Annotated in this window: 93 protein-coding genes and 2 tRNA genes (2 of these 95 only partly in view); 36 read left to right on the top strand and 59 right to left on the bottom strand. The window is 73.0% G+C overall.

From position 1 onward, the window contains the following. On the bottom strand, positions 1-976 hold the 5' portion of the coding sequence (locus MRBLMI1_RS11900; RefSeq protein ID WP_367733074.1) for a cation:dicarboxylate symporter family transporter. Its footprint begins 470 nt before the window's first position; only the first 976 of its 1,446 coding nucleotides appear in the window; the start codon lies at positions 974-976; its stop codon lies beyond the left edge, outside the window. A 137-nt stretch (positions 977-1,113) separates the two neighbouring features. On the opposite strand from MRBLMI1_RS11900, the gene MRBLMI1_RS11895 reads away from it, so the two are divergent. Continuing rightward, complete coding sequence (locus MRBLMI1_RS11895; RefSeq protein ID WP_367733072.1) at positions 1,114-2,733, top strand: sensor histidine kinase; 1,620 nt, start codon at positions 1,114-1,116, stop codon at positions 2,731-2,733. After that, complete coding sequence (locus MRBLMI1_RS11890; RefSeq protein WP_367733070.1) at positions 2,730-3,407, top strand: response regulator; 678 nt, start codon at positions 2,730-2,732, stop codon at positions 3,405-3,407. The genes MRBLMI1_RS11895 and MRBLMI1_RS11890 overlap by 4 nt, the downstream gene beginning before the upstream one ends. 191 nt (positions 3,408-3,598) lie before the next feature. On the opposite strand, the gene ald is transcribed toward MRBLMI1_RS11890, so the two are convergent. Beyond that, positions 3,599-4,684 (bottom strand): alanine dehydrogenase, encoded by a 1,086-nt coding sequence (gene ald / locus MRBLMI1_RS11885; protein ID WP_367733686.1) that lies wholly within the window; start codon positions 4,682-4,684, stop codon positions 3,599-3,601. Between the two features lie 152 nt (positions 4,685-4,836). Between ald and MRBLMI1_RS11880 the strand changes: the two genes are divergently transcribed. Further along, positions 4,837-5,310, top strand: a complete 474-nt coding sequence (locus MRBLMI1_RS11880) for an Lrp/AsnC family transcriptional regulator (RefSeq protein WP_367733068.1) — start codon at positions 4,837-4,839, stop codon at positions 5,308-5,310. 11 nt (positions 5,311-5,321) lie between these two features. Here the strand turns inward: MRBLMI1_RS11880 and mmuM are convergent, their stop codons facing one another. The 3 genes from mmuM to MRBLMI1_RS11865 all read right to left on the bottom strand — a co-directional run bounded on the left by mmuM (position 5,322) and on the right by MRBLMI1_RS11865 (position 7,978). Beyond that, on the bottom strand, positions 5,322-6,185 hold the full coding sequence (mmuM, locus tag MRBLMI1_RS11875; RefSeq protein ID WP_367733066.1) for a homocysteine S-methyltransferase: 864 nt from the start codon (positions 6,183-6,185) through the stop codon (positions 5,322-5,324). Further along, positions 6,182-6,688: a MarR family winged helix-turn-helix transcriptional regulator gene (locus tag MRBLMI1_RS11870; RefSeq protein WP_367733064.1), complete on the bottom strand. Its 507-nt coding sequence runs from the start codon at positions 6,686-6,688 to the stop codon at positions 6,182-6,184. Before MRBLMI1_RS11870 ends, mmuM begins: the two co-directional genes overlap by 4 nt. A gap of 291 nt (positions 6,689-6,979) precedes the next feature. After that, positions 6,980-7,978 (bottom strand): LacI family DNA-binding transcriptional regulator, encoded by a 999-nt coding sequence (locus MRBLMI1_RS11865; protein WP_367733062.1) that lies wholly within the window; start codon positions 7,976-7,978, stop codon positions 6,980-6,982. Positions 7,979-8,156: 178 nt separating this feature from the next. Here MRBLMI1_RS11865 and MRBLMI1_RS11860 point away from each other — a divergent pair, with 178 nt between their 5' ends. The 6 genes from MRBLMI1_RS11860 to MRBLMI1_RS11835 all read left to right on the top strand — a co-directional run bounded on the left by MRBLMI1_RS11860 (position 8,157) and on the right by MRBLMI1_RS11835 (position 19,619). Then, positions 8,157-9,437, top strand: coding sequence for an extracellular solute-binding protein (locus MRBLMI1_RS11860; protein WP_367733060.1), 1,281 nt, complete (start codon positions 8,157-8,159; stop codon positions 9,435-9,437). An 11-nt stretch (positions 9,438-9,448) separates the two neighbouring features. Beyond that, entirely contained in the window at positions 9,449-10,468 is a 1,020-nt protein-coding gene (locus tag MRBLMI1_RS11855; protein WP_367733058.1) for a carbohydrate ABC transporter permease, read from the top strand. Then, positions 10,465-11,349, top strand: coding sequence for a carbohydrate ABC transporter permease (locus tag MRBLMI1_RS11850; protein WP_367733056.1), 885 nt, complete (start codon positions 10,465-10,467; stop codon positions 11,347-11,349). The genes MRBLMI1_RS11855 and MRBLMI1_RS11850 overlap by 4 nt, the downstream gene beginning before the upstream one ends. A gap of 6 nt (positions 11,350-11,355) precedes the next feature. Beyond that, complete coding sequence (locus MRBLMI1_RS11845; RefSeq protein ID WP_367733054.1) at positions 11,356-13,677, top strand: glycoside hydrolase family 3 N-terminal domain-containing protein; 2,322 nt, start codon at positions 11,356-11,358, stop codon at positions 13,675-13,677. Positions 13,678-14,321: 644 nt separating this feature from the next. Further along, complete coding sequence (locus MRBLMI1_RS11840; protein WP_367733052.1) at positions 14,322-15,857, top strand: deoxyguanosinetriphosphate triphosphohydrolase family protein; 1,536 nt, start codon at positions 14,322-14,324, stop codon at positions 15,855-15,857. Positions 15,858-16,733: 876 nt separating this feature from the next. Next, the gene (locus tag MRBLMI1_RS11835) at positions 16,734-19,619 is read left to right on the top strand and encodes an immunoglobulin-like domain-containing protein (protein ID WP_367733050.1); all 2,886 of its coding nucleotides are present in this window, start codon (positions 16,734-16,736) and stop codon (positions 19,617-19,619) included. 317 nt (positions 19,620-19,936) lie between these two features. Here the strand turns inward: MRBLMI1_RS11835 and araA are convergent, their stop codons facing one another. The 11 genes from araA to MRBLMI1_RS11780 form a co-directional block, all read right to left on the bottom strand. Next, complete coding sequence (araA, locus tag MRBLMI1_RS11830) at positions 19,937-21,448, bottom strand: L-arabinose isomerase (protein WP_367733048.1); 1,512 nt, start codon at positions 21,446-21,448, stop codon at positions 19,937-19,939. A gap of 42 nt (positions 21,449-21,490) precedes the next feature. Beyond that, positions 21,491-23,098 carry a xylulokinase gene (locus MRBLMI1_RS11825; RefSeq protein WP_367733046.1) on the bottom strand — a complete coding sequence of 536 codons (1,608 nt, stop codon included), beginning with the start codon at positions 23,096-23,098 and terminating at the stop codon, positions 21,491-21,493. Next, entirely contained in the window at positions 23,095-23,856 is a 762-nt protein-coding gene (locus MRBLMI1_RS11820; RefSeq protein WP_367733040.1) for an L-ribulose-5-phosphate 4-epimerase, read from the bottom strand. Before MRBLMI1_RS11820 ends, MRBLMI1_RS11825 begins: the two co-directional genes overlap by 4 nt. After that, entirely contained in the window at positions 23,853-24,905 is a 1,053-nt protein-coding gene (locus MRBLMI1_RS11815) for an ABC transporter permease (RefSeq protein ID WP_367733039.1), read from the bottom strand. The genes MRBLMI1_RS11820 and MRBLMI1_RS11815 overlap by 4 nt, the downstream gene beginning before the upstream one ends. Continuing rightward, the gene (locus MRBLMI1_RS11810; protein WP_367733036.1) at positions 24,902-25,939 is read right to left on the bottom strand and encodes an ABC transporter permease; all 1,038 of its coding nucleotides are present in this window, start codon (positions 25,937-25,939) and stop codon (positions 24,902-24,904) included. The genes MRBLMI1_RS11815 and MRBLMI1_RS11810 overlap by 4 nt, the downstream gene beginning before the upstream one ends. Continuing rightward, positions 25,939-27,510, bottom strand: a complete 1,572-nt coding sequence (locus tag MRBLMI1_RS11805; protein WP_367733033.1) for a sugar ABC transporter ATP-binding protein — start codon at positions 27,508-27,510, stop codon at positions 25,939-25,941. The genes MRBLMI1_RS11810 and MRBLMI1_RS11805 overlap by 1 nt, the downstream gene beginning before the upstream one ends. A 110-nt stretch (positions 27,511-27,620) precedes the next feature. Further along, on the bottom strand, positions 27,621-28,625 hold the full coding sequence (locus MRBLMI1_RS11800; RefSeq protein WP_367733031.1) for a substrate-binding domain-containing protein: 1,005 nt from the start codon (positions 28,623-28,625) through the stop codon (positions 27,621-27,623). A gap of 203 nt (positions 28,626-28,828) precedes the next feature. After that, positions 28,829-29,851 carry a LacI family DNA-binding transcriptional regulator gene (locus MRBLMI1_RS11795; protein WP_367733029.1) on the bottom strand — a complete coding sequence of 341 codons (1,023 nt, stop codon included), beginning with the start codon at positions 29,849-29,851 and terminating at the stop codon, positions 28,829-28,831. Positions 29,852-30,114: 263 nt separating this feature from the next. Beyond that, a complete protein-coding gene (locus MRBLMI1_RS11790) occupies positions 30,115-30,438 on the bottom strand; it encodes a hypothetical protein (RefSeq protein WP_367733027.1) in 324 nt (107 codons plus the stop codon). Continuing rightward, entirely contained in the window at positions 30,438-31,580 is a 1,143-nt protein-coding gene (locus MRBLMI1_RS11785) for a WxL protein peptidoglycan domain-containing protein (protein WP_367733025.1), read from the bottom strand. Before MRBLMI1_RS11785 ends, MRBLMI1_RS11790 begins: the two co-directional genes overlap by 1 nt. Before the next feature lie 126 nt (positions 31,581-31,706). Then, positions 31,707-32,366 carry a hypothetical protein gene (locus tag MRBLMI1_RS11780; protein WP_367733023.1) on the bottom strand — a complete coding sequence of 220 codons (660 nt, stop codon included), beginning with the start codon at positions 32,364-32,366 and terminating at the stop codon, positions 31,707-31,709. A 423-nt stretch (positions 32,367-32,789) separates the two neighbouring features. Between MRBLMI1_RS11780 and MRBLMI1_RS11775 the strand changes: the two genes are divergently transcribed. Next, complete coding sequence (locus tag MRBLMI1_RS11775; protein WP_367733021.1) at positions 32,790-33,578, top strand: hypothetical protein; 789 nt, start codon at positions 32,790-32,792, stop codon at positions 33,576-33,578. Positions 33,579-33,594: 16 nt separating this feature from the next. Here the strand turns inward: MRBLMI1_RS11775 and MRBLMI1_RS11770 are convergent, their stop codons facing one another. The 4 genes from MRBLMI1_RS11770 to MRBLMI1_RS11755 form a co-directional block, all read right to left on the bottom strand. Then, positions 33,595-33,744, bottom strand: a complete 150-nt coding sequence (locus MRBLMI1_RS11770; protein WP_367733019.1) for a hypothetical protein — start codon at positions 33,742-33,744, stop codon at positions 33,595-33,597. Positions 33,745-33,800: 56 nt separating this feature from the next. Then, positions 33,801-35,192, bottom strand: coding sequence for a xylulokinase (xylB, locus tag MRBLMI1_RS11765; RefSeq protein ID WP_367733017.1), 1,392 nt, complete (start codon positions 35,190-35,192; stop codon positions 33,801-33,803). A 118-nt stretch (positions 35,193-35,310) separates the two neighbouring features. Then, positions 35,311-36,498, bottom strand: coding sequence for a xylose isomerase (gene xylA / locus MRBLMI1_RS11760; RefSeq protein WP_367733015.1), 1,188 nt, complete (start codon positions 36,496-36,498; stop codon positions 35,311-35,313). Between the two features lie 196 nt (positions 36,499-36,694). Then, positions 36,695-37,180 (bottom strand): glutathione peroxidase, encoded by a 486-nt coding sequence (locus MRBLMI1_RS11755; RefSeq protein ID WP_367733013.1) that lies wholly within the window; start codon positions 37,178-37,180, stop codon positions 36,695-36,697. Between the two features lie 85 nt (positions 37,181-37,265). Here MRBLMI1_RS11755 and MRBLMI1_RS11750 point away from each other — a divergent pair, with 85 nt between their 5' ends. Next, entirely contained in the window at positions 37,266-38,426 is a 1,161-nt protein-coding gene (locus MRBLMI1_RS11750) for an ROK family transcriptional regulator (RefSeq protein WP_367733011.1), read from the top strand. A 510-nt stretch (positions 38,427-38,936) separates the two neighbouring features. Beyond that, on the top strand, positions 38,937-40,184 hold the full coding sequence (locus MRBLMI1_RS11745; RefSeq protein ID WP_367733009.1) for a D-arabinono-1,4-lactone oxidase: 1,248 nt from the start codon (positions 38,937-38,939) through the stop codon (positions 40,182-40,184). A gap of 39 nt (positions 40,185-40,223) precedes the next feature. Here the strand turns inward: MRBLMI1_RS11745 and MRBLMI1_RS11740 are convergent, their stop codons facing one another. Continuing rightward, positions 40,224-41,882, bottom strand: coding sequence for an alpha-amylase family protein (locus tag MRBLMI1_RS11740; protein ID WP_367733007.1), 1,659 nt, complete (start codon positions 41,880-41,882; stop codon positions 40,224-40,226). Positions 41,883-42,157: 275 nt separating this feature from the next. Between MRBLMI1_RS11740 and MRBLMI1_RS11735 the strand changes: the two genes are divergently transcribed. From MRBLMI1_RS11735 to MRBLMI1_RS11720, 4 genes are all read left to right on the top strand, one after another. Further along, positions 42,158-43,060, top strand: coding sequence for an SDR family oxidoreductase (locus MRBLMI1_RS11735; RefSeq protein WP_367733004.1), 903 nt, complete (start codon positions 42,158-42,160; stop codon positions 43,058-43,060). Between the two features lie 522 nt (positions 43,061-43,582). Then, on the top strand, positions 43,583-44,998 hold the full coding sequence (locus MRBLMI1_RS11730) for an alpha/beta fold hydrolase (RefSeq protein ID WP_367733002.1): 1,416 nt from the start codon (positions 43,583-43,585) through the stop codon (positions 44,996-44,998). Further along, complete coding sequence (locus MRBLMI1_RS11725) at positions 44,995-46,542, top strand: GMC family oxidoreductase (RefSeq protein WP_367733000.1); 1,548 nt, start codon at positions 44,995-44,997, stop codon at positions 46,540-46,542. The genes MRBLMI1_RS11730 and MRBLMI1_RS11725 overlap by 4 nt, the downstream gene beginning before the upstream one ends. A 110-nt stretch (positions 46,543-46,652) precedes the next feature. Next, on the top strand, positions 46,653-46,997 hold the full coding sequence (locus tag MRBLMI1_RS11720; protein WP_367732998.1) for a LysR family transcriptional regulator: 345 nt from the start codon (positions 46,653-46,655) through the stop codon (positions 46,995-46,997). Positions 46,998-47,073: 76 nt separating this feature from the next. Here the strand turns inward: MRBLMI1_RS11720 and MRBLMI1_RS11715 are convergent, their stop codons facing one another. From MRBLMI1_RS11715 to MRBLMI1_RS11700, 4 genes are all read right to left on the bottom strand, one after another. Further along, on the bottom strand, positions 47,074-48,714 hold the full coding sequence (locus MRBLMI1_RS11715; RefSeq protein ID WP_367732996.1) for an ABC-F family ATP-binding cassette domain-containing protein: 1,641 nt from the start codon (positions 48,712-48,714) through the stop codon (positions 47,074-47,076). Positions 48,715-48,878: 164 nt separating this feature from the next. After that, on the bottom strand, positions 48,879-50,240 hold the full coding sequence (locus MRBLMI1_RS11710) for a glycosyltransferase (RefSeq protein WP_367732993.1): 1,362 nt from the start codon (positions 50,238-50,240) through the stop codon (positions 48,879-48,881). After that, complete coding sequence (locus tag MRBLMI1_RS11705) at positions 50,237-51,250, bottom strand: glycosyltransferase (protein WP_367732990.1); 1,014 nt, start codon at positions 51,248-51,250, stop codon at positions 50,237-50,239. Before MRBLMI1_RS11705 ends, MRBLMI1_RS11710 begins: the two co-directional genes overlap by 4 nt. Next, positions 51,247-52,311, bottom strand: coding sequence for a WcbI family polysaccharide biosynthesis putative acetyltransferase (locus MRBLMI1_RS11700; protein WP_367732988.1), 1,065 nt, complete (start codon positions 52,309-52,311; stop codon positions 51,247-51,249). Before MRBLMI1_RS11700 ends, MRBLMI1_RS11705 begins: the two co-directional genes overlap by 4 nt. A 56-nt stretch (positions 52,312-52,367) precedes the next feature. On the opposite strand from MRBLMI1_RS11700, the gene MRBLMI1_RS11695 reads away from it, so the two are divergent. From MRBLMI1_RS11695 to MRBLMI1_RS11660, 8 genes are all read left to right on the top strand, one after another. Next, positions 52,368-53,387: a glycosyltransferase gene (locus MRBLMI1_RS11695; protein WP_367732986.1), complete on the top strand. Its 1,020-nt coding sequence runs from the start codon at positions 52,368-52,370 to the stop codon at positions 53,385-53,387. Continuing rightward, positions 53,384-54,523 carry a glycosyltransferase gene (locus MRBLMI1_RS11690; protein WP_367732980.1) on the top strand — a complete coding sequence of 380 codons (1,140 nt, stop codon included), beginning with the start codon at positions 53,384-53,386 and terminating at the stop codon, positions 54,521-54,523. The genes MRBLMI1_RS11695 and MRBLMI1_RS11690 overlap by 4 nt, the downstream gene beginning before the upstream one ends. Next, on the top strand, positions 54,520-55,524 hold the full coding sequence (locus MRBLMI1_RS11685) for a glycosyltransferase (RefSeq protein ID WP_367732978.1): 1,005 nt from the start codon (positions 54,520-54,522) through the stop codon (positions 55,522-55,524). The genes MRBLMI1_RS11690 and MRBLMI1_RS11685 overlap by 4 nt, the downstream gene beginning before the upstream one ends. Beyond that, entirely contained in the window at positions 55,521-56,351 is an 831-nt protein-coding gene (locus MRBLMI1_RS11680) for a glycosyltransferase family 2 protein (RefSeq protein WP_367732976.1), read from the top strand. Before MRBLMI1_RS11685 ends, MRBLMI1_RS11680 begins: the two co-directional genes overlap by 4 nt. A 295-nt stretch (positions 56,352-56,646) precedes the next feature. Beyond that, positions 56,647-57,948 (top strand): alpha-amylase family glycosyl hydrolase, encoded by a 1,302-nt coding sequence (locus tag MRBLMI1_RS11675; protein WP_367732972.1) that lies wholly within the window; start codon positions 56,647-56,649, stop codon positions 57,946-57,948. Positions 57,949-58,272: 324 nt separating this feature from the next. Next, the gene (locus tag MRBLMI1_RS11670; protein ID WP_367732970.1) at positions 58,273-59,304 is read left to right on the top strand and encodes a permease; all 1,032 of its coding nucleotides are present in this window, start codon (positions 58,273-58,275) and stop codon (positions 59,302-59,304) included. Beyond that, a complete protein-coding gene (locus MRBLMI1_RS11665) occupies positions 59,297-60,115 on the top strand; it encodes a TIGR03943 family putative permease subunit (protein ID WP_367732967.1) in 819 nt (272 codons plus the stop codon). The genes MRBLMI1_RS11670 and MRBLMI1_RS11665 overlap by 8 nt, the downstream gene beginning before the upstream one ends. Then, entirely contained in the window at positions 60,096-61,463 is a 1,368-nt protein-coding gene (locus tag MRBLMI1_RS11660) for a hypothetical protein (protein ID WP_367732965.1), read from the top strand. The genes MRBLMI1_RS11665 and MRBLMI1_RS11660 overlap by 20 nt, the downstream gene beginning before the upstream one ends. 279 nt (positions 61,464-61,742) lie before the next feature. On the opposite strand, the gene MRBLMI1_RS11655 is transcribed toward MRBLMI1_RS11660, so the two are convergent. From MRBLMI1_RS11655 to MRBLMI1_RS11645, 3 genes are all read right to left on the bottom strand, one after another. Continuing rightward, positions 61,743-65,882, bottom strand: a complete 4,140-nt coding sequence (locus tag MRBLMI1_RS11655; protein ID WP_367732963.1) for a beta-L-arabinofuranosidase domain-containing protein — start codon at positions 65,880-65,882, stop codon at positions 61,743-61,745. A 304-nt stretch (positions 65,883-66,186) separates the two neighbouring features. Further along, positions 66,187-66,834: a response regulator gene (locus MRBLMI1_RS11650; protein ID WP_367732961.1), complete on the bottom strand. Its 648-nt coding sequence runs from the start codon at positions 66,832-66,834 to the stop codon at positions 66,187-66,189. Next, on the bottom strand, positions 66,831-68,438 hold the full coding sequence (locus tag MRBLMI1_RS11645; protein ID WP_367733685.1) for a sensor histidine kinase: 1,608 nt from the start codon (positions 68,436-68,438) through the stop codon (positions 66,831-66,833). The genes MRBLMI1_RS11650 and MRBLMI1_RS11645 overlap by 4 nt, the downstream gene beginning before the upstream one ends. Before the next feature lie 198 nt (positions 68,439-68,636). Here MRBLMI1_RS11645 and MRBLMI1_RS11640 point away from each other — a divergent pair, with 198 nt between their 5' ends. Next, on the top strand, positions 68,637-70,163 hold the full coding sequence (locus tag MRBLMI1_RS11640; RefSeq protein ID WP_367732959.1) for a CitMHS family transporter: 1,527 nt from the start codon (positions 68,637-68,639) through the stop codon (positions 70,161-70,163). Positions 70,164-70,387: 224 nt separating this feature from the next. Next, a complete protein-coding gene (locus tag MRBLMI1_RS11635) occupies positions 70,388-70,948 on the top strand; it encodes a flavin reductase family protein (protein WP_367732957.1) in 561 nt (186 codons plus the stop codon). Here the strand turns inward: MRBLMI1_RS11635 and MRBLMI1_RS11630 are convergent. The 12 genes from MRBLMI1_RS11630 to MRBLMI1_RS11575 all read right to left on the bottom strand — a co-directional run bounded on the left by MRBLMI1_RS11630 (position 70,923) and on the right by MRBLMI1_RS11575 (position 85,572). Beyond that, positions 70,923-71,759 carry a hypothetical protein gene (locus tag MRBLMI1_RS11630; protein ID WP_367732955.1) on the bottom strand — a complete coding sequence of 279 codons (837 nt, stop codon included), beginning with the start codon at positions 71,757-71,759 and terminating at the stop codon, positions 70,923-70,925. The genes MRBLMI1_RS11635 and MRBLMI1_RS11630 overlap by 26 nt on opposite strands. Next, positions 71,756-72,985, bottom strand: coding sequence for a CaiB/BaiF CoA transferase family protein (locus MRBLMI1_RS11625; protein ID WP_367732953.1), 1,230 nt, complete (start codon positions 72,983-72,985; stop codon positions 71,756-71,758). The genes MRBLMI1_RS11630 and MRBLMI1_RS11625 overlap by 4 nt, the downstream gene beginning before the upstream one ends. Beyond that, complete coding sequence (locus MRBLMI1_RS11620; protein ID WP_367732951.1) at positions 72,982-74,238, bottom strand: hydroxymethylglutaryl-CoA lyase; 1,257 nt, start codon at positions 74,236-74,238, stop codon at positions 72,982-72,984. Before MRBLMI1_RS11620 ends, MRBLMI1_RS11625 begins: the two co-directional genes overlap by 4 nt. Next, entirely contained in the window at positions 74,235-75,515 is a 1,281-nt protein-coding gene (locus tag MRBLMI1_RS11615; protein WP_367732949.1) for a hydroxymethylglutaryl-CoA reductase, degradative, read from the bottom strand. Before MRBLMI1_RS11615 ends, MRBLMI1_RS11620 begins: the two co-directional genes overlap by 4 nt. Before the next feature lie 118 nt (positions 75,516-75,633). Beyond that, entirely contained in the window at positions 75,634-77,526 is a 1,893-nt protein-coding gene (locus tag MRBLMI1_RS11610) for a helix-turn-helix domain-containing protein (RefSeq protein ID WP_367732947.1), read from the bottom strand. Positions 77,527-77,632: 106 nt separating this feature from the next. Then, positions 77,633-78,403, bottom strand: a complete 771-nt coding sequence (locus tag MRBLMI1_RS11605; RefSeq protein ID WP_367732945.1) for an ABC transporter ATP-binding protein — start codon at positions 78,401-78,403, stop codon at positions 77,633-77,635. Beyond that, positions 78,400-80,163: a dipeptide/oligopeptide/nickel ABC transporter permease/ATP-binding protein gene (locus MRBLMI1_RS11600; protein WP_367732943.1), complete on the bottom strand. Its 1,764-nt coding sequence runs from the start codon at positions 80,161-80,163 to the stop codon at positions 78,400-78,402. Before MRBLMI1_RS11600 ends, MRBLMI1_RS11605 begins: the two co-directional genes overlap by 4 nt. Positions 80,164-80,166: 3 nt before the next feature. Beyond that, complete coding sequence (locus MRBLMI1_RS11595; RefSeq protein WP_367733684.1) at positions 80,167-80,508, bottom strand: ABC transporter permease subunit; 342 nt, start codon at positions 80,506-80,508, stop codon at positions 80,167-80,169. Then, on the bottom strand, positions 80,478-81,209 hold the full coding sequence (locus MRBLMI1_RS11590) for an ABC transporter permease (protein ID WP_367732941.1): 732 nt from the start codon (positions 81,207-81,209) through the stop codon (positions 80,478-80,480). The genes MRBLMI1_RS11595 and MRBLMI1_RS11590 overlap by 31 nt, the downstream gene beginning before the upstream one ends. A gap of 1 nt (position 81,210) precedes the next feature. After that, positions 81,211-82,800, bottom strand: a complete 1,590-nt coding sequence (locus tag MRBLMI1_RS11585) for an ABC transporter substrate-binding protein (protein WP_367732939.1) — start codon at positions 82,798-82,800, stop codon at positions 81,211-81,213. Positions 82,801-82,882: 82 nt separating this feature from the next. Further along, positions 82,883-84,463, bottom strand: coding sequence for a hydantoinase/oxoprolinase N-terminal domain-containing protein (locus MRBLMI1_RS11580; protein WP_367732937.1), 1,581 nt, complete (start codon positions 84,461-84,463; stop codon positions 82,883-82,885). After that, a complete protein-coding gene (locus MRBLMI1_RS11575) occupies positions 84,460-85,572 on the bottom strand; it encodes a DUF917 domain-containing protein (protein WP_367732935.1) in 1,113 nt (370 codons plus the stop codon). Before MRBLMI1_RS11575 ends, MRBLMI1_RS11580 begins: the two co-directional genes overlap by 4 nt. A 73-nt stretch (positions 85,573-85,645) precedes the next feature. Between MRBLMI1_RS11575 and MRBLMI1_RS11570 the strand changes: the two genes are divergently transcribed. From MRBLMI1_RS11570 to MRBLMI1_RS11560, 3 genes are all read left to right on the top strand, one after another. After that, a complete protein-coding gene (locus MRBLMI1_RS11570) occupies positions 85,646-87,130 on the top strand; it encodes a PucR family transcriptional regulator (protein WP_367732933.1) in 1,485 nt (494 codons plus the stop codon). A gap of 131 nt (positions 87,131-87,261) precedes the next feature. Then, positions 87,262-87,888 carry an MSMEG_1061 family FMN-dependent PPOX-type flavoprotein gene (locus MRBLMI1_RS11565; protein ID WP_367732930.1) on the top strand — a complete coding sequence of 209 codons (627 nt, stop codon included), beginning with the start codon at positions 87,262-87,264 and terminating at the stop codon, positions 87,886-87,888. Then, the gene (locus tag MRBLMI1_RS11560; protein ID WP_367732927.1) at positions 87,889-88,836 is read left to right on the top strand and encodes a PDR/VanB family oxidoreductase; all 948 of its coding nucleotides are present in this window, start codon (positions 87,889-87,891) and stop codon (positions 88,834-88,836) included. It begins immediately after the preceding gene. A gap of 97 nt (positions 88,837-88,933) precedes the next feature. On the opposite strand, the gene MRBLMI1_RS11555 is transcribed toward MRBLMI1_RS11560, so the two are convergent. Genes MRBLMI1_RS11555 through solA form a run of 4 tightly spaced genes read right to left on the bottom strand, consistent with a single transcriptional unit; the run spans position 88,934 to position 93,312 of the window. Then, entirely contained in the window at positions 88,934-90,400 is a 1,467-nt protein-coding gene (locus MRBLMI1_RS11555) for an amidohydrolase (RefSeq protein WP_367732925.1), read from the bottom strand. Continuing rightward, positions 90,397-91,425 carry an ornithine cyclodeaminase gene (locus tag MRBLMI1_RS11550; protein ID WP_367732923.1) on the bottom strand — a complete coding sequence of 343 codons (1,029 nt, stop codon included), beginning with the start codon at positions 91,423-91,425 and terminating at the stop codon, positions 90,397-90,399. Before MRBLMI1_RS11550 ends, MRBLMI1_RS11555 begins: the two co-directional genes overlap by 4 nt. Next, entirely contained in the window at positions 91,422-92,126 is a 705-nt protein-coding gene (locus MRBLMI1_RS11545; protein ID WP_367732921.1) for an FMN-binding negative transcriptional regulator, read from the bottom strand. Before MRBLMI1_RS11545 ends, MRBLMI1_RS11550 begins: the two co-directional genes overlap by 4 nt. A 52-nt stretch (positions 92,127-92,178) precedes the next feature. Further along, positions 92,179-93,312: an N-methyl-L-tryptophan oxidase gene (gene solA, locus MRBLMI1_RS11540; RefSeq protein ID WP_367732919.1), complete on the bottom strand. Its 1,134-nt coding sequence runs from the start codon at positions 93,310-93,312 to the stop codon at positions 92,179-92,181. Positions 93,313-93,443: 131 nt separating this feature from the next. Between solA and MRBLMI1_RS11535 the strand changes: the two genes are divergently transcribed. Together MRBLMI1_RS11535 and MRBLMI1_RS11530 are read left to right on the top strand one after the other, a co-directional pair. Next, positions 93,444-94,943: a helix-turn-helix domain-containing protein gene (locus tag MRBLMI1_RS11535; RefSeq protein ID WP_367732917.1), complete on the top strand. Its 1,500-nt coding sequence runs from the start codon at positions 93,444-93,446 to the stop codon at positions 94,941-94,943. 65 nt (positions 94,944-95,008) lie between these two features. Then, positions 95,009-95,860, top strand: a complete 852-nt coding sequence (locus MRBLMI1_RS11530; RefSeq protein WP_367732915.1) for an alpha/beta fold hydrolase — start codon at positions 95,009-95,011, stop codon at positions 95,858-95,860. A 90-nt stretch (positions 95,861-95,950) separates the two neighbouring features. On the opposite strand, the gene MRBLMI1_RS11525 is transcribed toward MRBLMI1_RS11530, so the two are convergent. The 9 genes from MRBLMI1_RS11525 to MRBLMI1_RS11485 all read right to left on the bottom strand — a co-directional run bounded on the left by MRBLMI1_RS11525 (position 95,951) and on the right by MRBLMI1_RS11485 (position 104,266). Then, positions 95,951-96,841: a DUF808 domain-containing protein gene (locus MRBLMI1_RS11525; RefSeq protein WP_367732913.1), complete on the bottom strand. Its 891-nt coding sequence runs from the start codon at positions 96,839-96,841 to the stop codon at positions 95,951-95,953. A 134-nt stretch (positions 96,842-96,975) separates the two neighbouring features. Further along, a complete protein-coding gene (locus MRBLMI1_RS11520; RefSeq protein ID WP_367732911.1) occupies positions 96,976-98,205 on the bottom strand; it encodes an ATP-binding protein in 1,230 nt (409 codons plus the stop codon). Between the two features lie 96 nt (positions 98,206-98,301). Next, on the bottom strand, positions 98,302-99,459 hold the full coding sequence (locus MRBLMI1_RS11515; RefSeq protein ID WP_367732909.1) for a glutathione-independent formaldehyde dehydrogenase: 1,158 nt from the start codon (positions 99,457-99,459) through the stop codon (positions 98,302-98,304). 88 nt (positions 99,460-99,547) lie between these two features. Then, positions 99,548-100,717: a zinc-dependent alcohol dehydrogenase gene (locus MRBLMI1_RS11510; RefSeq protein WP_367732907.1), complete on the bottom strand. Its 1,170-nt coding sequence runs from the start codon at positions 100,715-100,717 to the stop codon at positions 99,548-99,550. After that, positions 100,714-101,178, bottom strand: coding sequence for a hypothetical protein (locus MRBLMI1_RS11505; RefSeq protein WP_367732905.1), 465 nt, complete (start codon positions 101,176-101,178; stop codon positions 100,714-100,716). Before MRBLMI1_RS11505 ends, MRBLMI1_RS11510 begins: the two co-directional genes overlap by 4 nt. 183 nt (positions 101,179-101,361) lie before the next feature. Continuing rightward, positions 101,362-101,453 (bottom strand) — tRNA-Ser (locus MRBLMI1_RS11500). Positions 101,454-101,543: 90 nt separating this feature from the next. After that, positions 101,544-102,839: an LCP family protein gene (locus MRBLMI1_RS11495; protein WP_367732903.1), complete on the bottom strand. Its 1,296-nt coding sequence runs from the start codon at positions 102,837-102,839 to the stop codon at positions 101,544-101,546. A gap of 318 nt (positions 102,840-103,157) precedes the next feature. Then, on the bottom strand, positions 103,158-103,916 hold the full coding sequence (locus tag MRBLMI1_RS11490; protein WP_367732901.1) for a hypothetical protein: 759 nt from the start codon (positions 103,914-103,916) through the stop codon (positions 103,158-103,160). Between the two features lie 265 nt (positions 103,917-104,181). Further along, positions 104,182-104,266, bottom strand: a tRNA-Ser gene (locus MRBLMI1_RS11485). Positions 104,267-104,336: 70 nt separating this feature from the next. Between MRBLMI1_RS11485 and MRBLMI1_RS11480 the strand changes: the two genes are divergently transcribed. Then, positions 104,337-105,599: a DUF2254 domain-containing protein gene (locus tag MRBLMI1_RS11480; protein WP_367732897.1), complete on the top strand. Its 1,263-nt coding sequence runs from the start codon at positions 104,337-104,339 to the stop codon at positions 105,597-105,599. 146 nt (positions 105,600-105,745) lie between these two features. On the opposite strand, the gene MRBLMI1_RS11475 is transcribed toward MRBLMI1_RS11480, so the two are convergent. Next, positions 105,746-106,642 carry an HAD family hydrolase gene (locus MRBLMI1_RS11475; protein ID WP_367732895.1) on the bottom strand — a complete coding sequence of 299 codons (897 nt, stop codon included), beginning with the start codon at positions 106,640-106,642 and terminating at the stop codon, positions 105,746-105,748. Further along, complete coding sequence (gene serS / locus MRBLMI1_RS11470; RefSeq protein ID WP_367732893.1) at positions 106,639-107,904, bottom strand: serine--tRNA ligase; 1,266 nt, start codon at positions 107,902-107,904, stop codon at positions 106,639-106,641. Before serS ends, MRBLMI1_RS11475 begins: the two co-directional genes overlap by 4 nt. Before the next feature lie 153 nt (positions 107,905-108,057). Here serS and MRBLMI1_RS11465 point away from each other — a divergent pair, with 153 nt between their 5' ends. From MRBLMI1_RS11465 to MRBLMI1_RS11455, 3 genes are all read left to right on the top strand, one after another. Next, entirely contained in the window at positions 108,058-109,353 is a 1,296-nt protein-coding gene (locus tag MRBLMI1_RS11465) for a diacylglycerol kinase family protein (protein WP_367732890.1), read from the top strand. Between the two features lie 177 nt (positions 109,354-109,530). Then, entirely contained in the window at positions 109,531-110,901 is a 1,371-nt protein-coding gene (locus tag MRBLMI1_RS11460; RefSeq protein WP_367732887.1) for a cryptochrome/photolyase family protein, read from the top strand. Between the two features lie 39 nt (positions 110,902-110,940). Beyond that, the gene (locus tag MRBLMI1_RS11455; RefSeq protein ID WP_367732884.1) at positions 110,941-111,732 is read left to right on the top strand and encodes a nucleotidyltransferase domain-containing protein; all 792 of its coding nucleotides are present in this window, start codon (positions 110,941-110,943) and stop codon (positions 111,730-111,732) included. 61 nt (positions 111,733-111,793) lie between these two features. Here the strand turns inward: MRBLMI1_RS11455 and MRBLMI1_RS11450 are convergent, their stop codons facing one another. Both MRBLMI1_RS11450 and MRBLMI1_RS11445 read right to left on the bottom strand, forming a co-directional pair. After that, the gene (locus tag MRBLMI1_RS11450; protein ID WP_367732881.1) at positions 111,794-112,222 is read right to left on the bottom strand and encodes an Asp23/Gls24 family envelope stress response protein; all 429 of its coding nucleotides are present in this window, start codon (positions 112,220-112,222) and stop codon (positions 111,794-111,796) included. A gap of 120 nt (positions 112,223-112,342) precedes the next feature. After that, positions 112,343-112,618, bottom strand: coding sequence for a hypothetical protein (locus tag MRBLMI1_RS11445; RefSeq protein ID WP_367732878.1), 276 nt, complete (start codon positions 112,616-112,618; stop codon positions 112,343-112,345). A 94-nt stretch (positions 112,619-112,712) separates the two neighbouring features. Between MRBLMI1_RS11445 and MRBLMI1_RS11440 the strand changes: the two genes are divergently transcribed. Beyond that, positions 112,713-113,771 (top strand): LLM class flavin-dependent oxidoreductase, encoded by a 1,059-nt coding sequence (locus MRBLMI1_RS11440; RefSeq protein ID WP_367732875.1) that lies wholly within the window; start codon positions 112,713-112,715, stop codon positions 113,769-113,771. 64 nt (positions 113,772-113,835) lie between these two features. Here the strand turns inward: MRBLMI1_RS11440 and pheA are convergent, their stop codons facing one another. Both pheA and MRBLMI1_RS11430 read right to left on the bottom strand, forming a co-directional pair. Continuing rightward, entirely contained in the window at positions 113,836-114,798 is a 963-nt protein-coding gene (pheA, locus tag MRBLMI1_RS11435; protein ID WP_367732870.1) for a prephenate dehydratase, read from the bottom strand. A gap of 218 nt (positions 114,799-115,016) precedes the next feature. Beyond that, on the bottom strand, positions 115,017-115,343 hold the final stretch of the coding sequence (locus MRBLMI1_RS11430) for an immunoglobulin-like domain-containing protein (protein WP_367732867.1). It continues 2,658 nt past the right edge of the window; the window shows 327 of its 2,985 coding nt (coding positions 2,659-2,985); its start codon lies beyond the right edge, outside the window — the gene reads right to left on this strand; it ends in the stop codon at positions 115,017-115,019.

Here is a 115,343-nt window from a genome sequence, read left to right as displayed (position 1 = left end):
CGGTGGCGATGAAGAGGGAGGCCATCGTGAGGTAGATCGCGGTGCCGTCGAGGTTGAAGGAGTAGCCGGTCGGGACGGTGATGCCGACGACGGGCTTCGAGACGCCAAGGTGCTCCATCTTCGCGATCAGGCGGGGCAGCGCGGCCTCGGACGACGAGGTGCCGACGATGAGGAGGTACTCGCGGCCGAGGTACTTCATGAGGGTGAAGATGTTGACGCGCGTCACGGCGAACAGCAGCACGCCCAGCACCACGGCGATGAAGAGGAAGCACGTGATGTAGAACGCGCCCATCAGGATGCCGAGGCTGATGACGGCCTGGAAGCCGGTCTTGCCGACGACGGCGGCGATGGCGCCGAACGCACCGATCGGCGCGAGCCACAGGATCATGCCGAGGATGCGGAAGACCAGCACCTGGAAGTTGCGGATGCCCTCGACCATGCGCGCACCGCGCTCGCCCATACGCTGCAGCGCGAAGCCGACGAGCAGGGCGATGAACAGCACCTGGAGGATGCTGCCGCCGGTGAAGGCGGAGAAGAACGTGGTGGGGATGATGCCGAGGATGAAGTCCTGGGTGGTGGTCGGCTCGGCGGGCGCCTCGTAGGTGGCCCCCGCGATGTTCAGGCCCTCACCCGGGTGGATGATGTTGCCGACGACGAGGCCGATGATCAGGGCGAACGACGACATGACGAGGAAGTACGCCATCGCCAGGCCGCCGATCTTGCCGACCGTGGATGCCTTGGCGATCGAGCCGATGCCGACGACGATCGTGCAGAAGATGACCGGGGCGATCATCATCTTGATGAGGTTGACGAAGCCCTTGCCGATCGGCTCGAGGGCGGTGGCGAAGGCCGGGGCCACGAGGCCGACGACGATGCCGGCGACGACGGCCACGATGACCAGGATGTAGAGCCAGTGATTGCGGTCGATCTTCTTGCGGGGCCGACCGTCGCGAGTGGTGCGGAGTGAGAGAGCCATCAGCGCCTTTCCCCTCTTCCTAACGTCTTCGTTGAGTCCGGCGGGGCCGCCGGGCGATGTGACGACTGTGGCCGAGGGCGAGCCCCCCGGCGATTTGTGGTCGTATTGTTCACGGCAGGCGCAGAGAGGCGGGTGACGTGCGACTGAGTGTGGGTGGGCGACTGGCTCTGGTGTCGCTGGGCGTCGTCGTGCTGGTCGCCGGCGTGCTCGCGGCGCTCCTGTCGCTGCAGCTGAGCGACTCCGGTCAGCGCCAGGCCGAGACCGTGACCCGGTCCGTCGCCGAGACCCTCGCGCACGAGCCCGACGTGGCCCTGCTCGTCGAGGCGGGCGACTCCGACGCCCTGCAGCCGATGGTCGAGTACATCCTCGCCGACGCGGGGCTGTCGTTCGTGACGATCATGACGCCCGACGGCATCCGGCTCACCCACCGCAACCGCTCCGAGATCGGCGAGCAGTACCTCGGCTCCCGGGAGGAGGCGCTGGCGGGCGAGACGTTCACCGAGACCTATCGCGGCACGCTCGGCCTCTCCGTCCGCACGATCGCGCCGATCCGCGCCGACGGGGTCGAGGACGGGCCCATCGTCGGACTGGTGTCGGTGGGCGTGACCCTGGGCGCCGTGCAGCAGGACCTCGCCGCCCGGGTGCCGCTCATCGTCGCGGCATCCACCGCCATCGTCGGGTTCGGGGTGCTGGGCGCCGTCTATGTCCGTCGGAGCGCCCGCCGGGTGACCGGGTCGTACACGCCCGCCGAGCTGGCGCGGCTCGTGCAGAGCTACGAGACGGTGCTGCACTCGCTGCGCGAAGGGCTCGTCGTGACCGACGGGGCGGGGCGCATCGTGCTCTACAACGACGAGGCGGCCGACCTGCTCGGCCTGCCCCCCGCGACCGCCGGGCAGGTGCCGCTGGACCCGTCGGAGGTGGGGATGGACGCCTCGCTCGCCGAGGCCATCTCGGCGGGACGCCGCATGGTCGAGGAGACCGTCGTCAACGGGGACCGGGTCCTGCTGGTGAACCAGGAGGAGGCCCGGGACCTGGAGGGACGCCGCGCGCCCCAGCGCGGACACGTGATGACGCTGCGCGACCGGTCCGAGCTGCAGGCCCTCCTCGGCGAGCTGGAGGGGGTCCGCACGCTCAGCGAGACGCTCCGCTCCCAGACCCACGAGCACGGCAACCGCCTGCACGCCATCTGGGCGCTCATCGAGCTCGGACGCCTCGACGACGCGCGGCGTCTCATCGAGGCGTCCACCGGCGAGCGCCAGGGCCTCGCCGACCGGCTCGTGTCCGACGACGAGGACGCGGTGGTCGTCGCTCTGCTGCTCGGCAAGCTCGACGAGGCCGCCGAGCGCGGCGTGCGGCTCGACCTCGACGTCGCCGAGCCGACCCCCGCGCTGCCCCTCGCGGCGGCGGAAGCGGTGACGGTCGTCGGCAACCTCGTGGACAACGCCCTCGACGCCGCAGCGGCCGGGCCGACCCCCCGGTGGGTGCGAGTGGCGCTCCGCGCCGGCGGCGGCGACGTGGCGCTCGAGGTGAGCGACAGCGGCGGCGGCTTCGACCCGTCCCTGGAGGACCCGTTCGCGTTCGGCGCGTCGACCAAGGCCGGGCACACCCCCGGGGGTCGCGGGGTGGGCCTCGCCCTCGTCCGCGACATCGTCACCGCGCACGGCGGGACGCTGCGCATCGACGCCGACCCCACGACGGTGCGGGTGTTCCTGCCGGAGGTGGCCGCCGTCGCCGCCGGCGAGGAGGTGCGGCCGTGATCCGCGTGCTCGTCGTCGACGACGACGCCCTCGCCCTCGAGCTGCACACCGCGTACGTCGGTCGGGTGCCCGGGTTCGAGGTCGTCGGCCAGGCGTCGGGTGCCCGGGCGGCGCTGACCGCCATCGCCGACCCCGAGCGGGCGATCGACCTCGTCCTGCTCGACATGACGATGCCCGACGGGGCCGGGCTCGACGTCGCGCGCCGTGCGCGGGCGATGGGTGCCGGGGCGGACATCATCGCCGTCACCGCAGTGCGCGACGCCGCGACCGTCCGTGCCGCCGTCTCGACCGGGGTCGTGCACTACCTCATCAAGCCGTTCACGTTCACCGCGTTCCGCGAGAAGCTCGAGGCCTACCGCACCTACGTCGACGGCCTGCATCGCGCGCAGGGCGACGCGACGCAGTCCGAGGTCGACGCCCTCTTCGGCTCGCTGCGGACGGTGGCCCCCGCGCTGCCCAAGGGACTGAGCGACGAGACGCTGCAGGCGGTCGCCGAGCGGGTCCGGACCGCGGCCGGGGCGGTGTCGTCGACCGAGGTCGGGGAGACGCAGGGCATGTCCCGCGTCACCGCCCGCCGGTACCTCGAGCACCTCGCCGACGTGGGCCGCGTGCGCCGGGAGCCCCGCTACGGCGGTCCCGGGCGCCCCGAGATCACCTACGCCTGGGTGCGCTGAGCCCCGCCGCTCGTGGGGCTCTCCCCCCTGCCGGGCTCTGTCCCCTGCCGGACTCCCCCCCTGCCGGGCTCTCCCACGTGCCGTGACGTGGCGCAGATGCACGCCCCCAGGGCCCCACGGCGTACATCTGCGACCAGTCAGCGCCCGAGGGGTCTCGCGGAGGAGAGGGGGCGCGGCATCCCGAGCCTGCCTCAGAGGCCGAAGGCCGCCCGCACGCCCTCGTTGACGACGACGCCCGCACGGACGTTGAGCCCCTTGGCGAGGGCGGGATCGACGGATGCCGCGCCCTCCCAGCCGGCGTCCGCGATGCGCGCGATGTAGGGCAGGGTCGCGTTGGACAGCGCCCGGGTCGAGGTGTGCGGAACGGCACCCGGCATGTTCGCCACGCAGTAGTACAGCGCGTCGTGGACGCGGAAGGTCGGCGCGTCATGGGTGGTGGGGCGCGAGTGCTCGAAGCAGCCGCCCTGGTCGATGGCGATGTCGACGAGGACCGAGCCGGGGCGCATCGCCGCGACCATCTCGCCGGTGACGAGCTTCGGGGCGGCCGCGCCCGGGATGAGGACCGAGCCGATGACGAGGTCGGCGTCGGCGACCTGCTCGGCGATCTCGAGGCGGGTCGACGCGCGGGTCTCGATCGCGCCGCCGAAACGCTCCTCGAGCTGCCGGAGCTTGGGCAGCGAGATGTCCACCACGGTCACGCGGGCACCGAGGCCGAGGGCGTTCGCCGCGGCGTGCTCGCCCGCGACACCGCCGCCGATGACGACGACCTTCGCCTTGGGCGTCCCCGGCACGCCGCCGGGGAGCAGACCGCGCCCGCCCGACGCGCGCAGCAGGTGGTGCGCGCCCTCGACGATCGAGAGGCGTCCGGCGACCTCGCTCATGGGCGCGAGCAGCGGCAGCGCGCGGTCGGGGGTCTGCACGGTCTCGTAGGCGACGGCGGTGGTGCCGGCGGCCATGAGGGCGTCGGTGAGCGGGCGGTCCGCGGCCAGGTGCAGGTAGGTGAAGAGGGTGAGGTCGTCGCGGAGGTGACCGTACTCGGCCTCGATGGGCTCCTTGACCTTCACGAGCAGCTCGGCGCGCGCCCAGGTCTCGTCGGCGGTCGCCACGATCTCCGCGCCGGCCGCACGGTACTGCGCGTCGGCGAAGCCGCTGCCCTCGCCGGCGCCCGCCTGCACGAGCACCTCGTGGCCGCGGGCGACGAGCGCGTCGACTCCGGCGGGCGTCATCGCGACGCGGTTCTCGTTGTTCTTGATCTCTGCGGGGACGGAGATGCGCATCATTCCTCCTGCGTGGGCGGCGTTGCCGGAAGAATCGCAGAAAGGAGTGTTTCCTCGGCGTTACACCGAAGATCCTTCGACAGGATGCCGCCCGCCAGGCGTATCGTCGGATCCCAACACCTTTCGCGCTCGCTCCGACCGAAGGATCTGCGATGGCCGACGACGACCTGCATCCGCACGACGAGCGGATCATCGCGATGCTCTCCGCCGACGCCCGGATGACGAACGCCGCTCTGGCCGAGGCCCTCGGCGTGGCCCCGTCGACCGCGCACGCGCGGGTGCGTTCGCTGGTCGAGCGCGGGCTCATCACCGGCTTCCACGCCGCCGTGGACCAGAGCCGGCTCGGGCGCGGACTGCAGGCCATCGTCGGCGTCACCCTGCGGCCCGGACAGCGCCAGGAGAGCATCCGCGCCTTCGCGCACGAGATCCGCCGGCATCCCGACGTCATCCAGCTGTTCTTCCTCGGCGGCGCCGACGACTTCCTCGTGCACATCGCCGTCGACGACTCCTCCGCGGTGCGCCGGTTCGTCGTCGACCACCTCTCGGCGCGGCACAGCGTCGCCTCCACGCGGACGAGCATCATCTTCGAGTACCACCGCAACGCGCTCGCAGCCGATTTCGACTGAGCACGCGCCGGTCAGGCGCGGACGGCCGCGGCGAGCGCCGCGATGTCCGCCGGGGTCGTCCGGCAGCAGCCGCCGACCAGGCGCGCGCCGGCGCCCACCCACTCCGCCGCCGTCGCCGCGACGGCCCCGCCGTCTCCGTGCCAGGAGCGGGTGGCGGCATCCCATCGCTCCCCGCTGTTCGGGTAGGCGACGAGCGGGATGCCGCCCGGTGCGGCACGCAGGGCGGGGGCGACGCTCGCGGGGGCGCAGCAGTTGACCCCGACCGCCACGACGCCGTCTCCCGACGCCGCGGTGCGGAGGGCCGCCCCCAGCGCACCCGGGGCGCCGAAGCCGGTGCTGTCGGCCGACAGGCTGAGGAAGGACGGCACGCCGAGCCCGTCCAGCTCCGCGACCACCGCTTCGACCTCGAGCGGCGAGGGCAGGGTCTCGATCGCGAGGACGTCGGCCCCGGCGTCGGCCAGGACGTGCAGGCGGCGACGGTGGCGACGGCGGAGCTCGTCGACGTCGAGCCCGTAGTCCCCCGTGTACTCGCTGCCGTCCGCGCGGAGGGCGCCGAGGGGACCGACCGATGCCGCGACCCACGGCGTTCCGGCCTCGCGCGCGAGGGTCACCGACCGGACGAGGAGCTGCTCGACGGCGGCATCCGGGATCGCCCCGTCGAAGCCGAGCTGGTAGGAGGACGTGATGGCCACATCGGCACCCGCGTCGACGAAGGCCGCGTGGGCGGAGCGGATCTCGTCGGGGTCGTCGCGCAGGACGCGTGCGGACCACAGCGACGAGGACACGTCGTTGCCGCGCGCGGCGAGCAGCGTGCCGAGTCCCCCGTCGAGGACGACGGGGCGCACGGCTAGGGCGCGGGAGAGGTCGCCGCTCATACCTCGTGCGTCTCGCCGGCGGCGAGGACGCGAAGGGTGCGGGCCAGGAGCGCCTGGTCGGCGCGGCTGATGTCGCGCAGGGCGTCGGCCTCGAGCCGGACGAGCTCGGTCATGGCCGCGTCGACCCGCTCGATGCCCTCGGGGGTGATCGCGACGAGGATGGCGCGGCCGTCCGACGGGTTGGGGCGGCGGTGGACGAGCCCGCGGTCCGCGAGCTTGTCGAGGCGGTTCGTCATGGCTGCGCTGCCGATCATCGTCGCCGCGATGAGGCGGGTGGCGCTGAGCTCCGTCCCGGAGCGGCGCAGGGCGGCGAGGACGTCGAACTCCCATACGGCGATGTCGGCGGCGGCGAAGGCCTTCGCGCGGAGCTTCGCCAGGTGCCACGACGCGCGCCGCAGGCGGGACATCACGTCGAGCGGGGTGAGGTCGACATCGGGCAGCAGCTGCGACCACGCGTCGATGAGGAGATCGACCTCGTCGTCCTTCCCACTGGTACTCGGCATGGCATCGACGCTACCGGAGCCGCCGGGGGTCGAGGACCACGCGGGGCCGTGGTGGCGCCGGTGTGGGGCGGCGCTGACTTGGCGCAGATGCACCCCGCGGGGCCTCCCTCGCGTGCGTTTGCGCCAAGTCAGCGCCGGGGGGCGCAGGGGCGGGGGGAGGCAGGAGCGGGGCGGGGGTGGGGCCGTGAGTTGGCGCAGATGTACGCGGCGGGGCCTCCCGCGCGTACATACGCGCCAAGTCAGCGCCGGTGGGAGGGGGGGAGGCAGGAGGGGGGGGAGGCAGGGGCGGAGTCAGCGCGCGGGCGGCGGCGCAGTCGTGCCGCGCGCGACGAGCCGGGTGGGCAGCTGGATGTGCGTCTCGTCCAGCTCCTCCCCCGCCAGCAGCGCCAGCACCATCCGGACGGCCTCGCCGCCCAGCCGCTGCATGGGCTGCCGCACGGTCGTCAGCCCGGGCTGGGCGCGCGCGGCCTCGGGGACGTCGTCGAAGCCGACGACCGACAAGTCCTCGGGCACGCGCAGCCCGCGTTCGGCGGCGACCTGCACGATGCTGAGGGCCGACAGATCGTTCGCCGCGAACACCGCGGTGGGCGGGTCGGCGAGCGAGAGCATCGCGTGCGCGGCCTCGCGGGCGACGTCCTTCTCGTAGCGGCCGACTCCCACGAGCGCGGGGTCGAAGGGGATGCCGGCGGCGGCGAGCGCCTCCCGGTACCCGGACGCGCGGGCGACGGCTGAGCGCAGGTCGGGGCGGCCCGCGATGAACCCGATGCGGCGATGGCCGAGCTGCGCGAGGTAGTGCACCGCCTGCTGCGCGCCGGTGAAGCTGTCGGACTCCACGGTGGGCACGTCGCCGCGGCCGGTGTGCGGGTCGATCGCGACGATGGGCACCTCCCCGGCGATGTTGACCACCGTCGGGGTGACGATGATCGCCGCGTCGATGAGCGTCCCGCTCAAGCGGCTGAGCGAGCGCCGCTCCCACCCCTCGCCCTGGCGGCGGGACGCGGTGTAGGCGAGCAGGTCGTACCCGGTGTCCGACAGCGCCGCGCCGACCCCCTTGAGGATCTCCGCCGAGAACGGCTCGATGTCGGCGACGAGCACGCCCACTACGCCGGTGCGGCGCGAGCGCATGCTGCTCGCGACGAGGCTGGACTCGTACCCGAGCTCGCGGACGACGTCCAATACCCGTCCCACGGTCTCGGGCGACACCCCGTAGCGCCCGTTGACGGCTTTGGACACCGTGGCCACCGAGACACCGGCAGCCGCGGCGACGTCGTGGATGGTGGCTCGCCTCATGGCATCCGACCCTAGCGTGGAAATCATTTTCGAAAACGTTTGACGACCCACCCGCGCCGGGTCACACTGCTCAGACCCGGACCACAGCAGAGCCGGGTCAGTGAACGGACGGCAGAGCAGCCGACACCACCGGAGCGTCCCTCGCGGACGCACCTCGACGAAGAGAGACGGGAATCACATGAACACCAGGAAGACCCTCGCCGGCGCGGCCCTCGCGGCCGTCGGCGTGCTGGCCCTCGGCGGATGCGCCGGCACGGGCGGCGACAGCGGCGACGGCTCGACGCTGACCCTGTGGCACAACTCCACGACCGGCGACGGCAAGAAGTACTGGGAGGACACCGCGGCGGCGTTCGAGGCCGCGAACCCCGGTGTGACGATCGAGATCCAGGCGATCCAGAACGAGGAGATGGACGGCAAGCTGCAGACCGCGCTCAACTCCGGCGACGCCCCCGACATCTTCATGGCCCGCGGCGGCGGCAAGCTCGCCGACATCGTCGAGGCGGGACAGGCCATGGACCTGACCGACAAGATCTCCGACGAGGCGTCCTCCGCCCTCGGCAGCTCGCTCGGCGCGTTCGAGGTCGACGGCAAGAACTACGGGATGCCGGTGGCCGTGCTCCCCTCGGGCATCTTCTACTCGCAGGACCTCCTCACCGCCGCCGGCGTGACCGCCCCTCCCACGAGCATCGAGGAGCTGGAGGCCGCCGACGAGCAGCTGCGTGCCAGCGGCGTCGCCCCGATCGCCGTCGGCGCGAAGGACGCGTGGCCCGCCGCGCACTGGTACTACAACTTCGCGCTCCGCGCCTGCTCGCAGGACGTGCTCGACGCGGCGGCGGAAAGCCGCAGCTTCGACGACGAGTGCTGGCTGGAGGCGGGCGAGAACCTGCAGTCCTTCCTCGAGACGCAGCCGTTCAACGAGGGCTTCCTCACCACGGCCGCGCAGCAGGGCGCCGGATCCTCCGCCGGCCTGCTGGCGAACAAGCAGGCCGCGATGGAACTCATGGGCGCCTGGAACCCCGGCGTGATCGCGTCGCTGACGCCCGACGAGCAGCCCCTCCCCGACCTCGGCTGGTTCCCCTTCCCCGAGGTGGACGGCGGCGACGGCGAGCCCGGCGCGATCATGGGCGGCGTCGACGGCTACTCCTGCTGGGTCAATGCCCCCGAGGCCTGCCCCGACTTCCTGAACTTCCTCGTCGAGCAGGAGAACCAGGAGCGGTACGCCGACGCGTTCCAGACGCTGCCCGCCTCCAGCGAGGCGACCGGCGCGGTCACCACCCCCGCGCTGCAGTCCGTGCTCGAGGCCTACACCGACGCCCCCTACGTCGTCGTCTGGCTCGACACCCTCTACGGCCAGAACGTCGGCAACGCGCTGAACGTCGCCGTGGTCGACATGTTCGCCGGCAAGAGCGGTCCCCAGGACATCGTCGACGCCGTCAACGCGGCCGCCGCGCGCTCCTGAGGAGAACGACCATGACCAGCGTGCGCCCACCGCTCGCCCCCGCCCCGGACGCCGCCGGTCGCCGCCCGGCCGAGGAGGGTGCCGCCCGCACCCCCTCGGCCGGGCGCCCGCCCGTGCGTCATCGACGCGAGAACTGGCGGATCCGCGGCGAGCTCGCGATCCTGCTCGGCCCCGCGCTGGTGGTGTTCGTCTCGTTCGTCATCCTGCCGGTCGCCCTCGCCGCCTACTACGGCTTCTACAGCTGGTCGGGCTTCGGCACCCCCGTCGACTTCGTCGGCATCCGCAACTACGTCACGATCCTCACGGACCCGGCCTTCCACGAGGCGCTCGGCCACAACGGCTTCATCGTCGTCGGCTCTCTCGTCCTGCAGGGTCCCCTCGCGCTCGGTCTCGCGCTGCTGCTGAACCGCAAGATGCGGGCGCAGTCGCTCATCCGCGTGCTGATCTTCGTGCCCTACGTCATCTCCGAGGTCGTCGTCGGCCTCGGCTGGGGACTGATGCTGCAGTCGGGCGGGGCGCTGAACGGCGCCCTCGAGAACATCGGCCTCGGCTCCCTCCGGGCCGACTGGATCTCCGACCCGGCCCTGGCCATCTGGACCCTGCTCATCATCATCACCTGGAAGTACATCGGCTTCGCCGTGATCCTCTTCCTCGCGGGCCTGCAGGGCATCCCGGAGGAGCTGCCGGAGGCCGCCGCCATCGACGGGGCGTCCTACTGGCAGATCCAGCGGCACATCGTGCTCCCGCTGATGGGACCGACGATCCGCATCTGGGCCTTCCTCTCCATCATCGGATCGCTGCAGCTGTTCGACCTCGTCTGGATCATCTGGGGCCAGTACGTCGCGTCGACCGCGGGCACCTCGACGATGGCCACCTACATGGTCGCCAACGGCCGCAACGCCGGCAGCTTCGGCTACGGCAGCGCCGTGGCGGTCGTCATGTTCCTCATCTCGCTCGCCGTCGCCCTCGTCTACCAGCGCTTCGTCCTGCGCCGCGACACGGCCGGCGCCCTCACGGGAGGCACCAAGTGACCGCCACCGCCACCCTCGTCGCCCCCAAGGCGCCCCGGTCCGTCCGGCGCGCCCCGGCCGGCCGCCGCCGCTCCACCTCCGTCGTCGTGGGCTTCGTCGCCCTGGTGCTGATCGGGCTGATGCTCGCCCCCGTGGCGTTCATCATCCTCGGCGGGTTCCGGTCGAACGCCGAGATCACCGTCGACCCGGCCGGATTCCCGACCCGGTGGAACTGGGAGAACTACGTCGACGTCCTCGCCAGCAGCGCGTTCTGGGGCCAGGTCGCCAACTCCACCATCGCGGCCGTCGCCACGACCGTGTTCGTCGTCGCCCTCGGCCTGATGGCCGCCTACGCCCTCGCCCGCTACCGCTTCCGCGGGCGGGGCGCCGTGTACGCGCTGTTCACCGCGGGGCTGATGTTCCCGATGACCGTGGCCATCACGCCGCTCTACATCCTCGTGCGCAACCTGGGACTGACGAACTCCCTCGTCGGCGTCATCGTGCCGCAGATCGCCTTCGCCCTGCCCATCACGGTGATCATCCTGTCGCCGTTCCTCGCCGCGATCCCGAAGGAGCTGCAGGAGGCCGCGTCCATCGACGGGCTCGGCCGACTGGGCTTCTTCTGGCGCATGGTGCTGCCGCTGGCCGTCCCGGCGATCGTGACCGTCGGCATCCTCGCCTTCGTCAACAGCTGGAACTCGTACATGCTCCCGCTGTTCATCCTCAACAACGAGGCCGCGTACACCCTGCCGCTCGGCACGCAGGCGTTCGCCTCGCAGTACTCCGTCGACACCGCACGCGTGCTCGCGTTCACCTCGCTGTCGATGATCCCCGCTCTGGTGTTCTTCAGCCTGTTCGAGCGTCGGATCGTCGGCGGTCTCACCGGCGCCGTGAAGGGCTGACCCGCCATGACCATCCACACCACCGACGTCGGCGCTGCCCTCGGCCCGGGGACCTCCGACCGCGTGCGAGCGCTCCTCGCCGACATGACCCTCGACGAGAAGCTCGCGCAGCTCGTCGGCTACTGGGTCGATCAGGGCGACGAGGTCGTCGCGCCGCTGGCCGGCGAGAAGGTCACCACCACGGCCTACGCGGACGCGACCGTGCACGGGCTGGGCCACCTCACCCGCGTCTACGGCACCCGCCCCGTCGACCCGGTCGAGCGCGCCGCGTGGCTGTGGGGCGAGCAGCGGCGGCTCGTCACCGAGACGCGCCTGGGCATCCCCGCGCTCGTCCATGAGGAGTGCCTCACCGGCTTCGCCGCGTGGCAGGCCGCCACCTTCCCCACCCCGCTCGCCTGGGGCGCGTCGTTCGACCCGGATGCCGTCGAGCTCATGGCATCCACGATCGGGCGCTCCATGCGCGAGCTCGGGGTCCATCAGGGCCTCGCGCCCGTGCTCGACGTGATCCGCGACCCCCGCTGGGGACGCGTCGACGAGTGCATCGCCGAGGACCCGTACGTCGTCGGCACGATCGGCACGGCCTACGTCCGCGGACTGCAGGCGGCCGGCGTGCACGCCACCCTCAAGCACTTCGTGGGCTACTCGGCCTCGCGCGCCGGGCGCAACCACGCCCCGGTCAGCGCCGGACCGCGCGAGCTGCAGGACGTGTTCCTGCCGCCGTTCGAGATGGCCGTCCGCGACGGCGGCGTCCGCAGCGTCATGAACTCGTACACCGAGATCGACGGCGTCCCCGTCGCCTCGTCCGGGGACCTCCTCACCGACCTGCTCCGGCGCCGCTGGGGATTCGACGGGACCGTCGTGTCCGACTACTACGCGGTCGAGTTCCTGCGCTCCATGCACGGCGTCGCCGGCTCGCTCGGCGAGGCCGCGCAGCTCGCCCTCGAGGCCGGCATCGACGTCGAGCTCCCCGGCGCGGACGCCTACCCGCACCTCGTCGAGCGGGTGGCATCCGGCGCCCTCCCGGAGGCCGTCGTCGACCGGGCCGTCGCCCGCGTGCTGGCCGAGAAGGAGGACCTGGGACTCCTGGATGCCGCCTTCGACGACGCCCCGACCACCGTCGACCTCGACGACCCCGAGCACCGGGCCCTCGCGCGGCGGATCGCGGAGGAGTCCGTCGTCCTGCTCCGCAACGACGGCGACCTGCTCCCCCTCGCCCCGTCGACGCGGATCGCCGTCATCGGCCCGAACGCCGACAGCGCCGAGGCGCTGATGGGCTGCTACTCCTTCGCGAACCACGTGCTCGCGCACCACCCCGGCACCCCGCTCGGCTTCGACATCCCGACGGTGCGGGCGGCGCTGTCCGCCCGCTTCGCGGACACCGCGTTCGCGGAGGGATGCGGAGTGGAGGGGACGGATGCCACGGGCATCGACGCCGCGGCATCCCTCGCCCGTGACGCCGACGTCGCGATCGTCGTCGTCGGCGACCGGGCCGGCCTCTTCGGCCGCGGCACCGTCGGCGAGGGGAACGACGCCGACTCGCTCGAGCTGCCCGGCGTGCAGCGGCAGCTCGTCGAGGCCGTCGTCGCCACCGGCACCCCGGTGGTGCTCGTGCTGCTGACCGGACGCCCGTACGCGCTCGGCTGGGCGCTCGACGGCGCGGAGGGTCCCGCCGCGGTGCTGCAGGCGTTCTTCCCCGGCGAGGAGGGCGGGCCGGCTCTCGCCGCCCTCGTGACCGGGGATGCCACCCCCTCCGGGCGTCTGCCCGTCTCGCTGCCGCGCGCGGCCGGGGCTCAGCCGTACTCGTACCTCCACCCGATCCTCGGCGGACCGTCCGGCGTGACGAGCACCGACCCGACGCCGGTGCGGCCGTTCGGGTTCGGCCTGTCGTACACGACGTTCGCGCGCGCGGGCTTGGCGGTCGACGGGGTTCCCGCCGGGACGGACGCCGAGGTGCGGGCGGGCGACGCGTTCGCCGTGTCCGCCCGGGTGACCAACACGGGTGCCGTGCGCGGCGCGGACGTCGTGCAGGTGTACGCGCACCGCCCGGTCGCGAGCGTCACCCGGCCCGTCGTGCAACTGCTGGCCTACGCCCGCGTCGAGCTCGACCCGGGTGAGAGCGCGGAGGTGCGGTTCACCGTGCCCGCGTCGCGCCTGGCCTACAGCGACCGTTCGCTCCGCCGGGTCGTGGAGCCCGGCGAGGTGGAGGTGCGCGTCGGCGCGTCGTGCGCCGACGTCGATGCCGCCGCGACGCTGCGCATCACCGGCCCGACGTACGAGCTGACCGCCGACGATGCGCGCGTCGTCGACGTGGAGGTGCGGCGGGGCTGAGGCGGCGGCCCGGGCCTCGGTCCGGGCCTCGCCGGGGTGGGCCCCGCCGGTCCGGGCCTCGTCGAACTCCGGAATTCTGCCGGGGCGGGGTGCTCCGGTCCGGGCCTCGCCGGGGCGGGGTGCTCCGGTCCGGGCCTCGCCGAACTCCGGAGTTCTGCCGGGGCGGCGTGCCTCGGTCCGGGCCTCGCCGGGGCGGGCCGCCGGTCCGGGCCTCGCCGAACTCCGGAGTTCTGCCGGGCCCGGTGTGGCGGGCTCCGGAAGAACAGCGGCGACGCCTGCCACGGCAGCCCTTCTGGTCGCGGTGAGCGCGGGTTCTCCGGAGTTCGGCCCGCCGTGACCCCGTGGCCCCCTCCCCCGGGCCTTACCCCGCAAATCTCAGGAGTTCGGCGAGGGCGCCTGCGGGCTGCGGCCCCAGCCGCCGGGGCCGGACGTCGCAGATCTCAGGAGTTCGGCGAGGGCGCCTGCGGGCTGCAGCCCCGGCCGCCGACGCCGGACGTCGCAGATCTCAGGAGTTCGGCGCGCGGGCCCACGGCCGCCGGCGACTGCGCGCGGCGTCCCGCGGAGACGCGCCCCGGCACGGAGCACCGGCCGGAACCCGCGGGCGGGTTAGCGTGGTCCGACACCACCGCCGCGAGAGGACCGGGATGACCCTGCACCACGAGACATCGCCCTCGACGGAGCCGCGGGAGGGCGGCATCCCGGATCCCGCCGCCGCCCGCGTCTACGAGGATCGCGACGACGTCCCGGGAGACCCGTGGTCGATCGATCTGGAGCGCATCCAGTTCTCTCCCTACTTCTCGCGGCTGTCGGCCGTGACGCAGGTGGTGTCGCCGTCCATCTCGGGCGCGCCCGTGCACAACCGCCTCACGCACACCCTCAAGGTCAGCGCGATCGCCCGCGTCGTGGCCCTGCAGCTGAACACGCGGGCACGCGACGCGGGCGCGGCGGACGTCTGCAACGCCACCGTGGTCGAAGCGGCGGCCTACGCCCACGACCTCGGTCACCCGCCGTTCGGCCATCTGGGCGAGATGACGCTGAACCGTCTCGCCCGCACCGAGCTGGGCCTCGCGGACGGCTTCGAGGGCAACGCGCAGACCTACCGCATCCTCACCGCCCTCGACGTCATCGAGACCGCGCCCCGCGGGCTGAACCTCACCGCGGCCGTGCGGGCGGCGTCGGCGAAGTACCCCTGGGCACCGTCGGCGTCGGCGAGCGAGATCGAGCGGAACGGGCCACCCCGTGGCATCCGTCGTGAGCCCGACGGCGCCTACCGGGTGCACAAGTACTCCGCCTACGACCTCGACCTCGAGGACCTCGACGCCGCCCGGGGAGGAGTGGATGCCGAGCCCCTGCGCCAGAGCATCGAGGGCGCCGTGATGGACCTGGCCGACGACATCGCGTACTCGGTGCACGACGTCGACGACTTCTATCGGGCCGGCATCCTAGATCACGCCCCCATCGCGGCGGAGTTCCGCGGGTGGCTCGACGACGTGCTCGAGTGGCGGGAGCGCGACGACGCCGAGGTGCGCGCCGAGCTCGCGCCGGGCGCCGGATTGGAGCGCCTCCGCCGCAAGATGCGCCGCGACGACCCGTGGATCGCCGACGACGAGGCCTTCCTCGCCGCGGTGAGCGACGTGGATGCCGAGATGGTGACCGACCTGCTCGCCCGGCCGTTCGACGGCTCGCTCACCGCCGAGCGCCGGCTCGCCGCCTTCACCGACCGGTGGATCCGCCGCTTCCAGGAGTCCGCACGGCTGCGGCCGGTCGACACCCCGCGGGCGGGTCCGGTCGTGCTGTCGCCGTGGGCGTGGCATCACGTCGAGGTCCTGAAGTTCGTCCACAAGCGGTTCGTGCTCAGCCGTCCCGACCTCGCCGTCCAGCAGCGCGGGATGAGCCGGATCCTCGCGCGGTCGGTGCGCGCGCTCGGCGAGTGGCTCGACGACGACCTCGACCGCGCCCGCACCCCGCGGCGCCTGCGGGAGCTCATCGCGCTCGCCCGCGAGCAGTACGCCACGCTGCCGGCCGAGCGGCGCCCCACCGACGGGGAGGCCGACGCGCTCGCCCGGTCGCGCGGGATCGTCGACTACGTCGCGTCGCTGACCGACGCGCAGGCGTTCGCGCTGTCCGAGGCGATCTCGGGCCGCGCGGACCGGCTGTGGGCGCTGGGGCAGCGGCTGTAGGGGGCGTGGGCGCGCGGGGTGGTCCGGCGTTCGCGTCGCCGCGTCGACGTGAGTGGCCCCGGGGCCACACAGCGCGCCCCGGGGCCACGCACGGTCGACGGCTCAACGCCGCGGGCCGGGTCCCGTGCGTCGCCGTTCGCGTCGCCGCTTCGACGTGAGTGGCCCCGGGGCCACACAGCGCGCCCCGGGGCCACGCACGGTCGACCGCTCGACGCCGCGGGCCGGGCCGCGTGCGTCGCCGGGGTGCGTCGCCGTTCGCGTCGCCGCGTCGATGCCGCCCCGAACGCGGTTCGCGTCGCCGCTTCGACGTGAGTGGCCCCGGGGCCAGACAGCGAGCCCCGGGGCCACGCACGGTCGACGGCTCGACGTCGCGGGCCGGGCCGCGTGCGTCGCCGTGCGCGTCGTCGCGTCGACGCCGCCCCAAACGCGGGCTCGGGGCGCGAGTGGGGCGCGTCATGTGCAGCGGGGCGAGCATCGACCGCCCCGGTGCACGGCGAGCGCCCCGATCCCGGCGCCCCGCAGCCGGTGCACGGCGAGCGCCCCGATCCCGGCGCCCCGCAGCCGGTGCACGGCCGCCGCCCCGTGCCCCGCGACACCCCGCGGAGGCCCGCGCAGCGCGCTGCGTTTTCCGTCCGGACCAGGTCCGCTCGTCCTTGACACGTCCCTCGCGCGCGCCCTACCGTGAAGTCACCGGTTGTTCCCGGTAACAACACAGCCCCTCGACCGCAGCCGCGGTCACCGAAGACCGCGATGACGCGTGTTCTCCGGCGCTCGAGACGTCGCCGTCCGGGCGCGAAGATGCCGCATCGCGTCGACCGAGAGCAAGGACGCCCGCCAATGCGCACGCGCACACGTTCACCCCTGTGGAGAAGAGGTGTGGCCGCTGCGGCCGCGCTGACGCTCACGATGACCGGCCTGGGAGCGGCGACCACCGCCGCACAGGCCGCGACCGGCCCGCAGCCGCTCCTCCACTACTCCTTCGACGCCATCGCCGGCGCCACGGTCTCCGACGTCAGCGGCAACGGCTACAACGCCACCCTCCGGCAGAACGGCGGCTCCGTCACCGGCGGCAGCCTGTCGCTCCCGGGCGGCGCGGCGAACACCGCGGCCTACCTCGACATCCCCACTGCGGGCCTCGTCGGCAAGAAGGACCTCACCATCTCGACGTGGCTGTCCCCCCGTTCGGGCAACGGCAACGTCGCCGCGGCCTTCATCGGTGCACCCGTGGCATCCGGCGCCTCCTTCTCGTCCGGCTACTGGCTGCTCAACCCCGCCAACCCCAGCGGCTACGTCAAGTCCGTCGTCACGAACAGCGTCAACGCGGGTGCCCCGTGGGGCACCGAGGTCGGCCCGGGCGCGACGAACACCGCCACCGCCGGCGCCCGCACCCCCGCCGGCCTGAGCCTCTACACGACCGTCATCAGCGGCACCACCGGCCAGCTGAGCGTCTACATCAACGGCACGCGCATCGCGCAGAACGCCATCAGCCGCGACGTCGCCTCCTTCGGTCAGAGCCTGGTCTCGTACCTCGGACGCTCCACCTACAACGACCCCGGCTGGAACGGCCTCGTCGACGACTTCGCCATCTATTCGTCGGCCCTCACCGAGAGCGACGTGAAGGCCCTCTACAACGCCCAGGCGCTCGACCGCGCCGTGGCCGGCGTGACCGTCCCGACGAACGCGACGGCGAACTTCACCGTCCCGACGACCAGCGCCGGGGCCACCGTCTCGTGGGCGTCCGACAACGCGGCGATCTCCGTCGACGGCAGCACCGCCACCGTGACCCGCCCGGCCGCCGGCGCGGGCGACGCCTCGGTCACTCTGACGGCGACGTTCACCGTCGGCTCCGACACCCGCACCCAGACCTACCGCGTGACGGTGCCGCAGCAGCTCACCGACGCCGAGAAGGTGTCGCGCGACCTCGCTGCGCTGTCCATCCGCAACCTCGACAACATCCGCGGCAACTTCTCGGTGTCCACCGCGGGCGCGCAGGGTTCCACGATCACCTGGGCGGTCACCGCCGGATCGGCCAATGCCGCGCTGCGCGACGGCGTTCGCGCGGACTCGCGCACCGTCGAGGTCAAGCGTCCGGCCGCGGGCTCCCCCGCCGCCGAGGTGCAGCTGACCGCCACCGCCGTCAGCGGCGGCGCGACCTCGAGCCGCACGTTCGCCGCACGCATCCAGCCGATGCCCGGCGCGTCGGACGAGACGGAGGCGTACTTCTGGACGTTCTTCACCGGCGAGGGTCAGGGCGCCGAGCGCGTCAGCATCGCGGCATCCAAGGGCAACGACGCGCTCACGTGGAACACCCTCAACCAGGGCCAGCCGATCTTCACCTCGACCGTCGGCACGCAGGGTCTGCGCGACCCGTTCATCATCCGCGCCCCGCACGGCGACAAGTTCTACATGATCGCCACCGACCTCAAGGTCGACGGTCTGGCGGGCGGCTTCACCACCGCGCAGATCTCCGGCTCGACGTACATCGAGGTGTGGGAGTCGGACGACCTGGTGACCTGGTCCGAGCAGCGGCACGTCAAGGTGTCCTCGGACTTCGCGGGCAACACCTGGGCGCCCGAGGCGTACTGGGACGAGGAGCTCGACACCTTCGTCGTGTTCTGGGCGTCCAACCTGTACCCGACCACGAACGTGGCCGACCGGACCGGCGTCACCTACAACCGCATGATGTACGCCACGACCGACGACTTCGTGACCTTCTCGGACGCGAAGATCTGGAGCGACGTGCGCCGTGGCAACGGTCTGGGCCTCATCGACTCGACCGTGGCGAAGAAGGACGGCGTCTACCACCGCTTCACCAAGGACGAGGCGAGCATGACGATCCGCCACGAGAAGTCCACGGACCTCACCGCCACCATCACCGGCACCCTCCCCGGCACCACCGGCGCCGCGGACCAGTGGACCCTCGTCGAGGAGCGCGTCGCCAGCGGCCTGCCCAACGGCGAGCCCGGCGGCACGTACTCCAGCGGTGAGGGCGCGAACATCTTCGCGGCCAACGAGGGCGACGTGAACAACCTCGACTGGTTCCTCTTCATCGACCAGCCGAACTACCACGGCGGCCCGAACCACTACGTCCCGTTCGGCACGAACGACCTCGACCGGGCCGGCACGTGGCAGGCGCTCGGCGGCAAGCTCCGTCAGGGCCTGCCGCAGAACGCCGACGGCGGCAAGCCCCGTCACGGCACGGTCATCCCGGTAACCCGCGCCGAGTACCAGAAGGTGCTCGAGGCCTACGCGCCGAACATCGCGGTGAAGACCGTGGATGCCATCGACGTGACCACCGACGCCGGCACCGCCCCGGTGCTCCCCCAGGCTCGCCTGACCAAGGCCGACGGCTCGGTGCAGACCGTCGACGTGGCGTGGGAGGCCGTGGATGCCGCGAAGTACTCCACCGCGGGGACGTTCACGGTCGCCGGTGTCGCGCAGGACGACTCGCGGATGCCGGTGGAGGCCACCGTCACCGTCCGTCCCGTCGTCAAGGTGCAGCTCTCGGCCGAGGCGCGCTGCGTCGCCGGCAAGGCGCAGCTGGTGCTCCGGGCCGTCAACGGCGGCGACACCGCGGCATCCCTGACGCTCTCGAGCGCCTACGGCTCGAAGTCGGTCACCGTCGCCGCCGGAGCGACCACCTCGGCCACTTTCACCACGCGCGCCGCCACGGTGCCCGCGGGTGAGGCCAAGGCCGCCGTCACGCAGGGCTCGGCGACTGCGACGGTCACCGCCGCCTACGCCGCCCGCACCTGCGGCTGATCCCGCACCCGCTGCCGTGAGGCGGCGCGAGAGGCCCCGGTGGTCCGCCACCGGGGCCTCTTCGCGCGTTCGCACACGCACCCGGGTGGCCCCGGGGCGCCGCAGAGGACCCCGGGGCCACCCCGATGCACCGCACCCCGGCACAGCACCACCGGCACAGCACCCGGGCACAGCACCACGGGCACGGCACCCCCGGCACAGCACCACCGGCGCTCCCCGGCTGCGGCGCAGGAACGATGAGGCACGCCCCGCCGGAGGCAGCAGAACGCCCTCCCCGCGCCGGTGACGGGCGGGGAGGGCGTTCGGGATGCCGTGGGTTACAGGCCCTGGGCGAGGCGGTAGTACGCCTGGTTCCAGCGCAGCTCGCTCTGGAAGCCGCGGACCGTGGTGTCCTCGTCGATGACGACGAGCTCGGTCTTGGCGATCTCGGCGAAGTCGCGGAACACCTCGATGCCCACGGCCGTCGTCATGACGGTGTGGTGGGCGGCACCGGCGGCGAGCCAGCATCCGGCCGAGGTGGCGAAGTCCGGCGCGGGCTTCCACACCGCGCGGCCCACGGGCAGCTTCGGCAGGTCGGGGGCGTCGACGTTCTCGACGACGTTGGCGACGAGGCGGAAGCGGTCGCGCATGTCGCTCATCGCCACGACGAGCGCGGGGCCCGCGTCGGCGGTGAAGACCAGGCGCACGGGGTCGTCCTTGCCGCCGATGCCGAGCTCGTGGATCTCCAGGCGCGGCTTCTTCGAGGTGAGCGACGGGGACACCTCGAGCATGTGGGCGCCGAGGATGCGCTCCTGTCCGGGGACGAGGTCGTAGGTGTAGTCCTCCATCAGGGACGCGCCGCCGGGCAGGCCCGAGCCCATGACGTTCGCCACGCGCACGAGGATCGCGGTCTTCCAGTCGCCCTCGGCGCCGAAGCCGTATCCCTCGGCCATCAGGCGCTGCACCGCGAGACCGGGCAGCTGCTTCAGCGCGCCGAGGTCCTCGAACGACGTGGTGAAGGCGCCGAAGCCGCCCTCCTCGAGGAAGGACCGGAGGCCCAGCTCGATGGCCGCACCGTCGCGCAGCGACTGGTGGCGTGCGCCGCCGGGCAGCAGCTCGTCCACGACGTCGTAGCTGTCGACGTACTCCTGCACGAGCGCGTCGACATCGGCATCCGACGCCTTCTCGACGGCCTCGACGAGCTCGTTGACGCCCCACGTGTTGACCTGCACGCCGAAGCGGAGCTCGGCCTCGGTCTTGTCGCCCTCGGTGACGGCGACGAAGCGCATGTTGTCGCCGAATCGGGCGAGCTTGAGGGTGCGGGCGGCGGTCCAGCCGGCGGCGGCGCGCTCCCAGTCCTCGATCTGCTGACGCACGGCGGGGTTCGACACGTGGCCGACGACGGTCTTCCGCGCCACGCCGAGGCGCGTCTGGATGTACCCGAACTCGCGGTCGCCGTGGGCGGCCTGGTTCAGGTTCATGAAGTCGAAGTCGATGTCGTTCCAGGGCAGTTCGACATTGGCCTGCGTGTGCAGGTGCAGCAGCGGCTTCTGCAGGGCGTCGAGACCGGAGATCCACATCTTCGCGGGGCTGAAGGTGTGCATCCAGGCGATCACGCCGATGACGTCGTCACGGCCGTTGATCTCGAGAGCCATGCGGCGGATGCTGTCGGAGTCCTTCAGCACGGGCTTCCAGACGACCTTCACGGGCAGGCCGTTCAGGCCGTCCACGACGGCCTGCGACTGCTCGGCGACCTGCTTCAGCGTCTCCTCGCCGTAGAGGTTCTGGCTGCCGGTGACGAACCAGACCTCGTAGGCGTCGAGCGACGTGGACAGGGGGGTGCGGGTCATGCGGGTCTTCCTTTTGGGTGTGGGCGAGGCGGCGGGCCCGGGTCAGGGCGTCGCCGAGATGGCGGCGTGCTCGATGGCGAGCCCGGCGCGGTATCGGGTGAGGTAGGCGGCGAAACCGGGGACGTCCTCGGGGTCGGGATCGATCGAGTCGAACTCCGTCTGCGCGAAGACGCGGTCGGTGAGGAAGCGGTCGATCGGCCCCCCGGCCGGGTCCGCGGCGAACGCTGCGAGCACGGCGATCCCCCACGCGCCGCCCTCGGAGGCCGTGGCGGCGACGGCGACGGGGGCGTCCAGCGCCCCGGCGAGGAAGCGCTGAGCGACGCCCGCGGTGCGGAACACGCCGCCGTGGGCGTACATGCGGTCCAGCTCGACGCCCTCCTCGGCGAGCACGCGCATGCCGAGCGCGAGCGTGCCGAAGACGCCGTACAGCTGCGCGCGCATGAAGTTCGCCAGCGTGAGGCGGCTGTCGGGGGTCCGGACGACGAGCGGCCGCCCCTCGGAGAGGCCCGCGATGGGCTCGCCCGCCAGGTGGTTGTAGGCCAGCAGTCCGCCCGCGTCGGGGGAACCGTCCAGCGACTCCACGAACAGCGCCTCGAACACCTCGTCCGGGTGCAGCGTCCCCCCTGCGATGGCGGCGAACCGCTCGAACAGGCCCACCCACGCGGCGAGCTCGCTCGCGCCGTTGTTGCAGTGCACCATGGCGACGAGGTCGCCGGCGGGGGTGGTCACGAGGTCGAGCTCCTCGTGCGCACGGCGGAGCGGCCCCTCGAGCACGACCATCGCGAAGATGCTCGTGCCGGCGCTGACGTTGCCGGTGCGCGGGGCGACGGAGTTCGTCGCGACCATGCCCGTGCCGGCGTCGCCCTCGGGCGGGCAGAACAGCACGCCGGGGCGCAGGGTCCCCGACGGGTCCAGCAGCGCCGCACCCTCGGGCGTCAGCTCTCCGGCGGGCTCGCCCGCGACGAGGACGTCGGGGAGCAGGCCGCGCAGCTCCAGGCCCGGTGCCCGCTCGGCCACGAGCCGGTCGAACTTCGCCATCATGTCGGCGTCGTAGTCTCGGGTGGCGACGTCGATGGGGAACATGCCCGAGGCATCCCCGATCCCGAGCACCCGGCGGCCGGTGAGCCTCTCGTGGACGTAGCCGGCCAGCGTGGTGAAGGAGTGCAGGTCGGGGATGTGGTCCTCTTCGTCCAGCACCGCCTGGTAAAGGTGGGCGATCGACCACCGCAGCGGGATGTTCGTGCCGAGCAGCTCCGACAGCACGCCCGCGGCGCGCTCGGTCGAGGTGTTGCGCCACGTGCGGAAGGGCACGAGCAGCTCCCCCTCGGCGTCGAACGCGAGGTAGCCGTGCATCATGGCGGACACGCCCGCCGCGGCCAGCGTCTCGATCGACGTGCCGTGGGCGCTGCGCACCTCGGCGGCGAGCGCCGCGTAGGCGGCCTGCACGCCGGTCCAGACGTCCTCGAGCGCGTACGTCCAGTTGCCCTGGCGGTAGCGGTTCTCCCACGCGTGCGACCCGGTCGCGAGCACGCGGGAGGGGTCGTCGGCGTCCACGAGGCACGCCTTGATGCGGGTGGAGCCGAGCTCGATGCCCAGAGCTGCGCGTCCGGTCGCGATGACGTCGGCGGCCGGGAGGATCGCCGCGCTCACCGGCGGGCGTCCGTGTTCTGTCCGTAGACGTTCTGGTAGCGGTTGTAGAGGTGGTCGATCCGGTCCTGCGGGATCGGGATCAGCGGACCCGCCTCCCGCGCCAGGTGCACCGACCGCGCGGCATCCTCGCACATGACGGCGGCCTTGACGGCGTCCTTCGCCGAGACGCCGATCGTGAACGGACCGTGGTTCTGCATGAGCACCGCGCGCGAGCGGTGGCCGCGCAGCGTCTCGACGATGCCGCGGCCGATGGAGTCGTCGCCGATCACCGCGAAGGGGCCGATCGGGATCGGCCCGCCGAACTCGTCCGCCATCCCGGTGATGACGCAGGGGATCTCCTCGCCGCGCGCGGCCCACGCGACCGCGTAGGTCGAGTGCGTGTGGACGACGCCGCCGACCTCGGGCATGTTGCGGTACACGTAGGCGTGCGCGGCGGTGTCGCTGGAGGGGCTGCGGTCGCTGCCGGGCGTCCCGGGGACGACCTCGCCGTCCAGGTCGCACAGGATCATGTTCGACGGCGAGAGGTCGTCGTACGAGACCCCCGAGGGCTTGATCACGAACAGGTCCGCCCCGGGCACACGGCCCGAGACGTTCCCGCCGGTCCACACCACCAGGTTGTAGCGCACGAGTTCGGCGTGCAGACGGGCGACGTCCTGGCGGACACGATCGATGGATGCCTCGATCTCGGGCGTGAAGTCAGCAAGGGACGCTGCCACGGTGTTCTCCTTGTGGGGGTGCGGGTCGACGACGATGCTCATTTTCGTCGCCGCGCGGTGAGCACGCGCTGCAACAGGACGAACGCGAGCAGGATACCGCCGGTGATGATGGTCAGGTACTCGGGACGGATGCCGCCGTCCTTGGTGATGATCATGGCCAGGGCCGCCAGGACGAGCGAGCCGACGACCGATCCGAGCACGTAGCCCGCGCCGCCCGTCAGGAGCGTCCCGCCGATGACGACGGCGGCGATGGCATCCAGCTCCCATCCGATGCCGGTGACGTTCTGCGCCTTGCCGCCCACCTCGGCGGTGTAGACGACCGCCGCGAGGCCGGCGAGGGCGCCGCTGAGGACGTAGATCAGCACGCGCGTGCGGGCGACCGGCAGACCCATGAGCTGGGCGGAGTTCTCGGCGCCGCCGATGCCGTAGACGGTGCGGCCCGTGCGCGTGCGGTGCAGCAGCACGAAGGCGCCGACGACGACGAGCACGGCGACGAAGAAGCCGGGGGTGAGGACGAAGTCGTTCACCTTCGGTCCGTCGATGATCTTCCAGTCGGTCGCCAGCACGAGGATCGGAGCCCCCTCGGGCGCCTGCACCGGGACGGTCGACAGGATCGACGCCAGACCGCGGGCGAGGAACATCATCGCCAGCGTGGCGATGAACGGCTGCACGTTGAAGTACTGGATCAGCACGCCCGAGACGAGGCCGAACAGGGCCCCGAAGCCGATCATGAGGATGACCGCGACCCAGCCGTTCACGCCGTTGTTCATGAGCATCACGCCCGACACCGAGGTGAAGGCGACGACCGCGCCGACCGAGAGGTCGATGCCGCCCGAGAGGATGACGATGGTCATCCCCACCGCCAGGATGATCGTCGGCGCGAAGCTGACGAGGAGGCTCGAGATCGTGCCGGCGTGGAAGACGCGGCCGTACGCGAGCTCGGCGTAGACGAGCATGGCCACGAGCAGCAGGACCGCGGCGAGGGTCGGGATGACGGACTGGCTGCGACCCCACATGCGGGAGATCGCCAGGCCCCGGACCGGGACCTCGGTGCCGTGCGAGGGCGACGGGGGTGAGACGGTCGTGCTCATGCGACGACCTCCTTCCGGGTACGACGGCGTCCGGCCTGGAGGACGACGGTCCTCACCCGCTCGGACTGCAGCAGGACGAGCAGCACGATGACGATGGCCTTGAAGGCCGGGGTCGCCGCGGCGGAGACCCCCAGGAACAGCACGGTCTTGTTCAGCGTCGCGATCAGCAGCGCGCCGACCGTCGATCCGAGGATGGAGAACTTGCCACCGGCGAGCGAGGTGCCGCCGATGACGACCGCCAGGATGGCATCCAGCTCCATCTGGTAACCGGTGCCCGACACGTCCACCGTCATGACCTCCGACACGGTGAACAGCCCGCCGCCCGCGGCGAGGACGCCGGAGAGGACGTAGACCGTGATGAGGATGGGGCGGGGGCGGATGCCGGCGAGCCGACTCGCGTCCGGGTTCACGCCGATCGACTCGATCATCAGGCCCAGCGCGGTGCGCCGCATGATGACCGTGACGACCACGACGATGGCGATGGCGATCACGAAGCTGATCGGCAGCCCCAGCACCTGGCCGTTGGCGATCTGCTGGAACGGCTGGTTCTGCGAGTTGGTGTTCTGTCCGCCCGTGATGACGCGGGCGATGCCGCGGGCCGCGAGCATCATGACCAGCGTGCTGATGAACGGCTGCAGGCCGACGATCGAGACCAGGAGGCCGTTGACCAGTCCGAGCACGGCGCCGAGGAGCAGGGCCAGGCCGATCGCGGTGAACATGGCGCCGAACGAGCTGGGGGCGTTCAGCGCCCGCAGGAGCTCCATCGCCGCGGCCCCGCCGACGGCCATGATCGAGCCGACGGAGAGATCGATGCCCTTCGTGGCGATGACGAACGTCATCCCGAGGGCGATCATGATGATCGGTGCCGAGACGCGGAGGATGTCGAGCAGGTTGCCGGCGAGCTGGCCCGTCGCCGGGTTGATGCCGACGGCGAGGTAGGTCGGGTCCTTGATGACGTTCAGGGACAGCAGCAGGACGATGCCGATGATGCCCCAGAACCACGGGGTGCGCAGCAGCGACTTCAGAGCGGGCATCAGCGGGTCTCTCCTTCGGCGAGGGCCTCGGCCTGGGCCTCTGCCTCTTCTTCGGACTCGGCCGCGATGATCGACACCACGCGCTCCGCGGTGACGTCGGGGCCGTTGACGACCTCGCCGACCTTCTCGTGGTCCTTCATGATGACGATGCGCTCGGACAGGCGGACGACCTCTTCGAGCTCGGACGAGATGAACACGACGCTCATGCCCGCCTCGGCGAGCTCGGCGACGGTCTCCTGGATGTCGGCCTTCGCGCCGACGTCGATGCCGCGGGTGGGCTCGTCGAGCAGCAGCAGCTCCGGGTCGGTCGCGAGCCAGCGGCCGAGGAGCACCTTCTGCTGGTTGCCGCCGGACAGCAGGCGGATGGGCCGGTCGGGGTCGTTCGGCCGCACGCTGAAACGCTCCATGTAGGTGGAGACGAGCTGGTCGACCTCGCGCGCCGGGATGCGGCGCAGCCAGCCGCGCTTGGCCTGCAGCGCCAGCATGATGTTCTCGCGGATGCTCAGGTCGCCGATGATGCCGTCGTCGCGGCGATTCTCGGTCGAGTAGGCGATGTGGTTGCCGAGGCCCGACACCGGCGAGGTGACGTTGACCTTCTTGCCCTTGAGGCGCACGGTGCCCGAGTCGGCGCGGTCCGCGCCGGCGATGAGGCGGGCGAGCTCGGTGCGGCCGGAGCCCAGGAGCCCGGCGAACCCGACGACCTCGCCCTTGTGGATCTCGATGTCGGTCGGCGCCAGGGCGCCGGCGCGGCCGAGGCCCTCGGCGGCGTAGACGGGGGTCGCGCTGCGATCGCGCGCGTCGACCTGCCGGTTGGACCCGAGGGCGCGGAGGGCCTCGATGTCCTTGCCGATCATCTTCGAGATGAGCTGGGTGCGGTCGAGGTCGCGCGTGAGGTACTCGCCGACGAAGCCGCCGTTGCGCAGCACCGTGATGCGGTCGCTGATGGCGTACACCTGGTCGAGGAAGTGCGAGACGAACAGGATGGCCACGCCCTGGTCGCGGAGGCGGCGCATGACCGAGAACAGGGTCTCGACCTCGGCGGCATCCAGGCTCGAGGTGGGCTCGTCGAGGATGAGCACCTTCGAGTCGGTGACCATGGCGCGGCTGATGGCGACGAGCTGCTGCAGGGCGATCGAGATCGACGAGAGCGGGGCGCGGGTGTCGAGGTGGCCGAGGCCCATGCGGGCGAGGGCGTCCTGGGCGCGGGAGTGGGTGGCGCGCCAGTTGATGCCGAGGGGGCCGCGCACCTCGTGGCCGAGCATGACGTTCTCACCGATGGTGAGGTTGGTGCAGAGGTTGACCTCCTGGTACACCGTCGAGATGCCGGCGGCCTGGGCGGAAGCGGTACCGGTGAGGCGCTTCTCCTCGCCGAAGATGAGGATCGAGCCGGAGTCGATCTGGTAGACGCCGGTCAGGGCCTTGATCAGGGTGGACTTGCCCGCCCCGTTCTCGCCCATGAGCGTGTGGACCTCTCCCGGCAGCAGTCGGAAGTTCACTTCATCGAGGGCTTTGACGCCGGGGAACGTGATCGATGCGCCGCGGACTTCGACGATCGGTAGGGATTCTGTCATCGCTGACGAACTTCCTCGTGTGTGGCGGAGCGGATGGAATGCGGAGCGGGGGCAGCCCGGGCGGGCGGCCCCCACTCCTGAAGTGGTGCGTTCGAACGGGTGGTCCGGGCTTAGAAGCCCAGGCCCTCCGACAGCGCGGTCTCGGCCGCCTCGGGCGAGTCGAAGGTGGCGCTGTCGACGATGATCGTCGACTCGACCGACTCGCCGGCGATGGCCTTCTCGACCGCGTCGACGGCGACGTCGCCGAAGAAGGGGTTGTACTGAGCGACGAAGCTCAGCTGACCCGCGGCGAGGGCCTCGAGGGCGCCGGTGGTGCCGTCGATCGTGGCGATCTTGACGTCGGTGCCGGGGGTCAGACCCGCGGCCGACACGGCCTGCGCCGCACCGATGCCCATCTCGTCGTTCTGGGCGAAGATGAACTGGATGTCGTTGTTGTTCGCCTTCAGGACGGTCTCGATGACGGACTTGCCCTCGTCGGTCTTCCAGTTGGCGGTCTGAGCGCCGACCTTGGTGAAGCCGGTCGCGCCGTCCACCTCGGAGTCGAAGCCCTCGTTGCGCTCGTTCACGACCGAGAGGCCGGGGACGCCCTCGAGGACGAAGTACTTGGCGCCGGACGGGAAGGTGTCGACGGCCCACGAGCCGACCGAGGCCGCGACCTGCGTGTTGTCGGGCGCGATGCGGGTGACGTAGAGGTCCTCGGGGGCGTCGACGCCGCGGTCGAGCAGGACGACGGGGATCTCGGCCTCCTTGGCGAGCTCCAGCGAGTCCTCCCAGCCGGACGCCTCGGTGGCGGTGAGCAGGATCACGTCGACCTCGTCGTTGACGAAGGTGGCGAAGGCGTCCAGCTGCGACTTCTGGTCGCTGGGGCTCGCGGCGGGAGCGTACTTGAGGTCGAAGCCGGCCTCCTGCGTGAACGCGTCCTTGATGGCCTGCTCGTTGGCGTTGCGCCAGCCGCCCTCGGGGCCGACGGCGACGAAGCCGACGGTGGTGAGGTCGCCCTCGGCGCCACCCTCGCTCCCCGCACCGGAGCCACCGGCGCAACCGGCCAGGGACAGGGCGACGGCGCCCGCCCCGATCAGTCCGACGACGCCGCGCATGCGCTTCGAAATAGACATTGGTTCTCCTCCTTGAGATCTCTCCAGCGTTCGGGTTGGAGAGGGATGTCGTGCAGCTGTGTGACGCAGCACTCCTGATGTGGTCCAGTGTGCGCGCTAACAATCCGGAGCGCAAGTCGAATCCCGGACAATTTCGGCCCCGGAGATCACAAGTCCATCACGGGGCTTGGACACGCCCAATCGCTTGAGGCGAAGCGCGGATACTACTCCCGGTCGAGCGCCTTCGTCGACTCCCGGATGACGAGATTCGGCTCGATCATGTCGTGCGTCGGCTCGAGGTCCCCCTCGATCGCGGCGATGAGCTGCTGGAGGGCGAGCTCGCCGAGGGCGGCGAAGTCCTGGCGGACCGTCGTCAGCGGCGGCAGGAAGTGCCGGGCGTCCGCGAGGTCGTCGAAGCCGATGACGCTGATGTCGTCGGGGACGCGGAGGCCGCGCACGCTCAGCCCGTGCACGACGCCGAGCGCGATCTGGTCGTTGGCGGCGAACACCGCGGTGGTGTCGCCGAGGTCCGCCGATCGGCCGTACTCGTATCCGAAGTCCGACGTCCACTCGCCGATGACGTGCGGCCCCTCGGCCAGGCCCGCCTCGGCGAGGCTCTCGCGCCAGCCCTGTGCGCGCTCGAGGGCGTCGAACCAGTCCTGCGGACCGGCGAGGTGGGCGATGGTGCGGTGGCCGAGCCCGATCAGGTGGTCCACGGCCAGACGCGCGCCGGCGCGCTGGTCCACGCCGACCGTGTGCCACGAGGCATCCGCCTCCGCCTTGATGACGATCGTGGGCAGGCCGGTGCTCTGCTGGCGGAGCAGATCGAGGGAGGACTTACGCGGGGCGATGACGCACAGGGCGTCGATGCCCTGGGTGACCAGCTCCACGACACCCGAGTCCATCTGCGAGGAGTCGTCGTCGCCGATCGAGAACGCGCTCACGGCGTACCCCACGTGGCGGGCGGCGTCCTCGAGGGCGCGCAGGGTGTTGTTCGGGCCGTTCTGGACCGGACCGTCGATGAGCACGCCGATACGGCGCGCTCGCCGCGTCGCCAGAGCGCGGGCGATCGAGCTCGGCGTGTAGTTCATCTCCTCGATCGCCTGCAGCACGCGCGAGCGCGTGGCCTCGCGGATGTTGGGGTGCCCGTTCAGCACGCGCGAGACGGTCATGTGCGAGACGCCGGCCCGGCGGGCGACGTCGTAGATACTGGGCCGCTGCCACCCGCGACTGGAGGACTGGGGCATGGTCTCTCTTCCGATCCGGACATCATGATCACGGTGCCTGCCGGACTGTCCGAGGCACGCGGCAGATCACGGACCACGCCGAGAGAAATGCCGATCACAGCGATGTTACGCGCCCATCCCGCCGGGATTGTTGTGCCACCCCCGGAATTTCCCCCCTCGCTGCCGTCGCACGTCCCGAACGACGACGAGACCGCCCCCGGGCGGGCGGCGTCGTCAGGACGCCGTCGCCGCCGGGAGGCGGTCTCGTGTGCGGGTGGGGGAGGTCAGGAGCGGACGCGACGGCGACGCGCGACGATGAGCGCGACGCCGACGGCGACCAGCACCAGCGCGGCGCCGATCAGCAGCCAGGCGGGCTCGGCGCCGGTGCCGGCGAGCCATCCGAGATCGGGCGTGCTCGAGGGCGAGGGCGCGGGCGCCCCGCCCGCGGGCGGGGTCGGCAGCACGGTCGGCGACGGCGAGCCGCCGACGGGCGGTGTCGGCACGATCGTGGGCGACGGGGTCGGCGTGAGCGTGGGCAGGGGGGTGATGTCGACGTCGACGGTGACGGCATCGTCGGGCAGGGGGGCTACCGCGGCAAAGAGGGGCATCACGATCTTTCTGTGGTGGGGGCGGTGGAGCGGGTCCGACGGAAGCGGCGGGTCTCCGCTCCCGTCGATGTGGGCGATCCCGACGAGGGGGCGACGGGGGCGCCGACAGCGGTGGCGGCGGACGGGCCGGCCGCCGAGGCTCGGCCTTCTTCGCGCGCCCGGTCGAGGGCGGCCGCGAACCGGCGCCGCCTCCAGAACAGGGCGAGGACGATGAGGACGAGGCCGAGGAGGACGAGCAGCTGCGACACGGGAACGGCCCAGAAGCCGGCGTCCGCGGACTGCGGCGCGACGTCGACGGGCTCGCCGCCCAGGTCGCTGGCCGTGGGGGCGAGATCGATCGAGCCCGGCACGAACACCGTCGGCCAGACGTCCGCGATGGGCACCGTGATGCGACGGGACTCGCCCGGGAGGAGGGTCGGTCGCTGCTCGCCCTCGACGGGGACCGTCGTCGATCCCGTCCCGGCGCCGACCACCCCCTCGAAGAGCAAGGTCGCGTTGCCGGTGTTCTCGACCGTGAAGGAGGTCTCCGCCGCGCCCGGCCGGAACGGGTTCCACGACAACTCGTAGGAGGACTGCACCCCGCTGATCGCGTAAGAGGGGACGATCTCCCCCGTCACGCGTGTCGTCACACGGAATCCCACACGACTTTCGACCCCGACCGCTGCGCCGCCGTCATCCGTGCCGGCGGATCGGACGGATGCCGCGATTCCGGCGGCGTGATCGCCGGGGACCGCGTCATCGGGCACGGTCGTGGTGAACGGCACCACCGCGGTGCCGCCCGCGGCGACCGTCACCGTCTCCGGCAGATCGATCCACTGGCCGGCGTCGACGGACTCGCGATCGGACGGCAGCATGTTGAACCGCCCGTTCTCGTTGTAGTAGCCGTCGGCGGCGCTCAGGGCGAAGGTGACCTCGAAGCTGCTGAGGTTCGTGACCGCGAAGAAGTCGTCACGGGACGCGCCGGGGTCGAGCTCCTGCTGGATGACACCGCGTGTGTCGGGTCCCGACTCGTCCGCCGGGGTGACCGACCACGTGACGTCGGTGTCCGCCGACGCGTGCGCGGCGGGCACGACGGCCGCCGAACCGAGCAGCGTCGCGGCGAGAACACCGAGGCTCGCGACGAGCGTGCGTGTTGTGAACATGGGATGGCACCGTCCCGGATCGTCGTCGATCTGTCTCGACGGGGGTGGCTCGAGCGAGGAGGAGGGGCGGGTTCACGGGGAACCCGCCCCTCGGCTCGCGACGAGCTTACTCCTGGGGCTCCTGGCTTACTCGATGTCCTCGAACAGCGAGAGCGTCAGGATGGAGGAGTATTCGCCCGGCGCGACATCGCGGTCGGCCTTCAGGGTCAGAGAGGCGTCGGCCGTCCAGGAGGACTCTCCCGAACCGCGGATCTCGGCGGAGGGGGCCAGGCCGTACAGGAGCTCCTGGTCGACGAGACCGACGTTGTTGCCGGGGGCCGCGGGATCGGTGCCGTCGTCCTGCGAGGTCGCGACGGGCTGACCCTCGTTCACGAGGCCGGTGTCGCCCTCATCGATGAGCCGGGGGGTCCACCCCAGACGATCCGCGCCGATCAGCGCCTGGCCGGGGCCGACGAAGTCCGACGCCACGCCCACGACGTACCAGTACGCGTCGGGGTTGATCGCTGCGGCGTCGCGCGTATCGGTGACGGTGACGGTGGGGAGCTCGCCGTCGAACTGACGCAGGGTCGGCTCGCCGGCCTCCGCGTTCTCCGTCAGGCTGGTCGAGTCGCCGGCCACCGTGAGGGTCAGCGCACCGTCGCCTTCCACAGCCTCGATGTCGACGCTGACCGTGACGTCATCGCTTCCGACCTCGGCGGCGAACGCGGCGCCGGCCGTTCCGGCCAGCACGAGACCGCCTGCCGCCGCCACCGCGATGCGTGCCGCGACACCCTGAGAGAACTTCATCGTTGTACTCCGTTTCTTCGACCGACACCGACGTCGACCGAGTAGCAAGACCACCGGATGGTCCGGTCGTCGCGAGGGGGGCCCGGGGTAGTTCGCCCTGCGACTTCCTGAATGTTAGCGAGAACACATTTCGATGACAAGAGCGGATCGCACGTGTTTTCCGCGCCCCGCGATCCGCCCGCGCGCGCGGCCGCAGGACCGGTGGGGCGCACGTCGCCCCACCGGGCGGATGCGACCCCCGCGCGCCCCTCCCTCCTGCAGACTCGCGGACAGCCCCCGCCCCACCCCCGGCTGACGCGGACCGCCCCGCGCGCCCCTCCCTCCCGCGGACCCGCGGGCAGCCCCCGCCCCGCCCCCGGCACGGACGCCCCGCGTCCCGCAACCCCCTCGGCCGAACGCCCGCCCCGCCGCTGCGATGGCGGGATGAGCTTCTCCGCCGCCCCGCCGCCCTGGTCCCGCTCCCCCGCCGCACGGGGCCTCGGCGAGCTGCTCGGCGCCGCCTTCCACGTCCTGCAGCGCGTGCGTCACCCCCGCCCCCTCCACCCCCGCGGCGCGATCCTGAGCGGCGAGCTGAGGGGGATCCCGGATGCCGCCCCGGCCGGCATCCGGTGGATCGACGACGCCCCCGCCGGGCCGGTCCCGGTCATCGCCCGGGTCTCGCGCTCCCTCGGCCTCCCTGCCCCGCTGCCGGACGTCGCCGGCCTCGCCCTCCGCTTCGAGGCGGACGGCCGCCCGGTGGACGTGGAGCTCGCCTCCACCGGCTGGCTCGTGCCCGCCCGCTTCGCGCTGCTCCCCGTCCGCCGCATCGAGCGGGCCCGGTTCGGGACGCTGCTGCCCTACCGCGGCGAGCGCGGCGCGGTCTCCCTCGGCGCCCGCACGCTCTCGGGGCGCCCGCCGGCGACCGACCCCCGGGAGATCGCGCGAGCCGACCCCGCCGCGGGGTGGACCCTCACCCTGGGGCACGCGCGGGCGTTCGGGCCGTGGCATCCCTTCGCCCGTCTCACCCTGCGCCTCGATCCCGACCAGGACGACCGCGGGCTGCGGTTCGACGCCGTCCGCCGTCCGCTGCCCGGGGCCGGCGTGTACGACGCGGTGCGCGCGGTGCGGCAGCCGTCCTACCTGCGCGTGCAGCCGGCGGACGGCCCCGTGCGCCTGCCGCGCGGGCGGGCGGCGGAGGAGGGGATGCCGCGGACGCGCACGATCACGGAGTGACCGGCCGTCATCCGCCTCAGCCGGAGGCCGCGGGGACGTACCGGGGCAGGCCGTCGGCCTCGCCGTCGCGGGTCCAGGTGAGTCCCTCGGCCTCGAGGAGGTCGGCGGCCTCGTCGACCTCGACGTCCCGGGTGTAGGTGGGTGCCTGCAGGCGGATGGTGGGCATGGGGCGACGCTAGGCCCGCCGACGCGGTCGTGCCGAGGTGGTTGACGCGGGCGGGATCACTCCGCCGCGCGCAGCGCCGCGACGACGTCGTAGCGGGCCCGGATCCCGGCACGGTGATCGGGAGCGACCGCGCGGGTGGTGGCCACCCGCCAGTCCACCGGACCGCCGGCGAGGACCCCCGCGGCCTGCCGCGCCGCGCCGAGCGCGACGTACTCCCCCGCGGCGGGCACGACGATCTCGGCGTCGAAGACCTGCGCGGCGATGCGCGCGACGCCCTCGTTGGCGGCGGCGCCGCCGATGAGGAGGATGCGGTGGACCTCGACGCCCTGCGCCTGGATCGCCTCGAGGCCGACGGCGAGACCGCTCAGCATGCCCTCGATCGCGGCGCGCGCGAGATTCGGACGGGTCGTGGACGCCAGCGTGAGACCGGTCAGCGAGGCCTGGGCGTGCGGGAGGTTGGGCGTGCGCTCCCCCTCGAACCACGGCACGAGCACGACGCCGCCGGCGCCGGGCTCCGCCTGGAGGGCGAGCGCCCCGAGCTCGTCATGCGTCACGCCGAGGAGCGACGCGGTGGCATCCAGCACACGGGCGGCGTTGAGGGTCGCGACCAGCGGCAGGAAGCGGCCCGTCGCGTCGGCGAAGCCGGCGACCGTCCCGGTGGTGTCGCGGGTGGGCGCGTCGGCCACGGCGAAGACGGTGCCGGAGGTGCCGAGCGAGACGACGACGTCGCCGACGCCGGCGCCGAGCCCGAGGGCCGCGCCGGCGTTGTCGCCCGCGCCGGGTCCGACGAGGGCGCCGCCCGGGAGGGTGCCCGCGCTCTCCCACGGCGCGAGCACGCGCGGAAGCACGGCGTCATGACCGAGTGCGCGGCGGAAGAGGTCGAGGTCGTAGCCGTCGGCGCCCCAGTACGCGGTGCCCGACGCGTCGGAGCGGTCCGTCACCAGCTCGTCGAGCGCGGGGGCGTCCGGGCCGTAGCCGCGGAGGCGCCAGGTGAGCCAGTCGTGGGGCAGGGCGACCGCGGCGACCCGGGCGGCGTTGCCGGGCTCGGCGTCGCGCAGCCAGCGCAGCTTCGTGCCCGTGAAGGACGCCACCGGGACGGCGCCGGTGCGCTCCGCGTAGCCCTCGGCCCCCACCTCGTCGATGAGGTCGCGCGCGGCCTGCGCCGACCGCGTGTCGTTCCACAGCAGGGCGTCGCGGATGACGCGCCCGTCGGCGTCGAGCACGACCATGCCGTGCTGCTGCCCGGCGATCGACACCGCAGCGACGTCGTCGAGGCCGCCGGCCTGCGCGATGGCCTCCTGCAGCGCGATCCACCACGCCTCGGGGTCGACGGAGGTGCCGGAGGGGTGCGAGGCCCGTCCTTCGCGCATCACCTGCCCGGTCTCGGCGTCGACCACGACGACCTTGCACGACTGCGTCGACGAGTCGACTCCCATGACGAGCGCCATGCTCTGCCCTTCTGCCTGCCCCGCGTCCTCGTCGGCGCAGGGTGTCCGTGATTCGTTCGTCTCCCGTCGGGAGGACGGCGCAGGACCCGGATGCCGCGGCATCCGGGTCCTGTCCGCGTCAGCGTGCGCCGAGCAGGTGCTCCGTGGCGAGCTGCTGCAGGCGGACGAAGCCGAAGCCCTTGCCGCCCAGGTACGCGTCGGTGTCGAAGTCCTCGTACGCCGAACGGTCGGCGAGGAAGTCGTCGTAGGTCTCGCCCTCGTTCAGCGTCGGCTGCGACAGCTCGAACACCTTGGCGGCCTCGAGGGCCTCCTGCACCTCGGGGTCGGCGCGGAAGGCCGCGGCCCGCTCCTTGAGCAGCAGGTAGGTGTTCATGTTCGCCGAGACCGAGTCCCAGACACCGGTCTCGTCCTCCGTGCGCGAGGGCTTGTAGTCGAAGTGACGGGGGCCGTCGTACGCGGGGACACCGCCAGGGCCGCCGTTCTCGAGCAGGTCGACGAGGGCGAAGGCGTTGTGCAGGTCGCCGTGGCCGAAGACGAGGTCCTGGTCGTACTTGATGCCGCGCTGGCCGTTCAGGTCGATGTGGAAGAGCTTGCCGTGGTACAGCGCCTGGGCGATGCCGGCGGCGAAGTTCAGGCCCGCCATCTGCTCGTGCCCGACCTCGGGGTTGAGGCCGACGAGCTCGGGGCGCTCGAGCGAGTCGATGAACGCGATCGCGTGGCCGAGCGTCGGCAGCAGGATGTCGCCGCGGGGCTCGTTCGGCTTCGGCTCGATGGCGAAGCGGATGTCGTAGCCCTTGTCGGTGACGTAGTCGCCGAGCAGGTTGACGGCCTCGCGGTAGCGCTCGAGGGCCTGGCGGATGTCCTTCGCGGAGTCGTACTCGGCGCCCTCGCGGCCGCCCCACATGACGAAGGTCTTGGCGCCCAGCTCGGCGGCGAGGTCGAGGTTGCGCAGGACCTTGCGGAGGGCGAAGCGACGCACCTGGCGGTCGTTCGAGGTGAAGCCGCCGTCCTTGAACACCGGGGCCGAGAACAGGTTGGTCGTGACCATCGGGGTGACGATGCCGGTGGCATCCATCGCGCCCTTCAGGCGGTCGATCTGGGTCTGACGCTCGGCGTCGGTCGAGCCGAAGGCGAAGAGGTCGTCGTCGTGGAAGGTGAGCCCGTACGCGCCGAGCTCGGCCAGCTTCTCCACGACGTGCACGACGTCCAGCGGCTTGCGGGTCGGGCCGCCGAAGGGGTCGGTGCCGTTGTAGCCGACGGTCCAGAGTCCGAACGAGAACTTGTCATCGCGGGTGGGGGTGGGCATTCCTGCTCCTTCGCATGGACGCACGCGTGCACCGGGGCGCACATCGGGTTTGTTGGTGTTCACAACATATACCCCGGATGCCGCTGCGTCCAGGCCCCGATTCCCGGTTCCTCCCGCGGTGACTTGGCGCAGATGTCCGCGCCGGGGGCCTCGCCGCGTACATGTGCGCCAAGTCAGCGCCCCGGGTGAGCGGCGGTCAGCGCGGGAGGGCGTCCTCGATGGCGGCGACCACCTCGTCGGCGTCCGGCTTGACCCGCGGGCTGAATCGCACGACGCGCCCGTCCGGGCTGACGACGAACTTCTCGAAGTTCCACGAGATGCGCCCGGTCTTACCCTCGGCATCCGGGACCGAGGTCAGCTCCTTGTACAGCGGATGGGCGTGGCGCCCGTTGACGCGCACGCGTTCGGACATCGGGAAGGTGACCCCCCACGTCGCCGAGCAGTACTCCGCGATCTTGTCCTCGTCGCCCAGCTCCTGCAGGAACTGGTTGCTGGGGAAGCCGATGACCGTGAAGCCGCGGTCGCCGAAGCGCCGGTGGAGCTCCTCGAGCTGCTCGTACTGCCCGACCAGTCCGCAGCGGGAGGCCACGTTCACCACGAGCGCCGCCTTCCCCTCCGTGAGGTCGCCGTAGGTCGTCTGCTCGCCGCGGATGGTCGTGATCGGGATGCCGGAAAAGTCCATCCCCGCATCCTGGCACCGGTTCCTCGGGGCGGGATGGGAGTTGCGCGGCCCGGCGGGAGCGGACGCGCGTGGCAAGGTGGGACCCATGGTCAGCGTGGGCACCCGGGGCGACGGCATGCGTCGCGCCAACCTGGCCCTCGTGCTGCGGACCGTCCATCAGCAGGGGCCGCGCTCGCGCTCGGCGCTCACGGGGGCCACCGGTCTGAACCGGTCCACGATCGCCGACCTCGTCAACGAGCTGTCGCGCCAGGGCCTCGTCGTCGAACGCGCCGCCGACCCCGACGGCCGCGTCGGCCGCCCCTCCCCCACCGTCGCCCCGCACCCGGACGTCGCCGCCGTCGCCGTGAACCCGGAGGTCGACGCGCTCGAGATCGCCGCGATCGGCCTCGACGGCACGATCCTCGTCCGCGAGCGCCTGCCTCAGGACACGCTGCTCACCCCGGAACGCACCGCCGACCTCGTCGGCGAGCGGCTGACCGCCTGGCGACAGGGACCGCTGCGCTCGACGCGGCTCGTCGGGGCGGGCATCGCCGTGCCGGGGCCCGTCCGCGCGTCCGACGGCATGGTCCGCGAGGCCCCGCACCTGCACTGGACCGACGCCGCGATCGGCGCCCTCGTCAGCCGGTCGACGGGCCTGGACGCCCACGTCGCCAACGACGCGGCCCTCGGCGCACGGGCGGAGCACCTCTTCGGCGCCGCGCGCGGCGTGAACGACGTCGTCTACCTCAACGGCGGCGCGAGCGGCATCGGCGGCGCCGTCATCGCCGGCGGCGCACCCCTCGGTGGCGCCGGCGGCTACGCCGGCGAGTTCGGCCAGAACCGTCCGGGCATCGTCGACGAGGACGACCGCCGGGTGCCCGGCGGCGTGCTCGAGGACGAGGTCAGCCGCGCGCTGCTCCTGGCCGCCGTCGGCCGGGACCACGGCGACGACGTCGAGCTCGCCGACGCCCTCACCGCGTCCGAGGACCCCCGCGTGCGGGCCGAGACCGCGCGGCAGCTCCGCATCCTCGCGACGGCCCTGGCCAACGCGGCGAACGCCCTCAACCCCGCGGTCATCGTGCTCGGCGGCTTCCTCGCCGTGCTCGCCTCCCTCGACCTCGACGGCCTCGACGCCGCGGTGCGCGCGCAGACGATGCCCGCGTGCGCGGACGACCTGCGCATCGCCGTGGCCGAGCTGGGCGGACGGCGGCTGCTCGTCGGCGCGGCCGAGGCCGTCTTCGAGGCCGCGCTGTTCTCGCCGTTGTGACGGCGGCGGGAGGGGATGCGGCGGAGGGAGGATGCCAGAGGCATTCAGGGTCCTCCGCTCCCGACATGACCTCCGCTGCCCGACGCGCTGGTCACCACGGCGGAGGGAGGACATGTGGCGACGGGAGGAGCCGAGCGGCATCCACCGTCCTCCGCTCCCGACACCACCTCCGCTGCCCGACGCGACGGTCACCACGGCGGAGGGAGGGGATGTCGCGACGGGAGGAGCCGAGCGGCATCCCCCGTCCTCCGCTCCCGACACCACCTCCGCTGCCCGACGCGCCGGTCACCACGGCGGAGGGAGGAGATGCGGCGGAGGGAGGAGCCGAGCGGCATCCAGGGTCCTCCGCTCCCGACATCACCTCCGCCGCCCGACGCACTGTCCTCGCCGGCGTGACGGCGGAGGGAGGATGCCAAAGGCATCCAGGGTCCTCCGCCCCCGACATCACCTCCGCCGCCCCGCGGCGGGGCAGGATGGGGAGTCGGCAAGGATGCACGGAGGAGACCGAAGATGATCCAGACACGAGAGCCGGGCGCGACCTGGTCGGGCAATCACCGGTACGCGGCCGAGAAGGTGCTGCTGCCGAGCGACCTCGACGAGCTCGCCGAGGTGGTGGCATCCACGCCGTCCCTGCGCGTGCAGGCGACCCGTCACACGTTCAACGACATCGCGGACGCCGACGCCGCCCTCGTCTCGCTCGAGCGCCTACCCGTCCGGATCGAGATCGACGGCGACCGCGTGCGCGTCGAGGGTCTGGTCACCTTCGCCGAGCTGGCTCCGGTCCTCGAGGCCGAGGGGCGCGCGCTGCACAACCTCGGCTCGCTGCCGCACATCTCCGTCGTCGGCGCGACCGCGACGGGCACGCACGGCTCCGGCCTGCGCAACGGCAACCTCTCGAGCGCCCTGCGGGCGGTGGAGATCATGGATGCCGCCGGCGGCATACGTCGGTTCGAGGCCGGTGAGCCGCTGTTTCCGGCCGCCGCGCTGAGCCTGGGCGCGCTGGGTGTCGTCGCCGCTGTCGAGCTGCGGACCGAGCCCACCTACGCGGTGACCCAGGAGGCGTTCACGGGGGTCGCGTGGGAGGACATCGTCGGCGACGTCGAGCGGGTGTTCGGCGGGGCGCGCAGCGTCAGCGTCTTCACCACCTGGGGCGAGCCGGCGCACGACCTCGTGTGGGCCAAGAGCGACGACGGCGACCTGTCGTGGGTCGAGGCGCTCGGCGGGCGTCCCGTCGGAGACGACATCCACCTGGGTCGCATCCGCACCGTCGACAACACCACGCCGCGCGGCACGGCGGGACCGTGGCACACGCGTCTGCCGCACTTCCGCGCCGACGCCCTGCCCAGCGACGGGGACGAGATCCAGAGCGAGTACTTCGTCCCGCTCGCCTCCGCCCGCGAGGCGCTGGCGGCCGTCCGCGATCTGGCCTCCACCATCGACCCCCACCTGCTGGTCACCGAGCTGCGCACCGTCGCCGCGGACGAGCTGTGGCTGAGCCCGGCCTACCGGCGCGACGTGATGGCGATTCACTTCACCTGGCGGAACGACACCGACGGCGTCCTGTCGGTGCTGCCCGCGATCGAGGAGGCGCTCGCCCCGTTCGAGGCGCGACCGCACTGGGGCAAGGCCTTCACGATGCCCGGGGAGCGGATCCGGTCGACGCTCCCGCACGTCGAGGACTTCCTCGCCGCGGCTCGCGAGGCCGACCCGCGCGGGGTCTTCCGCAACGACTACCTGCGGCGGACCCTCGGCCTCTAGCGGCGCCGCCGAACCGGGCACGGCGCCGCGGCACGCGCCTCAGGCGATGCGGCGCTCCCCCGGCCGGATGACGCGCCACCAGCGGTGGCCGTAGCCGTCGAGGGCGACGTCGATGCCGCCGTCCGTGATCTCCTCGGTGCCGGCACCGTCGGAGAGGAGGTCGACGACGCTCCAGCCGGTGGCATCCATCCCCTCGATCTCCAGGCGGAACGTGCGCCCGTCGGGGGCGAAGTTGTGCGCGGCGACGAACATCCCGAGCTCGCTCGTGACCGAATGTGCGAGCACGCAGGAGTGGGGCTGATCCAGGATGCCGAGCTCTCCCCATCCGATCTCGGGAGACGCCCGGTAGTGCCGGACGAGGTTCTGGACGAACCGCAGCATCGACTCGGGGTCGTGGCGCTGCTGCGCGACGTTGACATGCTGCGGACCGAAGCCGCCGGGCACGACCTGCGCCACGAGGTCGTCAGCGGCGGCCGACGAGAAGCCGGCGTCGTCGGCGCCGGTCCACTGCATCGGGGTGCGCACCGCCGCGCGGCTCCCCTCGATCCGGGGGTTCTCCCCCATGCCGATCTCCTCGCCGTAGTAGAGCACCGGCGCCCCGGGCAGCGAGAAGATCAGGCTGTAGACCATGCGCACCCGGCGCGGGTCGCCCTCCAGCATCGAGGGCAGGCGGCGGGTGATCCCGCGCCCGTGGATGCGCTGGCCCTCGTTCGGCGCGAACGCCGCGAACACCTCGTCCCGCTCCCCCCGGGTCAGCTGGTCGAGGGTCAGCTCGTCGTGGTTGCGGACGAAGTTGCCCCACTGGTTGCCGATCGCCAGCGCCGGGCGCGAGGCGAGCGCCTCGCGCAGCGGGGCGGCGTCCTGCCGGGCGAGGGCGAGGTAGAGCCGCTGGTTGGCGACGAAGTCGAACTGCATGGTCAGCTCGTCGCCGTCCGCGCCGCCGAAGAAGAGCATCTGCTCGTCGTACGGGAGGTTAACCTCGCCGAGCATCATGGCGTGCCCGCTGCGCCGCGAGACGTACCCCCGCAGGGTGCGGAGGAACTCGTGCTCGGGCCCGTCGTCGCCGTCGATGAGATGCGGGACGGCATCCACGCGGAACCCGTCGATGCCGAGCTCGAGCCAGAAGCCGATGGCCTTGGCGATCTCCTCCCGCACCTCGGGGTGGTCGGTCGCCAGATCGGGCTGATGCCGGTAGAAGGAGTGCTTGTAGTACTGCCCGGCCGTCTCGTCGAAGAACCAGACGCCGTCCTCGACGTCGGGGAACATGCTCGCGGGGGCGTCCTCGGGCACGTCGTCGCGCCACTGGTAGAAGTGCCGGTATCGGCTGTCGCGGCTCGTCCGGGCGTCCTGGAACCACGGGTGCTGGTCGGACGTGTGGTTCACGACGAGGTCGACGATCACCCGCATGCCGCGGTCGTGCGCCGTGCGCAGCACCTCGACCATGTCGCCGAGCGAGCCGTAGCGCGGATCGACGCCGTAGTAGTCCTCGATGTCGTAGCCGTTGTCGCGCTGCGGCGACGGGTAGAACGGCGCCAGCCACAGGCACGTGACACCGAGCTCGGCGAGGTGGTCCAGCCGCTGGGCGAGGCCCCGGAGGTCGCCGACGCCGTCGTCATCGGCATCCAGGTACGTCTTGACGTCGAGGTTGTAGAAGACGGCGGTCTTCCACCACAGGTCGCTGGTGTCGGTGAGCCTCACGACGCCGCCCCCGTCCGGACGGCGGCGCGGTGCGGGCGGGGCGGGGTGGTCGTCATCGGAGCCCTCTTCTCGGGAGCGGTGGCGGCTGGTCCTTCGTGTCTACCGGTCGGGTCCGTCGGGAACGGACGGCTTGCCTGCGGCCCCGTGCGCGTGCATCGCTCCGCCGGGGGCGTCGTGTCGCGGAGTCACCGGGTCGCGAATCGCCGTCGGTCACCGCGGCATCCGGATTCGTCAAGGGCGCGCGACGGATGCCACCGGCTCCCTAGCGTCGAAGGATGAGCAGCGACCGCGACCAGTACACCTTCGACAACCCCGTCACCCGCTACGACCGCGTCGAGCCGCCCGTCCAGCACCAGCCGGAGCCGGGCGTGCAGGCCGACATGACGCCCGTGCCCGACCTCGGGGAGGAGACGTACCGCGGGCTCGGCCGCCTCGTCGGCCGCAAGGCCCTCATCACCGGCGGCGACTCCGGGATCGGCGGCGCCGTCGCCATCGCGTTCGCCCGCGAGGGCGCCGACGTCGCCATCGTGCACCTGCCCGACGAGCAGCGCGACGCCGACCACGTGCTCGAGCACGTGCGCGCCGCCGGTCGCACCGGCGTGTCCATCGCCACGGACATCTCCGAGCCGGCGGCCTGCCGCGACCTCGTCGCCCGCGCCGTCGAGGAGCTGGGCGGCCTCGACATCCTCGTGAACAACGCCGGCAAGCAGGTCATGGTCGAGAAGGTCGACGACCTCTCCGACGAGCAGTTCGAGCTGACGTTCCGCACGAACGTCTTCGCGCCGTTCTGGATCACGAAGGCGGCGCTCGCGCACCTGCCCGAGGGCGGCACCATCATCAACACCGCGTCCCTCGAGGCGTACAAGCCGGCGCCCGACCGCCTGGACTACGCCGCGACGAAGGCGGCGATCAACAACCTGTCGAAGGGACTCGCCCAGCAGCTGGCACCCCGTGGCATCCGGGTCAACGTCGTCGCCCCCGGGCCCACCTGGTCGGCGCTGCAGGTCAGCCGGGGCGTGTCGGACGAGCAGATGAAGGCGTTCGACGACGAGAGCACCTACCAGCGCGCCGGCCAGCCCGCCGAGATCGCGCCCGCCTTCGTGTTCCTCGCCTCCGCGGAGTCGAGCTACGTCTCGGGCGAGACGCTGAACGTGAACGGCGGCATGGTCACGCCGTGAGCGCGACGCATCGCTCGCCGGTCTGCTGAGATCCAGGGGCGGCGGGGGTGCCTGCCTCGCCGAACTCCTGAGTTGCGCGGCGGGCGGCCCGCCGGGCCCGGGGGCCGCTCACTCGCCGAACTCCTGAGGCCCGTCCCCCCGGCCCGGGATCCTTCACTCGCCGAACTCCTGAGTTCCGCGGTGCCCGGGCGCGTCGCGCCCGGATTCCCGCGGCAATCCCGCGTCCCCGGCGGCGGGTCTCCGGAGTTCGGCGGGCGCCCCACCGCCCCGGGCACGCCCCGCGGCTGCCGGGACTCCGGAGTTCGGCGAGCGCCCCGCCGCCCCGGGCACGCCCCACGGCGGCCGGAAGTCCGGAGTTCGGCGAGCGCCCGCCGCCCCCCGGGGCAGCACCCACTGCGGCCGCAACCGAGGAGTCGGGTGAGCGGCCCGCGGCATCCACTCCCGCCGTCACCGGCACTTGCGCAAATCGGCCCGGATTGCAAGCGGCCCATTCCGCTCGATCCAGTGAGCGAGCGTGAGGATATGCCCACCACGAACGACGGCCCCGGCGGGGCGCCCGTCACCCTCTACCTGCTGCACGCGCTCGGCGCGAGCGCCGACTCCTTCGCACGCCTCCGCACGGAGCTCGCCGGCCGCGTCCACGTCGAGGGCATCGACCTCCCGGGCTTCGGGTCGGCCGCGGACGCCGCGGACACCTCCATCGAGGCGACGGTCGAGCACGTGATCGGCGTCCTCGCGGCGCACCGCGGCGGCCGTTGGATGCTCGGCGGCCACAGCATGGGCGGCAAGATCGCCGCGCTCGTGGCCGCGCGCACGCTAAGCGGCGAGGCCCGCCTGTTCGGGCTGAGCGGGATGGTGCTGATGGCCCCGTCGCCGCCCCGCCCCGAGCCGATGGACGAGGAACGCCGCGCGCTCATGCTGTCGTGGGTCGCCGACGGCAGACTGTCCGACGACGACGCTCAGACCTTCCTCGACCAGAACACCGCGCGTCCGCTCGACCCCGACGCCCACGCGCTCGCGCTGGCCGACCTGCGACGCACGTCCCCGGCGGCGTGGCGCGCCTGGCTCGAGACCGGGAGCCGCGTGGATGCCACCGACGAGGTCGGCCGTCTCGACCTCCCCGTCCTGGTGCTCGCGGGGACGGACGACGCCGATCTCGGCGCCCACGCTCAGCCGGGCCTGCTCGCCGATGTGTACCCCCGCGCGCGGTTCCACCCCCTCGCCGAGACGGGGCACCTCATCCCGCTGGAGCGCGCCCCCGAGGCATCCACCGCCATCGCCCGCTTCGTGGAGGACGAGGTCCTCGTCGGCCCTGTCGTCCCGGACGACTGGGCGCAGCTCATCGCCGGCGACCGCGTCGACGACCGCGTGCGCGGCACCCTCGGCCGCCGCGCCGTTCCCGACGACCGGGGGTACGCCCCGCAGGTGCTCGACGTCGCGCAGCTGACGCTGCTCCGGGAGATCGCCGACCTCGCCGTGCCCCAGGACGGCCCCGCGATCGACCTCGCCGGACGCGTCGACGCGCAGCTCGCCCGCGGGGAGGGCGACGGCTGGCGCAACGCGACGCTGCCCCCCGACGTCGAGGCCTACCGCGCGGGTCTCGACACCCTCGCGCCGCTCTGGCCGACCGACCCTGCCGCCCGCGCCGACCTCCTGCGGCGCGCGATGGAGGGAGAGGGGGATGCCACCGGCCCCCTCGACCACCAGCAGCTGGCCGCGTGGCTCGAGGACGCCCGCGTCGATCTCGTGCGGCAGTGGCTGGCGCACCCCGCCAGCATGGCCCGCACGGGCTACGACGGCTTCGCCACCGGCGGGACGCGGCCGCTGCGCGGCTTCGTCCAGCTGACGATCGGCCGCCGCGAGGACTGGGAGCCGGCGGGCGTCGGTGGCACCGTCGACGAACAGCAGCACACCACCGGAGAGGCGGTCTCGGCATGAATCTCGACCGGATGCGCACGTACCCGCTCGACGACGTCGTGGACGTCGTCGTCATCGGCACCGGCGCCGGCGGCGCCCCCCTCACCGCGGAGTTCGCGAAGCGCGGACTGTCCGTCGTCGCGCTGGAGGCGGGTCGTCACTTCACGACCGACGACTTCACCCCCGACGAGCCGGAGTCCGTCGAGATCAACTGGATGTCGGACCGTCTCTCCGGCGGCGACGACGCCACCGCCTTCGGCCCGAACAACAGCGGCCGCGGCGTCGGCGGCTCGACCCTGCACTGGGGCGCGTTCACGCCGCGCCCGGACCGTCGCGACCTCGCCCTCCGCACCGAGTCCGGGGTCGGCCGCGACTGGCCGATCGACCCGGACGAGCTGCTGTCGTACGTCGAGCGGGTCGAGGGCGACATCGGCGTCTCGGGACAGACCCCCTACCCGTGGGATCCCGACCGCCGGTACGCGTACCCCGCAGCGGCCCGCAACGCCCCGGCGAACCTCGTCGCCCGCGGGTGCGAGGAGCTCGGCATCCGTTGGGCCGACGCCCCCGCCGCCGTCCTGACCCGCGCCCGCCTGCAGGACCACTACGGCGAGCGCGGCGCCTGCATCAACTGCGGCGAGTGCCACCAGGGATGCCGGACGGATGCCAAGGCCTCCACCGCCAACACGTACCTGCCCGTGGCGGTCGATGCCGGCGCCGAGATCCGCGCGAACGCGATGGTGCACGGCATCGAGCGGGACGCGCGCGGGCACGTCGCCGCGGTCGTGTACCGGCAGGACGGTGTCGACAAGCGCCAGCGCACCCGCGCGCTCGTCCTCGCGGCGGGCGGCGTGGAGACGCCGCGTCTGCTGCTGCACACGGGGATCGCGAACGACAACGGCCAGGTGGGGCGGAACTTCCTCGCCCACGGCGCCACCCAGGTGTGGGGCCGGTTCGACGAGCCGGTGCGCGGTCACCGCGGGTACCCCTCGTCGCTCATCACCGAGGACATGATGCGTCCCGCCGACGCGGACTTCGCCGGCGGGTACCTCGTGCAGAGCCTCGGCGTGATGCCGCTGACCTTCGCGACGACGCTCGTGCGCGGCGGCGGCCTGTGGGGGCCGGAGCTCATGCAGCGGCTCGATCAGGCGCGGTTCATGGCGGGCATCGGCATCAACGCGGAGTGCCTGCCGTCGGACGACAACCGGCTGGAGCTGGTCGACGAGGTCGACGAGTACGGCATCCCCCGCGCGCGGATCACGTTCACCGCGGGCGAGAACGAGAACGCGATCACCCGGCACGCGACGGCGTTCATGCTGCGGGTGATGGAGGCGGCGGGGGCGCGCGAGACGATGGTCCTGGCCCGCTCGGCGCACACGATCGGCACGGCCCGGATGTCGGTGGACCCCTCCGACGGCGTGGTGGATGCCGACGGCCGCTCGCACGAGATCCCGAACCTGTGGATCTGCGACAACTCGGTCTTCCCGTCGGCGATCGCCGCGAATCCCGCGCTGACGATCATGGCGCTGTCCCTCCGCACGGCGGACCGCTTCCTCGCCGCCGCCTGACCGCCCCCGCCCGCCCGGCCCGCCCTCCCGCCACCGGGACCACGTGATCTCGGCGAGGACCTGCGGGCGGGCGGACGCGGTCCGCGACGAGGCACGGGAGAATGGATGCCATGAAGCTCGCGCACCTGGTCCGGTTCTCCGCCCTCGCCGAGGAGCTGCACTTCCCGCGCGCGGCCGCGAGCCTCGGCATCCCTCTCGCCTCGCTCTACACGACGATCGACAAGCTCGAGGAGGAGGTGGGGCAGCCGCTGGTGACGCGGACGCCGCCGACGCGGCTCACCCCCGCGGGCGAGCTGCTGCTCGAGGAGGCGCACGCGCGCATCGCCGACGCCCCGCCGCAGGCCGTCGCCGCGCCGAAGGTCCAGGGCGGGAAGGCGAAGGCGTCGAAGGGCACGGGCCGCGCGCCCATCGTGAAGGGGCAGCCCAAGCCGTACAAGAAGCGTCAGGGGCGCTGACCTCGCCTGTCAGCCACGCGGCCCCTCGGGGCTCACCCCCGCGCGGGGCTCATCTCCGCGTGCGGCCCCGCGCGGGTCAGACCTCGGAGACGTCTCCGGACTCGACGCGCCAGTGGCGGTCGGTCTGCACCGCCGCGAGCATGCGGCGGTCGTGGGTGACGAGAAGCAGGGTTCCGGTGTAGGACTCCAGCGCCTGCTCGAGCTGCTCGATCGCAGGGAGGTCGAGGTGGTTCGTCGGCTCGTCGAGCACGAGCACGTTGACACCGCGGGCCTGCAGCAGCGCGAGCCCGGCGCGCGTGCGCTCCCCCGGCGACAGACCGTCGACCGGACGCGTGACGTGGTCGGCCTTCAGCCCGAACTTCGCCAGCAGCGTCCGCACGTCGGCGGAGGTCATCTCGGGCACCAGCCCCTCGAACGTCTCGGCGAGGGGTCGCTCGCCCACGAGCAGCGACCGCGCCTGGTCGATCTCGCCGATCGCGACGCTCGAGCCCAGGCTCGCCGTGCCCTCGTCGGGCGTCTGGCGACCCAGGATGCCGCGGAGGAGCGTCGTCTTGCCGGCCCCGTTGGGGCCGGTGATGCCGATCCGCTCGCCGGCGTTCACCTGCAGCGAGACGGGACCGAGGGTGAAGTCGCCCTGGCGGAACACCGCGCCCGACAACGTCGAGACGACCGAGCTGGACCGCGGCGCCGTCCCGATCGTGAACTCCAGCTGCCATTCCTTGCGCGGCTCCTCGACCTCCTCCAGGCGCGCGATGCGACTCTCCATCTGCCGGACCTTCTGCGCCTGCTTCTCGCTCGACTCCATCGACGCCTTGCGCCGGATCTTGTCGTTGTCGGGCGCCTTCTTCATCGCGTTGCGGACGCCCTGGCTCGACCACTCCCGCTGCGTCCGGGCGCGGGCGACGAGGTCGGCCTTCTTCTCGGCGAACTCGTCGTACTTCTCGCGGGCGTGCCGGCGGACCGTCGCCCGCTCCTCGAGGTACGCGTCGTAGCCGCCGCCGTAGACGCGGTGGGTGTTCTGGGCGAGGTCGAGCTCGAGGACGCGGGTCACCGCTCGGGCCAGGAACTCCCGGTCGTGGCTGACGAGCACGACGCCTCCGCGCAGGCCGCGGACGAACGTCTCGAGGCGCTCGAGTCCGTCCAGATCGAGGTCGTTGGTCGGCTCGTCGAGCAGGGCGATGTCGAAGCGCGACAGCAGCAGCGCGGCGAGGCCGACGCGGGCGGCCTGACCGCCGGACAGTCCCGTCATCAGGGCGTCGGCGCCGACGGAGAGGCCGAGGTCGGCGAGGACGATCGGCATGCGCTCGTCCAGGTCGGCGGCGCCGCTGGCGAGCCAGCGCTCCAACGCCGTGGCGTAGGCGTCGTCGGCCCCGGGCACCGAGGGGTCGCCGAGGGCTGCGGCCGTGGCATCCATCTCCCGCGTCGCCGCGGCGCATCCGGTGCGACGGGCGATGTACGCGGCGACGGTCTCGCCGGGGACGCGCTCGTGCTCCTGCGGGAGCCACCCGACGAAGGCGTCGGCCGGCGCGAGGGACACGGTGCCGGCCTGCGGGTCGTCGACGCCCGCGAGCAGGCGCAGGAGCGTGGATTTGCCGGCCCCGTTGGCCCCGACGACGCCGACGACGTCGCTCGGCGCGACGGTGAGGTCGACCCCGTCGAAGAGCGTGCGGTGTCCGTGGCCCCCGGCGAGGCCCTGCGCGACGAGGGTGGCGGTCATCCCTCGATTCTCGCAGGCCCGTTGCCGCGGCCCTGCGTCCCGGCCTTCGGGCGCTCCCGCCAGTAAACGCTCCCTCGCGGCGGAAACGCCGTGCCACGTCGTGTCCACCGGCGGAGGGCGTTTACTGACCGGGAAACCCCGCGGCGACCGGGGGGCCGCGGACGTCAGGTCCAGCGGTCGACGCCGCCCCAGCCGCCGACCCAGGCCTCCAGGTGCGGCTCCTCCCGCAGCACGTGGACACCGGATGCCGTGAGCGTCCCGGTCGTGAACCCCGCGTCGGTCCCCCACCGGGTCGCACGGCGCCGCGCGCGGCGCGAGGTCGCGGCACCGACCGGCGCGCCGTCCGCGGCCCGCAGCTCGAATCCGCCCTCGGACCCCTGCCCCAGCGCGGACAGTCGCGCCGCCAGCTCGTCCGCCCCGTCGATCGCGACGGCCCGGTCCAGCCGCAGGACGACGCGCGCGTCGGGGAGGCCGTCGGCGGCCCGGCGCAGCCGCGGGTCCGCGGCGACGAGCACCCGCGGGTCCGCGGCGAGAGGCGGCGACGGTTCGGCGTCCAGCACCACCGTCGCCCGGGGGAAGGCCGCGAGCACGGCGTCGACGCACAGGAACGCCGCCGCCGGCGACGGGTCCCCCGTCAGGTGCACGACGAGATCGGGCACGGCGGGCATCACCGCGCGCCCGCGCGAGCCGTCGAGGGGGATCGCGTCGGCCAGGCGAAGCGTCTGCCGGTTACCCTCGCGGGCCCGGTCCTCGCTCGAACGCCCGGCCCAGTCCGGTCCGTCGTGCCAGGCGACCGCCGCCGGCACGTGCGCGAGCACCGCGCCGGCCTGCCACGCCCGGTGCGCCCACTCCCAGTCCTCGCCGCCGTAGGAGGTGAAGCCCTCGTCGAAGCCGCCGACCTCGTCGAACAGCGCACGGGAGCAGGCGAGCACGGCGCTGATGACGAAGCGGTACGAGCGGTCGTCGGCGTGCAGCAGGTCGCCGCTGCGGGCGTAGGCGTCGCGCAGCCAGTCCGGCTCCGGCAGTTCCCGGGCCGGTCCCACCTCCGCGAGCGGCGCGTCCGGCGCGACCCCAGCGAGATCGGCGTGACGGCGGCGACCGACCGTCACCGCCTCGGGCAGGAGCGCGGGCAGGCGGCTCAGGGCGCGCACGTATCCGGGCTCGGGCGCGGTGTCCGCGTCGAGGAAGCACAGCACGTCCCCGGTCGCGGCGGCCGCACCGAGGTTCCGCGCGGCGGCGGCCCGGAACCCCCGGTCCTCCTGCCGCACGAGGAGCACGTCGTCGGGCACGACGGGGGCGATCGGGGAGCCGTCGTCCGCGACGACGATCTCGAGCAGGTCCCGCGGGTGGTCCTGTCGCCGCAGGGCTGCGAGGGTGCGGGCGAGCTCCTCCGGCTGGTCGTAGTGCGTCACGATGACGCTCACCCGCGGCGGGACCGGCTCGACCCCGGCGACGAGGTCCCAGCGGTTCCCGGGGACCCACGGGTGCCCGGGAACCCACCCCGCGCCATCGTCCGGCCGGTTCACGCGAGACCTTCCGCCCACCAGCGGAGGTACGCGTCCGCGGCGTCCGCGCGTCCGTGCGGGAGCGGATGGATGCCGTGCCACGTGCGTCCCGGCTCGGCGACGGCGCCCCGCACCTCCGACGCGAGGGCATCGGGCTCGACGGGCCGGAGAGTCCCCGGTCGCAGCTCCGCCATCTCGTCCACGTAGCGGTTCCGGACGGCCAGCGGCGCGCGGCCCCACCCGATCCACGACGCCAACGAGCCGGACGCCGAGACGTGACGGTGGGCGATCACCGGCACGGCGACGGCGCGGGCCCGCGCGGCCATCGCCGCGTCGTCGAGCCACCCGGTCACCTCGACGTCCACGCCGGCCGCCGCGGCACGGCGGACGAACGCCTCCAGGTCGCCCGCGTGCCCGTCCGACGCGCGTCCGAGCACGCTCACGCGCGGCACGCCCGCGGCGACCGCCGCCGCGAGCGCCTCGTCGTGCCCCTTGCCGGGGTAGAAGTAGCCGAGCACGCCCACCGACCCGTCGGGCGGCGGCGCGGGCAGGGACGGGGTGGCATCCACGGGGAGGGGGACGACCGCGACCGGCCCGTCCCACACGTCCTCCTCGGCGAGCAGCGCCCGCTCGTGCGCGCTGTTGACGGCCACGCCGCGAGCGGCCCGGACGACGGACCGGTAGAACGCCCGGCGGCGCGGCCGGTTGCGTTCGCCGTCGGACTCCTGCGGCACGTCGTGCAGAGTGACGGAGAGGGGATGCCGCCGCGCCAGGGCCTCGATGACCGTCGCGGCCTCCTCGGGCGAGGTGCCCCACAGCCGGTCGGTGACGTGGGCGTGCACGGGTGTGCCGGGCGGCAGCGACGCGAGCCCGTCCGGCGCGATCACGCGGGCCCGCGGGTCGAGGCCCACCACCTCGGCCGCGATCTCCCGGGCGTACACGGCGACGCCGTGGGGGCCGGGATGCGTCAGGAGGACCGGGGGCGCGAGCTCGGGGAGGACGGACGACCCCGACTCGGCGGTGCCGCTCACGCCGCTCTCCATCGGGCGATCAGCGGGGCGAGACGCTCCATCGCGGCGGCGACGAACGCGGGGTGCGCGGCGTACCACTCGAGGTGCGCCGACCGGACGGCCTCGACCGACAGCTCCTCCCCCGCGACGATCCAGTCCGGTCGCGGGGCGTCGTCGAGGTCCCACGCGTCGAGCACCCAGGGCTCCAGGGGCGCCCGCACCCCCGCGAGGATGGGCCGCCCGGGGTCGACGGCCGTACCCGGCGCCCCGAGCGCGGCGACCACGCGGTCGCCCAGCGGCATCCAGATCGCGTTCCCCGGGTGGTTGACGGTGCGGGCGAGGTCCACCACGACCGGAGACAGCAGGTCGGATGCCACGATGTCGATGCCGAGAGCCTCGCGGCGGCGCAGTTCCGCGACGGACGCGGCCGCGACCTCCCGGACGCCGTCGCGGGACAGCTCCCGGGCGACGGGGAGGCCGGCGGCCTCGGCCAGGACGCGCACGTCGTGGTAGGCCACGAGGGGCGGGTCCTCGTCGACGCCCGGCACGCGGATGGCCGCCTGGAACGGGTAGAGGCCCCCGAAGCGGACGATCGGCACGGTGAGCGAGCGGGCGTGCGACGGCAGGGCCGCGCGCAGCTGCGCGGTGCCGAGCGGCAGGCCGAGGTAGTCGTCGCGGATGGGCTGCGCGACGAGCCAGGACGCGCCCGCGAGCAGGCGGTGGAGGTGAACGGCGTCCTCGGGGGTCAGCTCGTGGACGGCGGGGACGCGGACGCCGGGGAGGGCATCGGACGACACGATCAGACGCAGCGACTCCGCCTGGCAATTGCCGACGACCAGGCCATATCCCGCAGGAGGCGCCTCGTCGCCGTAGAAGACCGCATAATGCCGGCGTCTCGCTATCACCGCCTCGCCGTGCTCCGCAAGGCTTCCCGGCCCGATCCTCTCGCCACCCATGATGTGAACGTAGCCGTCGGCCGTTTCGCGCTCCCAACCGCCCCGTTGCATTGCGAACGCCTCGGCGATGCGGTAGCGCACCGCCGGAGCCAGCATGACGAGGAGGAGAAGAGATCGACGCACCACTCATCCCGCCTGTCCGGGTCGCCGCGGTCCCCGCAGCCCACCCGTACGTCCGGGCGGTGACCGACCCTGCGCGTGTCGCGCTGCTGGCCGATCCCCCGCCGCCCGGGGCCGAGCCGGGCCAGTGGTGGCCGCCGCAGGTGCTGCTCCCCTCGTGGCTCGAGGCGCACGCGGCCGGGATCGACCTCGTGCACCTGCACTTCGGTCTCGAGTCGTACTCCCCCGAGGAGCTGTCGGCTGCGGTCGCGACGATGAGACTGCTCGGCCTGCCCCTCGTCTACACGGTGCACGATCTCGAGAACCCGCAGCTGGAGACGCAGGAGGCCCACCGCGCGGCCCTCGACGTCGTGATCGGCGCGGCCGACGAGCTCATCTCCCTCACCCCGACGGTCGACGCCGAGGTGCGACGCGTCTTCCACCGTGCGACCACGGTGCTCCCCCACCCCACGCTGCTCGCCGAGGAGGCCCCGACCGGAACCGCGCGACGCGTGACCCGGATCGGCGTCCACCTCCGCGACCTGCGTCCCAACATCGACGGCGTCGGCACCACCGCGACGCTGGTGCGGGCCATCGCCGACCTGCGCGCCCAGGGAGCCCATGTGGAGGGGGTCGTCCGAATGAACGAGAAGGTGCGCGACGCCGACGCGGCGGCATCCATCGAGCTCCTCGTCGCCGACACGGAGGGAGTCGCCGTCGAACGGGGGCCGCGCCTGGGCGACGCCGAGCTGTCCGCCTGGCTCGCCGACCTCGACGCGTGCCTGCTGCCCTACCGGCACGGGACGCAGTCCGGCTGGGCCGAGCTCTGCTACGACCTCGCCGTGCCGGTCGTCGGGACGCGCGTGGGCCACATGGCCGCGCAGCACCCCGAGGACTACCACGCCTTCGCCGTCGGCGACCCGCTGTCGCTGGAGCGCGCGATCATCGACGCGATCGCCCCCGCGTGGTCGACGCCCGGATCGCCGCGGCGCGCCGCCGAGGTGGCCCGGCGCCGCGACGAGCGCCGCGAGGAGCTCGACGCCGTCCGCGACGCGCACGTCGCCCTGTACCGCCGGGCGCTGGCCGCGAAGGACGCCGCGTGATCCGCGGCTCGCGGCGCCTCCGCGTCCTCGTCGTCGCCCCCTCGCGATACCCCCTCCGCCAGCCGCACGCGGGCGGGCTCGAGGCGGTCGTGTGGGACCGCGTCCGCTGGCTGCGGGCGCGCGGCCACGAGGTGACGCTGGTGGCGGCGGACGGCTCCGACTTCCTCGGCGACGTCCCGGAGTTCCGGCTGCCCGTGCCGACCTGGGACCGGCGGGCCGACGCCTCCGACACGATGTACCCGCCCGGGTACGCCGACCGGCTGAGCAGCGCCATGGAGGCGGCGCTCCTGCGGCTGCAGGCGGACCGCCACCTCTTCGACGTGGTCGACAACCACAGCCTCCACGGCGAGCCGATCCTGTGGAGCCGCGAGGCCGGCATCCCCGTCGTGACGACGCTCCACACCCCGCCGCTCGAGCCGATGCTGGACGCGGCCGCACGGGTGATCGACCACGCGCACCGGTTCGTCGCCGTCAGCCAGGCGACCGCACAGGCGTGGTCGGCCGAGGGCGTGGACGCGTTCGTCTTCCCGAACGGGATCGACACGGACCGCTGGACGCGGGGACCCGGCGGTACCCGCTGGGTCTGGTCCGGGCGCATCGTCCCCGAGAAGGCGCCGCACCTGGCGATCGAGGCCGCTCGGCTGGCCGGGGCCGAGATCGTCGTGGCCGGGCGCATCGGCGACGTCGACTACTACGAGCACATGGTGCGGCCGCTGCTGGACGAGCGCGCGCGCTACGTGGGGGCCCTCCGCCAGCCGGATCTGTGCCGCCTGGTCGGCGAGTCGGCCGTCGCGCTCGTGACGCCCATGTGGGAGGAGCCGTTCGGCCTCGTCATCGCAGAGGCCCTGGCCACCGGCACACCCGTGGCCGCCTTCGACATCGGCGGCGTCTCCGAGGTGCTCGCCGGCGCCCCGGCTGCGGCCGTGGTGACCCCCGGCGACGTGGGGGGACTGGCCGCCGCGGCCGCCGACCTCGCCCGGCAGGCGCAGCGCGAGCCGCTGACCCGCGTGTGGACGCGCCGCGCCGCCGTGCGCGCGCACTCCCTGGCCGGCCGGTACCGCGAGGTGGAGCGGGTGCTGGCGCACACCGCCACGCAGCCGGTGCCCGTGCGCCGCGCGCCCGCGGTGTCCTGGTGATCGGCTGGTACGTCCACCACCACGGGTACGGACACCTCTCGCGCTTCCTCGCGGTGCAGCCGCACCTGCGCGTCCCCGTCGCGGCGTTCTCGTCCCTGCCGCGGCCGGCCGGTCTCGACGGGTCCGTGCCGTGGACGCAGCTGCCTCCGGACGCGGACGTCGTCGTGCAGCCCGACGGGTCGCTCTGCGACCCCCGCGAGGCCGATCCCACCGCGCGCGGCCACCTGCACTGGGCGCCGCACGGTCACCCCGGCCATCGCGCCCGGCTCGCCCGGATCGCCGACGCGGCCGTCGCCCGCGACCTGCGCGTCCTCGTCGCGGACGTCAGCGCCGAGGTCGCCGTGTTCGCCCGGCTGCTGGGCCTGCGGACGGTCGTGGTGACCCAGCCCGGCGACCGCACCGACGCCCCGCACGCCCTCGCATACGACCTGGCCGACCGCATCCTGGCCCCCTGGGCGCACGGCATCGTGCCGTCCGCAGCCCTGGCCGACCGCGGCGACCGCGTCGTGTGGACCGGCGGCATCTCGCGGTACGACGGGCGGGCGGCATCCCTCCCCCTCCCCGGCCGGTCGGTGCTCTTCCTGGGCCGGACCCTGGAGCCCGAGGTGCGCGCGACCGCCGCCGCCGCGCTGTCCGCCCGGGGCTGGACGGTGGATGCCATCGGGCACGACGCCGCGTCCCGGGTCGACGATCCGTGGCCGCTGCTGTCCTCGCGCACGGTCGTGGTGAGCGCGGCCGGGCAGAACAGCGTGGCCGACCTCGCCGCCGCGGGCGCCCGGGCGGTCGTCATCGCGCAGGAGCGCCCCTTCGACGAGCAGCAGCGGACCGCCGACGCCCTGCGGAGCGCGGGTCTGGCGCGCGTGGCCCCCGCGGACGTGTCGGCCGACGAGCTCGTCGCGCACGTCGAGGGCGCCGCCGGGGACGCCCCGGACTGGTCCCGCTGGCAGGTCGCGGGGGCGGCGCGCCGGTTCGCGGAGGCCGTCGAGGCGATGCTGCCGTGAGCACGACCGCCGTCCTGACCGTCGCCTCCGCCGCGCGCCGCGAGCACCTCGAGCGTCAGCGGCGCGTCCTCGCCGAGGTGGCGCCCGAGGCGCTGCGCGTGGAGGTCTGGCTCGACGAGACCCTGCCGGACGGGACCCTGCCGGACGAGACCCTGGATGCCGCCGCCCTCACCCTCCACGTCCCGCCCGGCCCGCACGGGCTCCGGGTCGGCGAGGGGCGCAACCGCGCGGCCGCGGCCGCCCTCGCCGCGGGCGCCGACCTCCTCGTATTCCTCGACGTCGACTGCCTCCCCGGGGCCGACCTGCTGCCGCGCTACCGGGCCGCAGCCGCCGCGGCGCCCGACGCGCTGCTGTCGGGCCCGGTGACGTACCTGACGAGCGTGCAGCGGCCGTCCACGGCCGCCGAGCTGCCCGGCCACACCCGCCCGCACCGCGCCCGTCCCCTGCCCGCGGACGGCGAGGTCCGCGTGGCGACCCCCGACGAGTACGCCTTGTTCTGGTCGCTGTCGTTCGCGGTCACCCCCGCGACCTGGCGCCGCCTCGGCGGCTTCCACGACGGCTACGAGGGCTACGGGGCCGAGGACACCGACCTGGCCTGGACCGCCCGCGCCGCCGGCATCGAGCTGCGCTGGGTGGGCGGGGCCCACGCGTACCACCAGTGGCATCCGGTGTCCTCGCCGCCGTGGCGGCACCTCGACGACATCCTCCGCAACGGCGCCGCGTTCCACCGGCGGTGGGGCGAGTGGCCGATGGGCGGGTGGCTCGACGCGTTCGCCGCCGCCGGGGCGATCGAGCGCCGCGGCGACGGCTGGGCGCGGGTGGCCTGACTCCGCTCGACCCGGCGGGGCCGCGGGAGGAGATGCGGCGAAGGGAAGAGGCATCCACCCCCCTCCCTCCTCCGCTGCCGACATCTCCTCCCCCGCCGCCGCGGGACCGACGCAGCGCTGCGTTGTGGCGTTGACTTGCCGCAAATGCACACTGCCGACAGCCCGCGGCGTACATCTGCGCCAAGTCACGGCGAGGGGCCAACGGCAGACGGGCTCGGCGCCCGCGGGCCGCAACCCCCCGCGGCCATGTCGGGGCCGCTCGATAGCGTCGAGAGCCCGAGACGAAGGAGACCCGATGCCCGCTTGGCCCGAGCACGTCATGTGGTGGCACGTGTACCCGTTGGGGTTCGTGGGGGCGCCGATCCGCGACGACGTGGACCCGGATGCCGCTCCCGAGCACCGGCTGGACCGCCTCGAGCCGTGGCTGGACCACGTGATCGGCCTGGGTCTGAACGGCCTCCTGCTCGGCCCCGTGTTCGCCGCCGAGACGCACGGATACGACACGGTCGACCACTTCCGCATCGACCCCCGCCTGGGCGACGAGGACGATCTGCGCCGTCTCGTCGACGGGGCGCACGCGCGCGGCATCCGGGTCCTGCTCGACGGGGTGTTCAACCACGTCGGACGCGGCCACCCGGCGTTCCGGGCGTTCGCGGACGGCGGCGACGACCCGGGGCTCTTCCGCGCCCGGCGGGTCGACGGCCGCGTCGAGGCCGATGTGTTCGAGGGTCACGACGCCCTGGTCGCGCTCGACCACTCCTCCCCCGCGGTCGTCGACCTCGTCGTCGACGTGATGTGCCACTGGCTCGAACGGGGCGTCGACGGATGGCGATTGGATGCCGCCTACGCGGTGCCCGCGGACTTCTGGGCGCAGGTGCTGCCCCGAGTGCGCGAGCGGTTCCCCGACGCGTGGTTCCTCGGCGAGGTGATCCACGGCGAGGCCGCGGACATCGTGCGCACGTCGACGATCGACGCGCTCACCCAGTACGAGCTGTGGCAGGGGATCTGGCACGGCATCGCCGACCGCAACTTCTTCGAGCTCAGCCACGCGGTCGAGCGCAACGACCAGCTGCTGGCCACGTTCGTGCCGCAGACCTTCGTCGGCAACCACGACGTGACCCGTATCGCCTCGGCGATCGGCCCGGACCTGGTGCCGCACGCGCTCGCGGTGCTGTTCACCGTCGCGGGCACCCCGTCCGTGTACGGCGGCGACGAACTGGGCTGGACCGGCGTGAAAGAAGAGCGGATCGGCGGCGACGACGCGGTGCGGCCGGAGTTCCCCGCCGCCCCGCCGCGCGACGAGGAGCTGGACCCGTCCGCGCTGCGTATCCTCGACGCGCATCGCGCGCTCATCGCCCTGCGTCGCCGCAAGCCGTGGCTCTGGCGCGCACACACGGACGTCGTGGAGGTGACGAACACGGCCCTGTCCCTGCGGACCGCCGTCGGCGACGACGCCGTCGTCGTCGCGCTCAACATCGACGACGCCCCCGCCTCTCTGCCGGTCGCGGACGGGGCCACCGTCGTCGCGGGCGAGGGGGCCGTGGCGGACGGCCGCGCCGCGCTGCCGCCGCGGGGGTGGCTGGTGCTCGAGGCCTGAGGCATCCCGACCGGCGTACGGGGCGCGAGCCGTGCACCGGGGCGACCACCGACCGCCCCGGTGCACGAATCGCGCCCCGCACGGCCGGACTCGCCGGTGGTCCACCAGGCGTGTCCCGAAATGTGCGACCCCGGCCGGCCAAACCTGCACAAAGTGGGACACGCCCACCCCGCCCCCCGCCCCGCACGGCCGAGCCGCGGGCGGAGAGACCGTCGGGCGCGTTGCCGGGGTCGAGCGTTATCGGTAACATAACTCCATCGCGACGCGGGAGCGCCGCCGCGAGACCCCGGGCCGCGACGAGCTCCCCCGGCGAGGAGAGCGACGATGCCCACCACGATGACCCGCCCGACCCCGGCGCCCCCGCGCGCCGGTGCGACGCCGCGCGCGCGACGGATCCTCCTGACGGTGGGGGCGGTGCTCACCGCCGCCGTCCTCGTGCGGGCCGTCTCCATCGACGCGGACTCCCCGCTGCCGAGCGCCCTGTCGGACGGTGTCACGCTCGCGGCGAGCGTCATCGTCGAGTCGCTGCCGTTCGTCTTCCTCGGCGTCATGGTCTCGATCGCGGTGCAGCTCTGGGTGCCGACCCGGGTGATGGATGCCGTCGTCCCCCGCGCCGGCTTCGCGCGGCGCGCGGTCCTGTCGCTCCTCGGCGTCGTGCTGCCCGTGTGCGAGTGCGGCAACGTGCCCCTCGCCCGCGGACTCATGGTGCGCGGGTTCTCGGTCGCCGACGCGGCGACGTTCCTGCTCGCCGCCCCCATCCTCAACCCCGTCACCCTCATCACCACGTACCAGGCGTTCGGCTGGAACGACGGCATCCTGGTGTCCCGCCTCGTCGGCGGCTTCGTCCTGGCCAACCTCGTGGGCTGGCTCGTCAGCCTGCACCCCGACCCGGACCGCCTGCTCACCCCGGTCTGGGCCGCGGCGTGCGCGAGCGCGTCCTCCGCCACCTCGGCCCCGACCCTCCGTCGGGCCGCGGGCCTGTTCCGCAGCGAGGTCTCGGCCATGCTGCCGGCGCTGTTCCTCGGCGCCGCCGTGGCGGGCCTCATCCAGGTGGCCATCTCGCGCGACACGCTCACGTCGATCGGCGGGCATCCGGTCTACGGCATCCTGGCCCTCCTCCTCCTCGCGTTCGTCATCGCCATCTGCTCCAACGTGGACGCGTTCTTCGCGCTGTCGTTGGCGTCGTCGTTCTCGCCGGGCGCCCTGGTCGCGTTCCTCGTGTTCGGGCCGATGATCGACGTGAAGATGCTCGTGATGCTGTCGACGACGTTCCGGGTCCGCGCGCTGGCGGGCGTCACCCTCGTCGTCGCCCTGGGCGCGCTCACCCTCGGACTGGCGGTGAACGCCCTTGTCTGACGTCCTCTCCCGCTGGGCCGGACTCGCGCTGTGCGCGGTCGGCCTGATCGCGACGCTCGCGCTGGCCGTCACCGGCGACCTCACCCTCTACATCCACCCGCGGTACGTGCTCTTCACCGTCGTCCTCAGCGTGCTCGGCGCCGGGCTGTTCCTCGCGTCGGTCTGGTACGCGGCGGCGGGCGGTCGCGGCGGGACCGAGGACGGGCACGACCACGACCACACGCACGAGCACCAGAACGACCACCAGCACGACCACGGCGCCCACGCTCACGGTGGCCGGGCGGAGCGGCATCCCTCCCACCTGTGGCGCACCGTCCGCGGCCGGGCTGCGGCGACGGGCCTCGCCGCCCTCGTCGTCGCCGCGACCGTGGCCCTCCTGGTCGTCCCGCCCGCAACCCTCAGCGCGGAGCGCGCCCTCACGACGGCGACCGCGGCCGACGGCGGCGGCGACGTGCCCCGCCCCGCGCTCCTCGGCAGCGACCCCACCGGGTTCTCGGTGCGGGACTGGGCCACCATCCTCGGCGGCGGCGCCACGGCCGACGACCTCGTCGGACAGCAGGCCGACATCACCGCCTTCGTCCTCGTCGGCGACGACGGGTCGGCGCGTCTGGGACGCTACGCCGTCACCTGCTGCACGGTGGACGCGCAGCTGTTCGCCGTGCCCGTCGTCGCCGCGGACCTGCCGGACGGTCTGGCCTCCGGATCGTGGGTGCGCGTCACGGGGACCTTCGCCGACGTCGCAGGGGCGACCCTGTTGCATCCGGACGCCGTCGAGGTCGTGGAGGAGCCCGATGACCCCTACCTCTCCTGAGCGGCGCGCCCCCTCCGCCCGCCGGCGGTTCACCCTCGCCGGTGTCGCCGTCGTCTCCTGCCTGACGGCGGTCAGCGTCGCGCTCGGCGCCGCGGCCCTCGAGCGCGGACCCCGCGTGCGCGGGATCGACGGCGACACCGACCTGCTCGTGGAGCGCTCCGGCGTGACCCTCGTCCTGCGCGCCGACCAGCCCCTCGACGGACGCAGCGCCGACGGAGTGCGCGTGGAACCGGAGGTGCCGATCGACGTCGACGTGTCCGGCTCCTCCCTGCGCGTCACCTTCCCCGGGACGGTCGACTTCGCCCGCGACTACCGCCTCATCGTCCCGGCCCTGCGCAGCCGCACGACGGGAGCGGTGGATGCCGCCGAGCTCGCCTTCACGACCCCGTCGCTGTCCGTGACCTCCCTCGTCCGGGGCGGCGCGTTCGCCCGCGACGGCGGAGACGACCGCATCGTGCGCCACGACCTGTCGAGCGGCCAGGAGACCACCGTCCTCGCGGCGCCGCGGATCCAGGAGTACACCGACGACGGCGCCGGCGTGGTCGCCGCCGTCCTCGACGACACCGGACGCGCCTCGCTCGTCCACGGCGGCGACGGCCTCTCGACGATCCCGCTCGCGCTCCCCGGCGACGGCACCCTCGGCCTGCTGCGCAGCTCCGCCGACGCGGGGCGCGTCGGGTTCGTCTTCACCGGGTCCGGCACGGACGGGCAGCAGCACCTCAGCACCCTCTTCACGATCGACCCCGCCGACCCCGACGCCGCGGCGCAGGCGGTCCTCGGCGTCGACGGCATCCCGCTCCAGGCCGACGCGTGGTTCTTCGTGCCGGGCAGCACGTACCTCGTCGCGCAGGCCCCGACGGGCACCATGAGCCTGGTGGATGCCACCGGGGTCGCGGCCCCGCGCCTGCTCGGCGAGGTCGGGACGCTGCGCGGCGTGCTGCCGGGGACCACCTCGCTCGTCGTCGAGACGCCGGAGGGCACGACCGTGCTGGACCTCACCACGGCGACGACGACGCCGGCCGGCACCGACGCGTCGGACGACCTCGCCGCCGGGTCGCTGCTGCTGTCGCCCGAGACGTCGATCGCCTGGACCGCCGACACGGTCGACCGTCGCGCGGGCGGCGTCGTCCGGCGCGTGTTCGACGCCGACGCCGGCGCCCGGATAGAGGAGGTCTGCGTGTCGCCGAGCGGTCGGCACGCGGCCGTCGGCACGGTCGCCGACGACGCCGTCATCGACGGCTATCCGACGCGCGCGGAATGGCTCGGCCGCACGTCCGCGGTGGTCGACCTGTCGACGGGCGAGGTCGTGGCCGAGGTGCCCGGCACCCGCCCCGACTGGTGCGCCTGACCCCCCCCCCTCGCCGCACGCTGCCCCCGCCCTCCCGCCGTGGAGATCACGCGATCTCGCCGAGGGCACACGTCCGGGGGCGCGAGAACGCACGAGCTCGAGGAGATCACGTGATCTCGCCGCTCGCGCCGGCCCTGCGGACCCGGCCCGCGGCCCGGGCCGGCCCCGCCCCGCCCGCGCGCACGAAGAACGCCCCGAGGCCGTTGGGGGCGGGCCTCGGGGCGTCGGTGCGGCTGGCCCGGGTAGGTGAGCATCGCGCGTCACCCACCCGGGTGGGGATCAGCCGCAGCTGCGGGCGGTGTACGCCGCGGTCTGGGTGGCGGTCACGTCCTTCCCGTCGACGGTGCCGGTCGCGGTGACCGTGGCCTGGCCGGCCCCGATCCGCACCTGACGGGTGGTGAACGCCTGGCTGGTCGACTTCCCGCCGGCGAGACCGGTGACGGTCTTCTCGCCGTGCGGCGTCGAGATGCGCAGCGACACCGGCACCGTGCTGGGGTTCTTCACGGTGACCGTCAGCACCACGCGGCCCGACACGCACCGCGTGGACGCGGTCGCCTCGACCTTGAGGGCCGGGGCCGTGGCCCGCACGATCTGGACCCGGTACGTCTTCGACGTCGTGTGGTCCTGCGCGACCGACCGCAGCGTCACCGTCGTCGCCCCGTCGGCGGCCAGCGGGACCGTCCGCTTCTGGGTGTCGTCGATGAGGATGTCGCCGAGGTAGACCAGGCCGCTGGGGGTGGCCGGGTCCGCGTCGAACGTCGCCGTGGTGGCGTCGCGCGGCACGGTCACGGTGTAGTCGTACGTCCCGTCGGCCAGCGTCGGGCTGAGCGTGCCGCCGTCGAACGTCAGCGCGTTGAGGTCGGCGTCCGTCGCGAACGAGGTGGTCGTGGTCGTGTAGACGCCGAAGACCCCGCCGACGAAGCTCGCGCCCGTGCCCTGGAAGCGCACCGTGATGATCGGGATCTTGTTCCCGGCCTCGTCGAGGACGTAGTTCCCGGCCTGGTCGCGCTTGTACCGGTCCTTCGCCGCGATGTCGGCCAGCGCCGACGCGGGGATCTCGTCGTATTGGACGTAGAACGAGTTCGCCCCGTTGGCGTTGGTGATCCGCTCGCTCTTCAGCTTGACGTCGTTGATGTAGACGTCGAACGTGCGACCGTCGTCACCGCCGAAGTAGCGGACGCCCAGATAGTTCTTCGGCGCCGACGGGTCGACGGCCATGTCGTACTGGAAGAACGCCTCGGCCGAGCGCTGGCCGTCGCGGTACTGCTGGCCGAGGTGCGCGCCGACGGAGGAGAGGTTGAACTTGTAGTTCTTGCCCGCCTCGCTGTTGTTGTTGTCGAACGACGTGAGGGCGTCCACCGTCATCTCGTCGATGCGCAGCTTCTCCTTCTCCGTCTTGATGAGGGCCTGCGCCTCGGCCGAGTCGGGCTGGATGAGGTTCATGTACAGCGCGTACCGGGCGTTGTACATGCTGTAGTACGGCTCGAACGTCAGCGCCGCGGAGGCGGCATCCACGTTCTGGAGACCGAACTTCATCACCGTGCGGCCGTTGTTGTCCGCGCCGTTCGGGCGGCGGACGAGGTTCTTCTCGATGTCCTTCTTGAAGGCCTCCACGTCGGCGACGCGCACGCTGTTGGTGACGGACTTGTCGGCGGTGCTCATGCGCACGAGGATCCCGGCGGGGCTGGTGGCCTCGACGTTGGTGCGGTTCAGCTCCGCGGACAGGACGACCGGGCCGTAGCGGAAGGCCACCCAGTTGGGGTTCTCGGTGCCGGCCTCGACCTGCACCTTGGCGGGCAGGGTGTACGAGATCCGGTCGCCGGCCGCGACGGGCACGACCACGTAGCCCTTGTCGGTGGCCGCCGCGACGTCACGCGTCTGGCCGTTGACGGTCAGCGTCGGGTTCGGCGACCACGACGGCACGCGCAGGCGCAGGGTGGTGCCCTCCGCCAGCGTCCCGCCGTCCAGCGCCTCGACGACGAAGGTGGCCGTGTCGGTGTTGGGGATGTCGGCGGTCTGGGTGAGCTTCATGTTGTGCGGCTCGGACGAGAAGACCGTCGACCGGAACATGTTGACGTAGACCGAGGAGCCCTTACGGAAGTAGATCGAGTCGCCGAGCTTGGTGAAGCTCTCGGTCGCCGTTCCGTGGTCGCACCAGAACTCGTCCACGGGACGCCCGAACACCTTCGCGTACCCGGCCGTCTGCGGCTGGAAGTACGTCATCATGCCCGTCTCCGGGTTCTGCGACGCGAGGATCGTGTTGATGTAGGTGTTCTCGTACCAGTCCGCGTACTTCACGTCGGGGTTCACGCGGAACAGGCCGTGCGTGAGCTTGAGCATGTTGTACTCGTTGCATCCCTCGACCGTGGACTGCTCGCCGTAGCCGTTGGTGATGCCGTTCGTGGCGAACTCGTGCAGCGTGCCCGGCTGCTGGAAGTGCTCCGAGTAGCTGTTGCCGCCGCCGATGTAGGAGTGGTCGTTGACCACCATCTGCCAGAAGTTCTCCGCGGCGCGACGGTACATGTCGAGGTCGGACTTCTCGGCATCCGTCAGACGTGCGTACAGCGCCGGGTTGTCGGTGAACACCGTGTAGCGCTTGAGGGCGCCGACCAGCTTCGGGATCGTGGTGTTGGCGTGCTTGCCGGCGAGGACGTCCTGGTTCGCGGCGAGCTGACGGAACAGCTGCACCTCGTCGAAGAGCTCGGCGGCCTTCTTGTGCTGGTCGTTCTCCGTGATGGCGTACAGCTCGTACAGCGCCTCGTTCATGCCGCCGTACTCGGTGCTGAGCAGGGCGCTGGGGTTCGCCTGACGCGAGCCCCAGACATTGAGCCAGGAGCCGAAGCCGCTCGCGACCGACAGCGCCTTGTCCGCGACGTCCTTCGGGGCGTACTGGTGGGCGTCGATGAGACCGGCGAGCACCTTGTGCAGGTTGTAGAACGGCACGATGAGGCCGTCGCTGCCGTGCGGCAGGTACGACACCGGGAACGGCGCGACGTAGCCGGCGTTCGCGGCGTCGCGCTGCGCGTAGGCCGCCTGCGCGGCGGCGAGGCCGTCGACCGCCGTCGTGAGCTTCTGCAGCAGCTGCGCCTTGCGGCCCGCGTCGGTCTCGGTGGAGTACGCCTGCGACAGCGCCGACATGAAGTGACCGAAGAAGTGGCCCTGGAAGCGCGCCCCCGTGGTGCGCTCCCATCCGCCGTACGGCTGCGCCGTCGTGGGGATGCCGGCCAGCTGGTCGAACGAGTAGAGGAAGCGCTTCGGGTCGAGCGTGAGCAGCCAGTCCACCATCTTGGCGTTGCTGTTCTGCAGGTAGGGGTCGGTGACCAGGACCTCGTTGAGGTCGGTGTCATCGACGTAGATCGAGGTCGCCACACCCTGCGGGGCGACCTCCACCGGGAAGGTCTTGATGCGCGGGGTGCTGCCCGCGTACCGGGCGGTCGCCGTCAGCGTGACGGTGGCGGCGGCGTCCTTCGGCCGGGTGACGGTAACCTGACCGCCGTCGATCGAGATGACCGCCGGGTTCGAGGAGGTCCACGTGAAGGTGCTGCCGTTGGATCCCGTGGTCGGAAGCCCGAAGCTCGTCGACGCGCTGGCGGGCACCGTGACCTGCTCGAGCGCGCGGCCGGCGACGTCGGCGGGATCGAACGCGGGGTTGTTGGCCTGGGTGAGCGCGACGACGTCCTCCGTCGTGGCGACGGCGTTGTACAGCGTGTAGTCGTCGAGTGCCCCGCGCACGTAGGCGCCGTTGTACTGCGGGCCGTTGAAGCCGATCGACTTGGTGGTCGTCGTCTCGGAGGTGATGACGCCGGTCGCCGATCCCTCGGCCGGGAAGGCGACGGACGACACCTGCTTCTCGCCGTTGCGGAAGAAGGTGACCGCCTTGGAGGCCTGGTCGTACGTCACGACCACGTGCGTCCACTCCCCCGCGGGGAAGAACGCGTCGCGGGGACCGTTGACCGTCACCTTGTAGGGCTGCTGGTTCGCGGGGCCGATCGACAGGGCCAGCGGCGTGTTCGCGTTCTCGGCGGTGAGGTACCACCCGGCGGTGTTGTAGGCACCCTTGTTCCAGGTGAAGACCTGCTCCCCGGTCCCCATCGCGCCGTCCGGCTTGAACCAGAACGACAGCGTCAGGTTCTGCGGCTGGAGGGCGGCGCTCGTGCCGAGGCTCACCGCGTCGTCGCCGGTCAGGCTCAGGGCGCGCCCGTCGATGCCGGCGACATAGGCAGCCTGGCCGCGCAGCATCGAGGTGGCGATCTTGTTCGGCCCGACGTCGGTCAGGGCGTCGTCGAACGGCAGGTCGAGCACCGTGGCGGAGTCGAGGGCGGATGCCGCGGAGGCGGCTGTCGGGGCGATCACCGCCAGCCCGCTGGCGATCACTGCGGCGGTCGCGCTGAGGGCGACCGCCTTACGAAGTCGGGACATCGTCGTTCCTTTCTGCGTCACTGCAGAATCCGGACCGTGCGCGACGTGCTCGCGCTCACCGGGAGGGCGGCCCGGTGAATGGTTCTCCGAACATGTTAGGGCTAACAGTGCGGTCTCACCAGTCGGATTTCTGGGAGCGTTCCCACGTGGATGCCACCGCCCCGGCATCCCGTCCCCTCCCCGCCCCGCGGGGCCGACTCGTCCGCGCCACCCGCGCTTCCGCCGCAGCCGGCACCGCCCCCAGGCGTGTCCCAATTTGTGCGACTCCGGCCGGCAGAACCTGCACAAAGGGGGACACGCCGGCTCAGCCGGCGCGGAACCGGTGCTCCGGCCGACCGGTCGTCCCGTACCGCAGCCCGACCCGGATGACGCCCCGCTCCGCGAGCGCTGTCAGGTGCCGCTGCGCGGTGGCGCGCGAGACCCCGATGCGCTCCGCCACCTCCGACGCCGACGCCTCGTCGTCGCCGAGCGCCGCGAGCACGGACTGCTCGGTCGCGGACCGGGCGATCGACGCGCCGTCCCGCTCGCCGCGGAGCATCGCCGCGGCGCGGTCGATGTCGTCCTGCGTGAGCGGCCGTGTCGACGACAGGAGGTTGCGGTACCGGGCGTAGCGCTCCAGCCGCTCGGCCAGCACGCGCGTGTCGAACGGCTTCACCAGATACGCCAGGGCCCCGGCCCCGAACGCCCGCCGGACGGTCGCGGCATCCGTCGCCGCCGACAGGACGAACGCGTCGATCCCCGCCGACCGCACCAGCTCGATCCCGTCCCCGTCGGGGAGGTACACGTCGGCGAGCAGCAGGTCGGGCGCGTGGGCGGCGAGCGCCGCGCGCGCCTCCCCCACCGTGCGGGCCGGGTCGAGAGCGGTGAATCCGGGACGGGATGCCACGGCGTCGCGGTGCAGTCCGGCGACGCGGTAGTCGTCGTCGACGACGAGGACGCGGATGTCGGTCATGCGTCCTCCTCGGACGGTCGGGTGAGCACACCGGGCAGGCGTGCGGCGACGACGGCGCCGTGGCCGTCGCCGCCCGGGTCGGCGATCCAGACGTCGCCGCCGCGCCGCCGGGCGAACTCGCGCGAGAGCGGAAGGCCGATCCCGCGGCCGTGGACGGCGTCCCCGTCGTCGTCCCGGTCCGCCTGCCGGGCGAAGGCCGCGTCGACGTCGGCGATCCCGCCGCCGGTGTCCGCGACGGTGAGCACGACCGCGTCGGCGTCGCCGAGCACGGCGACCTCGACCTCGCGCGGGGAGGGACCGGATGCCGCCGCGGTCACGGCGTTGTCGATGAGGTTGCCGAGCACGGCGACGACGTCCTCCACGTCGTCGACGGTGCCGCGGAGCCAGGTGTCGTCCGCGACCCGCAGCGCGACGCCGCGCTCTCGCGCGGACAGCGCCTTCGCCCCGAGGAAGGACTGCAGCATGGCGTCGCCGACGAGGTCGATCCCGGGGACGGCCCAGTCGACGGAGCCGCGATCGACCAGCTCGGCCAGGAAGGCCCGCGCCTCGTCGGTGCGTCCGGCATCCAGGAGTCCGACCGCCGCATGCACCCGGTTGGCGTTCTCGTGGCGCTGCACGCGGAGGGCGTCGCCGAGGGCGCGGACGCTGTCCAGCCGCCCGGACAGGGCGGCGACGTCGGTCCGGTCGCGGACGACGGCGACGCGGCCGAGCCGGCGTCCGCCGCGGCGCACCGGGCGGACGTCGATGAACACGACGCGCTCGCCGACCGGGAGCCCGGACTCGGCGCCGTCCTCGCGGAGGGCCGCGGCGACGGCGGCGGGGAGGCCGAGCTCGGCGACGGGCCGACCGACGGCGTCGGCGCGCCCGAGCAGCCGCTCGGCCGGGGCGGTCCACACGCGGACGACGCCCGCGTCGTCGATGGCCACCACGCCCTCGTCGGCGCTCTCGAGCACGGCGGTCTGGGTCTGCACGAGCGCGACGAGCTCCTCGGGCTGCACGCCGAGGGTGAGCCGTTCGAGGCGCCGGCGCATGAGGAAAGCGACGACGGCGCCGATGCCGACGGCGGCGAGGACCGCGACGGCGATGCCGCCGAGGAGCGCGGGCAGGTCGTCGAACACGCTCGCCCGCTCGAACCCGACGCTCACCTCGCCGACGGGCACGTCGCCGTCGGGCGGGTAGACCGGCACCTTCGCCCGCGCGGACTCGCCGAGCGTCCCCGTCTCCCAGGTCACGACCTCGCGTCCGGCGAGCGCGTCCGCGAAGCTCGTGCTCACCACCTGCCCGAGGCGGTTCGGATCGGGATGGGCGAGACGGATGCCGTGGTCGTCGGTGATGACGACGAAGAGCCCCGCGGTGCGGTCGGTGACGTCGGCGGCGTACTCCTGCAGGACGCCGTCGCGCAGATCCGCCGGGTCGGGCGTGCCCGGGTCGGCGGAGAAGTCGGCGACGAGCGCGCGCACCTGGGGCGAGTCGGCGACCGAGCGGGCGATGTTCAGCGCGGACGAATCCGCCTCGGCGCGCAGCTGCTGGACCCCGAGCCAGCTGAAGACGGCGGCGCAGACCGCGACGACGACGATCTGCGTGGCCACCTGCACCACGAGCATCCGCGTGGCGAATCGCACGGGGCACCTCCTCCGGTCGGCGGGTCGCGGCCGTCGCCGGCGCTGCGCGAAATGCGCAGAACACACGGTACGCGCATAACGCGGAGCAATGCGAGCAAGCGCGCGCGGGAGGGAGCGGCATCCCTAGCATCCGGAGATCGATGCGCGACGCTCGCGCCCGTCCACGACGAAGGAGTCGCGATGACCCCCCTCATCCTCTCGGCCGAGGCCGTCGAGTACCCGGTGGCCTACACGCCCGCCGACGGCGTGCTCGTCGCCCTGGGCTTCCTCATGATTCTGTCGTTCATGGCCCTGATCATGACGCGGCGCCTGACCCCGATGGTCGCGCTCATCGTGGTGCCCACGATCTTCGGGCTGATCGCCGGCGCCGGGTTCGGCATCGGCGACATGGTCATCGACGCGATCGGCAACATGGCGCCCACCGCCGCGCTGCTGATGTTCGCGATCATGTACTTCGGCATCATGATCGACGTCGGCCTGTTCGACCCGCTCATCCGCGTCATCACCCGCCTGCTCGGCGACGACCCCGCCAAGGTGGTGCTCGGCACCGCGATCCTCGCCGGCGCGGTCTCGCTGGACGGCGACGGGTCGACGACGTTCATCATCACCACGTCCGCGATGCTGCCCATCTACCTGCGCCTCGGGATGAGCCCGGTCGTGCTGACGTGCGTCGCGGGTCTGATGAACGGCACGCTGAACATCGTCCCGTGGGGCGGTCCGACCGTCCGCGCCGCCACCGCCCTGGGCCTCCAGCCCACCGACGTGTTCGTCCCGATGCTGCCCTCGCTGGGCGCGGGCCTGGTCGTCGCGCTGGCGTTCGCCTGGTTCCTCGGCCTGTCCGAGCGCCGTCGCCTGGCCGGCTCGGTCGACACCTCGAAGCTCGACGGCCCCGGCGGCTTCGGACGCCTCGGCGCCCCGAGGATCTTCCGCGGCGCCGAGCACAAGCCGGGCGCCCTCGCCTCGCTGCGCACGGGCAACATCGTCACCGTCCGCGGTGGCCGCGGCGCCGTCGCCGCCCCGGAGCTGGTGGAGGCGTCCGACACCGCGATGGCCGACACGATGCTCGACCCGAACCGCGCGACGCTCCGCCCGAAGCTCATCTGGTTCAACCTCGCGCTGACCCTCGCCGTGATGGTCCTGCTCGTGATGGACCTCTTCCCGCTCGCCTTCGTCTTCATGGTCGGCGCGTCGGTCGCCCTCATCGTGAACTTCCCGAAGCTCCGGTCGCAGGCCGACGAGATCGTGGCGCACGCGCCGAGCATCGTCGGCGTGGTCTCGATGGTGCTCGCCGCCGGCGTGCTCGTCGGCGTCCTGAACGGCACCGGCATGGTCACGGCCATGGCGGAGTGGATCACGCAGGTGATCCCGTCGTCGCTCGGCCCGTTCCTCGCCGTCATCACCGGTGTGCTGTCGATCCCGTTCACGTTCTTCATGTCGAACGACGCGTTCTACTTCGGCATCCTCCCGGTCCTCGCCGAGAGCGCCACCGCGTACGGCATCGAGCCGGTCGAGATGGCCCGCGCGTCGATCACCGGACAGCCCGTGCACCTGCAGAGCCCGCTGGTCCCCGCGATCCTGCTGCTCGTGTCGCTGGCCGGGGTGAACCTCGGCGACCACCACAAGAAGGTGCTGTGGCGCGCGACGATCGTGTCGCTGGTGATGCTCGCCGTCGGCGTGCTCGTCGGAGCGGTGCCGCTGCTCAGCTGAGCCGTCGTCGGTCTCGGACGGACCCTGGGTGCCATGGCATCCCGGGTCCGTTCCTCGTTCTCTGCATGCGTTCCCTCCCGCCGATAAACGCTCGCTGCACCGAGAAACGCCGGGTGCGCGCGTTCCTCGGTGCACGGAGCGTTTATCGCCAGGGGGGACCCGCGCGTGTCGGAGTGTTTCGTCCCGGGGAGCCGCGGCCGCCGACAGCGCGTACCGTCGTAGACATGACCTCGCTACCGCACGCGCACGACGAGAGCACTCCCGCCATCGGCACCACGGTGTCCGCGGACGACTTCAAGCGTGCGTTCCGCGGACACCCCGGCGGTGTCGCCGTCATCACCGCCTACGGCGAGAACGGGCCCGTCGCGCTGACCGCCTCGTCGGTGTCGTCAGTGAGCGCCGACCCGCCGCTGCTCATCTTCTCGGTCTCCGCGATCTCGTCGGCGACGCCCACGATCATCGCCGCCGACACGATCGTCGTGCACCTGCTCGACGCCGAGGACATCTCCCTCGCCCGCGCCGGCGCGACGAGCGGCATCGACCGTTTCGCCGACGCCGACGCCTGGTCCCGCCTGCCCACGGGCGAGCCGGTCTACCACGGGGTGCGGGCGTGGCTGCGCTGCCGGATCGTCAGCCGGATGGATGCCGGCGGCTCGACGGTCATCGCCGCCCAGGCCCTGCAGGTCGACGTCGAACGCGACCTCGAGCCGGGCGCACCGGGCGACGCGCTGGTCTACCACAACCGCACCTGGCACCGCCTCAGCGAGCACTCCCGCCTGGACTGACGGCGGGCGCGGCGTCGATCTCCGCCGTCGCGAGCACCACGTCGCCCGGACCGAGGGCGACGACCCGCGTCGCGTCGGCGTCGCCGCACAGCCGCAGGGTCGTGTCCACGAACGCGGGTGCCGTCATCCGCACGCGCAGCGCACGCACGCGTCGGTCGGGGGTCCGCCGCCACGCGGCGTCGACCATCAGCAGCCGCAGCAGCGGGCCGTGCACGAGCAGGTCGTCGAGTCCCTCGACCTCCTGCGCCCACCGCCGGTCGTAGTGCACGAGGTGGGTGTTGAACGTCAGCGCGGAGAAGCGGAAGAGCTGCCGCGCGTCGAGATGGACCTCCTCTACCCAGGCGGCCTCCGCCGCCGCGAGCGGGTCGGTGAGCGGCGGCCGGCCGGGACCGGCGGCCTGCTCCAGGAAGACGTCGTGCCACACCGACCGCACCCGCACCTCCCCGTCGACGACGAACTCGCGCTCGATGTCGGCGAAGACCAGGCGACCGCTCGCCCCGGTCTTCTCCTGGATGCGGCCGGCCCGCGCCGTCTGCGTCACCCGGTCGCCGACGTGGAGCGCGGCCGCGAAGACGGTGTCCTCGCCGGCGTACATGCGACGGGGCAGGTCGGTCTCGGGGAGGATGCCGTCGCGGGCGGGCGTGCCGTCGGGCCGGAGGTCGTTCAGGGGCGCGGCGAAGGGGAAGAACACCGCCTCCCACCCGGGCGGCAGCGGGTCGCCGTCGGCCAGGACCGCGTCGCGCGGGGCGAAGGTGCCGCGGTAGGCCTCGGGGCGGGCGGCATCCAGGGTCTCCATCCGGGTCGTGCTCATACGACCGCGCCCGATTCCCGGAGCTCTGCGATGCGCTCGTCGTCGTACCCCGCGATGCCGGTGAGGACCGCCGTGGAGTGCTCGCCCAGCCGGTTGGCGACGCGGCCGGGGTCCGCCGGGGTGGCGCTGAGCTTGATGGGCTGACCGAACATGCGCAGGATGCCGAGGGGGCCGTAGTCGGCGTCGACGATCATGTCGCGCTCGGCGGTGCCCGGGTCGTCGACGACCTCGCCGATCGTCTTGATCGCCGTGAGCGGGATGACATCGCCGGCGAGGGCCTCCAGCTCGGCCTTCGTCCGGTCCGCGAGCCACCCCGCGACGACGGGCTTGACCCGGCGGGCGTACACGTCGGGCTCGAAGCGCTTGCGCATCGTGTCGATTTCGGGGTCGTCCGCGACCTCGGGCGTGCCGAAGAGCGCGCAGCTGGCCCGCCACAGCTTGTCGGTGTACGCGCCGAAGAACACCTGGCCGTCGGCGCAGTCGAACAGCTCGTACGGGCGCACCCAGGCGTGCTCGTTGCCCGAGGGCGTCGCCTCCACGCCGCGCACCGTGTAGTCGACGACGGCCGTCTCGGTGAGGGCCAGGACGCTGTCGACCTGCGCGACGTCGACGAGCTGCCCCTCCCCCGTCCGCTCGGCGTGGCGGAGGGCGGCGAGGGCGCCGACCACGGCGAACAGCGTGGCGGACAGGTCGCCGATGGTCACGCCGACCCGCACCGGCTCCTGGCCGGGGTAGCCGTTCATCGACCACATGCCGCCCGCGGCCTGCGCGGTGTTGTCGAAGGCCGGGCGGCGGCTGCGCGACCCGGTCTGGCCGTAACCCGACACGGCGACGTAGACCAGACGCGGATTGACCGCGCGCAGCACGTCGTAGCCGACGCCGAGCTTGTCCATGGTCCCGGGGCGGAAGTTCTCGACCAGCACATCGGCGCGGCGCACGAGATCGATCAGGGTCGCGGTCCCGCCGGGGGCGGTGAGGTCGAGGCCCACGCCGAGCTTGCCGCGGTTGTACTGCGCGTAATAGGCGCTGAACTCGTCGTCGCCGTCGGTGAGGTACGGCGGGAAGCCGCGCGACACGTCCGGGTCGCGCGGGTTCTCGACCTTGATCACCGTCGCGCCCAGGTCCGCCAGCATCTGCGCGGCGTACGGTCCGGCGAGCACGCGGGACAGGTCGAGCACGAGCACCCCCGCGAGCGCTCCGGTGGTCGGTCCGAGGGGCGTGCTCATGCGGAAGTCTCCTTCGTCGGGGTTGCGGGCGAAGCCCCGTCGGAGCGCTGACTTGTCGCAGATGTACGCGCGAGAGCCCTCGCGGCGTACATCTGCGACACGTCATCGTCTTCCCATGGGGCATCCTCGGAGCGCTGACTGGGCGCAGATGTACGCGCAGGAGCCCCCGCGGCGTGCATTTGCGACACGTCATCGTCTTCCACTGGGGCATCCTCGGAGCGCTGACTGGGCGCATGTGTACGCGCAGGAGCCCCCGCGGCGTGCATTTGCGACAAGTCACGGCTTTCCCGCGGGGCAGCGGCGGCGGCGGGGCGGGTGAGGGCGGCGGCGACACGGGAGGCGTGGGGCCGGCCGCGCCTCTCCGCGAGCCACGCGCTCGTGCGGGCGAGGGCGACGACGTCGAGACCGGTGCGGATGCCGAGGCCCTCGAGCATCCACACGAGATCCTCGGTCGCGAGGTTGCCGGTGGCGCCCGGGGCGTAGGGGCAGCGGCCGAGCCCGCCGACGGACGCGTCGAACTCCGTCACCCCGGCGCGGAGTCCGGCGAGCACGTTCGCGAGGGCCTGGCCGTATGTGTCGTGCAGGTGCAGGGCGAGCGCCGTGCGGGGCACGCCGGCGGCGGCGACCGCGTCGATGACGGCATCCACGTGCCCGGCGGTCGCGACGCCGATGGTGTCGCCGAGGGCCACCGTTCGGCATCCCGCGTCGTGCAGCGCCGCGGCGGCGGCGCGGACCGCGGCGATGTCGACGTCGCCCTCCCACGGGTCGCCGAAGGCCATGGAGACGTAGCCGCGCACGGCCAGCCCCGCCGCGACGGCCTCCGTGGCCACCGCGCGGGCGCGCTCGATCGCCCCGTCCCGGTCGGTGTTGAGGTTGGCCCGGGCGAACGACTCGGTCGCGCTGACGACCACCGACACCTCGCGGAACCCCGCGCCGACCGCGTCGTCGAGTCCGCGGCGGTTGGGCACGAGGGCGACGGCGCGAGCGCCGGGCGGGGGAGCGAGGGATGCCGCCACGCTCGACGCGTCCGCCAGCTGCGGCACCCACGACGGGGGCACGAAGCTCGTGACCTCCAGCGCGCGGACCCCGGCGGCGTAGAGCCGGGCGCACAGCTCCGCCTTGACGGCCGTGGGGACGACGTCGGTCTCGGCCTGGAGGCCGTCGCGCGGACCGACCTCGAAGACGGTGACCTCGGCCGGCATCCCTTCCCTCGGGACGACCACGGGACGGGACCGCGGCGCGGGAGCGCTCATCGCGGCACCCGGGCGGCGCGGACCTCGGCGAGCACGTCGCGGGCGTGCTCCACGCGGATGCGGCCGTCCGCGACGATGCGCGCCGCGACCTCGCCGATCTCGTCGACGGCGGCGCCCGCGCTGGCCGCGATCGTGCGGGCGTGCAGGGTCATGTGCCCTCGCTGGATGCCCTCGGCGGCGAGCGCCCGGCACGCGGCGAGGTTCTGGGCGAGGCCGACGGCGGCGATCGTCGCGGCGAGCTCCCGCGCGGTGGTCACGCCGAGCAGGCGGACCGCGGCCTGCGCGGCCGGGTGCGCACGTGTCGCGCCGCCGACGAGACCGACCGCGAGGGGCACCTCGATGGTGCCGACGATGTCGCCGGCGGCATCCCTCTCGAATCGGGAGAGCGCACGATAGAGCCCGGAGCGGGCGGCGTGGGAGTGGCAGCCGGCCTCGACGGCGCGCGTGTCGTTGCCGGTGGCGAGCACGACGGCGGTGATGCCGTTCATGATGCCCTTGTTGTGGGTCGCCGCGCGGTACGGGTCCGCCTCGGCGAAGGCGCTGGCCGCCTCGATGTCGGCGGCGACCTGCGCGCCGCCGAGGAGGTCCGCGGGGAAGACCGCCCGCGCGCGGGTCAGGCGCAGGTCGGCCTTGTTCGTGAGGATCCGCAGCAGCGTGCGGGCCCGCGCGATCTCGGCGACGCGCGGGGCGATCGCCTCCGCCATGGTGTTGACCGCGTTGGCGCCCATGGCATCCCGGACGTCGACGTGCAGGTGCAGGACGACCTGGGTGCCGGTCCGCGTGGGGAGCGTGCGGACGGAGACGTCCCGCGCCCCGCCGCCGAACGAGACGAGCACCGGGTCCTGGGCGTCGGCGAGGGCGAGCAGTTCGTCGCGCGCCTCGAGGAGACGCAGGCGCGTCCCCTCGGGGTCCACGGCATCCAGGATCTGGATCTGCGCGATCATCACGTCGCCGGTGGACGAGGTCGAGAATCCCCCCGTCGTGCGGGCGATGCGCGCCGCGTTGGAGGCCGCGGCGACGACGGACGGCTCCTCTGTCGCCATGGGCACGATGCGGTCCACGGCGTCGACAGTGAAGTTGGTGGCCGCCCCGACGGGTACGCCGATCATGCCGATGACGTTCTCGACCATGTGGTCGGCCCGGGCGACGGTGAGACCGTCCTGGGGGTCGAGCGCGGCGAGGTCGTCGGGGTCCACTCCCGCGGCGTCGGCGACGAGGCGGCGCCGATCCCGGGGGGCGTGGTCGCGGAGTCCGGGCAGGCGGCTGGTGGTCGACACGGGGGCTCCTCCTCGAGCGGGGCGCCGCGCGCGTCGCGGCCACGACTCGAGGCTAGGAAGGGCGCGGGCCGACGGACACGGACGCAGAGCACACCGGATGCCGCCGGCGATGTGCCGGTCACCCATCGCGCTGTCCCGCGAGCCGGTCCCGCAGCTCGTCGAGGCGCACCGCCGTGGACAGCCGGAAGAAGCGCTCGTCCTCCCGCCAGCCGTCCTCCAGCAGACGGTCCAGCTTCTCGAGCCGCTGCAGGATCGTGTTGGTGTGGAAGGTGAGCGCTCGGGCCGTGCGCGTGGGGCTGGCGCCGTTCCGCACGAACGCGCGCAGCGTCGTCAGCAGGTCGCTGCCGCGCTCCGCGTCGTGGCGGCGGACCGCGCCGAGGGCTCCGTCGAGGAACGCGGAGAGGGCTCGCCGGTCCGACGTCAGCGTGGCCGCGTAGGGCGCCAGGTCGTCGGCGGGCACGAGCGTGTCGGTCAGGTCCAGCGCGCGGGCCAGGCCCGCGGCCGCACGGACGTCCGCGGTCGCCCGGACGGGGTCGCGGTCGGCGCCGCCGGTGGTCACGGCCAGCACCGGGACGTCGAGGGCGGCGCGGACACGACGGCGCACGGCCGCGTCCGACGGCGCGTCGTGGAGGGCGAGCACGAGGCCGTCGAGCTCGGCGACCAGCGCCCCCTCCCCCAGCTCGCGGGCGATCACGCGCGCGGCCTCCGCCCGTCCGAGGCGATCGACGTCGAACGCGGTGGCCGCGCGCAGACGGCCGAGGTCGACACCGGACCTCCGCAGGGCGTCCGCGACATCGGCGCGCCGCGCCGGGGCCGCGGTCACGAGCTCGACGAGCAGGTCCGCCCGCCGGCGATGATCCGCGGCGGCCACCGCCTCCTCCGACAGCGCCAGCAGGGCCGTCACCTGACCGGCACGCTCGATCGTGCGCAGGTCCACGTCGTCGAGCTCGCGTGCGGACGCCCCCACGACGATGGCGCCGAACGAGCGCGGACCGGCCGCGACGGCGGTGACGAGGGCGGCATCCGGGGTCCACACCGCCCGCCCGTCGGCCCTGCTCCGCACGACGGCCGCCCGGACGGCGGGGCCGGCGGTGTCGGGCGGCCGGTCGCCCTCGCTCGCACGGACGGCGCCGTCGGCGTCGATGATGACGACCGGGGCCTCGAGCCCCGCCGCGAGCGTCCGCGCCACCGGGGCCAGACCGCCCCCGGCCAGGACGGCGTCCACGAGCTCGCGGTGGACGCGATTGGCCCGGTCGCGGGCGGCGACGTGCGCGGTCAGCGCGGCCGCCGCGGCGCGGGCGCGCTCCGCCTGGAGCTCGGCGTCGGCGAGGGCCGCGGCGGTCTGCAGCACGACCGACGCGTGGTCGGCCAGCGCCGCGAGGAGCGCGATGTCGTCGGGGGTGAAGGTGCGCTCGCGGCGCATCGCCACGAACAGCACGCCCAGCACGCGGACCTCCGAGAGCAGGGGCACGCCGAGCATCGACACGATCCCCTCGGCGGCCACCGCGGCGTCGATGCCGGACGTGTGCCGGTCCGCCGCGACGCTGTCGTACCGGCGCACCGCGCGGGGCAGACGGGACTCGGCGATGGCGCTGACGAGACCGCGCCCACGGGGAACGACGAGGTCGCGGAGCGCCCCGGAGACGACCCCGCGGGTCTGACGCACCCGCAGCGTGCCGTCGCCGTCGTCGAACTCCGACAAGTACGCCACGTCGGCGGCGAGGAGCTCCTGCGCGCGTTCGACCAGCCGCTCCAGCACGGCGTCGGCGTCGCGGACGGCGGCCAGCTCACGGGCGCTGGCGAAGAGCGCCGCCAGCTCCCCCGCGCGTCGGCGGAGCGCGGCGGTGTCATCGGGCCGGCGGAGCGCGGCGGTGTCGTCGGGCCGGCGGAGCGCGGCGGTGTCGTCGGGCCGGCGGAGCGCGGCGGTGTCGTCGGGCCGGCGGAGCGCGGCGGTGTCGTCCCCGCCCGCGGGCGACGCGTCACCGGGCGGCGGGGACGCGGCCGTACTCACGTCCGTGCGACCGCGCCGGCCACGACGGCGGCGCCGCACACCGCGGCCATGAGGACCGCGACGGTCGTGTCGTTCACGGCATCCCTCCCCCGCCCGTCCCGGCGGCTCATCCGTCCGCCATCCGGACGCCGAGGACGGGCACGGCGTCGAGGAGGTCCCGCGTGTACTGCGCCGCGGGGGCGTCGAGCAGCTGCTCCGTCGGTCCGGACTCGACGATGCGGCCGTGACGCATCACCGCGATCTCGTCGCTGACGTAGCGGACGACGGCGAGGTTGTGCGAGATGAAGAGCATCGACAGGCCCAGCCGCTCCTGCAGCTCCCGCAGCAGGTTGAGGACCGCGCCCTGCACCGACACGTCGAGCGCGCTGGTGACCTCGTCGGCGATGAGGACGGACGGCTCCCCCGCCAGCGCCCGGGCGATCGTGATGCGCTGCCGCTGGCCGCCGGAGAACGCCGCCGGCAGCTCCCCCGCCCGGTCGGGATCGAGGTGGACGAGGTCGAGCAGCTCCCGCACCCGTGCGACGCGGGCGTCCCGCGACCAGGACCGGCCCGTGGCCCGCAGCGCCTCCGCGATGGAGTCGCCGATGCTCATCCGCGGGTCCAGCGCCGAGAACGGGTCCTGGAACACCAGCTGCAGGCTCCGGCGGGCGCCGCGCGCCGCCGCGCCGCGCCCCGAGGCGGGGATCCCGCCGACGCGGATCTCGCCGCCGGCGAGCGGGACGAGACCCACCGCGGCGGCCGCGATGGTGCTCTTGCCGGAGCCGGACTCGCCGACCAGGCCGAGGGTCCGTCCCGCCGGCACCGCGAGCGAGACGTCGTCGACGACGGTGGTCCGGCCGTAGCGGACGGACAGGCGGTCGATCTCGAGGGCGTTCACACCCCCACCTCCTCGGCGAGCGCGGACGCGGCCAGCTCCGGCGGGATGACCGGAAGCGGCCGGGTGCGGTCGGACGTCATGTCGGGCAGGCACGCCACGAGCGCCCGCGAGTACGGGTGCGTCGCGTCCTCGCGGATGCGCTGGGCGTCGAGCTCCTCCACGACGACCCCGTCCTTCATCACGAGGACGCGGTCGCAGAACGCCGACACGAGCGCGATGTCGTGCGAGATGAAGACGATCGCCGCGCCCGTCTCGCGCTGAGCGGTGCGCAGGACCCCCATCACCTGACGCTGCACGGTCACGTCCAGAGCGGTGGTCGGCTCGTCCGCGATGATCAGCTGCGGGCGGCCGGTGAGGGCCTGCCCGATCATGGCGCGCTGGCGCATGCCGCCGCTGAACTGGTGCGGGTACTGCGACAGCCGGCGACGCGCGTCCGGGATGCCCACGGATTCCAGGGCCAGGGCGGCGTGCTCGCGCGCCTCCGACCGCGACAGGCGCAGGTGCACCTCGGGCACCTCGGTCAATTGCCGGCCGATCGTGAGGGCGGGGTTGAGCGAGGTCAGCGGGTCCTGGAAGACCATCCCGAGCTCGACGCCCAGGACGGAGCGGTCGGCGGCCGTGAGGGGCCGCGTCATGTCGATGCCGTGGAAGGTGTGCGCCGTCGTCGTGATGCGGGCGTCGGCGCCGAGCAGCCCGGCGAGCGCCATCGCGGTGAGCGACTTGCCGGACCCCGACTCGCCCACGATGCCCACGACCTCGCCGGGGGCGATGCGCACGCTGACGCCGCGGACGCGCTCGACCTCGCCGCCGTCCGCGGTGCCGAACGCGACGCGCAGGTCGGCGACCTCCGCGATCGGCGCGTCCGCGGCGATCGGGGCGCGGTGCGCCGGGGACGCCGCGGGCCGGAGGGGGGCGACGGCGCCCACGGCCCGGCGTCCCACGGCCCGGAGTCCGTTCCCGCCGCCGGCGAGCGCCTCGCTGACGAAGGTGAAGACCAGGCCGGCGAGGACGACGGCGATCCCGGGGCCGATGGCCGCGAGCGGGTTGACGTAGATGCGGGTGATGCCGTCCTGCAGCAGCCGGCCCCAGTCGTATTCGGGCGCCTGCACGCCGAGGCCGAGGAACGAGAGCCCGGCGAACGACAGCAGGGTCACGCTCGCGGTGGCGGCGGCGTTGACGAAGAGCGGGTTGGCGATGTTCGGCAGGATGTGCCGGACCAGGATGCCGAACGGCCCGACGCCCACGACGCGGGCGGCGCGGACGTAGTCGCGGCCGGACACGGAGGAGGCGAGGTTGTAGACGAGACGGGCCATGAAGGGGATGCCGGAGATCCCGATCGCGAACATCGCGCTCATCGCGCTGGCGCCCCAGATGACGGTGAAGAACAGCACCATGAGCAGCCACGGGAAGGCGAGGAGGATGTCGAGCAGGCCGGTCGCGAGACGCCGGACGTGCCGGGGCAGGATGACCGCGACGAGACCGTACGCGATGCCGCCGACGGTGGAGACGAGCGTCGCCCCGAGGGTCAGCAGCAGCGAGACGCGGGCGGCGACGAGGACGCGGGCGAAGATGTCGCGACCGAGGTCGTCGGTGCCGAACGGGTGCGCTGCGCTGGGCGCGAGCAGCCGCTCGGGGACGTTCGACGTCTCGGCCGCGCCGACGACGAGCACCGGTCCGAGCAGGGCGACGAAGAGGAACAGCGCGGTGCCCGCGAACGCGGCGATGCCGGCGGGCGAGAGCAGACGGGAGCGCAGGGTCATGGCTCAGCCCTCCGTGATCGAGGACCGCGGGTCGACGGTCACGAGGATGAGGTCGACGATGAGGTTCACGCCGAGGATGATGAGCGCGTAGACGACGACGAGCCCCTGGACGATGGGGTAGTCCTTGGCGCCGACGGCCGGCACCATCACCCCGCCCATCCCGGGGATGGCGAACACCGTCTCGATGAGCACGGTTCCCGCGACCATGCCGCTGAGCAGCAGGCCGCTGACGGTCAGCGAGGCCGTGATGATGTTGGGCAGCGCGTGCCGCAGGTAGATGAGGCGCCCGGGCAGGCGCTTCGCGCGGGCGGTCGTCATGTAGGTGGCCCCGAGGACCCCCGACATCTCGACCTGCACGATGCGGGCCAGATAGGCCATGGGGCCGAGCGCCAAGGCGAGCAGGGGAGGACGGCATCCCTCGGGTCCCCCCACCCCGCCGCGGGCAGCCACTGCAGCTGCACGGCGAAGAGGGCGATGAGCCCCACCGCGAGGAGGAAGCCGGGCACGGCGATGAGCATGCCGAGGATGCCGGAGATCGCGGCGTCCGCGACGCGGCGTCCGGGACGCTGCAGCGCGACGGCGGCGCCGATCCCGAGCGGGACCGCGGCGAGGAGGGCGACGAGGAAGCTGACGACGCCGAGCGTCACCGTGGCCGGGAAGCGCTGCGCGATCGTCTCGGACACCGGGCGGCCGGTGCGGATCGAGTCGCCGAAGTCGCCGCGCAGCAGGCCGGCGATGTAGTCGAAGAACTGGGCGGGCAGGGGCTGGTCCAGCCCCAGCTCGGCCCGTGTCGCGGCCACGAGCTCGGGCGAGGCCTGGATACCGAGCGCCGCCCGCACCGGGTCGCCCGGGACGAGGTGGATGAGGAAGAAGGATGCCACGACCACCACGGCCAGCGAGACGAGCAGGCGCCCGAGCCGGCGGAGGAGGAACGCGGTCCGGGGCGACAGGGACGGGCCGCGGCCGCGCCCCTCCGCCCGCACCGCGAGGGCTGCGGTCGGAGCACCGGCCAGGTCGGCGGTGGCGGGCGGAGGGGTCGCGGTCATGTCAGCCCAGCATCCGGATCGAGGTGGGGTTGAGGAAGTTCGGCTGCTCGAACACGGCGCCGGACTGGTAGTTCGGCAGGATGTTGTCGATCACCGGGAACGTGTCGAAGCGGTCGATGAGCTCCCGCTCGGCCTGCTGCCACAGCCCGCACGCCTCGTCGGGCGCGGCGGTCTTGGCCTCGGTGGCGAGGGCGTTGTACTCGGGGTTGTCGACGAACATGAAGTTCAGACCGCCCTCGTCGGGGGTGGCCCCGCCAAAGAACAGGTCGAGCACGACGGGGCTGCCCGGCGCGATCTGCACCCAGCCGGTGTCCCAGTCGAAGCTCGTGTAGAGCTGGTCCGACCAGGCGGCGGCGTCGTTGGCCGACAGCTCGGTGACGACACCGAGCTCGTCCCACGTCTCCTTCACCAGCTCGGCGGCCGGGGCGTGCGAGGCGGTGGGCGCGTCGTAGATGAACTTCACCTCGAGCGGCCGGCCGTCCTTCTCGCGGATGCCGTCGGAGTTCAGGGTCCACCCGGCCTCGTCCAGCAGCTCGGCGGCGCGGTCGACGTCGGTGTCCGGGAGGGTCCATCCGGGCGGGTCCTGCACGCAGAGCAGGGGCGTCTTCATCACGAGCCCGGACGACGGCAGGCCCGTCGCGCCGGCGATGACGGGGCCGACCTCGTCGCGGTCGATCGCGATGGACAGCGCCTCACGCACGAGCGGGTCGGAGAACGGGCGGCCCTCCTTCTCGTTGAAGAGGATCTGGCCGACGGGGTTGCGCACGCCCGCGTACTCCAGGCCGGCGCCTTCGAGGCGGTCCTGGTCCGGGCCGGTGACGACGCCGGAGTTCAGCTCGCCCGACAGCAGCAGGTTGGTGACCGTGCTCTGATCCGAGACGATGCGCGCCTCGATCGTGTCGGGCAGGCCCTCGGTGTCGCTCGTGACGTCGTACGGGCCCCACGTGTACCCGTCGCGCTTGGTGAAGACGTAGGCGTCGCCGGCGCGCGCCTCGCTGAGCTGGAACATGCCGGTGCCGTTCGTGGCGTCCGACAGCGACGGGATGTCGGCGAGGCCCGCGTCGCAGACCATCATGATCGAGCCGAGGTTCGTGGAGAGGAACGGGTCGTTGACCGTGCTGGTCACGGTGACCACGTTCCCCTCGGCGGTCGCGGAGACCGCCTCGGTGATGACCGTGCCGTACGAGAAGGTCGCGTTGGCGGGGTCGGCGTTGTAGTTGAGGTTGTCGGCGACCGTCTGGCCGGTGAACTCCGAACCGTCGGCGCAGGTGATCCCGTCCTTGAGCGTGAAGGTGGCCGACGTCCCCTCGTCGGTCCAGCTCTCGGCGAGCCAGGGCTCGTACTCCCCGTCGGGGGTGACGTAGATGAGCGACTCGTACGCGATCGTGACGACGTCGAAGGTGTCGGGCGACACGGCCTTCATCGGGTCGAGGTCGCCCGGGTCGTCGCTGATCGCCTTGACGAAGGTGCCGCCGGAGACGTACTCGCCGGAGGCGTCGCCGCCGCCGCCGTCGGATCCCGCGCAGGACGCCAGTGTCAGCGCGAGGAGGGTGGCCCCGGCCGCGGCCGGGACGATGCTGCTGCGTTTCATTGCCTTGCTCCTTTTCTCGGGTGAAGCGTGGTGCTGCCGGTGGTGCGGTGCTGCGGGTGGTGCTTCGGGTGTGGTGCGGGTGTCACCGCGCCGGGAGGGGCGCTGCCAGGTGACTCAGGGGCCCCGCCGCCTTGACGGAGACCTTGATGGTGGGACGCGCGGTGTACGACAGCGACGTCTCGAGGACGTCGACGATCTCGACGGCGAGGGGGTCCGCGCCCGCCTGGATGGCCTTGGCGATCGCCGCCTCGGACGCGGCCGCGATCGCGGCGTCGCGGTCCTCGGCGTCGGAGATCTGATCCGCGCGGCCGCCCGCGAGCGAGATGGCCGCACCGACGGCGTTGGCCACCTCCGCGCGGTCCGGCCGCAGGACGGGGCCGGCCCCCGGCAGGTCGTCGGGGACGAGCATCGCCCCGCCGCCGACGACGACGAGCGGCAGGTCGACGCGGCCGAGCGAGAGCCGCTCCACCGCCTCCTCGATCCGCTCGTGCGCCCGGGCGAGCCCCGCGGCGAGCGCGTCGCGCCGACCGGCGGTGAGCGGGGGCAGCGACCGACCGGCGATGCCGTACCCGGCCGCGGCCGCGGCGTCGGTGAGCGTCGGGGTCGACCCGCCGAACAGGAGGGCCTCCTGTGCGATGCGGTAGCCGACCGACCGCGGGCCGACCGCCCCGGTGCGCGGGTCGATGACGGTGCCGCCGCCGATCCCGAGGCTCAGGATGTCCGGCATCCGGAAGTTCGTCCGCACCCCGCCGATGTCGCGCGGGAGCGTGGACTCGCGGGGGAAGCCGTCGACGAGGACGCCGAGGTCGCTCGTCGTGCCGCCGACGTCGACGACGATCGCGTTCGCGGCACCGGACAGGAAGGCCGCCCCGCGAATGGAGTTCGCGGGGCCCGACCCGATGGTGAGCACGGGGTACCGCACGGCGTAGTCGAGCGACATGAGGGTGCCGTCGTTCTGCGCGAAGAAGGTGGCGACATCGAGCCCCTTCTCGGCGACGACATCCACGAGGGCGCGGGTGACATCGGATGCCACCCCGCGCAGCGCCGCGTTCAGCACGGTCGCGTTCTCGCGCTCCAGCAGGCCGTCCGGGCCGATCTCCTGACTGAGGAAGACGGGGGTCGCGGTGCCGAGGTGGTCGTGGACGAGCTGCTCGACCTCGCGCTCCTGCTCGGGCGAGGAGGGGCTGAAGATGCCGCACACGGCGACGCTGTCGAACGCGCCGCCGAGTCCGTCGAGGAAGCGCCGGATGCCGTCGCGGTCCAGCGGCGAGATGGGGGTGCCGTCGACCATGTGGCCGCCGCCCAGCATCGCCGCTCCGGCCAGGACGCGCTCCGACAGGTCCGCAGGCCAGCCGGTCAGCGGCGGCCACTCGGTCGCGGCCGGGGCGCCCAGGCGCACGAGTGCGACCCGGTCCAGCCCGCGCCGGGCCACGATGGCGTTGGTCGCGTGCGTCGTCCCGAGCATGACGCGCGACACCCGGTCGCGGTCCTCGCCCAGCTGGTCGAGGACGGCGCCGATCCCGGCCCGGATGCCGCCGATGACGTCCTCCGTCGTGGGCTGCTTCGTGAACGCGATGACGGAGCCGGTGGCATCCACGACGACCGCATCGGTGTTCGTGCCGCCGACGTCGACGCCGATGGACAGGTCGCGAACGGCGCTCATCGCGCGTCCTTCCGCTCGAAGGGGACGTAGGGCAGGTCGTAGCCGAAGGCGCGCGGGCCGGCGAGCTCGAGGCCGCGCTCGGTGCGCCACAGGGGGTCGCACGCCCAGGCCAGGACCGAGACGCGCTGGCCGTAGCGGAGCATCTCGGTCGAGATGGCGTGCCCCGTCTCGAGGTCGACGACCGTGATGAGGTCGGGCACGGTCGCCAGGACCTCCCCGTCCTCGAGGACGACGAGGTTCTCGTTGCGCAGCTCGACCCGCTGGAGGCGCCCGCGGTCGTCGCCGATCCCGGCGATCGTGATCGACCCGCGGACGAAGCCGCCCTCGGTGCGCCGGGAGACGTCGACGACCTTGCCCGAGATGAGGACGTCCGCGTCGAGCTCGGCCGCGATGGCGGGGACGGGGTCCGAGGCCTCGAGGAGGGCCCGCCCGACCCGGATGGCCGTGCTGACGGTGCCCGGGATGACCGCGCCGCGGGCGGTCTGCGCGGTGAGCAGGTAGTGGGCGCCGAGGCAGATGCCGCCGGCGGCGACGGTGACCGCGCGAGCGTGGCGCTCCAGCCAGCCGAGGTCGACCGTGCGGAGCGTGACGACGTTGCCGACGACGTCGCTCAGCACGGCGAACGCGCACGGGACCCCCGCGACGTTCGTGGAGATCATGGTCGCCTCGGGGAACGCGCGGCCCATGCCGTCGGCGTCCAGCAGGGCGACGCCCAGGCGGGCGGCCCACCCGGCGGGCGAGACGCCGTTGCTGCCGCCGATCTCCGCGGGCATGATCGCGGTGATCCGGCGTCCGGCGACGCGCTCGGCCTCGCGCAGCAGCGTCTCGACCTGGTCCGTCGAGGCGAGCATCTCGATGCCCACCGTCGGGGCGCCGATCCCGCTCATCATGATGACGGCGTCGTCGGGACCCAGGTCGTCCAGCGACAGCAGCCGGACCGGGCCGTGCTCGCGGATCGCCCGCTCGGTGATCTGCTGCGACGTGTAGACGGCCCCGCCGCCGCCCGTGCCGAAGATGGCGGCGCCGGCGGCGAGGGCCGCGATGTCGTCCGCCGTGACGTGCGCGGCCGTGCGCGCCGAGGGCGACGAGGTGAGGGACGGGGATGCCATGACACGACCCTAAGCACCCCGTCAGCGAGCGACAATGTGCCCGCGCGACAGGGAATCGGCGTAGATTGTGCGCGTGGCACAACTCACCACCACCGACCTCCTCGCGCAGGCCGAGCGCCTCGGCGTCGCGCTCGCCGCGGGTCCCACCGGCGGCACGACGATCGAGCGCGTGGACGTGACCAGCCTGGCCGAGCTGCCGTCGCTGCCCGCGGGCACGCTGGCCGTCGTGGCCGGCGACGAGCCGCCCGCCCCCTATCTCGTGGACGTCGCCGTCCGGCAGGCCAGCGCGCGCGGACTCGCCGGCATCGTCATGCCCGCGGGGTTCGCCCCGACCGAGACCGCCGCGGCCCTCGCTCTCCGCGGCGGGGTGCCGGTGCTCGTCTCGCTCTCCGCGCGCGCCCCCGACCTGGCGGTCACGATCGACCGGGTCATCAGCGGCGGGGCCGCGGAGTCGATGACCCGCGCGGCCTTCGCGGTCAAGAAGGCGACCGAGGCCGCCGCGGCCGGGGCGGGCGACGCCGTCGCGGCCATCCTCGACGCGGCCGGTACCGCCCTCGGCATCCGCGTGGGCCTGCAGGAGGACCTCGCCACCTCGTGGACCGATGCGGACGCGGTGTTCGTGGGCGAGGTCCCGATCGGCCGGCTCGTCGCCGAGACCGGCGACCCCGCCGCGACCGTCGCCCTGCCGGTCGTGGCCTCGCTGGTCTCGCGGGCGATGCAGCGGCAGCTGCAGGACCGCTTCGCACCCAACCAGTCCCGTGCGGACCTCATCGTCGAGCTGATCCTCGCCGAGTCCGGTCGCGTGGACGGCTTCGTCGCCCCGGCCGCGCGCCTCGGCCTGCCGCTGCAGCTGTCGCACGCGGTGGCCTGGCTCCGCCCGCAGCACCGCTCCGACCCGGGCCTGCGCGCCCCGCGCTTCGTCGAGGCCGCGCTCGAACTGCACACGCTGCAGCTCATCGAGGACCGCCCGGAGCTCTGGCACATCGCGTTCCTGCAGGACGACGTCATCCTCGTCAGCAGCGAGGACCACGGCGCCGGCGACCATCAGCGCCGCCTCCGCGACGTCGTCACGCAGATCCAGGCGCAGGCGCGGCGCATCGCCGGCGACGACTGGACCTACACCGTCGGCCTCGGCACGCCGCAGACGGGGGCGGCCGGTCTCCGCCAGTCCGCCGCCGAGGCCCGGATCGCGGCCGACTCGGCGATCGCGGCGGGACGACTGGATGCCATCGAGCTGACCGACGTGACGGGCCTCCGCCGCCTGCTGCTGGACTTCTACGCCTCGCCGGTGAGCCGCAACCTGCTCGACGACATCCTGCATCCGCTCGACGCGCTCGGCCCCGAGCGCTCGACGACGGCCGTGCGGACGCTGCTGTCGTACCTCGGCAACCGCAACTCGCTCGCGCAGGCCGGACGCGAGCTGAACCTGCACCCGAACGCGGTGGGCTACCGCATCCGCCGGGTCCGGGAGCAGCTCGACGTCGACCTCGACGACCCCGACACGCGGTTCGCCGTCGAGCTGGCCTGCCGCGTCCGCCTCCTCGGCGCGGGGCGCTGAGCTGGCGGCATCCCGCGCCCCCTCGTCGCTGCGCGCGCGAGGAACACCTGTGCGGGGAGCACAGATCGCACCCGTGATCCTGTGCCGGGACGACGAAGCGCGGACCGGAGGGCCGGGATAGCGTGGAGGCCATGCTCTCCACCGGTTTCCGCGCGCTCGGGATCGAGGAGATCCGCGGCGTGCTGGGCGAGCCCGAGGGGCCGTCCCTGCAGAAGATCACCGATCACCTCGACGAGAACTGCCTGCGCTTCCTCGCCCACTCCCCCTTCGCCACGCTGGCCACCGCGGACCGCGACGGCACGTGCGACTGCTCGCCGCGCGGCGACTACCCCGGCTTCGTGCGGGCGATCGACGACCGCACCGTGGTGATCCCCGACCGGCTCGGGAACAAGATCGCCGACTCGATGCGCAACATCGTCGACAACGGCCACGCCGCGCTGCTGTGCTTCGTGCCCGGGATGACCGAGACGCTGCGCATCAACGGCACCGCGATCGTCACCGACGACCCGACCCTGCTGCGCGCGCTCGAGCAGGACCACACCGTGCCCGACCTGGCCATCGTCCTCCGCATCGAGCAGGTGTATCTCCACTGCGGGCGGGCGCTGCTGCGCGGCGGGCTGTGGGATGCCGAGATGCAGGACCTCGCGACGCAGGTGCCGACGTCCGGGCAGATCTGGGCGAGCACCTCCGGGTGGGACCCGGAGGTCGGCGACGTCATCGACGAGGCGATGTCCGGCGCGTACCGGGCGCTGTACTGAGTGCGCACCCGCACCGGACTCCTGCCCCTCGTCGTCCGCGAGATCACGCGGGAGACGCCCGACATCCTCAGCATCCGCCTCGCGCATCCCGACGGCTCGCCGCTGCCCGCGTGGCAGCCCGGCGCCCACGTCGACCTCCAGCTGATCACCCGCCACGAGCGGCAGTACTCGCTGTGCGGCGACCCCGCCGACACGACGTCGTACCGCATCGCCGTCCGCCGCGAGCAGCTCTCCCGCGGCGGCTCGCACTACATCCACACCTTCCTCCGGACGGGGAGCACCGTGTGGGTCCGGCCGCCCCGCAACCTCTTCGCCCTCGGCGACGCCCCGGCCCACCTGCTCCTCGCGGCCGGGATCGGCGTGACCCCGATCCTGGCGATGGCGCGACACCTGGCATCCACCGGGGGCGACTGGCGCATGATCGTCGCGGCGAGGACGCGGGCGGACGTGGCCTTCGCCGACGAGATCGCCGCCCTCGGCGACCGGGCACGAGTGCACGTCAGCGGGGAGGACGGACGGCTCGACCTCGCCGCCGTCCTCGCCGGGATCGCCCCGGGCACCGGCGTCTACGCGTGCGGACCCGCGGCCTTCACCGACGCGCTGCTCGCCCTCGCTCCGACGCTGCCGGAAGGGTCCGGCATCCATCTGGAGCGTTTCGAGCCGCGCCGGCGCGCGTTCGGGCCGACCGAGGCGTTCACCGCCACCGCCGCCCGCTCCGGCGTGACGGTGGAGGTGCCGGCCGAGCGGTCGCTGCGGGAGACGCTGCAGGGCGCCGGGGTGCCCGTGGAGGGGTCGTGCCTGCGCGGGGTGTGCGGCTCGTGCGCCGTGCCCGTCCTGGACGGCGCCGTGGAGCACCGCGACTCGCTGACGACGGACGAGGACTCGCGCGTGATCTACACGTGCGTCTCGCGCGCCGCGCCCGGCTCCGCCCTCGTGCTCGACGTCTGACCTGCCGTCAGTAAACGCTCCGCGCGGGGGGGAAACGCCGTGCCACGGCGTTTCCCCCGCGCGAGAGCGTTCACTGCCGCCCAAGGGGCCGCGGGGCTCACAGCGCGCGGTGCGTGAACCGCCCGCCGAGCAGCGTGGCCGCGACCGGCATGCCGCGCAGGGCGTCCCGGTCGCAGGCGTACGGGTCGCGGTCCAGGACGACGACGTCCGCCGCCTCCCCCACGGCCAGCCGCCCCCGACTGCTCGCCGCCAGCGCGACGTCGAGCGGGAGCCGCTGCTCGGGATGCCACGCCTCCCGGTCCCCGCGACTGCGCGCGGTCGCCGCCGCGATGGCGTGCCACGGGTCCAGCGGGGCGACGGGCGCGTCCGAGCCCAGCCGCAGCGCGGCGCCCGAGCGGTGCAGGGAGCCGAAGGCGAACGCGCGCGCGGTGCGCCCGGCCCAGTGCAGGTCGGCGATGTCGCGGTCGTCCATCGCGTGCTCGGGCTGCACGCTGGCGATGAGCCCGGCGGGCGCGAAGCGGCGGAAGTCCTCGTCGCGCACGAGCTGCGCGTGCTCGATGATCCCCGGCATCCCGAGCTCCTCGAACACCTCGATGACCTCGGTGTTGGCGCGGTCTCCGATCGCGTGGACGGCCGGAAGGATGCCGCCCTCCTTCGCGCGCGTCAGCAGTCGGCGCAGCTCGTCGACGGGGACGCTCTGCACGCCGCAGCCGTGCTCGGCGTGCCCGTCGGCGCTCGGGTACGGGTCCCAGCACCACGCCGTGCGCGTGTTGAGCGAGCCGTCCACGACGACCTTGAGCCGCCCCATCGTCACGAGCCCGTCCGGGTCCAGCGGAGCGCCCGTCCGCAGGCCCGCGGTGATGGCCTCCTCGAGCCGGTCGGGCCACACCGACGCGTCGACCCGCAGCGCGCGCACGCCCGCGGCGACCCGCTCGGGCCACTCGCGGAAGTTCGGCACGTTCTCGTAGTCGACGATGCCGACGATCCCCCGCCGGGCCGCGGCGTCCGCCACGTCCGTGTATGCCTCCAGGGGAATGGATGCCGCCTTCTGGAAGCGCTGCAGGGAGCCGATCCAGTCGGACTCCGACACCACGCCGCTCGCATCGGGCCGCAGGCCGAACCGCTCGGCGCCGCGCGTGTTCATCCACCCCGCGTGCAGGTCGCCGCTGACGAGGACGACGGGGTCGTCCGGGAACGCCTCGTCGAGCGCGCGGAGCGAGGTCGGCGTGGACCACAGCCCGTCGCGGTAGCCGTACCCGACGACGACGCCGTCCGTCCGCGGCGCCCCCGCGGCGATCGCCCGGCGCACGGCATCCACCGCCTCCTCCGGGCTGTTCGTCCCGCTGACGTCGACGCGGCGGCTCGCGATGACCCACTGCGTGAAGTGCACGTGCGCGTCCCACAGTCCCGGGCCGACGAAGCGCCCGTCGAGGTCGACGACCTCGCCCTCCGACGGCTGCGTGCCGGCCGGCGCGATCGCGGCGATGATCCCGTCGCGGACGAGGACGTCGAGGGGCTCGCCGCCGCCGTACGGCCGTCCCCCGCGCAGCGTGAGGGCGCTCATGCGACGGGCACCGGGGCGCCGACCATGCCGAAGAGGTCCTTCGGGTCGTCGGGGGCGGCCACGAGGTCGATCTCCTGGGCGAGATCGGTGCCCGCGACGCTGTCGCGGAGGAATCGCAGCGCCGAGAAGTCCTCGAGCGCGAAGCCGACCGAGTCGAACACCGTCACCTGGTCGGACGACGTACGGCCGGGCAGACGGCCCGTGAGCACCTCCCAGAACTCCGTCACCGGGAAGTCCGGCGCGACCCGCTGGATCTCCCCCTCGATGCGGGTCTGCGGCGTGTACTCGACGAACACCGGCCCGCGCGACAGGATCGCGGGGTCCAGCTCGGTCTTGCCCGGGCAGTCGCCGCCGATGGCGTTGATGTGCATCCCGGATGCCACGTGCGCGTCCGCCAGCACCGTCGCGGCCATCTTGTCCGCGGTGCACGTGGTCACCACGTCGGCCCCGCGGGCGGCCTCGGCGGCGGAGTCGCACACGACGACGTCGAAGCCCAGGGGGACGAGGTTGCGGACGAGCTTCGCCGTCGCGGCCGGGTCCACGTCGTAGACGCGCAGCCGGTCGATCCCGAGGACGCCGCGGAACGCGAGGGCCTGGAACTCCGCTTGACTGCCCGCGCCGATCATCGCCATCACGCGGGAGTCGGGCCGCGCGAGCGCCCGGGCGACCATCGCGGAGGTGGCGGCGGTGCGCAGCGCGGTCAGCAGCGTCATCTCGGACAGGAACACGGGATAGCCGTTGTGCACGTCGGCGAGCACGCCGAAGGCGGTCACCGTCTGGTACCCGCGCCCCGGGTTGAACGGGTGCCCGTTCACGTACTTGAACGCGTACGTGTCGGGGTCGCTGATCGGCATGAGCTCGATTACCCCGAACGGCGTGTGGCTGGCCATCCGCTCGACCTTGTCGAACGCCGGCCAGCGCCGGTAGTCCACCTCGAGGTAGGCGACCATGTCGGTCATCAGCCGCTCGGCCCCGTGCGTCGCCACCCATCGGACCATGGCGTCCACGCCCACGAATCCCGTCATCGTCGTTCCTCTCTGTCGTCGCCGGCATCCGCCCGGTCGGCCGGGGCCGGAGGGAGGGATGCCGTCGGGTCGGCCGGGGCGCGACGGACGGCATCCATCCGGTCGGCCAGCGCCGGGTTCTCGTACGGTCCGGGCGCGCGCAGCGCCGCGATCACGCGGTCGACCACCTCGTCCGGCTTGTCCTGGCTGAGCTTCTGCTTCGCCTCGAACCGCGTCACGCGGAGCCGGAAGCCGACCGTGCCGTGCACGATCCGCTCGGCGTACGCGGTGTTCTCGAGGGTGCGGTGCATCAGGAAGGGGTTCGGCAGCGGCGCCTCGAAGTGCGTCACCAGCCGATCGAGCACCGCGAGGTTCTCGTCGTCGCCGAGGATCTCGGGGGTTCCGTGGAGGTGCGCGACGACGAAGTTCCACGTCGGCACGGCCGGCGACACGTCGTACCAGCTCGGCGAGATGTACCCGCTCGGCCCGGACACGACGATCATCGCCTCGTGCCGTCCGAGCTCGTGCAGCGCCTCATCCGGCCGGCCCACGTGGCTCACGAGCGAGAGACCGTCGGCGTCGTCCTCGACGAGGACCGGATAGTGGGATGCCACGAGGCCCCGGCCCGGGACATGACTGACCAGCGTGGCCCAGGGGTTCTCGCGGACGAGGGCGCGCACGGCATCCCGGTCGTCCATCGCGTAGTCGGGGGCGTGTCTCATCCGCGTGCTCCGCCCGTGGTCGCGGCGCCGGACAGTCGGCTCGTCACGATGCTCACAGCGCCGGGGCGGCGGTCGCGTCCACCGCGAACGCCGTGAGGTCGTCCGTGGTGCCCTCGCCGATCGCGAGCTCGGCCAGACCGAGCCCGAAGGCCGGGGTGAACTTGAAGGCGTGCCCCGCGCCGAGGCCCACGATGATGTCGGGGTGCTCGCGGAGGGCGCCGAGGACGAAGCGGCGCCCGGGGGTCAGCGCGTACTGGCAGGTGACGGTGCGCAGGAGGGCGCCGCTGCCCGGAATCCGCGCGGACAGGAACGCCGACAGCTCGGCCACCCGCTCCGGCGAGGGGACGAAGGTGCGCTCGTCCGGGGACATGCGGTTCTCGGAGACGTCGCGCGCCGCCTTGATCGTCGGCTCGCCGTACGTGGGGAAGCCGTAGAAGTTCTGCTCGTCCTCCCAGATCCAGACCGGGAAGCGCTCGGGGGCGTAGTCCGCGGGCGCGGCGGGGGCGAAGTAGCTGACCTGCTCCTGCATCACCTCGAGGGGGATATGGATGCCGAGCGGCTCCAGCAGCGCGGACGTCCAGGCGTCCGCGGCCACGACGACACGGCGAGCGCGCACGTCGCCGGCCGAGGTCGCCACGACGACCCCGCCGTCGACGGGGACCAGGGCGTCCACGCGCGTCCGGTCCCGCAGCACCGCGCCCCGCATCCGCGCGTGCATCTGCAGCGTGGCGACGGTGCGGGCGGCGTGGGCGATCCCTGAGTCCGGCGTGTAGACCGTCGTCACGCCGGCGGGAACGTCGAACTGCGGCCAGCGGGCGCGCACCTCGTCGGGGGCGAGCAGCTCGTACGGCACGCCGTTCTCGGTCAGGCTGCGCGCGAAGTCGTCCGCGTCGTAGGGGCCGGCGTCGGGGATGAACACGACACCGCCGGTCACGGTCAGCAGGCGCTCGCCGGTGTCGGCCTCGAGAGCCGCCCACTCGCGGTAGGCGGCCTGCGCGAATCGGACGTACTCCGGCGAGCCGTACGACGTGCGGACGATGCGGGACGTGTCGTGCGAGGCGCCGCGGACGTGCCCGAGCTCGAACTGCTCGAAGGCGACGGTCCGGATGCCGGCACGCGCGAGGTGGTAGGCGGCGGCGCTGCCCAGCGCGCCGAGGCCGACGACGGCGACATCGAACTCTTCCATGGGTCCCTCTTCCCGGGCCGGGCGGATTCCCGGCGGACGGAAGCCATTATTCGAATCGCGCAGGTCGGAGGTGTTACGGTCGGCGAGAAGTGCAATCCTCCTCCCGTCGGATTGCACTTGTGGGAGGGCACGTGGGTGCGCGCGTCGAGCAGGCCGTCGCCGCGCTGCGCGCCGTCGCCGCGCGGCCGGACCCCACCGCCCCCCTGACGCTGGCGTCGATCGCCGCCGCGGCCGGATCCGGCCCGAGCACGGCGTCCCGGCTGTGCGCCGACCTGGTCGCCGCGGGCGCCCTCGCGCGCGGCGACGGGTACGGCACCTTCCGCCTCGGACCGCGCGCGATCGCCCTATCCGGCCGCGCCGCCGCGCCGCTCGCCGCCGTCACGCACTTCGAGCTGCATCGGATCGCCCAGGACACGAGCGAGACCGTCCTCCTCGCCGCCCCCGAGCGCACCGGCGCCCGCGTCGTGGCGAGCGTCGGCTCAGGATGGACCCTGCACGTCCCGGCCGGCGTCGGCGACCTCGTGGAGGACGACCGTCGCGCCGTCGTGCGCGCCGCCCGGGGCGACGAGGCGGAGGTCGTCGAGGCGCAGGCCGGCCGCGCGGTCGAGATCGCGGTGGCGCTGTCCGCCCCGGACGGACGGTGCGTCGCCGTCCTCGCCGTGTGCCTCCCCGTCTACCGGGCGGTGCGCGCGCGGACGCGCATCCGCCGCGTGCTCCTCGAGGCCCGCCGGGCGTTCGAGAAGACGCTCGCCGCGCCGCCCGCCGATCCCCTCCCGGCGGCGACGCCTCCCGCCGCGCCCGCCCCGGCCGCGCCGCCCGCCCCGCTCGCACCCACCGCGCCGGCCTCCCCCGCCGCACCGGCCCGAGCGCCCGCGCCGCGCACGGTCGAGGCCGCGCTGCGGCTCCTGGAGCGCCTGGCCGCGGGAGCGACGACGATCCCCGCGCTCGCGACGGCGAGCGGCATCCGTCCGGACCGCGTCCGGCGGCTCGTCGACGGCCTGCTGCGCACGGGGATGGTGCACCGCGACGCCGAGACGGACGCCCTGCACCTCGACGCGGGCGTCCACGGCTGGCACCGCGCGGCGATGATCCCGCTGCTGGAGGAGGCGAGCGCGACCGTCGTCCCCGACACGGCGGCCCGGCTCGGCACCTGCGTCTTCGTGACGACCCTCCGCGGCATGCGCAGCTTCACGCTCGTGGAGCACATCGAGCCGCTCGGCGAGGGACTGCTCATGACCCCGTGGCTCGGACGCCCCCACCCGCTCGTCGGGTCCGACGGCGGCCCGACCCTCGCCGGCGACTTCGCCCCGGAGCAGCTTGCCGCGCTCTTCCCCCGCCGCCACGGCGCCCTCGAGTACGAGCGGTTCGTCCGCCGCGCCGCCCAGGCACGGGCGGACGGCGTGCTCGTGATGGAGTCGCCGGACGAGTTCGCCATCACCTCGGTCTCCGCGCCCGTGCGAGATTCGTCCGGACTCGTCGCCGCCGCGGCGTGCATCGTCGGCGCCAGCGAGGACGTCCGCCCCCGCCTGGACGATCTGCGCGACGCCGCGCGCGCCCTCGCCGCCGCACTGTCCGCCCGCCTGTGCGGCGCGGAGTCCCCGCCCATGCCGCTCCCGCGAACGATGGGGTGAGCGTCCATTCCGCCCACCGCCGGACCCCGCTAACGTCTCTCGCACCCGAGCTCGAAGGACCCTGGATGCCACTCACCTCCGCCCCCGCCATCCACTACGAGTCCACGGGCGACCCGTCGGCGCCGCCGGTCGTCCTGCTCTCGGGCGGCGGCGCGCAGCTGATCAGCTGGCACGTCGACCTCGTCGCGATGCTGGTGGCACGCGGCATCCGGGTCATCCGCATGGACAATCGCGACGTCGGACTGTCCGCGCGCTTCGGCGGCGAGGACGACATCGACGGCGGGTACGGCCTCGGCGACATGGGCGACGACGTGGTGCGCGTCCTGGACGCCCTCGGTCTCGAGTCCGCCCACCTCGTCGGCCACTCGATGGGCGGGATGATGGCGCAGATGGTGGCGATCGACCACCCCGCGCGCGTGCGCAGCCTGGGCCTGCTGTCGACGATCCCCGGCCGGGACCCGCGCTACATCCTGCACGGCGAGCGCCCGGAGCTCCTGGTCGCGCCGCAGCGCTTCTCGCGCGACGAGGTCGTCGCCGGGGCGGCCGCGTTCGCCGCCTCCACGGCGGGGCACCGCTACCCGCTCGACGTCGAGTGGAACGCCTGGGCGGCGGGCGAGGCGTTCGACCGCGGCTACGCCCCGGAGGGCTTCTCCCGGCAGTGGGCGGCGCTGCTGCGCGCCCCGGAACGCCTCGAGGCGTTGCGCAGCGTCACGGTGCCGGCGTTCGTCTTCCACGGCCGCGACGACGACGTGCTGCACTGGAGCTCCGCAGTCGACATGGCCGAGGCGCTCCCGCGGGCGGAGCTGCAGGTGCACCCCGACCTGGGGCATTACCTCAACGCCGAGTTCTGGCCCGCCCTCGTCGACGGCATCGTCCGCGCGGTGGCGGCAGGCGAGGCCCTCCGCGCCGACGCCTGACCGGACGCGACCGCCCTGCGCCGACGCCTGACCGGGCGCGCGGCCCTCCGCGTCGACGCCTGACCGGGCGCGACCGCCCTGCGCCGGCGCTCAGTGCGCGACCGGGGCGTCCCGCTTCACCAGACGCGTGACGCCGGTCACCACGACCACGATCAGCAGACCGAGGGCGAGGCCGAACACGGCCGACAGCGCGGTCTCGACGATCCACTCGACGACGGGCCCGGCCGCCTCGATCGCGTGCGTGACGTGGTGGACGAGGTCCCACGGCCCCGCCCAGAGCGTCTCGGCGAGGTTCTGAAGCACGAGGTGGCCGCCGACCCACAGCATCGCGACGGTGCCGACGACGCTGATGACGCGGAACACGGCGGGCATGGATGCCACGACGCGGGCACCGAAGCGTCGGACGCCGCGCGCGTGGCTCTTCATCAGCCGTAGGCCGATGTCGTCGATCTTCACGAGCAGGGCCACCGCGCCGTAGACGACGACCGTCATGGCCAGGCCGATGACGAGGAGCGCGCCCAGTGTCATCCCGATCCCGAAGTCCGGGTCCAGGCTGGCCAGGGCGATCAGCATGATCTCCGTGCTGAGGATGAGGTCGGTGCGCACTGCGCCGAAGACGAGCTTCTTCTCGTCGCGGGGACCGTCGTCGTCGTGAGCGCCGTGGTGGACGCCGAACCACTCGAGCACCTTCTCCGCGCCCTCGAAGCAGAGGAACCCGCCGCCGACGATGAGCAGGTACGGCAGGACTCCGGGCGCGAAGGCGCTGAGCAGCAGCGCGATCGGGATGATGACGACGTACTTGTTGATGATGCTGCCGAGCGCGATCTTCCACACGACCGGCAGCTCGCGCGCGGGGGTGATGCCCTGCACGTACTGCGGGGTGACGGCGGCGTCGTCGATCACGACGCCCGCGGTCTTGGCACTGGCCTTGAGCGCGGCGCTCAGGATGTCATCGACGACGGCGAGCAGTCCGACCGACATGCGTGTTCCTCCCCCGGGGTGCGCCGCGGATGCTCCGCGAGGCTCTTCCGAGGATAGGGGCGGGAGGGATGCCGCGAGCGACGGGGTTGCGCGTGGCGACACCGCCCGGCACGCTCCGACCCCGTCGACCGGCGTCAGAGCCTCGGCCAGTCGGAGGTCAGGTACGCCTCGACGGCGCGATGCCGGAACGTGTACGGCCGCCCGCGGTCGATGATGCCGCGGACGGTGTCGAGCCGCTGCGCTGTCGGCCCGGCCTCGGAGACGCGGGTGAAGCCCATCCCCTCCGCGATCCGCGTGAGCGAGCGGTCGCCCGCGGGCAGACCGGCCATCACCTCCAGCAGCTGCCGTTCGCGCCCCGGCAGCCTCTCGAGCACGCGCTCGACGTGCGCCGTCGCCTCGCGCTCCGCGTTGCGCCATCCGCGCCGGACGTCGTCCTCGGTGACCGTCGAGGAGGAACCGGCGTACCAGGCCTGCTCCCCCGCCAGCTGGAACAGGAACGGCTCGCCGCGGCACACCTCGGCGATCAGCGCCGCGGCCTTCGGCTCCATCCACACCCGGCCGGGGCCGTCCTCGCCCGCCACCTCCCATCCGCGGAGCACGAACTCCTGCAGCGCCTCGGACAGGGCGTCGACGTCGATCGCGGAGAGCGTCGAGGTCTTGAAGCGTCGCGCGAAGGTGGCCCCTTTCCGCGTGCCCGCCATGTCCTCGAAGTCCGGCAGCCCCGTCAGGTAGACCGCGAGGGGCAGCGACCGCCGCACCCGCGCTCCGCCGGGGACGGCCACCTCCGTCTCGTACGTGAGGGCGTCCCCCAGTGCGATGAGCAGCTGCGACAGCGCCTTGTCGTTGGTGATGTTCTGGACCTCGTCGACGTGGATGAGGGCGACAACCCGTCCGTCCTCGAGCGCGGCGCGCCCCACCTCCACCAGCAGGTCGGTGAGCGCGGAGAAGGGCTCGGCACCCTCCGCGCCTCGCAGGGTCAGCGAGAGTCCCGACACCGCGACCGCCTCCACGCGGGCCAGTGCCGTCGCGATGCGACTCTCCCGGGCGGCGGGCAGTCCGGCCTGCCCGGCCAGATCGAGGACCGCGCGCGCGACCAGCTTGAGCGGGTCCGACCCGGCGGGGATGCGCAGCTGCGGCGTCACCCAGTCGCCCGCGCGCGACGCCTCCGCGGCGATGCGCCGCACCAGCGCCGACTTGCCGAGACCCGGCTCACCGAGGATGGTGCGCCCGCGTTCCGGCAGGCCCGCGAGGCGGCGGGGACGGACGACGTCGCGCCAGTCGCCGAGGTGCTCGGTGCGTCCGGCCCACACGTCGGGGACGGTGTCGGAGCCGGGACTGAACGGGTTCGTGAGGGCGGTGCGCACGTCGATAACATTATCAAAACATCAGTCAGCGATAACGTTATCAACGCGACGATCGGCCGACGCGGTCATCGCGCCGGCCGATCGTCCTCCCCCTCTCTACGAGGACGCGGCGGACTCCGGGTGCAGCACGACCTTGGTCCACCCCTCGTCGCGCTTGTCGAAGTGCTCGTACGCGTCGACCGCGCCGTCGAGGCCCAGCTCGTGGCTGACGATCCACGACGGCGTCGCCTTTCCGGCGGCGATGAGGTCGCGCAGGGGCCGGTTGTACTTCTTCACCGGGCACTGGCCGCTGCCGAGCTTCTGCCCGCGGAACCAGAACTCGCCGAAGTCGAACGCGACCTTGCCCTGCTTCGCGAGCTCGTCCGGGCCGCCGGGATCCTGCGGGACGAACACGCCCACCACGCCGATCTCGCCGGTGAAGCGCACGGACTTCACCAGGCGGTTCAGGGTCAGGTTCGGGTCCTCGTCGCCCGCGGGGTCGTGCGCCTGGTAGCCGACGCACTCGCACCCGTTGTCAGCGCCGAGGCCCATCGTCATCTCCATCACCGCCTCGACCGGGTCCACGGCCGAGTCGTCGATCGGGATCGCCCCGATCTCCTCGATCAGCCGCAGGCGGTCGGGATGCCGGTCCACGACCATCACCTTGCTCGCGCCCTTGATGATGGCCGAGTACGCCGCCATCGCCCCGACCGGGCCGGTGCCGTAGATGACGGTCTGATCTCCCGGCTTCACGTTCGCCATCTCCGTCGCGTGGTAGCCGGTGGGGAAGATGTCCGCCAGCATGACGTAGTCCGTCTGCTTCTCCTCGGCGTCCTCGCCCAGGCGAAGGCAGTTGAAGTCCCCCCACGGGACCCGGAGCAGCTCGGCCTGGCCCCCGGCCCAGGGGCCCATGTCGGCGAAGCCGTAGGCGGCGCCCGCCCAGGACGGGTTCGGCTGCGCCGTCAGACAGTAGTTCGTCAGACCGCGTTCGCAGTTCTTGCAGTGGCCGCAGGCGACGTTGAAGGGGATCACCACCCAGTCGCCGACCGTGACCTTGTCGACGCCGTCGCCGACCTCGATCACCTGGCCCAGGTTCTCGTGACCGAACCACCGGCCGGTCTCGAAGTCGGTGCGCCCCTCGTACATGTGCAGGTCGGACCCGCAGATGTTGGTCGTGGTGATGCGGACGAGGACGTCAGTGGGGCGCTCTATCCGGGCGTCGGGCACATCCTTGACGCTGATCGAACGGGGTCCGTCGTAGACGACAGCTTTCATGTTCTTTCCTTCCGGTTACGCGTTGTCTGATCGGGATGCCGATGAGGTGACGGGTGCGGGGCGACCTCCTTCCGCGCGACGGCGGAGCTCACGGACGGAAGACCGCGCGGACGCAGCCGTCGGTCTTCTCCTTGAACATCGCGTAGCCGGCCGGGGCCTCCTCCAGCGGCATGACATGGGTAGCCAGATGCTCCGTGACGAGCTCACCCTGCGCCATCCGTTCGAGCAGCATCGGGATGTACCGGTGCCCGTGCTGCTGCGCCGAGCGGAGCGTCAGGCCCTTGTTCATCAGGGGGCCGAGGGGGAACTTGTCGACCACTCCCCCGAAGACGCCGAGCACGAACACGTTGCCGCCCTTGCGCGCGGCGTAGATGGCCTCGCGGACCGCGGTTGACCGGTCGGTCTGCAGACGGAGCTGCTGCTTCAGCTGGTCGTACCCGAAGTCGAGCCGGTCGGAGTGCGCCTCCATGCCGACGGCCTCGATGCACACGTCGGGGCCGCGCCCTCCCGTCGCCTCGCGCAGCTCGGCCAGGACCTCGCTCGTCTCGTAGTTCATGGTCTCCGCGCCGATGACGTCCGAGGCCTGCGCCAGTCGCTCCGGGAACCGGTCGATGACGATGACCCGCTCCGCACCGAGGAGCAGCGACGCTCGCGCGGCCATCTGGCCGACCCCGCCCGCGCCCCACACCGCGACCGTGTCGCCGGGCTTCACCCCGCCGAGGTCGGCCCCCATCCATCCGGTCGGCGCGGCGTCCGAGGCGAACAGCGCCCGTTCGTCGCTCACCCCCTCCGGCACGGTGAACGCGCCCTGGTCGGCGTAGGGCACCCGGATGTACTCGGCGTGACTGCCCGCCCATCCGCCGAGCGCGTGCGAGTAGCCGTAGCAGCCGCCCGGCGCCTGCCCCCAGAGCATCTCCGGGATGCCGGCGTTGGGGTTGCCGTTGTCGCAGAGGGAGTACAGCTCGTTGCGGCAGTACCAGCAGCGGCCGCAGCTGATGAACGAGCACACGACGACCCGGTCGCCGACGCGGTGCTTCTCGACGGCCGAGCCGACCTCGACGACCTCGCCGAGGAACTCGTGGCCGAGCACGTCGCCGGCGCGCATCGTGGGCACGTACCCGCCGAGGAGGTGCAGGTCTGAGCCGCACGTGGTCGTCAGACGGACGCGGACGATGATGTCCTGCGCGTTGAGGATCTCGGGGTCGTCGACGTTCTCGACCTCGAGCTTGTTGACGCCGGTCCAGCACAGAGCCCTCACAGCACACCCTCGCCCTTCGCCTTGTCCTCGGCCTTGTCGACCGCGAGACCCGGGAGGGTCATGGGCCGGTGGCCGTGCGGCCGCGGTCGGGCCAGGAGGATCTCCCCGGTCTCGAACAGCTGCTTGGCGTCGCGGAGGGCCGTGCGCAGCTCGGCGTCGGCGTCGTCGTCGCTCTTGCCCGAGGCATCCGTCCGCCGGCGCGCGTGGACCTCGAAGCCCTTGTCGCCGGGGGCCGGGGCGATCCGGATCTCGAGCTCGTCCGCCAAGCGCTGCAGGGGCGCCGGGTACCCGCCCGACGTGAAGTCGTCCGCGTCGCCGAGGATGGTCACGGCCTTCCACCCCTCGGGATGGCGGCCGTCGCCGACGGAGTCCGACCCGGACTTCTTGCGTATCAGCGCTGTGGCGGCCAGGCCCGCTGCGGCGCCGACCGCTCCGGCGGTGACCGCTGTCTTGACTCCCATGTCTGCTCCTCCGGTTCCTCGCCGCTGGTGCGACGAGGGGCCAGGGTCGGAGCGTTAGACCGGCGGCACGTAGGGGCTTCACAGCGGGGGTCGACCGGAGGACAATCGCGTGGCGGGCGCGGGGGGCCGTTGCACGGATGCCGCCCGGATACGACGAAACCCCCGATCTCTCGGGGGTTCTCGTGGCGGAGACGGAGGGATTTGAACCCTCGGTCCCCGTGAGGGGACTCCACCTTAGCAGGGTGGTGCACTAGGCCTGACTATGCGACGTCTCCAGGTGATCGACGCCTCACGGCGCGAGCACACCGGTACATACTAACCGGATCGCGGGAGGCATCCGAAACCGGGATCCGGATGCCACCCTCTCACTGCCGCACGTTGCCGTTCGAGCAGGTCGACTGGGCCGCCGTCTGACCGGCGATCTCCGAGGGCAGCACGATCGCCGTGGAGCTCGGCGTGGGGGTCGAGGACGCCTCGGACGTCGGGGCGGGCGCGGGGGCGGCGGTCTCGACCGGGGCGGGCGCGGGGGTCTCGACGGGCTGCCCGCCGTCCTCTGCGACGACGCCGTCGCCGCCGCTCAGCTCGCCCGAGAGGGTGATCGCCTGGTTCGCGTCGAGCGCGGCCCAGAGGGTCTCGGCGGCGTCCTCGTCGGGCACCACACGGTTCGGATCGGCGGGGTCGGCGGCCGTGGGGTACTGGACGAACACGATGTCGCTGAACGGCACGTCCTTCACGGCCGCGGCGATCTGCACTAGCGTGAACGGGTTGGTCAGCGACGTCGACGGGTCGACGTTGCGCAGAGCGGTCGACGCGAGCTTGTACAGCGTCGCGGGGTTCGACAGCACGTCCTCGCTCTTCAGCTTTGTCGCCAGGCGCGACATGTACTGCTGCTGGTTCGAGATGCGGCCGAGGTCCCCGCCGTCGCCGACGCCGTGGCGCGTCCGCAGGAACTGCAGGGCATCGAGACCCTTGACCGTCCGCATCCCGGCCGGCCAGTCGATGCCCGTGTAGCGGTCCTTGATGCCGTTGGCGATGCAGACGTCCACGCCGCCGATCGCGTCGGTGATGTTGATGACGCCGCCGAAGCTCACCTTCGCGGCGAAGGGGATGTCCTGGCCGCTGAGGTCCGAGATCGTCTCGACGACGCACGAGAGGCCGCCGTCCTCGAAGGCGCTGTTGATCTGCGCCTTGCGCGACGCGGAGTGCTCGACGCCCTCGGCATCCGTGCACGCGGGGATGGGGACCATGAGGTCGCGGGGGAACGAGACGACCGTGACCCGGCGGGGCGCGTCCGAGATGTGCACGAGCATGTTGACGTCGTTGAGGTTGCCCTCGGCGTCGGGGCCGCTGCAGCGGTCGCCGAAGTACTGCGCGAACTCGGGCTCGCACTCGTCGGTGCCCGCCAGCAGCAGGTTCACGCCGCCCTTCAGCTCGCCGAGGTCCGGCGGCACCGCGGGCTGGTTCTTCAGGTCGACCGCGTCGGCGGTGAAGCTGCTCGACAGGTCGTAAGTGACGTACGCGGCCACACCGGCGCCGGCCACGAGGATCGCGGCGAGGGCGATGCCGACCGCCGACATGAGCTGCCGCAGGGGGCCGGGCGACGAGAGCTGTCCGTGACGCGCGACGATGCGCCGCGCGCGCGTGGTCGTCTTCTTGCTCACTCGGGTCCTCTCGGGCGGGGCGACCCGGCCAGCGAGTCGGAACCATGTTAGGGAGAAGCGGCTGTGTATTGCGTGAAGACCGGCGCGTCGCGCGGGTCGGCGTCGCCGAGCGGAGGAGATGTCGCGACGGGAGGACCAAATCACGTGGATGCCACCTCCCCCGGCCTCATCCCCTCCCCTCCCCTCCCCGCGCGCGTCGGCGTCGTCAAGCGGAGGAGATGTCGCGAAGGGAGGAGATGTCGCGAAGGGAGGACCGGATCACGTGGATGCCACCTCCCCCGGCCTCATCCCCTCCCCTCCCCTCCCCGCGCCGCGCGCTCACCCCTCGAAGACGACGACCTCGTCCGCGTCGGCGTCGTAGACGAACTGGAAGGCCGTGCCGGCGGGCAGGTCGATCGCCTTGCGCTCCGGCGTCTCCTCGCCGAGCAGCATCGTGACGGCCGGCGGGAACAGGCCCGCCCCGCACGACTGCAGCAGCAGGTGCCCGTTGTACGAGTAGCCGCCGTCACGGAGCTCCTCGAGCAGACCGGGCTGCCAGATGGCCATGCAGGGCCCGGCGGCGCGGCCGGTCTCGAACGACGCGTACGTGATGACGCGGAACCCCTCGAACTCCTCGTACGCCGTCACCCCGCTCGTCACGCCCCGCGACATCGACGTCGGCGCAACGAAGCTCGGATCCGGCGCGAGCCGCGCCACCTGGGTCGCCCCCACCTGCAGGGGATCGGACTGCACACGCGGGACGACGACGAGCGCGGTGATCAGGCAAGCGACGACGAGCGCGGCGGCGGACAGCATGATCACCGTCGAGCGTCGGACGCGCGGCATCCGGATTCCTCGCTCGACGGGTGCGATCGCCTCCGTGGGCTCATCGTCAGCGGCGCGCGCCTCGACCGACGGCTCGGGACGACCGGATGCCACGACCCCTTCGTCCGGAACCGGCTCGGCCCGTTCGGCGACGGCGTGCGCCTCCTCCAGCTCGACGAGGCGGGCGAGCGCGGCGGAGTCGGAGTAGATGTCGCTGTCCGGCGCGTAGGCGCGTCGACGGAGGCTCGCGAGCTCGTCGTCGACGCCGTGCATGCCCCGATCTAAGCAGCCCGCCGCCCGCGAGGACAGACCCGCCCGCTACGCGGCGCGCGAGCCTCCGGCGGCGTGGGCCCAACTCCGTTCGGATCCCGCTCAGCCGGTCATAACGCGGAGGGTGTGGGATTCTCCCCACCGCCCCTCCACCGACCGCTTCGCGCTCGGCGGAGCCTCCGGCGGCGTGGGCCCAACCGAGGTTCGAACCCTCTCAGCCGGTCATAACGCGAAAGGCGGACCCCTGCGGGGCCCGCCTTTCGCGTTGCGGAGGGTGTGGGATTCGAACCCACGGGACATCTCTGCCCACTGGTTTTCAAGACCAGGTCCATCGGCCGCTCGGACAACCCTCCCGAAAGCCCGAGTCTACCGACCGCGTCCAGCCCCCGACGTCGACGGCGGGGCCTGGCTAACGTCGACGGCATGGCGATGACGACGCGCGGGTCCGTGGCATCCTTCTTCCTCCGTCTCGGGCGGCAGGTGTGGGTGCGTGCCGCGATCTTCACCCTCATTGGCGTCGCGCTCGCCCTGACCGCCCGGTTCGTCGGCCCGTTCATCCCGTTCGACGTCAGCATCGAGCTCGGGCAGAACTCCGTCGGCTCTCTGCTCGAGATCATCGCGACCGCCATGCTCACCGTCAGCACGTTCTCGGTGACCGCGATGGTGACCGCGTTCTCGTCCGCGACGACCACCGCCACCCCGCGGTCGACGCCGCTGCTCATCGCCGACCCGACGTCGCAGAACGCCGTCTCGACCTTCATCGGCGCCTTCACGTACTCGATGGTGGGCATCGTCGCCCTGTCGACGGGCTATTACACCGAGCAGGGCCGCACGATCCTGTTCGTCGGGACGCTGATCGTCATCGCCATCGTCGTCGTCACCCTGCTGCGCTGGATCTCCCACCTGTCGACGTTCGGACGCATGGCCGACGTCATCGACCGCGTGGAGACCGCGGCCGGCGTCGCCCTCGAGGACCACGCGAGGATGCCCACCCTGGGCGCCCGCCCCGCACGTCCGCTGCCCGCGGGCGCCGCGTCCGTGCACGCCGAGGAGGTCGGCTACGTCACCCACGTCGACGTCGCCGGCCTGCAACGACTGGCGACGGCGCACGACCTCGAGATCCACGTGCGCGCCACCCCGGGCCGCATCGCCGACGCCCGCACCCCGCTCGCGTCGGTGCGGGGGAAGGTCGATGACACCGTGGCATCCACGATCCGTCGCTGCTTCCGCATCGAGAGGCACCGGACGTTCGAGCAGGACCCGCGCTTCGGCGTCATCGCGCTCACCGAGATCGGCAGCCGCGCCCTGTCGCCGGCGACGAACGACCCCGGCACCGCCATCGAGGTGATCGCCGCCCTGCAGCGCGTGTTCACCCGCACGCTGCAGGCCGCCGCGCCCGTCGACGTCCGATACGACCGGGTGTTCGTCGAGGCGCCGGAGCTGTCCGACCTGCTCGCGGACGCGTTCCGTCCCCTCGCCCGCGACGGCGCCCGCGACGTGGAGGTGCAGATCCGGCTGCAGAAATGCCTCGCCTCGCTCGCGGCGACGGCGCCACAGCACGCGGACGACCTCCGGGACGCCTCCCGCGCCGCCCTCGACCGCAGCCTCCCCGCGCTCGACCGCCCCGACGCGAAGCTGCTGAAGGCCACGACGCGCGGCCTCTGGGCGGACATCCGCCCCCGCTAATCCACCGACAGTAAACGCTCTCGCGCGGCGGAAACGCCGTGTCAGGGCGTGTCCACCGCACGAGAGCGTTTACCGGACAGGGATGCCACGCGGCACAGCCGCGACACGGGCGCACCTCCCCCGCGGGTGAGGGCAACCCGCCGGGGTCAGAGCGCGCGCAGCACCGCCGCGACGCCGCCGTCGCCGACCGACAGTCCGACCTCGCCCGCGGCGGCGTGGACCTCCGGCGGGCCCTGGTGCATGGCGATCGCGCGGCCGCCGTTGCGGACGGCCCACTGCATCATCTCGATGTCGTTGCGCCCGTCGCCCATGACCAGCACGCGGTCCGGTGCGACGTCCAGCCACGCGCGGACCCGCTCGAGCGCGGTCGACTTGTCGACGCCCTGCGGGGCGATGTCGAGCCAGGCCGTCCACCCGATCGCGTATGAGACCTGGCTGAGGCCAATCCGCTCGACGAGCTGGAGGAAGTCCTGGTCGGTCTGCTCCGGCGCGACGACGACCACACGGCAGACCGGCTGCGCGGACAGCTCCGCGAAGCTCACCTGGTCGGCGTCGTGCAGGTTCCAGTCGTCGAGGTACTCGGTGAAGAGCCGCTTGCCGTCGGGGAGCTCCACGAGGAAGTGCGCGTCCCCCAGGTGCTCGCCCAGCAGCGTGAGGACCTCGGTCGGGTCGAACGTCTCCACGTGCGCGCGCTCGTAGCCCGCGGCATCCCCGTCTCCGACACGTCGCATGACGATGGCGCCGTTCGAGCACACGGCGTACTCGGGACGGATGCCGAGGCGGGACATGATCGGGTGGGTGCTGTCCCAGCTGCGACCGGTGGCGAGCATCACCTCGTGGCCGGCGTCCTGCGCGTGCGCGACGGCCTCGACGATGCCGGGGCTCAGCGTGTCGTCCTCGAGGAGCACGGTGCCGTCGATGTCGAGCGCGATGAGCATGCGCCCGACGGAGGCGTCGGCGAGATCCTCGACGACGTCGGCCGCCTCTTGCTTCGGGGCGACGTCGACGTCGCCCGTCTCGGGCAGGGCGGCCTCGCGGGTCACGCGACCGGCTCCATGACCTCGAGCCCGCCCAAGTACGGCCGCAGCACCTCCGGGACCGTCACCGACCCGTCGGCCCGCTGGTGCGTCTCGAGGAGCGCGACGATCCAGCGCGTCGTGGCGAGGGTGCCGTTCAACGTCGCGACGGGCTGCGTCTTGCCGCCGTCCGGACGGTGGCGGACGTCGAGGCGACGTGCCTGGTACGTGGTGCAGTTCGAGGTGCTCGTCAGCTCCCGGTACGCGTCCTGCGTCGGGACCCACGCCTCGATGTCGAACTTGCGCGCGGCGCTGGAGCCCAGGTCGCCGGCCGCCACGTCGATGACGCGGTACGACAGGCCGAGGTCCTGCAGCATCCGCTCCTGCATCTCGACGAGACGGTCGTGCTCGGCCTCGGCGTCGGCCGGGTCGGCGTAGACGAACATCTCCAGCTTGTTGAACTGGTGCACGCGGATGATGCCGCGGGTGTCCTTGCCGTATGAGCCGGCCTCGCTGCGGTAGCAGGTGGACCAGCCGGCGTAGCGCTTGGCGCCGCGCTCGAGGTCGAGGATCTCGCCCATGTGGTAGCCGGCGAGGGGAACCTCGCTCGTCCCGACGAGGTACAGGTCCTCCTTGTCGAGGTGGTACACCTCGTCGGCGTGCTGGCCGAGGAAGCCGGTGCCGCGCATGACCTCGGGACGCACGAGGGTCGGGGGGATCATGGGGGTGAATCCGGCCTGCAGGGCACGGTCGAGCGCGAGGGTCATCAGCGCCAGCTCGAGGCGCGCGCCGATGCCGGTGAGGAAGTAGAAGCGGCTGCCCGACACCTTCGTGCCGCGCTCCATGTCGATCGCGCCCAGCTTCTCGCCGAGCGCGAGGTGGTCGAGCGGCTCGAAGTCGAAAGCGGGGATCTCGCCGTGCGTGCGCAGCGTGATGAAGGCCTCCTCACCGCCGGCCGGGACGCCCTCGAGGACGATGTTCTCGATCTTCGCGAGGGCGGCGTCCGCCGCGGCCTCGGCCTCGGCGACGGCGTGCTGGGCGTTCTTGACCTGCTCGCTGAGCTGCTTGGCCTCGGCGACGAGAGCAGCCTTCTCGTCCTTCGGAGCCTGCGCGACCCGCTTGCCGTGGGCGTTCTGCGCCGCCCGCAGCTCCTCGAAGGCGGTGATGGCCGCGCGGCGGTCGCGGTCGGCGGCGATCGCGGCGTCGACCGACTCGGACGACTCGCCACGGGCGATCTGGGAGCGCTTCACGAGCTCGGGATCTTCACGCAGCAGAGTCAGGTCGATCACGCGTCCATCCTAGGGGCGGGTGCGGACGCACTCCCCGCCGCGTCCGGGCGCGCCGTCCGGGCGCGCCGCCCGCCCGTGGGGACCCCGCAGGGGTGGCGTCAACCCCCGCAACACCGCCCGTGCCCCGCCGCGCGCCCGCCCTATGGTGGAGCCATGGCCGGTTCTGACGACTCGCGCGACGACGCGGCATCCCCCGACGAAGACGCTTCGACCGCCCCCGCTTCCCCGGGGGCGCACCACGACGCCGCCGCGGCGGAGGGGTCGGGCGAGGACTTCGAGGCATCCTCCCTGCGCGACGGCGCCGGTGACGACGCCTCCGAGGGGGCGCCGGATCCGAAGCAGGCGGCCGAGCCCGACGACGTCATCCACCAGCCGGAGGACGTCGAGCCCGACACCTCGGACGAGAGCTCCGGTGAGGCCAAGCGCGTCTCGTCCGACGGCGACGAGGCCCCGATGGACGCGGAGCCCACCGAGAAGAAGCGCGCCGCCCTCATCTACAACCCCACCAAGGTCGAGCCCGAGCAGCTGCGCGCACGTGTGGCCGAGCTGGCCGCTGCGGCGGGCTGGGCCGAGCCCCTCTTCTACGAGACGACCGTCGACGACCTCGGCGACGACGCGGCGCGCGCCGCCTTGGAGGAGGAGGTGGATGCCGTCCTCGCGGCCGGCGGCGACGGCACGGTGCGGGCGGTGGCCGAGGCGCTGACCTCGTCGGGCGTGCCCCTCACGATCGTGCCGAGCGGCACGGGGAACCTTCTCGCCCGCAACCTCAACCTCCCGCTGACGGACACGGACGCGATGATCCGCGCCACGTTCGACGGCGACATCCTCCCGATCGACACAGGGCTGGCCCGGATCCGCCGCGCGGACGGCGAGGTCGAGGAGCACGGCTTCTCGGTCATGGCCGGCATCGGCCTGGATGCCGCGATGATCCAGAACACGCGGTCCGACCTGAAGAAGCAGGTGGGCTGGGTCGCCTACGTCGACGGTGCGGCCCGGTCGCTGGTCTCGGCGAAGCCGTTCCGCGTGATGTACCAGCTCAACGGCCACCGCCTGCACTCGGCGAAGGTGCAGAGCGTGCTCTTCGCGAACTGCGGCGCGCTGCAGGGCGGCGTGGCGCTGATCCCCGACGCGTCCGTGGCCGACGGCCGCCTCGACGTGGCCGTGATCCAGCCGAGCGGCATGCTGGGCTGGCTGGGCGTCTGGCGGAGCATCGTGTGGGACAACTCCGTCCTGCGTCGCTTCCGCGCCGGCCGACGCGTGCTCGAGCGCCGTCGCGACACCTCGGTCCGCTACCTGCGCGGCGACGGCATCGAGCTCGCGACGTCCCCGGCCCAGCCGATCGAGCTCGACGGCGACGAGTTCGGCGAGGCGACGCGCATCTACACCCGCATCATCTCCGGCGGGCTGTCGGTCGCGCTCCCGAAGGGCCACGACACCTCCTCGCTCTGACGGCCGCCCCGCCTGCCCCTTCGCTCGCCGAGATCACACGTTCGCTGCGAGAGCACACGCTCGCACGCGCCTGCGCTGTGTGATCTCGCGCGGAACGTGTGCTCTCCCCCCGCCCGGGGTCGGCCGCGGCGGTGTCAACCCCGAAGGGACGGATGCCGCGGTGGATAGCGTCGAGGGATGGCAACGCCCTCGATCGTGTGGTTCCGCGACGACCTCCGCCTGACGGACAACCCGGCGCTCCGCGCGGCCCTCGACCGGGACGAGCCGATCATCGGCCTCTACGTCCTGGACGAGGATTCGGACGGCGTGCGCGAGATCGGCGGGGCTGCGCGCTGGTGGCTGCACCACTCCTTGGCATCCCTCGCCGGTCGCCTGGAGGAGCGTGGCTCCTCCCTCGTGCTGCGGCGGGGGCGGGCGTCCGAGGTCCTGCCCGCGGTCGTGAAGGACGTCGGTGCGGGAGCGGTGTTCTGGAACCGACGGTACGGCGGGGTCGAGCGCGAGATCGACGCCGGCATCAAGGAAGGGCTCCGGGACGACGGGGTGACGGTGGCCTCGTTCGCCGCGAACCTCCTCTACGAGCCGTGGACGGTCCGCACGCAGTCCGACAAGCCGTACGGCGTCTACAGCCCGTTCTCGCGCGCGGTGCAGAAGCTCCCCGCGCCGCGTCCGCCGCTGCCCGAGGCGCGCAAGGTCCCCGGCTTCGACGGGGGTGTCGACGGCGACGACCTGACCGCCTGGGACCTGCTGCCGACGAAGCCCGACTGGGCGGGCGGCCTGCGCGAGACGTGGGAGCCGGGCGAGCCCGCCGCGAAGGCCCGGCTCGAGGAGTTCCTCGACGAGGACCTCGGCGACTACGCGAAGTACCGCGACGAGTTCGCCGGGGGCTCGACGTCGAACCTGTCGCCGCGTCTGCGCTGGGGCGAGCTCAGCCCGTACCAGGTGTGGCACGACACGCTGGAGCACAAGGGCTCGGGCGAGCATGCGAAGAGTGCGAGCGGCTTCCTCTCCGAGCTCGTCTGGCGGGAGTTCGCCTGGCACGTGACGTACCACTCCCCCGACATCGCGACGGTGAACTGGAGGCGCAACTTCGACGCCTTCCCCTGGCCCCCGCTGAACCGTGCGCACCTCGAGACGTGGCAGCGGGGCGAGACGGGCGTGGCCGTGGTCGACGCCGGGATGCGTCAGCTGTGGAAGACCGGCGTCATGCACAACCGCGTGCGCATGGTCACGGCATCCTTCCTCATCAAGAACCTGCTGATCGACTGGCGGCATGGCGAGCAGTGGTTCTGGGACTGCCTGGTGGACGCGGATGCCGCGAGCAACCCGTTCAACTGGCAGTGGGTGGCGGGGTCCGGGGCGGATGCCGCTCCGTACTTCCGCGTGTTCAACCCGGACACCCAGCGTGAGAAGTTCGACAAGCACGACGCCTACGTCCGCGAGTGGGCCCCGGAGTATCTCAGCGACGACCCGCCGCAGCCGATGGTCGACCTGAAGGAGACGCGCCGGCGCGCCCTCGACGCCTACGCGCACGTCCGTCACGGCGACTGAGCCCGCGGCATCCGGGATGGACGACGGTATCGTCGAGCGATGCGCGCCGTCCCGCCCTCCCTCGATCCCGCGGTGGTCTCCGAAATCGATCGGCGTCTCGCCGCGGTCGCGGTAGAGCACGGTGTGCGCATCCCCTGGGCGATCGAGAGCGGCAGCAGGGCGTGGGGTTTCCCCTCACCGGACAGCGACTACGACTGCCGCTTCGTCTTCGTCCGCCGAGCGGAGCAGTACCTGTCGCTCTGGCCAGAGCGCGACGTGATCGAGACGCCGCTCGACGAGACGTTCGACGTCAACGGATGGGACCTGCGCAAGACCGTGGGGTTGATCGTCCGCGGCAATGCGACGGCCATCGAGTGGCTGCGCTCCCCCATCGTCTACACCGGCGACGCCGCCTTCCGCGACGGTCTGCTCGCCCTCGCGGAGGCGACGGTGGACCGCACCGCGGTCGGGCGCCACTACCTCCACGTGGGCCGGCAGCAGCGGGCCGGTGCGACGACGCTGAAGAAGTTCTTCTACGCCTTGCGGCCCGCGACGGCGCTGCGGTGGCTCGAGGTGCACCCGCAGGCTGTCCTTCCGCCGATGGACCTGCCGACCCTCCTGGTGGAGGCGGAGGTCGAGGAGGCCGTCGCCGGAGCGGCCCGCGACCTCATCGCGCTCAAGGCGCGAACACGGGAGCTCGGCGCGGGCAGCCCGCCCGCCGTGCTCGACCGCTTCGTCACGGCGCAGCTGGAGGCCGCGTCGGCCTTCGAGGAGGCCGCCCCGGTGCGCGAGCCCGGGGCCGTGCGGCGCCTCGCCGACGAATACTTCCGAGCGCAGGTCCTGGCCGGCTGAACCCGCGGCATCCGGACACGAGAAAGGGCGCCGCTGCGAAGCGGCGCCCTTTCTGCGGAGGTCAGTTGACGCGCTTGTCGGCGTCCTCGTCCTCGTCATCGTCATCGCCCGGGATGTAGACGTCGACGACGGTGACGTTGATCTCGGCGACCTTCATGCCGACGAGGTCGGTGATGGCCTGGCTGACGGCGGAGCGCACGTCGCTGGCGACGTCCTGCAGACGCTCGGGGTAGTCGACCTGGATCGAGATGTCGGCGGCGACCTCGGTCTCGCCCACCTCGACGCTCACGCCCTGCGCGTGGTCCTTCGCGCCGACGGCCTGACGGATGTTGCCGATCACGCGGGCCGCACCGCCACCGAGGGCGTGGACGCCGGGGACCGAGGCCGCGGCGATGCCCGCGACCTTGGCGACGACGCCGTCGACGATGACGGTCTTGCCGCCGTCGGTCGACGTGGTGGTGGGGGTCGTGGCGGTGGTGTTCTCAGCCATTGCGCTTCCTTCCGTTGTCTCCGGGACGGTGTGCCCCGCGATGTCACTAAGGAGACGCGGCGAGGAGCGCGTTCGTCACGGATTCAACCTGAAAGAACCCTGAGACCTGGATGCCGCGGCTCACGCGTCGAAGAAGCCGCCGAACGGCTCCGCGAGCTCACCGTTGTCGCGGACGTCGTACTGCACCGTCTCGACGGACAGCGCGACGGACGTCGACACCGTGAAGAGGACGCTCACCTCCCGGTTGCCGACGACGGTGAAGGTGACGAACCGTCCGCCCGCCTTCACGGCCTCCTCGATCTTCCTCATGAGCTCCTCGTGGGACTGCCCCTGCGCCAGATAGAACGCGGCGTCGTTCACGGCGACCTGCGTGCGGATCATCGTCTGCTCACCCATGGCCTGAACGTAGGGCGAGCTGCGCGGGAGACGAGGGGGGTTGCCCCGAGCCCCCCGGCGGAATATCCCCCCGGGGGGACGGGTTGCCCTCAGGGTGAACGACGCGATCCCCTCCCTCTCCGTTCTCGACCTCGTCCCGGTGCGCAGCGGACAGACCAGCGCCCAGGCCGTGACCGCCGCGCTCGACCTCGTGCAGCGTGCGGACCGGCTCGGGTACCGCCGCTACTGGTTCGCCGAGCACCACAACATGCCCGCGGTGGCCTCCACCGCTCCGCCCGTGCTCATCGCGGCGGCCGCCGCCCGCACGTCGCGGATCCGCGTCGGCTCCGGCGGCGTGATGCTGCCCAACCACTCCCCCCTCATCATCGCGGAGCAGTTCGCCGCCCTGGAGGCGATCGCCCCCGGCCGCATCGACCTCGGCATCGGTCGCGCCCCCGGGAGCGACCCGGTCATCACGCAGCTGCTGAACCGTTCCGGCACGACCAGTGACGTGTCGCGGTTCCCGGACCACGTGACCGACATCATGGCGCTCACCTCCCCCGACGGGGCCACGGTGCGCTTCACCTCCGGCAGCGAGTACCAGGTGAAGGCCACCCCGGCGGCATCCGGTGTCCCTCAGGTGTGGCTGCTGGGCTCGAGCGACTACTCGGCGCAGCTCGCGGCGAGCTTCGGCCTGCCCTACGTCTTCGCCAACCACTTCGCCGGCGAGGGCCTCGAGCACGCGCTCCGGCTCTACCGGGACCAGTTCCGCCCCAACGAGTCGGGCGACGGTCCGCGCACCTTCGTGACCGCGAACGTCGTCGCCGCTCCGACCGCCGAGGAGGCGGAGGAGCGCGCTCTGCCGCAGCTGCGCATGATGGCGCGCCTGCGGACGAACCGTCCGCTTGTCCCCCTCGAGACCGTGGAGGAGGCGCAGGCCGACCCGTTCGACGCGATGGCGCAGTCCCTCATGGCGTCGACGCGTCAGAAGTGGTTCGTCGGCACGGGCTCGCAGGTCTCGGCGGAGCTCGCCGCCTTTGCCGCGCAGCACGCCGTCGACGAGATCATGGTGTCGCCCGTCGCGGGCGCCTACGCCGGTGAAGCCCCCGACTCGGCGGACGGGCGCGCGCAGACGCTGGAGCTCCTCGCGCAGACCGCGCCCGTCGCGGCCTGAACGCGGGGCGCATGACCTGAGCGCGGGACGCCCGGCCCGGCCGGGTCTCGCGGACGGAGCCCGCTCAGGCCTCGGGCTCGCCGCTCAGCAGGCCGCGCAGCCAGTCGCGCGCCTCGACGAACACGTCGTCGGAGTAGCGCTGCGGATAGCGGTTGATCGCCCGGTCGGCGCGCGCGTACGAGCCGAGGAAGATGACCTTCGGGCTGAACCGCCGCAGGCCCATCAGGGCGTCCGCCATCCGCTCGTCCTGCACGTGCCCGTCCGCGTCGATGACGAAGCGGTAGCGGCCGAGCGCGTCGCCGATGGGACGGGATGCCAGGAGACTCAGGTTGATACCGCGGGTCGCGAACTGCTCGAGCAGTTCCAGCAGGGCACCCGGATGGTCCTCGGGCAGCTCGACGATGAGCGAGGTCTTGTCGGCCCCGGTCGGCGGCGCCGGTGCCACGGTCCGGCTCACGAGGACGAAGCGCGTGACCGCGTTCGGGTTGTCGCCGATGTTCTCGGCCAGCACCTCCAGCTCGTGGTGCGTCACGATCCCGGGCGCCGCGATGGCGGCATCCGCCCCGCTCGACGAGTCGAGCACGCCCAGCGCGCTGGCGACGTTGCTGCTCGCCGGCAGGTGCGCGTGGGCGGGGACGTGGTCGCGCAGCCAGCCGAGGCACTGCCCGTAGGCCACGGGGTGAGCGGAGATCAGCGAGACGTCCTCGATGCGCGCGCCGGGACGACCGACCAGCACGAAGTTCACCGGCACGAGGTACTCGCCGACGATGCGCAGACCCGGCACGGTCGCCAGGGCGTCCTGCGTCGTCGACACGCCTCCGTCGACGGAGTTCTCGATGGCGATCATGGCCGCGTCCGACCGTCCAGAGGTCACGTCGGCGAGCGCCTCGCCGACGTTGCGGACCGGATGCCACACCTGATCCCGCGCCTCGGGCACCTGGGCCAGTGCGGCCTCGGTGAAGGTCCCCGCGGGGCCGAGGTAGCTGTACGTACGACGGATGGGCGCGGACTCGGCTTCGGGCGGCACCGGCTCAGCCTAGCGCCGCCCTCTCGCTGTTCCGCACGCCCCGCCCCCGCCCTTCCCTCGCGCTCCCCCTCGCCCTCCCCCAGCGCTGACTTGCCGCAAATGCACACCTCACCCCCGCCCCGCTGTACATTCGCGGCAAGTCACCGCCTCCGGCACACGCCGCCCCGCGACGGCAGAGGGGCCCGCGCATCGCGCGGGCCCCTCCGTCGTCGGAACGATCAGCGACAGCTCGCCGCCGGGACCGCGACCGTGAACGACGACGCGTCGGACGAGGTGCCGGCCACCGCCGTGCCCACCGTCATCGTCCCGGCCGGGACCGACGCCGCGCGGCTCGCGAAGGTGGTCGAGGCGGTCTTGCCGGCCGCGACGGTGATCTTCTTGCTGCCGTACGCCCCGGTGAGGGTGACGTCCGCGGCGACGTCGGCGGCGTTGGTCACGGTCACCACCTGGCTCACCTTGCCCGCCACGCAGCGGTTCGCCACGACCGCGGACACGTCGAGGCCGAACGACCGCGCCTCCGAGCTCGAGGCGGTGACCCGGTTGTC

The organism is Microbacterium sp. LMI1-1-1.1 (assembly GCF_040815675.1).
Taxonomy (GTDB): domain Bacteria; phylum Actinomycetota; class Actinomycetes; order Actinomycetales; family Microbacteriaceae; genus Microbacterium.
Note: the sequence above shows the minus strand (reverse complement) of the source record. Positions and strands in the feature narration are given on the sequence as shown.

What these genes read in the sequence shown, in the direction of transcription:
- ald (WP_367733686.1), bottom strand. Translation starts at nt 4,684, where the DNA reads ATGCGCATCTCCGTCCCCGCAGAGATCAAGAACAACGAGAACCGCGTC.
- MRBLMI1_RS11880 (WP_367733068.1), top strand. Translation starts at nt 4,837, where the DNA reads ATGGCCGACGACGACCTGCATCCGCACGACGAGCGGATCATCGCGATG.
- mmuM (WP_367733066.1), bottom strand. Translation starts at nt 6,185, where the DNA reads ATGAGCGGCGACCTCTCCCGCGCCCTAGCCGTGCGCCCCGTCGTCCTC.
- MRBLMI1_RS11870 (WP_367733064.1), bottom strand. Translation starts at nt 6,688, where the DNA reads ATGCCGAGTACCAGTGGGAAGGACGACGAGGTCGATCTCCTCATCGAC.
- MRBLMI1_RS11865 (WP_367733062.1), bottom strand. Translation starts at nt 7,978, where the DNA reads ATGAGGCGAGCCACCATCCACGACGTCGCCGCGGCTGCCGGTGTCTCG.
- MRBLMI1_RS11860 (WP_367733060.1), top strand. Translation starts at nt 8,157, where the DNA reads ATGAACACCAGGAAGACCCTCGCCGGCGCGGCCCTCGCGGCCGTCGGC.
- MRBLMI1_RS11855 (WP_367733058.1), top strand. Translation starts at nt 9,449, where the DNA reads ATGACCAGCGTGCGCCCACCGCTCGCCCCCGCCCCGGACGCCGCCGGT.
- MRBLMI1_RS11845 (WP_367733054.1), top strand. Translation starts at nt 11,356, where the DNA reads ATGACCATCCACACCACCGACGTCGGCGCTGCCCTCGGCCCGGGGACC.
- MRBLMI1_RS11840 (WP_367733052.1), top strand. Translation starts at nt 14,322, where the DNA reads ATGACCCTGCACCACGAGACATCGCCCTCGACGGAGCCGCGGGAGGGC.
- araA (WP_367733048.1), bottom strand. Translation starts at nt 21,448, where the DNA reads ATGACCCGCACCCCCCTGTCCACGTCGCTCGACGCCTACGAGGTCTGG.
- MRBLMI1_RS11820 (WP_367733040.1), bottom strand. Translation starts at nt 23,856, where the DNA reads ATGAGCATCGTCGTCGACCCGCACCCCCACAAGGAGAACACCGTGGCA.
- MRBLMI1_RS11815 (WP_367733039.1), bottom strand. Translation starts at nt 24,905, where the DNA reads ATGAGCACGACCGTCTCACCCCCGTCGCCCTCGCACGGCACCGAGGTC.
- MRBLMI1_RS11810 (WP_367733036.1), bottom strand. Translation starts at nt 25,939, where the DNA reads ATGCCCGCTCTGAAGTCGCTGCTGCGCACCCCGTGGTTCTGGGGCATC.
- MRBLMI1_RS11805 (WP_367733033.1), bottom strand. Translation starts at nt 27,510, where the DNA reads ATGACAGAATCCCTACCGATCGTCGAAGTCCGCGGCGCATCGATCACG.
- MRBLMI1_RS11800 (WP_367733031.1), bottom strand. Translation starts at nt 28,625, where the DNA reads ATGTCTATTTCGAAGCGCATGCGCGGCGTCGTCGGACTGATCGGGGCG.
- MRBLMI1_RS11795 (WP_367733029.1), bottom strand. Translation starts at nt 29,851, where the DNA reads ATGCCCCAGTCCTCCAGTCGCGGGTGGCAGCGGCCCAGTATCTACGAC.
- MRBLMI1_RS11790 (WP_367733027.1), bottom strand. Translation starts at nt 30,438, where the DNA reads ATGCCCCTCTTTGCCGCGGTAGCCCCCCTGCCCGACGATGCCGTCACC.
- MRBLMI1_RS11785 (WP_367733025.1), bottom strand. Translation starts at nt 31,580, where the DNA reads ATGTTCACAACACGCACGCTCGTCGCGAGCCTCGGTGTTCTCGCCGCG.
- MRBLMI1_RS11780 (WP_367733023.1), bottom strand. Translation starts at nt 32,366, where the DNA reads ATGAAGTTCTCTCAGGGTGTCGCGGCACGCATCGCGGTGGCGGCGGCA.
- MRBLMI1_RS11775 (WP_367733021.1), top strand. Translation starts at nt 32,790, where the DNA reads ATGAGCTTCTCCGCCGCCCCGCCGCCCTGGTCCCGCTCCCCCGCCGCA.
- MRBLMI1_RS11770 (WP_367733019.1), bottom strand. Translation starts at nt 33,744, where the DNA reads ATGCCCACCATCCGCCTGCAGGCACCCACCTACACCCGGGACGTCGAG.
- xylB (WP_367733017.1), bottom strand. Translation starts at nt 35,192, where the DNA reads ATGGCGCTCGTCATGGGAGTCGACTCGTCGACGCAGTCGTGCAAGGTC.
- xylA (WP_367733015.1), bottom strand. Translation starts at nt 36,498, where the DNA reads ATGCCCACCCCCACCCGCGATGACAAGTTCTCGTTCGGACTCTGGACC.
- MRBLMI1_RS11755 (WP_367733013.1), bottom strand. Translation starts at nt 37,180, where the DNA reads ATGGACTTTTCCGGCATCCCGATCACGACCATCCGCGGCGAGCAGACG.
- MRBLMI1_RS11750 (WP_367733011.1), top strand. Translation starts at nt 37,266, where the DNA reads ATGGTCAGCGTGGGCACCCGGGGCGACGGCATGCGTCGCGCCAACCTG.
- MRBLMI1_RS11745 (WP_367733009.1), top strand. Translation starts at nt 38,937, where the DNA reads ATGATCCAGACACGAGAGCCGGGCGCGACCTGGTCGGGCAATCACCGG.
- MRBLMI1_RS11735 (WP_367733004.1), top strand. Translation starts at nt 42,158, where the DNA reads ATGAGCAGCGACCGCGACCAGTACACCTTCGACAACCCCGTCACCCGC.
- MRBLMI1_RS11730 (WP_367733002.1), top strand. Translation starts at nt 43,583, where the DNA reads ATGCCCACCACGAACGACGGCCCCGGCGGGGCGCCCGTCACCCTCTAC.
- MRBLMI1_RS11725 (WP_367733000.1), top strand. Translation starts at nt 44,995, where the DNA reads ATGAATCTCGACCGGATGCGCACGTACCCGCTCGACGACGTCGTGGAC.
- MRBLMI1_RS11720 (WP_367732998.1), top strand. Translation starts at nt 46,653, where the DNA reads ATGAAGCTCGCGCACCTGGTCCGGTTCTCCGCCCTCGCCGAGGAGCTG.
- MRBLMI1_RS11715 (WP_367732996.1), bottom strand. Translation starts at nt 48,714, where the DNA reads ATGACCGCCACCCTCGTCGCGCAGGGCCTCGCCGGGGGCCACGGACAC.
- MRBLMI1_RS11675 (WP_367732972.1), top strand. Translation starts at nt 56,647, where the DNA reads ATGCCCGCTTGGCCCGAGCACGTCATGTGGTGGCACGTGTACCCGTTG.
- MRBLMI1_RS11670 (WP_367732970.1), top strand. Translation starts at nt 58,273, where the DNA reads ATGCCCACCACGATGACCCGCCCGACCCCGGCGCCCCCGCGCGCCGGT.
- MRBLMI1_RS11660 (WP_367732965.1), top strand. Translation starts at nt 60,096, where the DNA reads ATGACCCCTACCTCTCCTGAGCGGCGCGCCCCCTCCGCCCGCCGGCGG.
- MRBLMI1_RS11655 (WP_367732963.1), bottom strand. Translation starts at nt 65,882, where the DNA reads ATGTCCCGACTTCGTAAGGCGGTCGCCCTCAGCGCGACCGCCGCAGTG.
- MRBLMI1_RS11650 (WP_367732961.1), bottom strand. Translation starts at nt 66,834, where the DNA reads ATGACCGACATCCGCGTCCTCGTCGTCGACGACGACTACCGCGTCGCC.
- MRBLMI1_RS11645 (WP_367733685.1), bottom strand. Translation starts at nt 68,438, where the DNA reads ATGCTCGTGGTGCAGGTGGCCACGCAGATCGTCGTCGTCGCGGTCTGC.
- MRBLMI1_RS11640 (WP_367732959.1), top strand. Translation starts at nt 68,637, where the DNA reads ATGACCCCCCTCATCCTCTCGGCCGAGGCCGTCGAGTACCCGGTGGCC.
- MRBLMI1_RS11635 (WP_367732957.1), top strand. Translation starts at nt 70,388, where the DNA reads ATGACCTCGCTACCGCACGCGCACGACGAGAGCACTCCCGCCATCGGC.
- MRBLMI1_RS11630 (WP_367732955.1), bottom strand. Translation starts at nt 71,759, where the DNA reads ATGAGCACGACCCGGATGGAGACCCTGGATGCCGCCCGCCCCGAGGCC.
- MRBLMI1_RS11625 (WP_367732953.1), bottom strand. Translation starts at nt 72,985, where the DNA reads ATGAGCACGCCCCTCGGACCGACCACCGGAGCGCTCGCGGGGGTGCTC.
- MRBLMI1_RS11620 (WP_367732951.1), bottom strand. Translation starts at nt 74,238, where the DNA reads ATGAGCGCTCCCGCGCCGCGGTCCCGTCCCGTGGTCGTCCCGAGGGAA.
- MRBLMI1_RS11600 (WP_367732943.1), bottom strand. Translation starts at nt 80,163, where the DNA reads ATGACCCTGCGCTCCCGTCTGCTCTCGCCCGCCGGCATCGCCGCGTTC.
- MRBLMI1_RS11595 (WP_367733684.1), bottom strand. Translation starts at nt 80,508, where the DNA reads ATGTCGGGGGTCCTCGGGGCCACCTACATGACGACCGCCCGCGCGAAG.
- MRBLMI1_RS11590 (WP_367732941.1), bottom strand. Translation starts at nt 81,209, where the DNA reads ATGACCGCGACCCCTCCGCCCGCCACCGCCGACCTGGCCGGTGCTCCG.
- MRBLMI1_RS11585 (WP_367732939.1), bottom strand. Translation starts at nt 82,800, where the DNA reads ATGAAACGCAGCAGCATCGTCCCGGCCGCGGCCGGGGCCACCCTCCTC.
- MRBLMI1_RS11580 (WP_367732937.1), bottom strand. Translation starts at nt 84,463, where the DNA reads ATGAGCGCCGTTCGCGACCTGTCCATCGGCGTCGACGTCGGCGGCACG.
- MRBLMI1_RS11575 (WP_367732935.1), bottom strand. Translation starts at nt 85,572, where the DNA reads ATGGCATCCCCGTCCCTCACCTCGTCGCCCTCGGCGCGCACGGCCGCG.
- MRBLMI1_RS11565 (WP_367732930.1), top strand. Translation starts at nt 87,262, where the DNA reads ATGCTCTCCACCGGTTTCCGCGCGCTCGGGATCGAGGAGATCCGCGGC.
- MRBLMI1_RS11555 (WP_367732925.1), bottom strand. Translation starts at nt 90,400, where the DNA reads ATGAGCGCCCTCACGCTGCGCGGGGGACGGCCGTACGGCGGCGGCGAG.
- MRBLMI1_RS11550 (WP_367732923.1), bottom strand. Translation starts at nt 91,425, where the DNA reads ATGACGGGATTCGTGGGCGTGGACGCCATGGTCCGATGGGTGGCGACG.
- MRBLMI1_RS11545 (WP_367732921.1), bottom strand. Translation starts at nt 92,126, where the DNA reads ATGAGACACGCCCCCGACTACGCGATGGACGACCGGGATGCCGTGCGC.
- solA (WP_367732919.1), bottom strand. Translation starts at nt 93,312, where the DNA reads ATGGAAGAGTTCGATGTCGCCGTCGTCGGCCTCGGCGCGCTGGGCAGC.
- MRBLMI1_RS11530 (WP_367732915.1), top strand. Translation starts at nt 95,009, where the DNA reads ATGCCACTCACCTCCGCCCCCGCCATCCACTACGAGTCCACGGGCGAC.
- MRBLMI1_RS11525 (WP_367732913.1), bottom strand. Translation starts at nt 96,841, where the DNA reads ATGTCGGTCGGACTGCTCGCCGTCGTCGATGACATCCTGAGCGCCGCG.
- MRBLMI1_RS11515 (WP_367732909.1), bottom strand. Translation starts at nt 99,459, where the DNA reads ATGAAAGCTGTCGTCTACGACGGACCCCGTTCGATCAGCGTCAAGGAT.
- MRBLMI1_RS11505 (WP_367732905.1), bottom strand. Translation starts at nt 101,178, where the DNA reads ATGGGAGTCAAGACAGCGGTCACCGCCGGAGCGGTCGGCGCCGCAGCG.
- MRBLMI1_RS11490 (WP_367732901.1), bottom strand. Translation starts at nt 103,916, where the DNA reads ATGCACGGCGTCGACGACGAGCTCGCGAGCCTCCGTCGACGCGCCTAC.
- MRBLMI1_RS11480 (WP_367732897.1), top strand. Translation starts at nt 104,337, where the DNA reads ATGGCGATGACGACGCGCGGGTCCGTGGCATCCTTCTTCCTCCGTCTC.
- MRBLMI1_RS11465 (WP_367732890.1), top strand. Translation starts at nt 108,058, where the DNA reads ATGGCCGGTTCTGACGACTCGCGCGACGACGCGGCATCCCCCGACGAA.
- MRBLMI1_RS11460 (WP_367732887.1), top strand. Translation starts at nt 109,531, where the DNA reads ATGGCAACGCCCTCGATCGTGTGGTTCCGCGACGACCTCCGCCTGACG.
- MRBLMI1_RS11455 (WP_367732884.1), top strand. Translation starts at nt 110,941, where the DNA reads ATGCGCGCCGTCCCGCCCTCCCTCGATCCCGCGGTGGTCTCCGAAATC.
- MRBLMI1_RS11450 (WP_367732881.1), bottom strand. Translation starts at nt 112,222, where the DNA reads ATGGCTGAGAACACCACCGCCACGACCCCCACCACCACGTCGACCGAC.
- MRBLMI1_RS11445 (WP_367732878.1), bottom strand. Translation starts at nt 112,618, where the DNA reads ATGGGTGAGCAGACGATGATCCGCACGCAGGTCGCCGTGAACGACGCC.